Consider the following 115,343-nt stretch of genomic DNA (forward strand, 5'->3'; position numbering starts at 1 on the left):
GAAAGCTTGTGGCTTAAATTGACTCTGTCAAACACAGTGTTGACAGTCGGCTTGGTTTTATCCTCCACACCATTACTGGCTTTCATCGGCCTAGCCTTACTCACTACTACGGGTTCATCTGCCACCTCACACTCGTAATACTCTTGAGTCACCTCTTGAATAATACGTCCAACCATTTTTGATCAAATCATTTTGATTGGATACAATGCCAGGCTTCCCCAGTTACTGCACTAGTTCCCTGTTAGAAATTCCACCCTCAAACACAGCATTGGTCTGACTAAGTATTGGGCTTCGCGCTATTTTGGACGCTTACCCACCAATACCGCCGAAGCAGGTTACGGTTAGTTGTGTACCTCTAACTTCTTATGGCTTCCTTCAGACCCCACCGTTAGCCAGTGACGCCCTTGCCATTCAGATTATCTTCCCCTTAGTCGGGGTGATAAGGCTTCTTTCAGCCTATCGGGTTTGCCAGCTTCGCTGGGCAAACAAAAAAGCCTTCAAAAATTGAAGGCTTTATCATTCATAAAAGATTAACTACTTTTTTGGTGCTGCTTTCACTTCAGCTTTTGGTGCTGCTTTCACTTCAGCTTTTGGTGCTGCTTTCACTTCAACTTTTGGTGCTGCTTTCACTTCAACTTTTGGTGCTGCTTTCACTTCAGCCTTTGGCACGGCTTTCACTGCTGCTTTTGGCGCGGCTTTCACTGCTGCTTTTGGTGCGGCTTTCACTGCTGCTTTTGGTGCGGCTTTCACTGCTGCTTTTGGTGCGGCTTTCACTGCTGCTTTTGGCGCGGCTTTCACTGCTGCTTTTGGCGCGGTTTTCACTGCTGCTTTTGGCGCGGCTTTCACTGCTGCTTTTGGCGCGGCTTTCACTGCTGCTTTTGGTGCGGCTTTCACTTCAACTTTTGGTGCAATCGGTTGATTTTCAACTACAGGCTGAGTCGTTTGAGTTGAAAGTACTGAAAAAGAGTCGCTAAGAATAACTTCAGCATCTTTTTTCGCCTTGGTAAGGGTTTCAGATGTTTCTTTTATAGCTTCAGTCAATTGGCTCTGCACATCAGCACTAAATTTTGATTGTTCTGCAACCAAATTAGTAACGTCTGTAGTTGCAGAAATATTTCGGCTAAATGAAAGACTGTCATCAATCAAACTTGCAATGAGCAATCCTTGTTGATGTGCAACAGTACTTGCTGTTGATATATTTAATTCGACCAATTTATCAATTGGATTTTTTAATGAGGTCTGAAATAACTCTGAAAATTGATTAAACATGCACTTCTCCTAAAATTTTGCTGCTTAGCAGCATTGCTTGGTGAGAATTTAACCAATTTTTCAGTGTGGAGTCAACCTTTATTTTGTTGCACCGCAACAAAAGCTTACTTTTTATCCCCTGGAGTCTTAAATTTATTCCACATATTCATATTTTGTTCAACAATACTGCTAAACAAACCAAATGGAGAATTTTTATTAATACCACTACTTAGCTTTAAAATATCATCTTGATGTTCAATAAAAGCAGACATACTTTGCTCAAGAAACTCTTGTAGATAATCTTGATTATCATTGCCATAAAAACATATCAACCGTTTTAATAAGGTGTTGGTTAATAACGATTGACGCTCACTGGTTTCTTCTTCACTTATAATTTGAATTAAAATACTACGCGTTTTATCTTCATCTGTTTTTGAGTCAACTATTTGAAATTCTTGATTAGCTATAACTAATTCTCGAATATAATCCAAATTTACATAATGACTCTGTGAAGTGTCATAAAGACGGCGGTTTGGATATCTTTTAATTTTGATCAACGGCAACCTCGGTTGGTTATTAATTTTACTTAAACGTTCTACTCACAATTTAGATGAATTAGAGGAAGTAATCTTAACGTTTAGTATAACAGACATACTGACTATAAAAAAAGCGACCTTTCTGGTCGCCTTTCATCTGAACTATTTACTTAACAAGAAAACACCAAAAAATAGGACTATTACCTGTTAAATATGCTAAATACGTTTTCTAACGTAGCTGCCAGGGGCTGCTTCAATACTTGCATACTTTTTAGAGCCTTGTTTACGTGCTGTTACTTGCTTACCTGATTGAGGAACAACCCATTCTTCCCAATCGGTCCACCAAGAACCTTCTTTTTTGGTTGAACTTTCAAACCAATGTTCAGCAGAGTCAGAAAGCTCATCATTAACCCAATGTGGATACTTACCGTGATCCACTGAGTTAATTACACCAGCTAAATGACCAGAGCCCGCTAAAACGAACCTTGTAGGTCCAGAAAGCGCTTTAGCTCCTTTGTACGATGCTTGCCACAAAACAATATGATCGGCAATTGTAGCTAAGAAATAACTTGGCGTATCAATTTTACTTAGTTCAATAGGGACGCCTTCAACTTCAACAGCGCCATCTTTTATCAAGTTATTATGTTGATAGGTATTTGTCATATAAAAATCAAAGGTTTCCGCTGGTAAGTTTGATGAATCACTGTTCCAGTATAAAATATCAAACGGCGCAGGATCTTTACCCTTGAGGTAATTATTAACAAAGTACGACCAAAACAGGCTATTTTCACGTAGCATGCTAAACGCTAAACCAAGCACACGACCATCTAATATGCCTTTTTCTTTAATATCCTTTTTCAAGAAAGGTAACATTTTCTCAGAAAGATAAACGCCTATTTCACCCGGCTCTTCAAAATCTAATAATGTTGTTAAAAAGGTCAATGAGTTTATTCTAGTATCACCTTTTGCCAATAAGTATGATTGGGTTGTTGCTAACAGCGTTCCACCGATGCAATAACCAACAACATTTACTTTGCTCGATTTAGTTAATTCTTCAATAACATCAAGTGAGGCGATTGGCCCTTCTTTCATATAGTCATTAAAGCCTTTATGAGAAAGTGTCTTGTCAGGATTTATCCATGAAATGACAAATACAGTATGGCCCTGGCCTACAGCCCATTTTATCAGCGATTTTTGTTCATCCATGTCCAAGACATAATATTTATTAATAAAAGGTGGAATAATCAGTAACGGGACTTCATTGACTTTTTTAGTGGTTGCTTTGTACTGTATAAGTTGAATTAAGTCATTTTGGTAAATTACATCACCTGGGGTGTAAGCTAAGTCTTCCCCTAAAGTAAAAGCATCAACGTCAGTTTGGTTGATCTTAAGGGCATCAGCAGGGCTTTTTTGCAAGTCTTGCATAAAGTTTTGCAACCCCTTGATGAGGTTCTCGCCTTTAGAGTCTAAGATGTCCCGACAAACCTCTGGGTTCGTTAATGCATTATTACTTGGAGAAACAGAACTAATATATTGTCTAGTATAGAACTTAACTTGCTCTTCAGCTTTAGGATCATCGAAATGCAAACTATTAACGGTGTCTTGCATCATGGTAGAATTTAAAAGGTAAGACTGTTTTAAATAGTTAAAAACAGGGTTTTCAGACCATTCACTGTCTTTAAACCGTTTATCACTACGTTCCTCAGTCACCACTGGGTCAACTTTCGGGTCAACTTTTGAACCGAGTAATGCTTTAGTCGCATTTTGCCAAAGCTCAGCTTGCTGATTCATAAAAGCCATCTGTTTATTCAATAACATGGCTGTATCAACTTTTACCCCTTTAGATAAAAGTTCAGTTAGCTTTTCTGAATCCAACATTGAAGTTAAACTTTCTTTATCAGAATCACTTAAAACCTGTTTAACCATGGTGTTAAATATCTCTGAGTATTGCTCTAAAAAATCAGCGACTTCTTTCTGCTCACTCGATTCCATAATATATCCTTGTAAATAATGTGGTTATAATCTATTTGCCTTTAAAGCAACCCAAATTTAAAAATTGAAATGTTTTGATAAAAATCATTAGTCAACAATTTGCAAACAATAACAATAAAGTACAAACAATAACAATAAGATACAAACTTATTTGAAAAATATCTACTTTAGCAGCATTGCATCAGGCTTAAAGATTAACATATAGTGAATGCCTGTATGTAGTAATACTATAGATATAATCATTATTGACGCAGTGCAGCAAAGAATTATTGACCAATCTGAATTCACTAGGTATACTCGCTTAAAATCTACATGCTGCACCGCAATAAGATGTAATATAATAGGAACCTTAGCTAAGCCTAAAAATAAAACTTTAACCTTAGCTAACTCTAATGTAAACGAATCAGCCTGTAATGTTGGTGTATTGACCGCTTGTAAACATTTTAAGCTCAATACGCAGGGTAATACAAGTTGAAAATTTATCTGAAGGATAAAACGCATGATGTATCAAAGTTACGATCTATATAGTCGCTCCGCCGAAATGATGAATGGTTTTATCGCGTTGGGTCAAACATTAATTAATAATCCCTACAACCCTTATGCAAAGACCTTTCTGGGTAAAAGCATCAGTGCGGGGCTTGATAGCGCCTTCCATCACACTAAAGTTTACGACAAACAACCTTTCGACATTAAAACAACAACAATTGATGGTGAAACGGTTAACATTGACGAACAGGTTATTTTAAAAAAACCTTTTTGTAATTTAATTCACTTCAAACAAGATACTAAGGTTCAACAACCTAAACTATTTGTGGTTGCTCCACTTTCAGGTCATCATGCAACATTGTTGAAAGCAACAATAGAACGTTTAATTGCCGACCATGATGTTTACATTACTGATTGGCTGGACGCTAAAAATGTTCCTTTATCTGAAGGTGAGTTTAATTTTGATGATTATGTAACTTACGTGGTCGATTTTATGAAAGAAATCGGCGAAAACACCCATGTATTGGCCGTTTGCCAACCTGCGGTTCAGGCGCTAATAGCAACCGCTGTATTGGCTAAAGAAAAAGATCCTGCTACACCTAAATCTCTTACCATAGTAGCAGGCCCTATTGATACAAGTATCAATCCTAACGAACTTAACAAATATGCCAATAGTAAAGATTTAAGCTGGTTTGAAAATAACGTTGTTATGACAGTGCCTAATCGCTACCCTGGCGCAGGTAGAAAAGTATATCCTGGTTTTATTCAATTAAGCTCTTTTATTGCAATGAATATGGAAAGTCATATAAAGAAACATAAGGATTATTTTGGCGATGTTTTTCATGGAAAAGAAGAAGAGTCTACCAGTCACCGTAACTTTTATGATGAATATTTATCTGTATTAGACCTTAATGGTGAATTCTATTTAGAAACTCTTGATCGTGTTTTTATAAATCACGATTTAGCTAATGGTAAAATGACTTACCATGGTGAACTTGTTGATTTATCAGTAATAACTGATACAGCATTACATACTATTGAAGGGCAAAATGATGATATTTGTTCTATAGGCCAAACCCAAGCTGCACATGCTTTATGTTCTGGTATTCCAGATGAAAACAAATTAGATCAAGTTTTTGAAGGTGTAGGTCATTTTGGAACCTTTAGTGGTTCTGCTTTTAGAAACAGAATAGCCCCTAGTATTGCTGACTTTATTCAAAAACATAACTAGTTTTCTTGTGAGAAAAATAGTTTAAAAAGAAAATAAAAAAAGTAGATTTGTTTTATCAAATCTACTTTTTTTTATCATTTATACTCGACTATCTTGCTACCCAACCACCATCTAATACCATGGTTTGTCCTGTCATATTTTTAGCTACGTCACTCGCTAAATAACTTACTGAACCACATATTTCTTCTATATCAATAAACGCTTTTTTCGGCATTGGCGCCAACATAATATTATTAACAACTTCTTCTTCAGTAATACCGTGTTCTTTAGCCGTATCTGCAATTTGTTTCTCAACTAATGGAGTTTTTACATAGGCTGGGCAAATTGTATTAATAGTTATATCTTGATCACCTGTTTCTAACGCAATAACTTTAGAAAATCCGATAATGCCATGTTTGGCTGCTACATAAGCACTTTTGAATGGAGATGCAACTAAACCATGTAAAGAGCCAATATTAATAATACGACCAAAATTATTAGACCTCATTAAAGGTAGTACTGCTTTGGTCATCATTGCTGGGCCGACTAATAATACATTAGTAATCAATTGCCATTTATCTGCTGGAAACTCCTCTAATTTAGAAACATATTGAATACCGGCATTATTTACTAAAACATCGATGCGGTTATTAAATTCATCAGCATGGGCTATAACATTATCAATATCAGCTTGCACTGTGACATCAAGTTTAAACGCTAGCGCATCTCCCCCCGACTGATTAATACTTTGAGCTACCTCTTGAGCCACAGCTAAATTAATATCAGTAATAAGAACTTTGTAACCTTGCTTAGCTAAATCTTTAGCTATTCCTAAGCCTATACCACTGACAGAACCCGTTACTAAAGCTGTTTTTTTATGTGTCATTTTTCATTCCATTAGTTGATTGATTGATTGATTGATTGATTGATTGTATTTTAACAGAATATAACGATAGCTTGCTAATGTTAACTAAACACTTCAACTTTTATCTTAAGAGTATAATTTTTAACTCCAATAGCTCAATACACACCAAAACAAACATATATAATATAAAAAAGACATATACATTAACCAAGTACCAATCAAATAAAAAAACAAGATATAAATAAAAAAGAACAAAAAAACCACAAAAGTAATACTTTAGTTTAATAGGTGAATGATTCAGCTTGATATATGATGAATATCGAACAGGAAAGCTCAAAACATATGAAGCTTCTAAATACCTATACCCGCTCCACTTGAAGATGTATGATTCAGCTGGAAGTAGAGCAGGTATATATAATAAATATTAAATACATCAAGGAGTAAAAATATGGGACGCATTGCATTAGTAACAGGCGGAACACGTGGTATAGGCGAATCGATTAGCGTTATGTTGAAAGAGAACGGTTATACTGTTGTCGCAAACTATGCTGGTAATGATGAAGCAGCTAAAGAGTTTACAGAGCGAACAGGTATTCAAACTTCTAAATTTGATGTTGGCAATTTTGAAGCTGTGACTAAAGCGATAAGCGATATAGAATCTGATGTAGGTCCAATCGAAGTACTTGTAAACAATGCAGGTATAACAAGAGATGGTACTATGCACAGAATGAGCTTTGATAAGTGGAATGCAGTTATTCAAACTAACTTATCCTCTTGTTTCAATACCTCTCGTGCTGTTATTGAAGGTATGAGAGATCGTTCATTTGGTCGTATTGTAAATATAGGTTCAGTTAATGGTCAAGCTGGCCAATATGGACAAGTGAATTATGCAGCGGCTAAATCTGGTATCCATGGTTTTACCAAAGCATTAGCTCAAGAAGGCGCAGGCAAAGGTATTACGGTAAATGCGATTGCACCAGGTTATGTTGCAACGGATATGGTTCGCGCTGTACCTGCAGACGTTTTAGCAAAAATTGTTAAAACAATACCTGTAGGACGTTTAGGCGAACCAGAAGATATTGCTCGTTCAGTATTGTTTTTAGTGGCTGATGAAGCAGGTTTTTGTACTGGCTCTACATTATCTATTAATGGTGGTCAGCACATGTACTAAATATAAAAGTATCGCATGATAACTTTTATATTCTTAACGTAGATGAGTAATCATCTACGTTTTTTTTATTAACTAATCAAAACTTAGCTATGTAATCAGTAAACCCAATACCTAGCGCAATGAATGCTCTATTTTCAGCTTTATGACTAAATGACTAAAGGCGTGTTTAAATTTCAAGCGGATTTGCCAATATATTTAAATCTACAGCTTGTACTTGTATCAGATCCTATTAACTTTCAGTTGGTAAGCTGCTAAGCAACAGTCATATTGTCTACCATTAACTGCACCGTGCGTTTACCGCGAAACTCGTTAACATCTAATCGATAAGCTAAATGTACCCGTTTTGCTTGAGTATTAGGCCAGGCCTTTACATCTATATTAAAGGCGATACCATCAAAGACTTCACCCTGCTTTTCTACCATCAGTTTAAGGTGTTTTTCGCCAACAATACGTTGTTGCACCAATATAAAGGTGTCATCAAATAACGGCTCAGGGAAGTTTTGTCCCCAAGGGCCTGCCTCTCGTAATTGCTCGGCAAACGTTAGTGTTAAATTATCAAGTGCCAGTTCACCATCTGATAAGATAAAACTTTGTAAATCTTCTGCTTTGAGCCACTTGCCTGCCAAGTCATTAAACAAAGTTTGAAACTTTTCAAAATCTTGCTGCTTGATTGACAAGCCAGCCGCCATGGCATGACCACCGAATTTGAGGATAAGGTTAGGGTGTTGACTGTCAATACGCTCCAACAAGTCACGAATATGTAAACCAGGAATGGAACGAGCTGAGCCTTTAATTTCTTGCTGCTCAACATTAATTGAGTCATCGTCGCTACCTTTAGCAAAAACAATACAGGGACGATGGAATTTTTCTTTTAACCGTCCGGCAACAATACCAATAACACCTTGATGCCAGTCTTGTTGATATAAGGCGATAGCATTGGGTAAATTTTCTACTGAAAAATTAAGCTGTTTAAAAATGGTTTCAGCCTCAGCTTGCATACCCTGCTCTATTTCGCGGCGCGCTTTATTTAAATCATCAAGATCAGAGGCCATAACACGAGCACTCGCTAAATCAGGCGCTAATAAGCAATTAATACCGTACGACATATCATCTAAACGCCCTGCAGCATTGATTCTTGGTCCTAAAGCAAAGCCAAAATCTGAAGCAACTAAGCGCTGTTGATTTTTCTTGGCTACTTCTATTAGCGCTTGAATGCCAGGACGAGTTTGACCTGCTCGAATGCGTTTTAGACCTTGGTCAACTAATATACGATTATTAGCATCAAGTGACACCACATCAGCTACCGTACCTAAGGCGACTAAATCAAGTAATTGTGCAATATTGGGTTCGATAATATTGCGCTCAACAAAATAGCTTTTGTCTCTAAGGTAACTTCTTAGTGATAACATCAAATAAAATGCAACACCTACGCCCGCAAGGGATTTACTAGGAAATGGACAACCGACTTGATTGGGATTAACAATGGCATCAGCCTGAGGTAGCTCATGGCCGGGTAAATGATGATCAGTGACAAGCACTTGTAAACCCAGCTCTTTAGCGCGATTCACGCCAGCAACACAACTAATACCGTTATCAACAGTTACTAACATTTGTGCGCCTTGCTTAGCGGCTATATCAACTATTTCGGGCGTTAAACCATAACCATATTCAAACCGATTCGGCACTAAAAAAGAATGATTAACACAACCCATTGAAGTTAACGCTTCCATCATCAAAGCAGTGCTAGTTGCACCATCAGCATCAAAGTCACCTACGATAATAATATTTGTACTATTAATTAAGGCCGCATGTAATAACTGACAAGCATCATCTAACCCTTTTAAAGCATAATCATCTTTACGATTTTTTTGTAAATTAAGGCCTTGTAAATTACCAACCTTTAGCTCAAGTTGCTGTGCAGACTCTACGCCTCTACTAGCATAAATTTGTCGAATACTTTCAGGTATGGTATTTGGCAAGTGCTCAGTAAGCATCTTTTTACGGCGGATAATTTGTTTATTCATAGATAATTTATTTAAACGGCTTAATTTAATAACTTAAAGAGTTTGTAATAATTGCTCTAATTGAGCAGGAGGTTGATAACCCGGTACCATCATACCCGTTGATAAAATAATAGCAGGGGTGCCATTAACACCCACTTGACGGCCAAATTTATACTGACCTTCAATCGGATTATCACAGACACGATAACCAATGCCTTTACTATTTTTAGCATCGGTCATTGCTGCAATAGGATCATCACTACACCATACTGAGCGTAAGTCTTTAAAACCATCAGTATAATTACCTAGACGGTCTTTAATACCAGAGCGAGGATAAGCTAAGTAACGAAATGTGATACCACGCGCATTATAATCATCCATTTGTTTGTGCATTTTACGACAATAGCCACACGTGATATCAGTAAAAACCGTCACGACATATTTTTCATCTTTGGCTTTATAAACAATCATGTCGTCTTTAAACTTTTCCATGCCTTCCAAGCGCATTTTAACTAAACTTTGTTCCGCTATATCAGTTACATCAGTTATTAAGCTATAAACCTTACCTTGAATAAAGTAATCGCCATTATAACTTGAGTAATATAAGCCTTGATCTGTTATCAATAAAGCAATCCCAGGAACAGGCGTTTTTTCAACTTTGACCACAGTTAACCCTAACTTAGTTTTAATTTTTGCTTTTAGGGAATCGATATTTAATTGTGTGGGATCTAATTCAGGTGGCTTAGCTATACTACTTGGTACTTGTGAAATGTTCGCAACTGCTTGCTCATTGATAAATAAGAAAACACTCATTGCAGTAATAACCAAAATACAAACAATCAAAACATTTTTAAACATACTTTATTCCTAAATTTTCAGTTAACGACTATATACCCGCTCCACTTGAATATGCTCGTTTCAGGAAGTCTGAGCGATTCATAACCAAGGCACATTTTTTTATTAAGGGTTATTCAGGAGAATGTGCTCCTGCATTCTCTAATAAGCTACGTCCATGTAGCGTCCTTAAAAAGAAATGTAACGCAGAGTATGATTTGCTCAGCCTTCCCCAAGGGGCTGGTTTAGAAACGCTGTATACTGCTTTATTGATTTCGACAAGGGAACAACCATTCTCTTCAATCAATGCATTGCCTAAAAACGTTTCTAATTCCAGCTGAATCATGCATATTCAAGTGGAACGGGTATGTATTAATAGTATTGACCGTTTTAATAACGATGAAGTTACAGTCGTTTCGGCAATTTTTCAACATTAAATTGAATTGTACTAAATGATTTTGTTAAAATCTCTAGTAATTATGTACTTCCATTGTTTTTAGGCACACTTTCATGAAAATTGGTTTATTCTACGGCTCTACCACATGTTATACAGAAATCGCAGCTGAGAAAATTCAAGCCGTCATAGGCGATGATCTAGTTGAACTTCACAATATCAAAGAGGTTGCGCTTGCTAATTGTCTTGATTATGACTTTATTATTCTCGGTATTTCAACTTGGGATTATGGCCAAATCCAAGAAGACTGGGAATCTATTTGGCTCGATATTAATACCTTAGACCTGAGCGGAAAAACTGTTGCTTTATATGGGATGGGTGACCAAATAGGTTACACCGATTGGTTTCAAGACGCATTGGGTATGTTACATGAGCAGGTAATAGCACAAGGCGCACAACTGATTGGTTATTGGCCAAATAAAGGATATGAATTTGCAGCATCAAAAGCATTAACTGAAGACAATAAACATTTTGTTGGCTTATCGCTTGATGAAGATAATCAATATGATCTCAGTGAAGATCGTATTGATCAATGGTGTGAACAAGTTTTAATTGAGTACAGTGAAAGGTAAGATATCAAGTTGCGCGTTAATCATTTCGAGTAACGCGATAAAATGGTTACAGCAGTCTTTAAAACCACTATAATTGCCGCCAACTGTAGAAAACTCCCAACTTAGTGAAAATCCCTTATGTTTGAGCAATTTGATCTCGACTCAGAATTATTAGCCAGTATTAAAGAACTTGGCTATAAAAAACCAACCTCTATTCAAGAATTGGTTATTCCCCAAGCAATGCTAGGAAAAGACATTCTTGCCTCTGCGCCAACAGGCACAGGTAAAACAGCCGCATTTTTGTTACCTATTGCTCAACACTTACTTGATTATCCTCGTACGCAGCCTGGGTTTCCTCGCGTACTAATATTAACACCAACACGCGAACTGGCTATTCAAATTGGCCAAGACAGTGAGCAAATAAACAAGTTAACTAAAATTAAAACCGGCGTAATTACTGGCGGCGTAAATTACGGAAGTCATGATGATATTTTAAATAGTACTACCGATATATTAGTTGCCACACCGGGTCGTTTATTAGAATACATTGAAAATGAGCAATTTGACGCGCGTGAAATTGAAATTTTAGTACTTGATGAAGCCGATCGCATGTTAGACATGGGCTTTAGTGAAGCTATTAATCGTATTGTTGGTGAAGCTCGTTGGCGTAAACAAACCATGCTGTTTTCTGCCACATTAGAAGGCGCAGGGGTTATTCGTTTTGCTAAAGAGGTATTAACTGAACCAGAGTTTTTAGAGTCATCTCCCTCTAGAAAAGAAAAAGCCAAAATTCATCAGTGGTTACATCTAGCTGATAATGCCGAACATAAATTTAAGTTGTTAGTCAATATATTGAAACAAGAAGGTGTAGACCGCACTGTTGTTTTTGCTAATAAACGTGAAACCGTGCAATATTTGTCAGGTAAATTATACAGCGAAGAATTACCGTGTGTTTGGCTTGAAGGAAAAATGCCACAAGACAAACGTAATAAATCAATTTCACGTTTCAAAAGTGGTGGCATAAAAATACTGGTCGCTACTGATGTTGCCGCTCGCGGTTTAGATATTGATGACATAACCCATGTAATTAATTTTGATCTGCCGCGCAAGGTTGATATTTATATTCACCGTATTGGGCGTACTGGCCGTGCGGGTTTAAAAGGTACCGCAATATCATTAGCTGAAGCGCATGACATGATGGTTGTTGGTAAAATAGAGCGTTATCAGGATGAACGATTACAACGTCGCGTTATCGATGAATTACGACCAAAGCACAAAGAATCACGCGTTGCGAATAAAAAAGCGAAAGTAAAATTATCCACCGCACAAAAAAAAGCGAAAGCAAAAAAACAGTCAAAGAAGAAAGTAAAAAAATCGAAAGCTAAATAGTAATCAATGAAATTGTAGACTAATGCCAACACTTCATATTGTTGGCATTTTATAAATTGAAACTAACTTTACGACACTGACATTGCACATTGTTTTCTTAATAAAAAAATTAAAATAACCTTGCGTTATTAAGAATAATAAAGATTAAAAATCAACAAGTGCTGTTCAAGTGAATGCAACCATAGTGACTGGCTTTCCTGGCTAGGTATTAAGACTAGTCACTTGCCACATTATCATTCATTAATATTTATTTTACGGGTAAAGATCAATTCATTACCTTGGCTTAAATCGCTGCTAAATTGATAACCAGCTAAATCAAAGTCTTTCACTTGTTCAACATTACTTATTTTGTTTTGAATAATATAACGAGCCATTAAACCACGGGCCTTTTTAGCAAAGAAGCTGATCATCTTATATTGACCATTTTTCCAATCTTTAAATTGTGGTGTGATAATCCTCGCGTTTAAAGACTTTTTATTAACGGCTTTAAAATATTCATTTGAGGCTAAGTTAATCAGCACATCATCACCTTGCTCGGCTAATGCTTGGTTCAACTCATTAGTAATGATATCTCCCCAAAATTGATATAAATTAGCACCGCGAACATTATCAAGTTTTGTGCCCATTTCGAGACGATAAGCTTGCATTAAATCAAGGGGTTTTAGTAAACCATATAGACCCGATAAAATACGAAAATGTTGTTGAGCAAAATTAAAATCATCATCACTAAAAGAGTTAGCATCTAAGCCTGAATAGACATCGCCATTAAAAGCTAACACTGCTTGCCGAGCATTTTTAGGGGTGAAAGGTAATGACCATTCACCAAATCGTGCTGCATTTAATCCTGCTAATTTATCACTTAATTTCATCAATGAGGCAATTTGATCCGATGAAAGCTCAAGGCAACGCTCCATCAGTATTTCACTGTGAGCCAGTAAACTTGCTTGGCTATTTTTTGTAGTCGCTAAAGGGGATTCAAAATCTAATTTTTTCGCAGGAGAAACGACAAGTAGCATAATATTTATCTATTCTTTATGTGGATACATTTTTATAACATCACTATATCATAGGATAAAAGCAATCATAGCGCCTTATCTCGTTAAACTTATCCATACCCGCTCCAATTGAAGATGCTTGTTTCAGGAAGTCTGAGCGATTCATAATCAAGGCACATTTTTTTATTAAGGGTTATTCAGGAGAATGTGCTCCTGAACAACCATTATCTTCAATCAATGCCTTGCGTACATGGATGTAGGTACTTAGGTTCAGTCTGGAACTATGAACCTGTGCCTAAAAGTGTTTCTAATTCCAGCTGAATCATGCATCTTCAACTGGAACGGGTATATACAGCACTGAAGTAAATGGTTATTTAAAAAAAACATTAAAACTTGTATCAAATGCCGTTTAAATCCGTACTTTTAACTTTTTATGGTGTAATATTTTCCCAACTAAATTAAACCATTTCTATTTTGCAATATGCTTAGGTACTGCCATGACAAACTTACTTTCTCAACTTGAACAATTAAAACAAATGACCACTGTCGTTGCCGATACCGGCGACATTGAAGCAATTGCTAAATTTCAACCACAGGATGCGACAACTAATCCTTCTTTATTATTAAAAGCAGCCGCACTACCTTTATATCAACCGCTTTTAATTGATGCGGTAACATGGGCAAAAGCACAATCAACAGATGCTAATCAACAAGTGATTGATGCGGCAGATAAGTTATCCGTTTTAATTGGCTTAGAGATTTTAAAAACAGTTCCAGGCCGTATTTCTACTGAAGTTGATGCCCGCCTTTCATTCGACACCAAAGAATCAATTACTAAAGCACATAAATTAATCGCTATGTACAATGAAGCAGGTATTAGCAACGATCGTATTTTAATCAAACTAGCGTCTACATGGGAAGGTATTAAAGCCGCTGAAGTCTTAGAAAAAGAAGGCATTAACTGTAACCTAACATTATTGTTTAGTTTTGCTCAAGCAAGAGCCTGCGCTGAAGCGGGTGCTTACCTTATTTCTCCTTTTGTTGGTCGTATTCTTGACTGGTTCAAAAAAGATACCGGACGTACTGAATACCCAAGTGATGAAGATCCCGGTGTAGTATCGGTAACAAGTATTTATAACTATTACAAAAGCAATGGTTTTAATACCGTAGTAATGGGCGCGAGCTTTAGAAATATCGGTGAAATATTAGCATTAGCGGGTTGTGATCGACTAACTATTAGCCCACAGTTAATGAATGAACTAGCAAGTAGCACTGATACAGTTGTACAAAAACTTAATGTGGGTGAAGCTCAGCCAAATCAAGAAACACCATTAACAGAAGCTATTTTTCGCTGGCAGATGAATGAAGACTCAATGGCAACAGAAAAACTGGCTGAAGGTATTAAGAACTTTGCAATCGATCAAGTTAAGCTTGAGAAACAATTAGCCGAGATGCTTCCTTCGACAAGCTCAGGACAAACGGAATAAATATAGCCGAACGGAATAAAAACAACAATTGAATAAACACAGCCGTTCATGCTGAGCGCGAGGTACGAGCAGTCGAAGTACAATAAGCTTCCTTCAACAGGCTTCCTTCGACAGGCTTCCTTCGACAAGCTTCCTTCGACAAGCTCAGGACAAACGGAATAAATATAGCCGAACGGAATAAAGACAACAATTGAATAAACACAGCCGTTCATGCTGAGCGCGAGGTACGAGCAGTCGAAGTACAATAGGCTTCCTTCGACAGGCTTCCTTCGACAAGCTCAGGACAAACGGAATAAATATAGCCGAACGGACAAGCTTAGGATGAATAAAGGCGATCATTTACAATAAACCTTGTTCTGTTAAATAACGAATAACCTCTGTTAACTGTCCTTGATATTTATGCCAATTACCCACTGATTTATTATTAATGGGTTGCCTTACTTGCACTGCACTGGCTGTTGCTACCGGCGCTAAATTTTTATGAATATCAAGACATTCTTCTTGCCAATCTAAACCACAAAACTCTATAATTTTTATGGCTTCTTCTTCGGGGTTATTCACCAGTTTTTCATAATTAACCACATAAAAGTTATCAGGAAATAACCTTAACCATAATTGGGTTAGCTGTTTAAACTGCTGATAAAACTGTGCGGTAGTTTGTAGATCGTAGGCATAATTATAGTAAGAAAAGTTTACGGCAAACAATTGTCGATAATTACTGACAATGGTGTCTAAAGGGCCTCTGTCTAAGCAAATTATTTTTGCTTTGGGTAACGCCTTTATAATAAAACCCGCATATAAAACATTTAGCGGCATCTTATCAACAAATTTAGCGGTGCTTCCTGTGATTGCGCGCGTACTATCAATGTAAGCTTTTCCTAATTGGTTAAAATTAATTGACGCCGCCGCCATCACCGTTTCTTTATCTATGACTTTATTAGTGCTTGTTTTAGATAATTCTTTTAGCAACAAGCCAAAATGCTGTAATTCACCGGCACTGGTAACCGCTGAGTGTTTTGATAATATTCGCTCTACTAAGGTAGTGCCCGTTCTAGGCATGCCAACCACAAATAAAGGTTCGTCCGAGTCATATCCTGCATTGCATTCATCTGGATTTAAGTTATTTATTTCTGAGGTAGTAAAAAACTCAGTTAGCGCATTAAACATGTTTTTATCATCAGAAAATTGATAATTAAATTGTGCCAACTTGGTTTTCTTAGCCCGGCTAAGATATTGATAGGCTTTATCATAATCACCAAGTGCTTCATATTCTCTTGCCAATGCGTGACCAATATAGAGTAAATCATCTGATTGTGTTAACTGCTGATAAAGTTTGGTTAACCTTTCAATATGATTACTGGTAGGTGTTATATCGCCTAAACTGGTTAAGGCCGCATGAGCCTTACAATAAGTAGGTATTAAGGTAATTGTTTGCTCGTAAGCTTTACGAGCACCACTAAAGTCACCGGTAAACTTTAATGAGGCACCTAAGTTGAAAAAGAATATGCCATTAAGCTCATTGGCCGCTACCGCTTGTTTAAAAAAAGGTACTGCTTGTTGATGTAACCCAATTTGACTGTAAGCAACACCGAGTGTATCAAGGGTTAATGCTGATTTAGTCGGTAGGTTTGCAGCAATGTTAGCATGATGTAATGCTTGGACATGATCATTAACAAGCGCATAATGCTTTGCTAATTGGGCAATATATTCAACCTGCTCTGGCGCCAACACTATCGCTTGTTTTATTAACTCAATAGCTTTAGCATTATTGTGGTGCGCGCTAGCAATCATCGCCAGTAAAAAATAGCCGTCGGCGAAGTATTTATCTTGCGATAAAATACTAATGATAAGTTGATGTGCCTGTTGATATTTCCCTTGGTTAATCGCTTGTTGTGCCTGTTTATGTAACTGCTTAATATTATTTTTCATTTACAATTTACCTTAAACTAATGTACTTTTTACGCGTTTACTTTAAACAAATTTAACTACAAAATAGTAATTATTCACCTAGTTTTATTCCGTTCGCCCTAAGAATTTCCGAATATCCTGAGCTTCCCGTTCACCCTGAGCCGCTTGTCCTGAGCTTGTCGAAGGGTCGAAGGGTCGAAGGAAGCTTGTCGAAGGGAAAAACAAACAAAAAGGCATTGAACCAATAGTTCAATGCCTTTGTTATTTTAGCTGTTAATGGTTATATGTCGAAGACATGACTTATCAAACGTTACATATCAAACATATAGTCAAAGCGTAAACCAATCTTACGTGGTGTTAACAAGTAGTGACCATAATTACGTTGAATGTCTACGCCGTTTGTTACGCCATCAGTAATGATACCGACATTATGACGTACTGAAGTATAAGCATACTTATCGAACATGTTATCAACATACAAGGTAACTGACCATTCATCACCTGATACCCGCGCAGAAATATTACTTAGCGCATAACCGGGTATTTCTTCACCAAAATCACGCAAGCCTACTTTAGAGTACATATCACTTTGGTAAGTTAAACCGTAGTTAACATCAAGTAATTTATCATCAAAAACTTCAGTGCTGTAAGTTAAACCCAAAGAAACTTGCTGCTCAGGCGAGCCCGGTAAGCGATCTCCAGCATAAGCATCAAACTTATTATTATGATAATCTTTATGCAAAGCCTCCGGATTATCTTCAAGGAAGTATTCTTCACTGCTCGGCACACCGAATAAATGAGGAGCATCTTCAGTTAATTCAACTTGCGTATAGGCATAAGTTGCATAAGCGGTCAAACTATCTGATAACATCGCCCGAGATGATATTTCAATGCCTTTTGACTCTGCCGAGGCTGCATTTGAAATAATACCCAATTGACCATTAGCAGTTGCACCCGTTATTTGCGCATCATTCCATTCAACTAAGAATAACGCAGCATTAAAGTGAAATTTGTTAGAAAACCAGGTACTTTTAAAGCCTAACTCGTAGTTAGTGGTGGTGTCAGCAGTGAATACCACCTCATGCGGTAGCCCACAAAGAGGTTGGTTAGTTTCAATATCTTCAGCTGTACAAGCTGGTACACCATTTGAACCACCGATTCTAAAACCTTCACTTACTGTCGCGTAAGCTAAAATATCGTCATTGAATTGATAGCTAACATTAAATTTAAACAAATCGCCATCATCATCAGCTGAAGTTTCTTCTAAATCGAGATTGATTTCATCAGTAGTATAATCACCCAGAATCGTGCTAGATAGTGGTAAATCAAAAGCTGATTTCGATTTCACATCATACTGATAAAAACGCGCACCAAGAGTTAAAGATAATTGCTCTGTTGCTTGATAGCTTAGTTCACCAAACAAAGCCGTTTCGATGATCTCTGTACTATTCACCTGAATATACTCTAAGCTATCAGGCCTTGCTTCACCTAGAAGCGGTAATCGTTCACCAGTATCTTCATCTACATACCATGGGACACCATTTTTAAGGGCATATTCCGAATAATTTAAAGTAAATTCTTTTGAAAAGCTACTTTCTTCATATTTATTATAAAAACCACCGACAATCCAAGATAAGGCTGAGTCACCAGTAGACACTAAACGTATTTCTTGGGTAATAGTATCTGTTTCATCGGCATCACGGGTAAAAGCAGAAAAAGCAGGAAACTCTTCATAGCCATAATCTAAACGAATGAGTAAATCAGTTTGATCACGTTGGCCACTTGTTTCAGATTTTGAAAACCCTGTTGCCGAAGTTAACTCAGCAAAGCCTAAGTCAGCAGTGATTTCTAAACTCACTAAAGAGTCTTCATTTTCGGCTGGCTCAAGGTAGCGATAAGCCGAGTCGTAATCGCCAATAATAGTTGATAACTGATTAGTGTTACTTAAACTATTCGCGTGAACAATAGAACGACCGCCTATTTCTTGTTTCTGATAAAAATACGATAACGTAGAATCAATAATATCATTTGGTTGCCAACGTAACATTATGCGCGCTGTTGTTGCTTGCTCGCTATTCACATCATTAACACGTTTAATATTTTGCTCAACAGCAGCAGAATCAGACCAATCAGGATCAGGCAATGAAACACCCCCTTCTTTGACGGTATAAGCATAATCAATATAACCCGGCTCATCTAAATAATTAAAAGCAACTCGTAAACCTAAGGTGTCATCAATTAATGGCGTATTAAATACAAAACCTGCTTCACCACCAGTGTCATCACTATGAGCGATGTTAAATACGTCACCATAAATAGAGCCTGATGTTTCATCTAAAATAGGTTTATTTGGAAGATAGCGAATTGCACCACCTAACGTACCTGCACCGTATAGAGTACCTTGAGGACCAATAAGTACTTCAACCCGTTCAACATCAATAACTTTCATATCAACCAATAATGGAATTTCACCTACATAAGTGGCCACTGTTCCGCCATCAGAATCCGGGCCAGATGAGTTAGTATTTAAACCACGTACGATAATAGGAGAGTTATCACGACCACCTTGATCCTGAACAGTTAGACCTGGAACCCAACGAGCAACGTCAGATAATTGAGTGATGTTTTGATCTTTCATCACATCACCGTCAAGTGCTGTGATATTCATTGGCGCTTCTTGTACTGTTGAAGCGCGGCGCGAGCCAGTCACTTCAATACGCTCAATACCGTCTGCTTTGCTTTCGGCCTCTTCTGCTAAAACGTATCCGTTTGCAGTAAAAGCTGAACTTAATGCCAAACAAAGCACAGACTTTTTAAAAGTCTGATTAGTATGGATTCTCATTTATTTCCCCTGTGTATAGTTTTTATTTGTTTCTACTATTTTTTATTTGTTTATATTATATGCACTCTAATAAGAAAGAGCTTCACCAGTAAACATTGCCGCTTATTTATCACAAAAATATGGATATCTAATTACAAAAAACATATATTTAGGATCTCATATTTAAAAGCTATTGTCGCTAAATTTATCCATGAAGTACCCTTTTTATCTACCTTTCAGGTCAGTAATACAAAGTTCTGCATAATTAATAAAAACTAATATCCTCTTCTATAGTTTCATCACTTAATAAGTGTATTTTTCATATAAACTCTACGTTTTTTATTTTCATTGGTTAAAAAATATGATATTAAAAAGAAGTAGTTGATTTGTGTTTTTCAAAGAAAGTCTATTAAGGGGTACTTTATGGATAGTTTAAACAGAGTTGTAAGATCAATTAGTCAACCAGCAAAAGGAAAGTTAGCGTCCAGTAAAAAAAGAAAATGGCGTGAAATAGAAGAAATAAGAGATAAATTCCAACTTGAAAAAGAATTAAAAATATATGAAGACTCGTTAGAGTATATGTTGGAAGATTTCTAAACTGTAGACGCTTAAACAGTTTGTTCGTTATTAAAAGCCCAGTTAAGCTGGGTTTTTTAATGCCTAAAGAAAAGTAGAGTATTTTCCTCAAAATTCAGTATTGACAAAATTTAAACAAGCGTTTAACTTTCTAATCATAATATATCTACATTAGCGTTTAAATGCCAAAAACACTTATTAACTTTGTCCATGCTAATGGCTTTCCAGCAGGAAGCTATCAAACTCTATTTCATTATTTTCCCAAAGAGTATCAGGTTGTATCCCACGAAAAATACGGTCACGATGCTCATTACCCAGTAAAAGATAATTGGCAGCCTTTGGTTGATGAGCTAATTAATTTTGTCAAAAAACAACTAGTCATAAATAATCAACAGCAAGTTATTAATGTTGGCCACTCTTTTGGTGGCGTTATCGCCTTTATTGCTGCTTGCCAGCAACCACAATTATTTAAAGGTTTGATCATGTTAGATCCACCTGTTGTAACTGGTAGCACTGCAGTGGCAGTAAAACTACTTAAAAAAATGCGATTAATTGATAGATTTAGCCCCGCTGGTAAAGCAAAAGTTAGGCGCACACATTGGCCGTTAGGTACTGATATTGCCAAACTGTTTGCCCACAGAAAATTATTCAAAAATTTCGATAGGCGATGTTTAGATGATTATATTAGTCATGGCGTCATTGAACGAAATAACCAATTAGAGTTAGTTTTTTCTGCACAGGTAGAAGCCGATATCTTTAGAAATTTAGCGGCAAATCTTTCTCGTTATAAAAACCAACTTAACGTACCTGCAAGTTTAATCTATGCAGATAAAACTGATGTTCTTCCTCACATTTATTTTAAAAAATTTGTTAAGTTAAATAAAAGCATCCATATTAAAACAACTCAAGGTGGTCATATGTTTCCCCTTGAGCGCCCCGAAGACACCGCACAACTTATCGCTGATACAATAACACTGTGGTCGGAATGAAAAAGCCAGTCTCGACATTTGCTATTATTTAGTAACCCCTTAATGAAAAACTAGACTATGCCCCTCTTGATTCCTTTCAAAAGTGCTTAGAATAAATGTTACTAAAAGAGAAAACACCAAAAAATTGACGGTTATAAAACAAACAAAAACATTATTTTTGGATACTAAATAATAATATAAAGTAGTCATTAAAGCCTTATTTAAAATAATATTTTAAAGTATATTTACTATTTATTTACAATGTGTTGCAGTAATTCAATTGACTACAACTCGCGTCAAATATTCAGTTGGCATAACACTTGCCTTTCATGGTTATAGAAAATATTTATACTGTGAAGGTTAATTATGTATTCCCTAAATTTAACGACCGCAAAAAAAAGTGTTAGCTTACTACTTTGCTTAACTTTATTTGCCTGTAGTTCCACTGAACAGGTTAGTAATAATCAATTATCAGATAATGGTTATACACAAGGATATGTCGACACTAATTTTTCTCATAGCCAATGTACTCCTATAAGCAAAGGTAGTCTTAAAAAGCCATTAAATTCTGATCACCAATTAATGATGTCACTTTTAAATAGACCGATGACCGCAGATCAAGCAATGATGTTAGCGTTTGCACAAGAAAGAGAAAATTACGCTAATACCTTTGCTAATTATGCAAACAACGGCGTAATGATAAAAGGTGATAAAGCATCTGATAACTCAAGCAATAGAACCATACATGCATATACTCAGCAAATTGACCAAGACATTAATGCTGTATTAATTAGTGGTTCGCAGTAAAGTTTACTCGTCAAGCAACCAATTTAGTTCAGTGAAAACATGCTGCCATTGCTGATCAAACTCAGCAGTAATCATTATTTTTTGTTTGGTTATAGGGTGAATAAAACATAAAGATTTAGCAATAAGCATCAAACGTTTAAAACCAAAATGCTGAATAAAAAAAGGATTTTGCTTATTATCGCCATAATTAATATCGCCGATAATAGGATAACGCAAGTGCGCTAGATGCCGACGAATTTGATGGCGTCGCCCTGTGATGGGTAAGAGTTTAACTAGAGAATAACGAACACTATCAAACTTCCCTAAAGCGATTGGTAAACTTGCTTGTTTGATGACTTGATAATGGGTTTGTGCTGATTGTGGCGCTTTATCACGACTGACATTTTTATCGCCAAGCTTATCTAATTTTTCTTTAAGCGAATAATCTATCAATTCAGCTTGCTTAGTTATGGGTAAATGCCCTCGAACTAAAGCATAATAAGTTTTAGTTAAGTCTGTTTCAGTATTTTTTTCGCCCACTCCATAACTATTCGATTTATCAGCGAAAGCTTCATTTAATTTTTGGGCAACGTCTTTACTTAACGCAAACAATAATACCCCCGAAGTAGGTCGGTCTAATCGATGTACTGGGTATACATATTGGCCAATTTGATCGCGAACAAGCTGTAAAGCAAAATATATTTCATCTTTATCCATAAAACTGCGGTGAACAAATAAACCAGCAGGTTTATCTATGGCAACTATATGTTCATCTTGATAAAGAATAGTCAGTACGGGCTTTTCAGCTACCGCTTCTTCAATTTCTATCGTGTTTGTAAAATCAGCCATTAAATGTTTCTGCCCGAAAGTAAACTATCAAGTTGACCAATAATATTCAGAAGCGTATTCGCTTTATTACCTAGGTTTTTAAACGACTCTTCTGCCATAGGCAATAATGAAATTTCACTTGGTAATGGCTGATTTTTTTCGATCATTAAGCTGATACGTTCAATAAAAACAAACTGCAACCATTGTTCAAATGCTAAGGTGTCATAATGAAAAGGTAATGTACTGGCCATTTCACATAGATTAGGTCGACGCTTTTGCCATAAAGTTAACGTTTTTAATTCTTGGAATAATTGAACTAACAACATTGATGTTTGCTGCTCTTTAGATAGTCTCATATCAACTGAGTTATGTTTGTTTTGCTAGATGGCGCTATTATCCTTATAATAGCAACTCAACACAATCCCCTATTTATTTTCCTACAAGGCTTCAACAGTTTAGCGCACCTATGGATACTATCGATACCATCTCACAACTTTTACACTCTTCAAATTCTCAGTTTCGACTTTATGATATAGGTCGGAAAATAGAAAAAATATCAAAAGAACACTTTGAAAAAATTGAATTAAACCAAATGCCCTACCCTACACCGTCACAGGGGCATGCTTGTATTGCTATTGCTTTTTGGCAAAAACAATCGCCACAGCCTTTCTTATGGTTATTAAAATTACCACTTGATGAGCGTGGTTTACTCAATCAAGGAGCAAGAAATCACTTTATTGCTATCATTGTTGAAGCATTAGGTGCCGATTTAACCCAAAGCGTAAATAAAGATCAAGAAGAGTTATTAAAAAACAATCCCTATTTATTTACTCCTGCACAGTACAAATTGGCAGCATTAAATAGCAAAATAAAGTTTGAGTTAAAACAAGAACCAAGTGAATATTTATCTCCCTTCTTAAGCTATATTACAGGGAGTAATGGTTGGGATAATTGGCAAGCAGTTGGCGTGCAAGGAATTACTGACTTTGCTGTACGCATAAGAGAAGAAACATCGATAGAAAAAAACAGTGAGCTTTTAATAAATGCACTTCCTTACCTTCCTAGTGAAGTGCTATTACCGCTATGCGGCGCATTAGAGAATGAAGTTTTTTCTGTCGATTTAATAAATGCATTATTAAATTTATTCAAAGAAAAATGTAAACTTTCTCCTACAACTGAAACTAACATGCAGTTGCAACAACATTTACTACGTAGTTTAGCCAGTAATTGTCAGCACGTGCATGTAGAAAAACTAGTTGCTGAATTATTACAGCAGAAGCATGTCGCTAGTGAGCTATTGATAACTATTTCAGGTCGCTGTTGGCTAGCGCTTGCTAATGATGAGCACTTAATGGCATTTTTCGAACACTTAGTGTTATCTGATGATCAAGCGCTATTTAATAGTATTTTTAAAGACCTTGTATCAATACCAGCTATTCGCCCCATTGTTTTTCAGTGTATGCGTGCGCCTGAACGTAGTGCAGCATTATCAAAAGCAATAGGACAGTTATTTAATTAAGGTCAAAAGTGGATATGGAAAACATCTATTATTTATTACTGGTTTGTTTGATTTTTTGGTATTTTATTTACTTGAGAAAAGTATCTGAAGCCGCACTTGTACACGCTAAACATTATTGTGAACAAAGTCAGTTACAATTTATCGCTATCGCTAGACGGTCAAGCCGATTAACCTTTAACAAAAAGTACGGCTTAGTTTGGTTTAGCTTATTTGATTTTGAGTTTAGTGGTGACGGCGAATCTAGCAATAATGCTGTTTTAAGCTTGTATGGTTTAAAGTTAGGTAGTGTTGATATTCCACCCTATCGAGTAAATTAAATGTATATTTTAACAATCAATTATTAAATAATAAGTCCTACTGTTGATCTGGTAGCCAGAATTAATAAAGCATGAAAATAACAGCTAGTAAAGAACCATTTTCCATTGTAAATCTTATTTTTTATCCATTTTCCTAGGGAGACACCGTGCAGTTTTTAAAGTCACTTTTTTGTTTGCAAGGGTTTGATAATAGAACCCGATTTTTTGGCATTTGTAGTGCCGTTTATGTGATTTTTATCATGCTAATATCTGCTTTCACAGGTAAAGCTTTTATCTCTCTTACAATTTTAGCCTTCTTTACCCTAATACTTGCTTTGGCTAGCTTACGCCGACTAAAGGATGCAAAACTCAACAGAAATTGGTTATTTGTACCTAATCTACTATTCATTCTAACCGCCTTAACTATTATCTTTTCAGAGCAAAATAGTAGTTATTATTTACTTATTATCCCTGCATTCTGCTTCGCTGTATTATTAACTTATCCTAGTGTTGGTATGAAAAACTCATCACCTAAGAACTATATCCTTGGCTATTTTGGTCCTGTTGATATGACCGAATATCAGCAAATTGCACATCAAGGAAAAAAAGCAAAATTTCGCATTGAGCCAACTTTAGTAGGCGATAATTCGGTAAACCTTAATTCACAAAGCCTTAGTAGCGATGAGCAAGTCGTGTGGCAAAGTCACGAGACTACATCACCTTATAATAAAAGCGAGCAGCAAATAGATTTAGGTGAAGTAATTCGTTTAAAACTGATAAAAAACAGAAAAGCTCAGCTGGTCATTGCAATAATATTAACAACAACATTAGTCAGTGTTTGTACATCTTGGCTTATGGATTATTTATCGGACAATGAACCAGTACAAACAATACAAGAATCGGTTAAATCAATTGAAACTACCCAAGATGTTATTGAGCGAAAGCACCCATTGGCCATGCCTGATAATTTTTCACTCCTTTTATCTCAGCACCAAGGAATAATCATTAACTGGCAAGCAGATGAAGTGACCTCCCCTTTATTATGGTCGCAATCAAGCGCACAAGGCGATGAGAGTTGCCAACAAATTAGCTTTAATAAAGGTAATCCTATTCGAACTTTGATGGTACAAGTAGAAAACAGTACCACCGTGACTAGCGGAGTTTACAATAATTACTTTGCTAGCTTCTCACCGCTTGATAGTAAAGCTCTGATTCAAGCGCTAGCGTTTCGCGGAAGCTTTTCTTTATGTGGGTATAATTTTTCACTAAAAGGCAGCCAAGCGGCTTTAGGACAGAATAAACATTATGCTGATTGGGTAGAATATTAGCATCTCAGTGGTTTCGCTCTAATTATCACGAGTAACGATAACGCCAGAATCTATACTGACGTTACTACCGCAATGTTTTAGGCGAGTATCAAAATTTATAACTTGATATTCGAAGTGGCCACCTGATTACTTAGATTGTTGCTTAAAACCTATACCTACTTCAAATAACTGATCATAAATACTTTTCATTGCGATAGTATTTTCAGTTAATGAATCATTCCATTTATTTCGTTTTTCAAAACCTAAATCACTAATTAGATAATAATGATCTGCCTTTAAACCACTAGCTTCAAGGCATGACTTAGTACAAGACAAGCCACATCCATCAATAGCAATAATTGGACGCCCTGATTTAGCCAAATCCATTATTGGGCCAACCTTACCAATAACACCGGCAACACATGACATTTCAGCAATGCCATCACCATCAAGGTTTAACGAGATATTATGCGCCATTTGCGCTAAATTTGAACAACCAGAGCAAGAATAAACAATCGGTTTTTTTTGTTGGTCACTCTGTTCGATTTTTTTATTATCAGACACGGGGCTATTTCTCTCTTAACTTATTAGTGGCATAGCCTTAAAAACAGGCTACTTAAAATGCCTAATTTATGATTGTAACAAGGCAAAACAAGCATGAATTGATTTACATCAACATTTGTACCAATCACTTAATAATTGTTCTATTTTTTCCATATCAAGATATTGCTGACAAGCGTCACTGACTCTATTAATCGCTATATTTTCTAGTTCTTCAACGCTAACAGCTTGATTAATATCACTACCAAGCCAGTTAATAATAAGTCCTAACGCTTCTGTCGTATCAAAAAAACCATGTAAATAGCAACCGGCTATTTGATTATCATCACTCAATAACCCATGCTTTTTGCCTTCAATAGTAAGTAGGGCTTGATACTTTTCTTTAGATCCATTAACAAACTGGCTAATTCCTGCGTGAATTTCATAGCCTCGAATGGTGACATTTCTCTGCTGCAAGTAAAGCTGCCCTTCCACATTCGTTAACGTTTTACTCGTGTTAAGCTCTGTAGTAATAGGAAAATAATTCAACGCCTCACAATAAGTAATATTTCCTTCAACATGATGGGGATCTGATATTGTTTGCCCTAGCATTTGATAACCTCCACAAATACCCATAACTTTACCGCCATATCGTAGGTGCTTAGCAATATCTTGGTGCCAATTTTGATGTCTTAAGAAAGTCAAATCACTAATAACATTCTTGCTTCCAGGTAAAATAATCAAGTCACAGGCAGGAATAGACACCGCTATTTGTGGGTTTTTAGCAAATAAAAACTGGCAATCAATTTCCGGATGTAATCTTAAGGCATCGAAATCGGTGTGGTTACTCATGTGTGGAAAAACTAAAATGACAATACGAACTTTCTGCTTACTTTCCGTTTTATTGTTAAGTTGTTGTTGCGTTATAAGAGCATCTTCTGACGAAATATCTAAGCCGTGTAAATAGGGTAATACACCCAAAACAGGTTTATTGGTTCTTTCTTCCAACCAAGTGAGACCTGATTCAAGTAAGGATATATCTCCTCGAAAACGATTGATAACAAAACCAATAACACGGTCTTGCTCTGATTGCGAAAGCAACATTAATGTGCCAACAAGATGAGCAAATACACCACCTTTATCAATATCTGCAATGATAATTACCGGACAATCAACTGTCTCAGCAAATCCCATATTGGCAATATCACCCTCGCGAAGATTAATTTCTGCGGGGCTACCAGCACCCTCTACTACAATTAATTGATACTGCTCAGTTAATCTATGATGTGATTCAAGTACCGCATTCATCGCTATTTTTTTATAATCGTGATATTGCTCAGCCTCCATAACACCTTTATTTTGAGTGATGGCTTTACCATGAATAATAACTTGCGCACCCGTATCAGAATTAGGCTTGAGTAATATAGGATTAAAATCGACATCAAGCTCTACATATGCGGCTTTCGCTTGTAATGCCTGAGCACGACCAATTTCTCCGCCACAAGGGGTTACCGCACTATTGAGCGCCATATTTTGTGGTTTAAAGGGCGCAACCTTTAATGCTCGGTTGGCAAATAGCCGACACAAACCTGCCACCAGCGTAGTTTTGCCTGCGTCTGATGTGGTTCCTTGAATCATTAAGGTTTTAGCACTGACATTGGTAGCACTATATTCATCACTCATTAAAATCTCTTAGTTTACAAAATGTTAAATTGGGGAATATTTTATGTTATTTAAATCATTATAAAAATGACTATTTCAGCTATAATCATCCTCATAAATTAGTAGCCACTATATACAATGGATATCCTCATGGAAAAAACCTTTATTAAAGGCAAAGATTCTGACTTAGAAACCTCTATTGCGACCATGCAAGAAAAATTAAAATCATTGGGTTTTGATATCGAAGAAGCTTCTTGGTTAAACCCCGTTAAGAACTGCTTTTCTGTACACATTAAAGACAGCAGCTGTGGTTTAATGTTCACCAATGGTAAAGGCTCAACGGCAAAGTCCTGTTTAGCTAGCGCTTTAGGCGAATATTTTGAACGATTAAGTTGTAACTATTTTTTTGCTGACTTTTACTTAGGTGATAAAATAAGCCAAAGTGAGTTCGTTCATTACCCCAATGAAAAGTGGTTTTTCAGCGAAGATGATTCTATGCCTACTGGCATTATGGACGAAAGTTTATGGCAGTATTTTGATCCTAATAATGAGATCACCGTAGATAAACTTTATGACATGAATTCTGGCGTTGGTGAACGTGGTATCTGTGCATTACCTTACACCAGAGAACGTGATCAACAAGATATTTACATTCCGGTGAGTGTTATTGCTAATGTTTTTGTTAGTAATGGTATGTCAGCAGGTAATACTAAAAATGAAGCACGTGTACAGAGTTTATCTGAAGTATTTGAGCGTTATGTAAAAAATAAAATTATTGCAGAAGGAATTTGTTTACCTGAAATTCCAGTATCTGTATTAGAGCGTTTCCCTACTATTTTAGCTGACATTCGTGAACTAGAAAGCCACGGCTATCACCTTAGAGTATGTGATGCTTCATTAGGTGGTTTATACCCCGTAATAAGCGTTACGTTAATCAATCCTAAAGACGGTAGTGTTTTTGCTTCTTTTGGAGCTCATCCTAGTTTTGAAGTTGCTCTAGAACGTACCGTCACCGAGTTACTTCAAGGTAGAAGCCTTGATCAACTTGATGTTTTTCAACCGCCAAGTTTTGATGAAGAAGAAATTGCTGCACCTCATAACCTTGAATTACATTTTATCGATTCTAGTGGCTTCATTTCATATGACTTCTTTAAAGACGCCCCTGATTATGATTTTGTTGATTGGGACTTTGATGCCGATACTGGCACTGAATACGACAACTTAGTATCAGTAATTCACGATATGGATTTCGATATTTATATCTCAGATTATAACCACCTTAATGTGTATGCTTGTCGTATTTTAGTACCGGGTATGTCAGACATTTACCCAGTAGATGAAATTGTTTGGAATAACAATAACGATGGGGCTTTATTTCGTGAAGCATTTTTAACCTTAAAAGATTCATCTAAGGATGAGTGGTTGGATATTCTTGATGGACTTGATCAAGGAGGCTATAACGATGCTATGGCAGCTGCAGAGTTTATTGGTTTAGCACCAGATGCTGGCACCACTTGGTTTGACCTACGACTTGGCGAAGTAAAGGCTATGCTAGCGCTTGCAGCTCAAGACGAGCAAGCAATTGATTGGGTTAACTGGGCATTACACCTTGATCAAAATAATGAAGAAAACACCCGTAAGTATCGTTGTTTACAAGCGCTATTAGAAATAAAATGGAGTGAGGACAGAGAATATAATCCTTATTTGAACTCCCTTGGACTAATGTATGGCCAAGCGATGATGAAAAACTGCTTAGCAATCGTTGAAGGTGACGTTATTTTTGATGGCTTACATTGCCCAGGTTTAGGCTTAGAAGGCTTTAAAACCCATGGTAAGTTGCTAGAGGGTTATGAAAAGCTTCAAGCAGCTAAGAGAAACAACTGGTAAAGTAAGTAGACGTTTTCAAACTTCGTAGTGTCGGGCTAATGCCCGACCTACAACTAAACTTCTTTTTTACCTACGCGATAAGCTTCCACTACACTTACTAACCAAGCCACTAATAAAATTATCAAAGCAGGACTTAAAGATTCTGTAGCAATAGCCGACTGTTGATGAACTAACTCTGTAATAGTCGCTAGATCCGCAGACACTTCACCACGCTGAACTTTATCAATAATATCTTGCGCTCTTGCCATCAAATTAGAAAATAACAAATATAAACCCACACCAGCAAAAATAGCAAAATAAATAGCTGAAATATATTTCTTTAACAACAATTGCCCTGCTCCAGGAAATATTAGTGCTGAAAATAAAGCTGCTTTTAATGGTTTATTCATAAGTGAACTTAGCTTTTTTTACTTGGTTGCTTATAAATATCTTCAGGCCTTAGTTTTAGCACACCTCGTTTAGTTTTATCTTGAGCACTTTGCTTTTTGTTAGGATTAACATATATAGCACTTGCATTAGGCCTAGCCCCTTCAACAAAAGGTTCTTCTTTTTGACTTATACTCTTAGTGCTTTTTTTAGTGCTACTTTTACCTTTGTAATTTGTTTTATGATCGGTATTTCTGCCCGTATCAGCAGATTCTTTTACAAATTTAGATGTTCTCTCAACATGGTACTTTTTATCAATAGCTTGTAAAAGATTACGCAACACTTGATCTTTACACTCACGATAATGTTTATGATCTGTTTTTCTCGAGAATGCACTTAGTTCTGGTTTATTTAACCTAAAGTCGACACTTCCAAGTAAAGCTATTAATTCTTCGGCTTTTAGATTCAGTGCTATTTTTAGTTTGGTCAAAATAATATTATTACTAAGGCGCTTTTCTGCAACTGGATTTGGCCCTTCCTTCTTGCCACGCTTTTCATTAATAAAACCATTGAGAAAATACGCTAGTTGGCTATCCATACAATTTACAAAATTTATATCATCATCTTTTTTTAGCCACTGACTCACTTGCTCTCTACTTACCTGTAATCCGGCAGAGGCAAATAAAGCAATCATTTGCTTGTCATTATAATTAAAGGTATAGCGTAAGCGGCGTAGTACGTCATTATTATTCAAAAGGTTTTCCTATGATAAGAGTTTTTACAAAAAATATTGTATTTGCTCACAGATAATCATCTCTAAGTTTGGTTCTATGCATTGATGCATAAGATCCGTATAAAAGAAAGCAGTCGAGATAACATCATTGTGTAAACTGGGTAAGTTGTTGTGATTTACTTAAGTATTTTAACATTTTTTCATTACTATTAAAATCGAGGTTTTTATATGAAAATATTAAATAATTTTGTATTATTTAATTCATCACTACCTTTTTGATAGCAGGAAGCTATGTACATGAATAAATACATAAAATTATCTTTAGGTTTTTCACCCTTATTGCTCAGCGCTTGTGTTAATCAAAATACTATAGCACAGAATAAATTAGCACCTGTAACAAACCCATGTCAAAAAATATCGATGTTGATTAATGCTTATGACGATGGTTTTGAACAGGTAAAAATGACAAAAATCAAAGCGAGAGTAAGTAATACATGGAAGGCAAAATATAATGTTATCGGCGAGAATTGTCATATTTGGACTTGGGGTAATTCACAAACAACGTATGCTTGTAATATAACAGCCAACGACAAAGATACTGCTGAAAATTATTATACTAATGCACAACGAACTATTCAGCAGTGCTTAGGTAGTGATTGGCAGATGACTGAAGAGCAGAGAACGGCAGATAAAGGACGTAAAAGTATTTTTACAACACCTAACAAGCAAGTTTCCTTATCAACTCATATTATCCCACTTGATAGCCTTTTTGGTGAAAAATGGACTATTTATTATTATATTGGTAACCCTAATTAATTATATTAATCTCTCCCTAAAATAAAAAACGAGCTTTTAAGCTTAATGCCAGTCAGTTAAGAGCTGACTGGCATTTTTTTGCTTCTTTTTTCTGCATATCGTTTAGGCCTAGCCTTTACTATTCTAGGATAGCTCCTTTCTCGTCGTTCTGGCAATACAAATGCCTCTGCCATATCAAGCAAGCTATTAACTATCTTAGGGATTTTCCCTGGTGAGACAAATGGGAGCATTGTTAACTCTTGGATTATATAAGCCGATGCACGGTTAAAACTAAGTTGATAAGGCATTACACCCTTTAAGCTATGTGCCATTTTAGCCATTTGAAAGCGGATTAAATTATATGAAAGTAAAACACCCCATAATTCTTGTTCTATCATCTCTGGCTTTTTACTTCGTAGTGTCAGCAGGTTACGTAACATATACTGCTTCATCTCTCTAAACCCTAACTCAATCTCCCAACGATGTGCGTATAAATCTGCAATATTAGCAACAGGGTAACGAAGTGGATCTGTCATTGAGGTAAGTATCGAATAGGATTTACCGTTAATAATACGCTTTACCAAACGAGCATCTACCGTCGCCGGTAAGTCATCCCACTTCTTTCTTGCCTGCGGTGTTGTTTTTAAACGAATTACTTGGTCGCGCGCACTTAACTTTTGAACGACTTCAAACTGTGTCCCTTTTTTCAACGGAATAAGCCAGTGGCGCGCTACACCGGTATTTTGCCACTGATTCAATAACCCAAGTGAATAAAATCCCTTATCAAATAGGGTTAACGAATTATCAGGGGTAGAAGGAATTAAGTCAGCGGCTAAACGCATTTCATTGGTCGCTATTTTATCAAACGACGAGGCGGTTAATAAGTGGCTACTCAGTTCCATTTGGCATACCATGCGGATTTGTGGGTAAGCAGACTCACGTTTGTCGTTATGCAGCTTGCCGAACGCACGCTCATTTTCTTTTGTATCAGGTGTTCGCCACACCACGCCATCGACACCGAGTAATTTCAAGCCACAAAAATCAGGTGATGGTGTTTTTTCATGCCATAGTTGTTGAGTCTGTTCAAAAATACGTTTAACAACCTCTGCACCTAATCGCTGCCTAGCTTGAACAACTGCGCTTGGTGCGACAAATGGGCGTTTACCTGGAAGCATGATATCGAGTTGATTGACGATATCACTCATCGGAAGATGCCTAAACATAGACATTCCAACAATACTCCAGACCATCATTTCAAGTGGAAGCCTACGCTTTCTCAGGGTTACAACGCCAGATTCTTTAAGGCACTTATCGATTAAATCAGGTGATAGTACTTCAGATAAAGCATTAAAGTGCTCAGGAGTGAACGCTGCAAGTGAGTGAAGATCATAATCTAAAGGCATAAAAAAATCCGATGTTGAGTGAACATCGGATTTTGATCTCATTCAGCTAAAAATCAATCTATTTTTTCTTAACTGATCGGCATTAAGCTTTTAAGCTCGTTTTTTATTTTATATGAGTTGCGTTAGTTAATAATTAACTATCGCATGTTTACTTTATTTTTTACTTTTACCTTCGCCACATTTACCTTTAGCTTTGGCTTTGCTCTCGCCACATTTACCTTTAGCTTTGCCTTTGCTCTCGCCACACTTACCTTCACCACACTTACCTTTACCTTTGGCTTTGTTCTCGCCACACTTGCCTTCACCACACTTACCTTTACCTTTGGCTTTGTTCTCGCCACATTTACCTTCACCACACTTACCTTTACCTTTGGCTTTGTTCTCGCCACATTTACCTTCACCACACTTACCTTTACTTTTACCTTCACTCGCACCTTCAGGGGCAAAAGTAACTAAGTCTTGAGTTGCAAATGGGTTAGCTTCAGCTTTAGCTGTATTGCTTGCAAAAACGGAAAATGCTAATAAGCCAATTATAGCCGCCAGACCAGATTTTTTAAGTAGATTCATGATAAGTTTCCTTTATTATTAAATGATTAATACTTGTAGTGTATTAGTTTTATTACTTTTTATAGCTATCAAGTTACATAGACCCTCAAGCTTTAAAAAAAATTTCACCTTAAATTTATTTTGTCTTATAAATAAGGATCAAGCTTGTATTTGTTTAATAGTAACACCACGACATAACAACTTTACATCTTTCATTTTTATATAGCGCAATTATCACGACAAAAAAACCAGCGTTTAAGCTGGTTTTTTAATTTCAAAATTCAAGAGTTAATTGAATACTCAACTAAATTGAAACTTTCTTACGTCTAGCTGTGTCAACAATAAAACCTTTCCAACCTTTAGCAGCTTTACGCGACTTAGGATCTTTCATAGCATTATTTATAGCAATATGAGCTTTTTTGTATTTTTCAAGGTAAAAATAAGATTCTGCAATACTCATGTATATGCGTCCTTTATTCTTAACACCAAGCTCCAGCGCTTTTTCTAGTGCAGGAATTGCTTTTGAAAATTGCTCATCTTGTTTTAACAACATACCATGCTTACGGTAATGCTTAGCTTCATTGGTCATTTTAGCTAGCTCACCATAATACTTGGCGGCTGTACCAACATGTTGCGCTGCATGCCATGCGTTTGCTAACGTTGAGATGTTTTTGTCATCACGTTTAACTAAACCAGAAGCAATATGTTTTTCTAATAACCGAGCAGCCTTATAAGGTGCCTCTGCTGAAGAATACAAGTTTGCTAACGTTTTGATTTGTGACTCTTTATCAAGAAAACCCTGTTTATAAGCTAAATCAAGTGTTTGCACCGCTTTAGGATAATTTTCAACTAACAAATAAAACATAGGTAACTGTGTCCACCATGTCTTATTTTCAGGGAAAATTAAGATAACCGTTTCTAAGACCTTAATTGCTTCTTTATATTTTTTACGTTCATAATAAGAAGTTAACTTTAAAATATAAGGGTTTTGATTCGGTTTATCTCCAAAAGCAGCAATAGCTTTATCAGCAGGAACAATCATTTTATCTAATTGTTTCAACTCATAATTAGCTTGGGCAATTTTAACCCAAGTATTACCATCATCTTTGCCGGTAAACTCCATCCAAGCATAGTAATTACTTAAAGCATTTTTATAGCCTTTGGTTTGCATTTGCAAATCAGCCAATAACTTTAAGGCATCACCGTGATCAACTTCGTTTAAGATGTCTGGAGCAATAGCTTTCTTTAAGTAAGAAATTGCTTTCTTTTCATTATCACCTTTAGTGGCATACATAACCGCAATAAAACGGGCAACATAGGCTTTATCATAATCTTTTTTGGCGTTAATATCCTTCAAGATGACGATAGCACCGTCAATATCATCCGCAGTATAGGCTTCAAAAGCTTTACCTACTTTTTTACCCACTGATTGACCAACAAGTTGCGTAGGACGTTTCTTTTTCTCTTCTTTTTTAGCGGCAGCAGCCATTGCATTATCTGCAAAGGGTGCTTGAGCAACTAAAAGTGAAGCGATAACCAGTAAAGAAGTTGATAATTTCTTAAAAGAAAAGTGCTTAAACGTAACTGTTGTAAAAATAGTTTTGCTAAACATAATTATTAACCTCCGTCCATTTTAAAGTCTAATTGAACACTTAAACCTGGTTGTTTCATTGGTTTACCGTCAACAACTTTTGGCTTGTATTTCCACTTTCTAAGTGCGCGTTTAGCTTCTTTGTCAAACACACGTTTAGGCTTTGCTTCAATAACTTTAACATCTTCAACACCACCAATTTCATTGATAGTAAATGAAAGCTTAACCCAACCTTCTTTACCATCACGTGCTGCTTGAATAGGATATTTAGGCTCTATTCTAACAATTGGCGTTGCATCACCATCTCGGCCAAAGCCTGCACCAGGTGCAGATAACCCCGTTGATGCACCAGACATCTGAACACCCGGCATATTAAACTGCAATCCACTACTGTCGTTACTTGCTTCAGGCTCAGGAGCCTGTTGCTTTGGCGGTGCTTTAGGTGGCGGCGGCGGCGGCGGCGGTACACGACGACGAGTCTCAGCTGAAGACTTCGGCGGCGTTGTATTCACCTCTACGATTATATTATCTTGTGCCTCATCTTTACTTCTATCACCACTAGAAACAAGAAAGGCCATAAAAGCAAATAAACCAAAGGTAACCGCAGCGCCTAGTAGTATTGATACTAAAAAGCGTACCATAATCTACCCCTTCGCAGCAGCAATGGAGATTCTAAGACCACTTCCTGCCTCTTTAATTGCATCCATTACTTTAACAACAACACCATGTTTGGCATCTTTGTCGGCTTGGATAATAACAACATCAGTTGGTTGTTCTGCAAGTAATTTTTCAATCCTTGCGCCAACACGTTCGATGTCAACACGCCCCTTATCTAACCAGATTTCACCGTTATCTTTTATTGCAACAAAGATATTGGCATTTTTTTGCTTAGTTTGTTGTGCTGCTTTAGGTTTATTTACTTCAATACCTGCTTCTTTAACAAAAGAAGTGGTTACGATGAAGAAGATCAGCATGATAAATACGATGTCGAGCATCGGTGTCATATCAATTACCGCTTCTTCGTCCTCACGAATCTTTTTACGTGCCATGAAAATATCTCTCTAGTGATGAGGTAAACTGTCAACCAGTTTAGCCTTTGCTAGTTTAACTTGAGCGTCTAGTCTTGAACTAAAAAACACACCCGATAATGCTGCTACCATACCCGCCATTGTCGGAATAGTAGCTTGCGATATACCTGCGGCCATTAGACGTGGGTTACCTGTACCTTGTTGTGCCATTGTTTCAAACACACCAATCATACCGGTAACTGTTCCCAACAAACCGATTAATGGACACATTGCCACTAATGTTTTGATGGTAATCATACGCTGTTCAAGCAGTTCATTTGCTTCGGAAATCCAAGTCTCTCTAATACGATGTGCATACCAAGACGTTGTGTCTGTGCGTGCATCCCAACGAGAAACGATATCGTTTTTAATCGCTGGGTAGACTGAAGATAAGAACCAATAACGTTCTATCATCATTATCCACATCAATAAGAGTGCAAAGGCAACAACGTAAAGTACGTTACCGCCAGTTGCAACAAAACCCCTGACAGATTCCCAAACCTCTATCAGGAATAACATTATTTAGACTCCTTCTCTGCAATCGCAGCAATTAAGCCTGCACTTTGCTCATCTAGTTTCTGTAAAACGCTTTTCGCTTTACCAGCAACAACTGAGTGGATAAGGATAAGTGGCAATGCACAAATCAAACCTAATGCTGTTGTAACTAACGCTAGTGATATGTTACCAGCCATAATTTTCGGATCACCAGTACCAAATAAGGTTATGGTTTGGAAAGTCATAATCATACCGATTACTGTACCTAGTAGACCCATTAATGGGGCAATAGCAGCAAACATTTTGATTAAGTTAACACCACGGTCTACTTGAGGCGTTTCACGTAAAATACCTTCATCAAGTTTCAGCTCTAATGTTTCAGCATCAACCGATTTATTGTCATGGTAAATTTGCAATAAACGACCTAGCGGGTTATTTGCATTTGGTGTATCAATGTTTTTCTCTTGCGCTTTAATTTTAGCGCTCATGCTACCTAAAACAATTAAGCGTTCAAGCGCAATGATACAACCAATAATGAAAAGAACCGTAATAGCATAGCCAACTTCTTTACCTTCATGGAAGAACTCTTCAACTGTTTTCTTACGTGTTTCAAGTGATAAAATACCACCACGAGAAGGATCCACATAAAGAGCGCTATAACCAGAGCTAGCGTTAGAGAAGTTTGAAGCAGTTTCAGCTATGTAACCAGCTGGTTGCTTAGGTAAAGGTTGTACTTGACCTACTTCATCGTTGTAAGTTAAATAGCCGTTGTCTGATACTAAGTTAAATGTACCAACACGCGTAATAGTTTCAGTAGATTTAGAACCATCTAAGTTAGTCACTTCAACACTAAATTTAGAAATTTTACCTGATTGAGTCATTTCAGTTTGTAAGGCAAACCATAACTCTTCAAGATCTTCTAATGCAGGAATTGCTTTTGCGTTAGCTATGCGGTTTAACGCTTCGCCGCGACCTGGAAATTCAGCACTTACAATTGAAGTAGCAATTTGACCATAAGCACCTGCTGCTGCTGCACGAGAAACACCAAACATCTCACCTAACGTACCAGTAGCATTGTCTAGTTCAACTTCTTTTTGCGCTAAGGCAATTTCATTAGCCGCATATTCTTTCGTTAAACGTTTGTTGCGCGCTTCTTGGTTCGCTAATTCTTTTTTCGCTTTATTTAATAACGATTGCTTGTCGCTACGAGCACTTTTAAATTCAGCTTCGCGTTTTTTATCAAGTTTTGCTTCTGATACACGATCAGATTTAACTTGTTTAAGTAAATCATCTAACTGATTTGCTTGTGTAGTTGCTACTAAGCCAGTAGTCATTATTGCGGCTAGCGCTACAAAATTAATAATTTTCTTCATTATTTTGCTCCTGCTGCAAATACTGGTAATTTAGCTAGATCCATTGGAAGTTGCTTACGCGCCATAGCGACAGCATCTTTAATAGGTTTCAAGTACTCATCACCTAACTCTTCCCATGAACGACTTTCGTTATTCCATAACCAAGAGTGTTTTTGGTCTAATGATTGAGCGACAAAAGCGATACGTCCCATGTGAACAAAATCAGCCGTTAATGTTGTACCACCAAAATCAATCTCGGCTTGGTAAGCGTCAAAAATAGTGCCGTAACCCGCTTCAATTTCATATGCTTCAAGTACTAAGCGAAACTGCTCAGACGTAGTTACGTTTGAGTTAGTCATCACTTCACGCAAATTAGCTACGCGCTCTTTACGACGTTCTATATTCATGGGTACATCTAAATCAATAAACGTTTCTAAGGTGTCTATCATTTTGTACATTAACGGTACAACACCTTGTTTGATTTTATCGATACCATCAATCTGCTTTTGTAATGATACGATGTTCGCTTTTTGATCATCAACCATACGTTGTACATGGTCATTATAACCACGAAGAACATCACCTTCATCTACCGTATTACGATATTCAGCAAGAAGATCTTGCGTTTGCTCGTATATCGTATTGATTTTGGTTTGTGATTTAGCTGACTGTTTAAAAATATTAGCTTCAGCTTTTTGAAGATCTGTTAATGTATTTGCAGCAGCGATATTGCTACCTGCTAATGCTAGTGCGCCTACCATTGCCGTGGCGATGAGGCTTTTCTTACTTACTTTGGACATAGTTCCCAACCATTGCTATTTAAATTTTGATAACAAATTTTTTGTTACCGCAAATATAAAAATCTATCGTTTTTTTATGTGTAACTTTATTATGTGTAACTTTTTTATAAATACAACTAATTAATAATCCCAAATGACAAGTAGGCTGTCAAGTTGAGAGTAATAAAGTCGTTTTGTTCATTTTTCAGTAATAAATAAAAAATATCATGTTAAAAATTAAAACAGTTAAGTACTAAAATGCTTCATTAACTCACCATGCTATGGTCTTTTTTGATTATTACTTGTACAAAATAGCCAAATAATGGCTTAAACATTTTGTTACCTTATGTTTTACTAACTTCTTCGTAGTAAGTCAAATTTATTTACTATAAATTAGTGATTTTCCACTTTTTTCACTCAATTAATTAGCAAAGAACTTTTATCTAAATGATTGATTTACTGGTCTAAATTGACCTGGCAACCACAGACTGATAATAGTCAATTTAAGATAATCGTGGCTTTACGCAATACATATATAACGATACATATATACTATCCACGATTATGACAGCGCTGTTAATTTATAATTTAAATCACGGCTTTTTATGATTATCTATAGACAATTAATTAGTATGAAGCTGTGACATCATGGTAAATGATCGAGTCAACTGTAGGTGCATAACACTCACTTGAGGCATCTAAATCAGAAATGAATACATTTCACTGCCACCACTATTAAATTCAGTGTATATCAATAGAGCTATTTAATCGGCTTGTCATGAGTATTGTGTGAATTGGTTATTATTAGCAAGTCAAGATGCGTAATTTACTTTCATAAAAATATGGTTACAGACGGGTTCTTTTAAATATTAATATTTAGTACTTTTGTTCGAAATACATGTGATTTTTAGTATAACCGCACAAATACTACAGATATTTACCCATAATAACGTTAAGATGATAAGCATATTTAGTATTGATTCTTGCAGGATATTAAGTGAATTCAATCGAACGTTTAACTGAGGTATTAATGCGCTTAGCTATAGAGGCAAAACAAATCGATACTCTAAATACTCAAAACAAATCTCATCGATTAATTGAAAACAACAATTTATTTTCTCCTTCTTTATTTTTCAGTCAAAGTGATCGTTATTTACCTTACGTAGAGGAAATTGAACGTAGATTAGCTGAATTTACACGATTAGTTGCATCCAACAAAATAGAGTTATCAATAGTATTATTAGAACATTTAGAACAACAAATTGCCGCAATATCAAATGCGTTAAATGCTAATTCAACCATCCATCAAGCAGCAAAACTAAGCTTTGATGCTAATAAAAAAGTAAGAATTAAAAAAGCCAAAGCTAAACAGGTTAATAAATATCGAGATATGGCAAATAACTTGGTTTTAAACAGCCATCAACTCTATCAAAAATTAACAGAGCATCATGAATTTGAACGGCGCCTAATGGATATGCTCTTAGAAAAGGAGCGGCAAAGGGTAGAATGTAAGAAACATGAAAGTGAAAAGCTATCCATTGAAGTGTTAACTCTACACCAACGTCTTGGACGTTGTCGTAAAGCTATTACAACTATTGAACGTGATATTGAGCTAGCAGAAAAACGCTAATGCTATATAAATATTCGCATTTTTTCTATACTAACGTTAGTATTTGATCTGCGCAAAGAATATCTTATGTAATCCTAGTGGTTTTTACATCGAGAATATTACACTGAACTCCCAAGGTTCCGGCTTAAAAGTCTCCGGAATGACAAATACCGATTTTGAAGGATATATATGATAATTTCTGATGACATTCATAATTACTATGAAAAACTAGTCACACTTCACTTTTCTTTAAGTAAATTTGACGAAAAATATGATGACGACTTTTTAGCCGATTTAACCTGCGTAGTACTAAATCAACTACCAGCTCGCTATATTCGTCACGAAGTAGATATGGCTTTTTTCTTACCTGCATCAGAACGTTTTGAAATGGAAGAAAAAGTAAAAAAAGCAATTAGTAAAGCGATAGAGTTTATGAAAATCAATCACGAAGCGAACGAATAAGTATCGAAGATATAATGGTATTTCCAGCGCTTTTATAATTATTTAGCTGGCTTATTTGGTTGGGTCTCGGCCTAATGTTCTTACAACGAGTTCTTAAGGACTTCCAAACGGACTGATTTCGGTAATAAAAGAACCCTTACGTCTATGAAGATAGGGGATATTTGAAGCTTTCATGTAGCAAAAATTGTAGCAAAAATGCTATTTCTGGTGTAACCCATTGATTTATAAGATTGGGTGGCGGCCTAACCAGCCACACCTCGGCACATGAGTCGTCTGCTGCGGTTGCTTCCTTCCGGACCTGGCCGAGTTCACAGAGTATCATTGCGAGGGGACCGAAAAGGCCACCATAATAAGCCTAACCAAAAGAGTTAAACATCTCTTATATTGGTTAGCGGCGCGAATTATCGCTAATCAAACGTTCGGATGCAAGCACTAGTTAGCTATTTTCGAGTAACGCTACACTACATGAGGATTTTTTACACAATTAAGATAAAATTTCCCTTAAACTTGACTCATTCAATTTCAATAACAAAATCAGATTAGCCGTGTAAAGGACAACTTCGGCAGAAAATTGGCTTTTCGATGTGATTGACCTACCACTTGCCATCCTAAAGCGATGAGCATAGATAAACTAATAGAGGACGAAATCGCCCTTGTTTGAATGGAATATATTAGGTAAGTCTACCTGACTTACCTTTATAAATTAACGTCATTAATGAACGCCGTTTTCTTGCTGAGCTAACTTCTCATGTAGCTCTAATAAAACAGATTTCATCACTAATAGATTATCTTTACCTAAACGAAGTAATAACTTATCAGCATCCGGTAAAGCTTCAAGTTCAGAGTCAGCAAATTTATACATAACACTCGGTTGTATTAATGCCATAGATGATTTAGGTAACTCCATATCTAATACACGAGTTATCGCATCTTGCAAAGTGCGAGTAAAATCATCCTCATAACCTAGTTCAGTATAAGCTTCGTCAATTAAAGGCTTAATTTCACTATACCACTGAACCAAGTTTTCACTGTCCATTGATCTTAATAAATCAACATATAAGCTAAAGCGTCGACTTGAATTTTCATTCCATTGCCAAACATTTTGCTTCACTGGTAAAGGACTATCTGAATCGGTTTGTTCTGGTTTTTGAAACGATTGTTGAAAACTAACACTCTCTATTGCAGGTGTGAACTTAGCGTTAGGCAGAATAAAAGGGCTATGCTCATAAGCAATAATTCCTTGAGCAAAGTTATCAGTAAAAACGACAAAACGCCTAATCATGTCTTCATCAATGATAAGTTTAAGTAGCTCTTTACGCCAAGTGATTTCTGGTAATTTTAACTTTAACCAATCGTCACTGTTATCCAATGAAGGTAAGGGTTCTATTACTGATTCAATAACTTCTTCCTCAACAACGACTTCCGGTATTTCAATTATAGGTTCAGGTAGTTCTTCCACTGGTTCAGGTATTTTTTCCACTATTATCACGGGCTCATCAATAACAACGGGCTCAGACTTATCGCCAGTAAATTGCCATGCTACACCGATAGCTATAATCACTAAAATAATAAAAACGATCAATGGCCACGACGCTTTATTTTGACTCGCCTGATCACTTTTCTCTAATGATTGATTTAAGTTGTCCATGTTTACCTATACCCATGTTACTTCAATATGTCGGATTCAGCTGGAATTAGAAACGCCTTTAGGCAAGGCTTTGATTGAAGAGAATGGTTGTTCCATTGTCGAAATCAATAACGTAGCATAAAGCGTTTCTAAACCAACCCTACGGGGCGTATGAGCAAATCACGCTCATCGTTGCTCCTTTTTTTAAGGGAACAACCATTAATAAAAACAAGCGCCTTGATCATGAGTCGCTCAAACGTCCTGAAACTCGCATCTTGGAGTATCATGGGTATATACATTATTAATTTTAATATTTTTCATGCTATCGTTACTCAGGCATGAGTAAATGCGTTTTTTGTTGTGCTAATTGTTTCAAGTACTCCCAAACCGTATTCACTTGCGATAAGCGTTTACTTTCTGGGTGAGTAACAAGATAAAAGCTACGCACTAATTTAATATCATTAATGCATAATTTAACTAAGCTAGCATCTTGCTCCGCTAAAAAGCAAGGCAAAATACCGATTCCTAAGCCACTTTTTATGGCGCTATATTGACTAGTTATACTGGTACTTTGAAAACTAGGCGCAATATCTACACGCAACTTAGCGCTAAGTTCTTTCAAATATGATAGTTGTTCGGTGAATAATAAATTATCGACATAGCTAACCCATTGATAATTAGCTAGCTGACTGAACTCTACTTTGTTGTGAATACTTTCAAGATAACTTGCATGACCATATAACTGCAACTGATAATCACAAAGCTTAGTAATAATAGTAGAAGTACTTTTCGGTTTTTCAACCGCAATAGCAATGTCAGCTTCATTACGACTAATTTTTACATCACGGGCAAAATGTACCAGCTCTATTTGTATATTAGGAAATTTTTGTTTGAGTGCCATTAAATGAGGGGCGATAAAAAAACTGCCGAACGCTTCTGTTACGCCTATACGAACTCGGCCACTGTTTACACTGTTTTGCTCTTTTATGTCATCAAAAGCTTGTCCAGCGTCCAACTCCATCCGTCTCGCATATTGTAACAATTTAGTGCCGTCAGACGTTAACACATGACCATCAACAGTACGCTCGAATAGCTTAGTAGCTAAGCTTTCTTCCAGTTTATGTAGACGGCGCGACAAAGTTGAGGCATCAACGGTTAACCGCTTGGCAGCGATTGATAGGCGTTCACTGCGTGCAACTTCTAAAAATAATTTAATATCATCCCAGTTCATTCTTGTAGAGTAACAATATCGATAGTCAAATGCAAAAATGCAATGCAGGCTGCATTTTTACCTATTGCTGAATTATTGATAAAAGACTATTTTATCATCAACTCTATTCTCTTCTATTTAAGGCTTGTCATGACAATTAAAGAAATTCCACTGATCATTAATGGTGAAAAAATTCGTTCAACCACCGATACTTGGTTAGATGTTTTAAACCCTGCTACTCAAGAAGTTGTTGCTCGTGTGCCTATGGCAACCAAAGAAGAAGTTGCTGCAGCAGTAGCTAACTCAGCAGAAGCATTCAAGTCTTGGTCAAAGGTTTCCTTAACCAATCGTATGCGTATTATGTTAAATTTCCAACAATTGGTTAGAGAGAATACCCAAGAGCTTGCCGAATTAGTTACTTTAGAACATGGTAAAACACTGCCTGATGCTGAAGGCGAAGTAGGACGTTCATTAGAAGCGATTGAAAATGCTTGTTCAATTACTCGCTTACAACTAGGAGAAATGGCCAATAATGCAGCAAGCGGTGTAGACACTTATACATTGAATAAGCCAATTGGTGTTGGTTTAGGTATCACGGCATTCAACTTTCCACTAATGCTGCCATCGTTTATGTTCCCACCAGCAATTGCCTGTGGTAATACGTTTATTTTAAAACCATCAGAGCAAGCGCCTTCTTCAACAATTCTTCTTGTTGAATTAGCACTTAAAGCAGGTATTCCTGCAGGTGTATTGAATGTTGTTCATGGTGGCCCAGATGTAGTTAATCAATTAATTGAAGCTGAGCCAGTAAAAGCGGTTTCATTCATTGGTTCAACTGGCGTTGGTACACACGTTTATAACCATGCCACAAAGCATGGTAAACGTGCCCAATCAATGATGGGCGCAAAAAACCATATGGTAATCATGCCTGATGCAAATAAAGACAGAGCTATCAATGATTTACTTGGCTCAGCTTTTGGTGCAGCAGGACAGCGCTGTATGGCTAACCCCGTAACAATTCTAGTGGGTGAATCTCGAAACTGGCTACCTGAAATTGTTGAACGAGCAAAACAAATGAAAATTGGACCTGGCACGCAACGTGATGCAGATTTAGGCCCAGTAGTATCACCACAAGCTAAAGCGCGTATTATTAGTTTACTAGATTCAGGCGTTGAACAAGGCGCTACCTTGCTTGTTGATGGCAGAAATTGCCAAGTTGAAGGTTATCCAAACGGCAACTTTGTCGGACCAACGTTATTTACTGATGTAACGACTGATATGGATATTTACACGCAAGAAATTTTTGGACCTGCTTTGTGCGTATTAGAAGCAGAAACATTAGATGAAGCAATTGCAATAATTAATGCTAATCAAAATGGTAATGGTACTTCTTTATTTACCTCTTCTGGTTGGGCTGCACGTAAGTTTGAAAATGATATAGATGTTGGTCAAGTTGGTATTAATGTGCCAATTCCTGTACCCGTAGCCTATTTCAGCTTTACTGGTTCACGCGGCTCTAAATTAGGTGATTTAGGACCTAACGGCAAACAAGTAATCAGCTTTTGGACCTATACAAAATCTGTGACCGCTCGTTGGTTCGAACCAGATCATCAAGATGGCTCTGAAATTCACTCAACGATTAGTATGAAGTAAGTAGCGAGCCCTTCGACTACTCGTTCCTCGCGCTCAGGATGCACGGCTATATTTATTCCGTATGGCTATATTTATTCCGCTTGTCCTGAGCTTGTCGAAGGAAGCCTGTCGAAGGAAGCTTGTCGAAGGAAGCCTGTCGTACTCCGACTGCTCATTCCTCGCGCTCAGGGCAAGCTGTTATACTATCCCCGCTTGCCCTGAACCGCTTGCCCTGAGCCGCTTGCCCTGAACCGCTTGCCCTGAGCCGCTTGCCCTGAACCGCTTGCCATGAACCGCTTGCCCTGAGCCGCTTGCCCTGACCGCTTGCCCTGAGCCGCTTGCCCTGAGCCGCTTGCCCTGAGCCGCTTGCCCTGAGCCGCTTGCCCTGAGCCGCTTGCCCTGAGCCGCTTGCCCTGAGCTTGTCGAAGGGTCGAAGGGTCGAAGGAAACTAAAATTATTTTTCATTTAATAATTTTTGATAGTTTTCTATCGCTTCAGGGTTTCCTTTATTACGCTGACAAACACCTTTTTGATATTGATAGTTAAATACATCAAACCATAAATCAAGTAGATGCCCGTTAGCTTTTTCACCAAACATTTCAAGTACTCTAGCGCCAACTTCCGCCGTTGAAAATTGATGCTCTAATTCAGTTTTTCTAACCGTATAACGCGACTCAGCGCCTACGGGAGATGACATATTATCAAGTAACTTTTTGGGATCAAAAGATACCAGAGGGAACTTATCTAAATAAGGGCTTTTTCGGAACATTTTTTTTGCTTCACGCCAACTACCATCAAGCATAATAAACAGTGGCCTTTTACCTTGTTCACAGATCACTGTATTCGAGTGAACTTGGCGATCATCACCAGCATATTCTTGTGGAAACACGACAAAAGGCTGCCATTGCTCATCCTCTAGCACTGCCTGTAATTCAGGATTTTTTGTTGTACGTGACCATAAGAAAGCAAAGGTATCAGGAATTAAATCAGCAATTAACTTGCCTGTATTACTTGGTTTTAACACTTCAGTGTCATACATCAGTAGTAAAAATCCTGCATTAGTATCTACAGTGCCCTTTTTAGGAGCAATAGCACAAATACAAAAGGTTGCGGCCAAGCGGCACAAATCACAGCGAATAACCCGCTGTCCTCGTGCTTTATAAGTGGTGGTACTCAGGCTTTTTCTAAATTGATGTAATCGATGAACTGCATGCATGAAGAATTAAATATAAAATAAACAGTAGACTTGTAATGATAACACTACCGAGTCTAGTGTTAAATTTTTTAGTTAGCCTATTTTATCTCATACTTTGATCATTTACTTTTTATTCAATCTAGCTGAAATAACATTGATATTGGCGAGCGGCGAAACACTGGATTTTAATTGTTCTTCTAATTGATCAATATTAACAATCGGTACGCATAACGCATCCGCTTTTCGTTCAATTGTTTCTGTTCTTATCTTTGTTTCAGTCGCAATGTTTTCACCAAAAGCTTTCATGCGTGTTTCAAGTGAACTGCCCTGTTTTCCTGACAGCAGCATTTCTTGACCCATAACAACTAATAAACTTCCCATCGAGTTTATTACTGCCTTTTCTACTGCTGATTCAATACGTTGTTCAAATTGTTTACCAAGAATTTGTTCACCGGTAATGTCTTTATTATCTACACCATTTCCACCAATGGTAATACCATGCTCTGGAGTAAAACGCGTAGCAACTTCATCCCGTAATACAGAAAGCTCTTTTGTTAATTCTGCGCCAACTGTATTACCTTCACCTAATAGATCATTGAATGCTAAATTAACCCCCTCCAGTGCCAGATCCACACCTTCAATAGCGACACTTCTAATTTGCGGTACTATTTCGCGAATACTAGTCGCGTATTGAGTCACTAACTTTTGTTGCTGGTCAGTTAAATTAACTTCCTTTCCGTGAATAATTAAGCTCTGATCATTTCTAATTTTATAAAGGGTTTTCTTTTTATTTGCAGCGCCTTTTGTAACGTTAAAAAATTCAAGTGTTGTTACTGTTAAGGTTAAGCCCGCATCAAGTTTAATATTGCAAGTATCTTTGGCGTAGAGGTTTTCAGAAGAAAAAATTGAAAGTACTGCTACTGCTGGTAATAGTTTTACTGTTTTATTATTTAATATAAATGGATTATGCATGGCGATAGCCTTGTTGTGTTGTTTTATTAATGAACATTTTTATCTGGCAATATTATTACAAAAAAATGCTATGTTTATTTGTTTTAACTATCAATGAATAGAAATAAAAGCATACAATAGTGAATTTAAAAATAACTTTTGTTGGGTTAAAATCACTAAAAATTAGTATGTTTCTATTTTATATAAAACCATTAATCATTTTGCATTTCAAATAGTCTAGATTGACATCGTTGAAACTCAAAGCTAAGTTGCTGCCCTTGATAAAGCTCTGTTATATCAACGTCTGCACAGACAATTAATTGAATTTTTCGATCATAAAACTCATCAACTAAAGCGATAAATCGTCGAGCTTCATCATCTAATTGGCGTAAGTCGCCCAACAATACACCGCTTCGCTGATAACTATCTTCGACACCAGAAAATACTGCCGGTATCAGTTTCCCACCAAACTGTGGCACATTACTTATTAATACCGTATCAAATAGATCCGCTAATTGCATATAATCACGTTGGCTACGAGGACCAGAGCAAAGGGCAAAAAAATCAAACCAAATATGCTTACTACTTTTACCTAGATAGCTAATTTCACGGTGATTAATCGTTATATTTTTTGAAGTTATACTTTTTGAATAATTACCTTTCAGCGCAACATTGTCAGCACTAGTCGTATTAATAGCACTGAGTTGTACAAAACGATCAGCTAATAACTCCTCACCATTTTGATGACTAAAATAATAGTTTTTATAATGGTGTTTATAGTTTGTCAGTCGATGATCAGTTTCACCATCGATAGATACTACCTGACAAAACTGATTAATAAGGTGAATTGTTGGTAAAAATCGCTCTCGTTGTAAGCCATTACGGTAAAGTTGCTCTGGTTGACAGTTAGAAGTGGTAACCAGCGTTACTCCTGAAGCAAAAAGTGCTTCAAACAAGCCTGAAAGTAACATCGCATCACCAATATCACTAACAAAAAACTCATCAAAACACAGTAAACTAATATCATCTGCCCAACGTTTCGCAATATGCACAAGTGGATTATCAATCGCTGATTTTGATAAAGATAGCTGATTTAATTCTTGATGAATACTTTCCATAAAGCGATGAAAATGAATGCGTTTTTTCTTCTTTAATGAAATGTTTTCATAAAACAAATCCATTAACATGGTTTTCCCACGCCCTACTCGGCCATAAAAATATAGGCCTTGAGTAACTGGTTTTCTTTTATTACTGGTGATTCTTGACAAAAATTCAAAGGATGACTTTTTATTTTTTAGTCTATCGTGCTCAGCTAAAACAAGCTGCTCAGATAACTGTGCTAAAGCCCGTAAGGCATTATGTTGTGCTTTGTCTTCACAAAGCACATTCTGGGTGAGTAACGTTTGATATTGTTCTAGCAAAATATGAATATGAGCTAAGAATTAATTTATACGGTTAAATGGCGTACTTTAAAACTACGACCTTTCATTTTACCGTTAGTTAATTTCCGTAATGCTAATTTCAATATTTTTTTATCAACCGCTACATAAGCCTTAATATCAAGCACATTGATTTTCCCGATATCTTTACCACTTATTTCCGCGCCAGAATTTTTAGCCGTTAGCGCACCCAAAATATCGCCTGGACGAACTTTTTGTTTTTTACCGCCATCAATTTGAATTGTGGCCATTTTGGCCTGATGCCTATCATTTTTTAGTACATCGGTAGCGGGTAATAACTCAGGCTTAATTGTTTGCTCAAGCGCATCTTCTATCAAACCAACCTTGTAAGACTCTTTATCACTATATAAAGAGATAGCTAAACCTTGAGCACCCGCTCTGCCAGTACGACCAATACGATGAATATGAATTTCGCTGTCATGGGCAATATGATAATTAACCACCAAATCAAGCGCATCTATATCTAAGCCACGGGCAGCAACATCAGTGGCGACTAGAATTGCGACACTTTTATTAGCAAAGCGTAATAAAGTTTGATCTCTATCTTTTTGTTCTAAATCACCATGTAATGCTAAAACACTGAAACCATCATCATGTAAAGCATTACACACTGCTTGTGTTTCTTTTTTGGTATTACAAAAGATAGCAGTCGATTCAACAGGGTTATCCAGTAATAATAAACGTAACGCGGCAAATCGCTGAGTATCATCTTCAACCTGAAAAAAGCGCTGACTAATATTAGATTGATCTTCACTCTCGCTAACTTTCACCATTACTGGCTCAGTCATAATGCTTTCGCTGATCGCTTGAATTTGTTTTGGAAAGGTGGCACTAAATAACAAGGTTTGACGATCAAGAGGCGTTCGCTCAATAATATTATCAAGCGCAGCTTCGAAACCCATTTCTAACATACGATCGGCTTCATCGAGTATCAACAAGTTTAAATCATCTAATTTAAGCGTGCCTTTAATAACGTGTTCTTCAATACGACCCGGCGTACCGACAATAATATGAGCACCATGTTCTAGTGAGCCTATTTGCGGACCAAAAGGTGTTCCGCCACACAAAGTTAACACCTTAATATTATGAACAGCACGCGCAAGTTTTCGTATTTCTTTAGCCACTTGGTCAGCAAGCTCACGTGTTGGACATAACACCATAGACTGAATACGAAAACGCTTTACTTCTAACTTTTCAAGTAAGGCTAAGCCAAAAGCAGCCGTTTTGCCTGAGCCCGTTTTTCCTTGAGCAATAACATCTTTGCCCACTAACATTTCAGGTAAACTCATGGCTTGAATAGGCGTCATTTCCTGATAGCCAAGCGTAGATAAATTTTTCAATAAATCTTGATGTAAGTTTAATGAAGAAAAAGCTAATGTTGCTTTGTCATTATTGATTGATGCGCTCAAGGGTGTGCCTCTATATTTTCAGAATTAGGAGATAAAACTTTCAAGGGAAAGTGAATCAGCGCATAATAACAGCAAATACCTTCTCCCCCTAGTTATTAACTTCCTATGATCATAGAATCTAATGCGCTTTTAGTAAAAGAGTGGCAATCATTACACAACAGCCATGAGCGTTATGAACAATATGCCTTAATTATTAAATTATTTTCTGTGGCAGTAACCTTGTTTTCGTTAGCTTTCTATCACGAAAATAGGGTTATTATTTTAATATTGACCATTTTATGGTTACAAGAAGGCATTTGGAAAACTTATCAGGCCAGAACTTGCTATAGAATTGAGTTAATTGAACAGGCACTCCTTGAAAATAATCTGGAAGCATTTCAATTTTATCGACAATGGTCTGAGAATCGCCCAAGTTCAGCTGGCTTGGTTATGGAATATCTAAAAACCTCGCTAAAGCCAACAATTTTATACCCCTATATTCCGCTAATATTCATTACATTAATTGCTCAGTAGTACAACTGAAAACGAATAATGTTAACTATTAAAAATAAAGAGAAATATAATATGAATCGTAAAAAGAAGATGAATGACACGTTAAAAAAGAAACTAAAAAAAGCGAATGCTAAATTACATACCAGTAACAAGCCCCGCTATATATCTAAAGCAGAGCGTGCCAAACTCGAAGAAGAACAAAAAGCAACAGAAACGCAAGAAGCGAGTTAAATTCATTAATTCGCTTGTTACGCCTAACGATTTATAATTTACTAGCGACTTATCACTCGTAGTTCGAAATTATTATTCACCTGTTTCACCTTTGACTTTCTCACGCATACGTTGCACTACCATATAAAAATACGGTACTAATAAAGTGCCAAAAACAGTTGCCGCAACCATACCTGCAAGTACGGTTACACCCAAGGAAACACGGCTTCCAGCACCTGCTCCTGTGGCAAAAACTAATGGAAGCACACCAAGTACGAAAGATAATGCTGTCATTAATACCGCACGAAAACGCATTCTAGCGGCATTCAGTGCTGCATCAAAAATACTCTTACCTGCAGTGCGTTCTTCCATAGCAAACTCGACAATAAGTATTGCCGTTTTGGTAGACAAACCAATGAGTAGCACTAAGCCCACTTGAGCATAAATATTATTGGCCATACCAACCGTATATAAAGTCAGCATAGAGCCAAATAAAGCTAAAGGCACAGCAGCAATAACGGAAAAAGGTATAGTCCAACTTTCATACTGAGCAACGAGGAATAAATAAACAAACAAAATAGCTAAAGCAAATAATACTGGTGCTAAATCTCCTGCTTCAATTTCTTGTTTAGATTGCCCTGACCACTCATAAATATATCCCTGCGGTAAGTCTTCAGCCATTTCTTGCATTGCCGAAATAGCTTGACCCGAAGAATACCCTGCTGCCGCTTGTCCTGTAATACTTGCACTGCGATAAAGATTGAAATGCTTAATTGTTGTTGGCCCTAAAATAGGCTTTAACTTTGCTAAAGTCGTTAACGGCACCATGTCATTGTATTTATTACGTACATAGTAATGACGTAAATCTGAAGGGTCTTTACGGTACTCAGTTTGCGCTTGAATAGTGACGTTGTAAGTACGGCCAAACTGACTAAAATCATTAATGTACAATGAGCCAAGCTGTGCTTGTAAAGTAACAAAAATATCGGAAAGCGCCACACCTTGTGCTTTAGCCTTATTACGATCGACTTCTAAAAAGTATTGCGGAACATTAGCACGGTAAGTACTAAAAACTCGGTTTAATTCAGGGCGTTGATTTGCCTCATAAATAAGGCCATTCATCACTTGAGCAAGTAATGCAGGATCTCGACCTTCATTGTCTTGTAATTGAAACTCAAAGCCTGAACTAGTCCCTAGACCGGGAATTGGTGGCGGGTTAAAAACCATTATTTGCGCTTCAGGCATTGACCATAACTGCCCCATTAGCCTAGGAATAATTTGCTTCAATCCTAATTCAGGGGTAGTTCTATCATCCCAGTCTTTAAGAAGGATAATAGCTAATCCGTTATTTGAACCTGGGCCACCGAGCAAAGAATAACCACCTACAGTGATAATATCATCTACTGCTGGATCACCTGTGATTATAGGAACTATTTTATCCATTACCGCTTGGGTTCTATTACCTGATGACGCGTCAGGCAATTGAATATCAACAAATAAATAGCCTTGATCTTCAGCAGGCAAAAATGCGGTTGGTACTGCGGTAGTTAACCAACCTGCACTAACAAAAATAATGCCTACAAACAGACCTACACGCGCAACCCGTTTCAATAAAAAGCTAACCGTTTTAGTATAACCACCGGTCATCCGCTCAATTAAACGCTCCATTGGTTGTAGCCATTGAATTGGCTTCATGTTTTTTTCTGATAATAAAACAGTACATAAAGCAGGACTCAATGTTAGTGCATTAATAGAAGAAATAATGACGGCAAATGAAATTGTCATAGAGAACTGTTTATATAATTCGCCAGTAATACCAGGCATAAATCCAACGGGAACAAATACCGCTAATAATACTAATGTAGTCGCAATAATGGGTCCTGAAACTTGCTCCATCGCTTTAGTTACTGCTTCTTTTATCGGTAACTTATCTTCTTTTAAAATACGTTCAACATTTTCAATTACAATAATAGCATCATCAACAACAATACCTATCGCTAACACCAAACCGAACAACGTTATCGTGTTGATGGAATATCCCATAAGTAACATAAAAGCAAAAGTACCAACAAGGGAAACAGGTATCGCTAGTGTCGGAATAATAGTAGCGCGCCAGTTTTGCAAAAAGAGAAATACCACTAAAATAACTAAGCCAACCGCTTGAAACAGGGTAACTTTAACTTCTTCCATGGAGCGATTAATAAACGCTGTGGTGTCATAAGGAATGACGTACTCTAAACCATCAGGAAAGCGCTCTGCCAATGTCACCATTTTAGCTTTAACTAACTCGGCAACCTCAGTAGCGTTAGCATCAGGTAATTGATATATAACTAAAAAGGCGGTGTCATTACCATTTAAACGCGCTTTAGTTGAATAGTCTTCTGCGCCAAGTTCAATACGGGCAATATCGGTAAGACGAACAAAATTACCACTTTTCTGGGCACGAATAATGGTTTGGCCAAACTCTTCAGGGCTTTTAAGGCGCCCTTGTGCTTGTATAGAGTATTCAAATTGCTGATTAGGTAATGCTGGACTAGCGCCCAATTTACCTGCAGCAACAATCATATTTTGCTCGGTAAGCGCTTGTTGTATTTCATTAACTGTCACGTTAAGAGATGACATACGATCAGGGTTCAACCAGATACGCATGCTATAAGTCATTTCTCCCATTACCTCTGCAGAAGCGACACCTTTAATTCGCCCTAAAGGCTCAGTTAAATAGTTAGTAGCATAGTTACTCAAAAATAATTGATCAATACTTGCTTGCTCTGAAAACAGATTAATCCCCATTAACATTGAGCTGGATTTTTTCTCAACATTTACCCCTTGTCGGGTAACCTCTGCAGGTAAGGAACTTGTCGCTAAAGCAACACGGTTTTGTACGTTTACTTGGGCTATATCACCATCAGTTCCTACCTTAAAGTACACGGTAATAACGGCACTACCATTATTAGAAGCTGATGAATCAATATACATCATATCTTCCACGCCATTGATTTGTTCTTCAATGGGTCGTATCACCGACTCTTCAACCACTTGAGCGCTTGCTCCTGGGTATACTGCACTAATTTGTACTTGCGGAGGTGTTATTTCCGGATACATATTTACTGGTAATAACCCCATAGCAATAAGGCCAGCCAAAGAAATAACAATTGAAATAACAAAAGCAAATTTAGGACGATGAATAAAAGTTTTACTGATCATAGAGTGATTCCTTCACTACTTATTAATGGCTGAAGCGGAATGTTCGTCTTTTTGTTCAGTAATAGTACCCGTTAAAGCATCCACCACTTTTAATACCGGATTAACGGTTACTCCCGGTCTCACCTTTTGCAATCCTTCTATAATAACCTGCTCACCTGCTTCAAGTCCTTTTTCCACAATCCACATAGCATTAACTCGGCGACCTAAAACAACATGACGCTGTTTGACTGTCTGTGACTCATCAACTACAAGCACAAATTTCCCTTGCTGATTTGCTTGTACAGCCGCCTGTGGCACCATAGACATCGATTCTTTTTTCTGACTTTCAGTGATAAGCGTGACAAATAAACCGGGTAAAATAATACCATTGGTATTAGCAAATGATGCTCTTAACTCAACCGTTCCCATACCTTGTTCAATTTTAATACCAGTAAAATCTAATTGTCCTTGCTCATCATAAGTAGTGTTATTAGGTAAGCGTAGACTCAGATCAATTTTTACATCACTTGGCTTTTCAGAATCCTTATGCTCTTGTAAATAATTTAAATATAACTCTTCTTCTACCTGAAAACTAACATAGATAGGATCGGTAATTGTCAGGGTTGCTAACGCATCACTTGTTGGACCAACAATGTTGCCAACATTATAATTTACTTTACCAATACGACCCGTAAATGGCGCTAAAATAGTTGTGTAACCTAAATCTAATTCTGCACGTCTTAAAGCCGCTTGTGCTGCTTTTACTGATGCTTTTGCTTGAGATTCTTCTGTCGTTAAACGGTCAAAGTCTGATTGAGAAATGTAACCATCACCAATTAAATCTTTTGCACGCCTTAAATTGCGAGTAGCATTATCCTCACCTGACACTCTACTTGCTAAGTCAGCTTTAGCTTGACTCAGTAAAGCGTCATAGTTTGCGGGGTCAATTTTCAATAACAATTGACCTTTTTCAACCATAGCTCCCTCTCTAAAATGACGTTCTATCAGCTCGCCCTCAACACGAGCACGTAAATTAGCCTCTTTAAACGCTTGCGTGCGAGCAACAAATTCCCGGTTTCTGCCTACTTCTTCTACCGTCACGTTATAAACCGAAACAGCAGGTGGTGGTGCTTTTATTTGTTGCTCTGGCTCAGAACATGAAAAAATAGTTATGGAAAGTAAAGTAATTAACGTTATTTTTATAGATTGATGACGGTGAAGTAACGGGTTAAGCATCTAGAAATCCTTATTAGTACACTTGGTAAGTTCATATGCCGAATTCGGCATATGAAATATTCTTTTCATTTTACAATTATTACACAGGGTCGTTCAAAAAGAGTAATTATTTATAATACCAATGGGGTTCGATTAATTAGACAGATTACTGAGGGCAAAAAAAAGCCGTGAATAAAATTCACAGCTTTTAAATAAAATTAATGAATATTAGCGTTTATCCCAAATTCATTTCTTGTACTCTTTCATGAGCAATTTCTGGGGCTGTACTTATTGGCTTCTCATGTAAGTTTGCTTTTAATTGGCCTTTACGGTGCTTCAGTGCTGCATCAAGTTTTTTGGCTGCACTAGCAATAGCTGGAAACATAACATCATCAGAGCCAGTAACTGATATTCGTCCACCTTCATAATTTGTTATCAGTTCAACTTGATGTTTGTGATGTTCTTTTGAAATAATTACGTCTAAGGCAATTAACGTTGGAAAATGATTAGCTATTTTAGAAAATTTTTCCTCGATATGTTCTCTAATTGAGTCCGAAACTTCTACATGGTGACCAGAAAGATTTATTTTCATAGGTATTCCTTTTAGCGATTACTTTAATCAAGTACGATGAGCTAGAAATTAGAGCATTTCGATTAAATACTCATTGCCCTAATAAATAGCTGAGGGTAGAAAAATAAAAAACAAGCTTTTAGGAAGTTTTTTTTACCTCAGGTATAAAAGTAGCTTAAAACAAGAGAAAAGACTATTGATAAAAATCAATAAATAGCTAAGAAACAATAAAACGACTAAAAAATTAGCTGCATAATGACTAAAGCAAAGATTCCAGCCAGTACATCATCAAACATAATACCAAAGCCGCCTGTCATATTTTTATCAATAAAAGAGATTGGCCAAGGCTTAAAAATATCAAAAATTCTAAAAAGTATAAAACCCACGAGAATCGATTGCCAAGTTACGGGTACCATAAACATGGTAATAAAAAAACCAATAAATTCATCCCACACAATAGCAGGATGATCGTGGACACCCACATCATCGGCAGCTTTACCGCAAATATAAATACCCGCTAAGCCCATAACGATCACAGCAATAGCATAAGGCAATGGCGTTGGCAGTAACAATGTTAATAATAAAAAGACAGGTATCGCAGCTAACGTACCAAAGGTTCCTGGTGCTTTAGGCGCTAATCCGCTGCCAAACCCTAATGCTAAAAACTGTATAGGTTGTGTTAGATCAAAATCAGGTTTAGTTTCGATATGTTTCATAGGTTATTGCGCAAAAGGCTTAGGTTATGATTTTGTAGAAAAATGTTCAAAACCTATATTCTTAATAGGTACAGGTTTATTATTTAACGTTGTTGAAATAGTTTTTGATGAATTTATTTGACCTATACAGGTAACTGGTATTCCCACATGAGATACGGCAGTCTCCATACCGACTTTTTTATCTTCAGAGACTGTGAATAATAACTCATAATCATCACCACCACTAAGAGCAAGATTTATGGCATCATCAAATAATAATGTATCAAGCATAATGTCTGATAATGGAATAGCATTAAGGACAATATTAGCACCAACATTAGAGGCTTTGCAGATATGTCCCAAATCAGCAAGTACTCCATCTGAAAGATCAATCGCGGAAGAAGCATATTCGCGTAAAGTTTGCCCCACTAAGACACGAGGTCTAGGGTAATCTAATTTAGCTTGTATTTTATCAACAGAGTCACTACTAACAGAAACTTGTCCGTTATAATGCTGTAAAGCTAAAGCCGCATCACCCAGTTCACCCGTAACATAAAGCCAATCACCAGTTTTAGCACCTGAGCGTGATAGATACTTACCTTCAGGCGTTAAGCCTTGCGCTGTGATGGTAATACTTAATGGGCCTTGCGTGGTGTCACCACCAATAAGCTGTACATTATAAAATTCACATAATTCAAACACACCTAGGCAGAACTCAGCAAGCCAATCATGATTAACTTCAGGCAACGTTATGGCAAGAGACAACCAACTTGGTTTAGCTCCCATGGCAGCTATATCAGACAAGTTAACTGCTACTGATTTATGTCCAATAGCCCTAGGAGAAGTTTCTAAAGGAAAGTGAACCCCGGCAACTAAAGTATCTGTAGTAACCACAATGTCTTGGTTTTGTGTACTAGCAACAACAGCACAGTCATCACCAATACCGAGTAAAACATCTTTTCTTTTGACAGCTTGCTCGGTAAAAAAATGCTTTATCAGCTCAAATTCTTTCATATACTCATGATACTTTAAAATGTCTGTTTCAGGACGCCTGAGCAATTCATGATCAAGGCGCTTATTTTTATTAATGGTTGTTCCCTTAAAAAAAGGAGCAACGACGAGCATGATTTGCTCAGGCGTCCCCGAAGGGCGAGTTTTAAAGGCTTATATGCAGCGTTATTGATTTTGACAAGGGAATAACCATTCTCTTCAATCAATGCCTTGCCTCTAAGCCTTTAAATTCTCGCTGAAACGAGTATTTCGAGGTAACATGAGTATATACTACAAATATGTTGCGATTAATCTTGAGGGCGAATTAATTTGACGGCTTTATCTAACACACCATTAACAAACTTATGGCTATCATCAGCTGCGAATGATTTGGCTAATTCAATAGCTTCATTAATAACCACTCGATAAGGCACATCTTGACAGTCGCTCAATTCATAAACAGCTACGCGTAAAATGGCTTTTTCAACATGATCAATATCATCAAGGGGACGATCAACATGTGGAGAAATAGCAAGATCTAACTCTTTAACATTACTTGTAACACCACGAAGCAATTGCTGGAAGTACTCTATATCAAATCGACGTTTACTATTATCCGTTATAAAGTTAACTTCAATATCGGTAACTGAATTTTGACTCATTTGCCATGAAAATACAGCTTGAAACGCAAGTTCGCGTGCTTTTCTTCTAGGTGATGGTTTCACAATAAATATCCTACAGTTGAGCTAAAACGTTAACCATTTCTAATGCGCCAAGAGCTGCTTCAGCGCCTTTGTTACCCGCTTTAGTTCCCGCACGTTCAATAGCTTGTTCTATCGAGTCAGTGGTAATAACACCAAAAGAAACCGGAATTTCTGATTCCAAACAAACCTGTGCTAAACCTTTATTACACTCACCTGCAACGAAATCAAAATGAGGAGTACCGCCTCTAATTACAGCGCCAATAGCAATAATCGCGTCATACTCACCTTTAGCCGCAACTTTTTTTGCTGCTAATGGCAGCTCATAAGCGCCTGGAACACGAACAATAGTTATATCATCATCAGCAACACTACCATGGCGCTTAAGTGCATCAACGGCACCATCTAATAAACTATCAACAATAAAGTGATTAAAACGTGACACAACAATGGCAAATTTTTTGCCTTTTGCCTCAAATGAACCTTCAATGATATTCATCTAAATATTTCCAAAAATAGTGATGTCAAAAATTAACTTTGACAGGAGTAAAAAATTTTCGCAATTCTATCAAATTGCGCTTAACTTCGGTACATGTTTATCAACTTTGCTTAAATATATTAATCAATGTCATCAAATTCTTCTAATAAGGCATCAATTTCAGCCTCTTCATCTTCATCAATAATGATAGGAGGATTACCATCATATAATCGATAGTTCATATTCTGAAAATAAGCATTTTTAATAAATTCATAAGGATCTGTAGATTCAACGACTAACTGTTCTTGATCACGAATTGCCGCTCGCTTCTCTAACCCAAGTATCCCTAAACGTACCAAATTGGGCCAAAAATCAATAACAACTAAGGGCCAATATAAACCATCAACATAATCTCCTACCTCTTCTCTGACAGAGCTAGGCCCAAGTGCAGGTATAACAAGGTAAGGTCCATCACCAACACCATAACTACCTAATACTTCGCCAAACTCCTCTTGATCACCGGACCAGTCAAAGTCACTAGCAGGATCATAAAAACCCAATAAGCCTATGGTTGAATTTAAGACAAACCGACCGGTACTTTTTGCTGCATCAGTAAACTTTAACTGCAAAAGGTTATTAATAGCACTCGACGGTTCATTTAAATTAAGCGCCATATTATATAAGCCAGTGCGTAAAAATGGTGGGGTATAAGTGGTGTAGAGTTCAGATGCGGGTTTAGCAATATATTTGTCCACATAATCCCAAGTGAAAGTCCAAAAAGGTCTATTAATAATTTCTAGCGGATCTCTAGGATCATTAATACCTTCATCCGCAGGAGTTGTAGAACAAGCAGATAATAACATAACAGACAATAATATAAGTGTGCGGAAACATTGAAATAAAGATAAGTTCACTGAGCCTAATTCCTTCATATGGCTATATTTAAAAAATAATAAAGTGCAGAAAAGCTAATTAGCTTAACATAAAGTAAACTTGATAAGTCGTCAATGGAAAAACTAAGAGGAGGTTTTCTTTTGATAAACAGATATTAGCATTTCAACCTCAGCATAAGGTAACTCGCATTCAGTAACAATTTCATCAATATTGGCACCTTTTTTGGCCAATTTTATTGCACGAGTATAAAATTTGTTATCTCCTTGATCTGTTTGTAACTGAGAAATAACGTCATGTTGGTTATCAATTTGCGTTTGCAATATTTTGATACGGTGCTCAAGTTGTTTAGATACTTGTGTATTCTCTATCATTATTTGTTCATATTGTTGCTGTAACTTATCTATATCAAAATGTAATTTCTCATTTGTTCGTTGTATATTATTAAGGATTAACTCCTGCGCTTGGTATTGAGATGTAAGCAGAGTTAATTGAGCTTTATGTCTTACAGATAAAATAAAAATCACAACAAGAGATAAAACACTTGCAACAAGTGCCACAACGGCAATAATAGGTACAGCTAACAAGGACATAAGCTTAATAATTCAATAAATAACGAAAATTAAAATGAGATAGTACTGCTCAAAACACAAGTCTTCTTAAGGTTATATACCCAAGCCACCTCAAAATGTGAGTTTCAGGACGTCTGAGTAAATCATGATCAAGCCACATTTTTTTATTAATGGTTGTTCAGGAGAATATATCTCCTGCATTCTCTAATAAGCTACATCCATGTAGCGCCCTTAAAAATAAATGTAACGACGAGCATGTTTTGCTCAGGCGTCCCTAAAAGGCTGGTTTAGAAGCGTTTTATACTGCGTTATTGATTTCGATAAGGGAAGAACCATTATCGTCAATCAATGCCTTGCCTAAAGACGTTTCTAAATCCAGCTGAATCCTGCATCTTGAGGTGGCTTGGGTATAGGTGTTTTAAAATTGTTTTAATTCATCCCACTCATCATCTGAGAGTAATTTATCTAAATCAACCAAGATGAGTAATTCACCATCACGGTTAGAGACACCTTGTATAAATTGCCCACTATCTTCATTACCAACGTTAGGTGCATCATCTATTTCAGATGTTTTTAGATATACTACCTCTGCGACACTATCAACTAATATACCAATGACTTGTTTTTCTGATTCGATAACGACTACACGGGTATTATCAGTTACATCACAAGGCTCTAAACCAAAACGAGAGCGAGTATCAATAACGGTAACAACATTACCACGTAAGTTTATAATACCAAGCACATAAAGGGGGGCTCCAGGTACAGGTGCAATTTCACTATAGCGTAAAACTTCCTGTACTTGCATAACATTGATGCCGTAAGTTTCATTTTCAAGCTTAAATGTTACCCATTGAAGTACTTCGTCATTTTCACCCGTTTGTTTATTAGAACTGCGTCTTTCATCAGACATACTACTTGCCTCTCAAAATTATTTTTAAAACCCATACTCGCTCCACTTGAAGGTGCTCGTTTCAGGAACTCTGAGCGATTCATAATCAAGGCACTTTTTTTTATTAAGGGTTATTCCCTTAAAAAGAAATGTAACGCAGAGTATGATTTGCTCAGCCTTCCCCAAAGGGCTGGTTTAGAAACGCTTTATGCTGCGTTATTGATTTCGAGAATGGCGCTACATGGATGTAGCTTATTAGATAATGCAGGAGCACATTATCCTGAACAACCATTCTCTTCAATCAATGCCTTGCCTAAAGGCGTTTCTAATTCCAGCTGAATCATACATCTTCAAGTGGAACGGGTATATACTTAATCATTGATAGCATTATGAATTAACTTAATTGATTCCGCTACCTTCATTAAGCAATTGAATTAATGAATCAACATCAAGTAAGGCACACATTTTATCTTTTACCAAACCGGCTAGCCAAGGCCTCTTGCTAGGTGAGTCTATCCACTTAACCTCTTCCTGGTTTAAAATTACCGTATCAATCAAATTTTCAGCTGATAAGCCCCAACCACTTTTATTTAACATGATAATATATTGATAGTTTAGCGATTTTTTCAATTTTTCATCACATTTTTCTGGCATTACCCATAATGCAGTGTCAACAACATTAATTTTAACATCTCTATAGAGCATTACGCCTTTAAACCATTCAGGCTTCCCAATTAACGGAGTTGTTTTATCAACCTGATGAATTCCACCTAATTCAATCAAAGGAACCGCTAATATTAAGCCTCCAACATCAAAATAAAGTGCCTGAAAGTCACCTTGGCGATATAACTTTTGAGATTTAACACTAACATCACCCTGACTTTTTTGAGTCACTAAACTTGTTTCAGCTGGATGTATTATTGTGTCTATTTCAGCAACGTTTTTATTACCTAATTGCTCATTAACACTTTTGTGTGTAGTGAATTCAGTTTCTTTAACATCAAGATTTGCATTAACATTTTTTAGTAAAGCTTCTAAACGTTTATTTTCAACCGCACTATCAGCCACAGTCACACTAGTTTCTGTACTTTTTTGTACCTTGTTTTGTACAAGTGGTTCATCCGTCATTAATTCAGACAGATAATTTTTCATTACTTTTTTACTTGCTGCTAATGGTTTTGCCATATATTTTCTACTTCTCAAGCTGATTTCACTAAATAATCTAATAAGCTTTTATAAGCAAAAACCCCACGAGATTTTGCAGAAAAATGTGAAGGAACTTTTTGTGCAACACTGGCATTTCTAAAGTTAGTATCAATAGGAATAACTCCAGGCCAAACTTTTTCTTTATAAGTATCCTGTAATTGTTGATAAGCTAAAATAGAGGCTTTAGTTCGTTTATCAAACATTGTGGGAACTATAGTATACAGGAAGGGTTTTTCTTGCTCGCCTTGCATTAAATTCATGGTTTTAATCATTCGATCTAACCCTTTCAATGCTAAAAACTCAGTTTGCACTGGCACAATAATTCTACCTGCTGCGGCTAAGGCATTCACCATAAGTACACCTAACACAGGCGGGCAATCCATCAAAACATAATCATAATGATGTGAAATTTTCCTCATGGCTTTTTTTAACACTAAGCCCATACCACCTTTAGCCCCTAATGAGCGATCTAAGGTTGCTAGCCCCATCGTTGCTGGCAATATATCTATATGACTATATTGTGTAGGACATAAACTTTGTAAAATTTGTTCCGTTGAAGAGACTTGTGTAAATAAATCATACACACTTAATTCTAAATCTTCAGATTCGATACCAAAATAATAACTCAACGATGCGTGGGGATCTGTATCAACTAATAACACTCTTTTACCACATTCAGCTAACAACCCAGCTAAAGCAATAGTTGTTGTGGTTTTGCCAACACCACCTTTCTGATTTGCTACCGTCCAAACTTCCAATAGTTATTCCTAATACTTATTGAATACCAATCTCACTAAATATGTGATCATTTCTACTGGTTAAAACAACCAACTACTTCGTTGTTTATTTAATAATGAGTCAACTAGTTATTAAAATAAACGCCTTGTATTTGGCCATTTTTCCTGCGTATAAAATAGAACACCTAATTAATGAAACTGGTATAGGTTCATCATTACTTTCGCTTTATTAATTACTGGTAGAACTATTACTTTGTTTTTTTTGAAGTTTTATCACTTTCGCTTCTCGTCGTGATACGAATACCACCATTAGCTAAACGAATTATTTTAATTTCATCATCCTGCTTGTCTGGCTCAATTATTTTTGTTATTGCTTCGACATCTTTCTCACTGATTGTTGGAGTATTTAACAAATTCGATTTCTCTATACCATACTTCGAAATTGCTACAACCACTTTTCGATTTTTTGCACGACCTTGAGCGGTAGCATTATCAGCACTAGGGTAGTATTGCCCGTATCCTTCAATAGCCATTCGAGCAGGGTTCATACCCAAGTCTTCTAAAACCTGTAAAATAGCAGTGGCTCGATAAACAGATAATTCCCAATTAGATGAAAAAATTTCAGTATTAATGACTTGATTATCAGTATACCCTCTCACCCGTACAAAGTTAGTTACTTCATCAATTACATCATAAATAACAGCTAAAATATTAGTTGCTGAATTCGTTGTAGAAGATGAACCGCTTGGAAATAACAAGCCACTATTTAATTCTATTTCTAGCCAATCACCATCAACTTGTAACTGCGCATAACCAGACTCTATTATTTCATAAAGTGCTGTATGTAACTCTTCTTCTAATGAAGTTAAGTTAGAGCCTACCTGAGAATGAGATATATTTGATAAGCTTTGCTCACCCTCTAACAGTTGTGGCCCAGCAACATCAAGTAAGCCATTGCCATACAACCTTTTATTTGTTTTACTGCTATTTACATTAAGAATATCATCACCGTGACCACGATTTTTAGGCTGTTCATTGTTTGCCTGGAACACACGCCCCACTGATTCAGTAATTGTTTCAAATGGCTTTTCATTAATCATAGCCATGGCATAAAGCACAACAAATAACGCAAAGAGTAAAGTCATATAATCGGCATAAGAAACAAGCCAACGATGAACATTCTCATGTTCTACATAATGCCTTCTTTTGCGTAAACGATTCACTGCTCTAACCTGAACGCTGATAATTTATTGGCGATTGCATGTGGATTCTCGCCATGAGCGATAGAAATCAAACCTTCAGAAATCATTTCACGATACATTGTTTGCTGATGAATAATGGCTCTGATTTTGTTTGCAATAGGTAAATAAATTAAGTTAGCAAAACCAACTCCATATATAGTCGCAATAAACGCAGTGGCAATACCTTGCCCTAGTAAGGAAGGCTCAGTTAAGTTACTCATGGCATGTATAAGCCCTAAAACAGCACCTAATATACCGATGGTTGGGCTGTAACCACCCATAGATTCAAACACATTAGCCGAGCGCAAATTGTGTTCTCGATAGATATCTAAATCTAGCTCTAAAGAGACTCTTAAATTATCAAGCTCAACACCATCTACCAACAGGTTTAAACCTTTTTGGGTGTAACTATCCTCTTCATCAAGTGCGATATCCTCTAGCGCCAAATAACCTGACTCACGAGATTTCTCAGCCCAATGAACAACATTTTCTATTCCTTGTTCAATATCATAACGTGGCGGTAAAAACACCCACTTTAATAGTGAAAAAGCATGAAGAAATTGGCCACTTGATGACTGCAACATAACAGCACCTAATGTACCACCAACCACAATAATAAAAGCAGGTAATTCAAACAGCGTAGAGATAGAACCGCCATCTAAAGCGAAGCCTACATATATAGCTAATATTGCAACCAATAGGCCAACAATACTTAGTCTATCCATGTTTTATTTCCTTAAGTATCGCATTTGAGATGGTTTCTAACGGTAAAGATAGCTGAGAAATACCGGCTGAAGTAACGGCTTGTGGCATACCATATACCACACAAGTTTGCTCATCTTGCGCCCAAATTGTCGCACCTCTAGATTTTAACATTCGAGACCCCTCTCGGCCATCAGCTCCCATTCCCGTTAAAATAACACCTAAGACATTACCGGCAAATATTTTTGCCGCTGAGCCAAAGCTAATATCAACACTAGGTTTAAAGGTTATTTTTGCTGAATTATCATCAATTATTTTTATTCTAGCTGCATTTTCTGTACCAGTTATAAGCATTTGATGCCCACCTGGAGCTAAATAAGCACAACCAGCTTTAAGGACATCACCATCACTTGCTTCTTTAACATTTATTTTGCACAAAGAGTCCAACCGACTTGCAAAAGCATTAGTAAATGTTGCTGGCATATGCTGAACCATAATAATTGGTAAAGGGAAGTCTTGTGGTAATTGGGTTAATATTTTTTGTAATGCTACAGGTCCTCCCGTAGAAGTACCTATCGCTAATAGTTTATACGTTTTCCCTGATGCTCTTATTGGTGGAGAAGTGATATGTTTTACACTATTAGCTTCTGTTGTTTTTGACTCTATAGAAGCTAAAGATTTTCTCGTATTTATGATAGGATTTCGATTAACTCTAATAGGTTGACTTGATGATAAGTTACGTCTAGTTAATCCGCGCTTTTTAGCAAGTTGGGCAACCCGTTGTCGTAACAAGCTCCCTGCGTCGTCACTATTTTGAGCAATATCACTAAATTTTTTCGGAAGAAAATCTAAAGCGCCAGCTTCTAAAGCTTCTATAGTCGATTTGGCGCCTTGATGCGTTAAAGAAGAGAACATTAAAATAGGCGTTGGAGATTTTACCATTATTTGTTTTACCGCATCAATCCCATTTAAAACTGGCATTTCAATATCCATGGTAATAACATCGGGTTTAAGCAAAATGGCTTTATCTACCGCTTCTTGACCATTTACTGCTACGTCAACAACTTCTAACTGCGGATCTTTATTTAGTATATCTGTGACTCGTCGTCTAAAAAAACTTGAATCATCAACAACAAGTACTTTGTAGGCCATCTGTTCTCTCAACTTTAAATAATCATACTCACTCTATTAAACAGTCAAGTATGTTCCACCAACAAACTATGAACGCAATTTTTTATTCATTGGTAATTTTTTAGCGTAAAATCTTAACATACTAGGTATATCTATAATTAATGCGATACCACCATCACTCGTTATAGTTGCTCCCGCCATGCCAGGCGTTCCGTGTAATAATCTATCAAGTGGTTTAATAACTACCTCTTCTTGCCCTATTAATCTATCAACAACAAATGCTATTTGCTGATTTCCTAATTGCACAATAACAACATGGCCTTTATCACGCGGTTTTTCTTCATAATTTCTCACTAACCATTGATCTAAATAAAACAAAGGGATAGCTTTTTCACGAACGATAATGGTTAATTGACCGTCAACTCTATTAGTTTTCGTTAAATCTAAATGAAAAATTTCATTCACTGCAGCCAGAGATAAAGCAAAGGTTTGCTCGCCAACAACGACCATTAACGTGGGCAATATAGCTAAGGTTAATGGCACTTTAATTTCTAAAACAGTACCAACCCCCATTTCTGAATCGATATTTACAGTACCGTTTAGTTGGGTGATTTTGGTTTTCACCACATCCATACCAACCCCACGACCTGACACTTCAGAAATTTCGGTTTTAGTAGAGAACCCAGGGGCAAAAATTAAACTAAAAGCTTCTTTATCAGGCATTCTTGCTGCGGCTTCTATATCAAGTACACCACGGTCAACCGCAATATTTTTTAATTTTTCAGCATCCATACCTGCACCATCATCTTTAATGGTTAGCAGAATATGATCTCCTTCTTGAGAAGCAGATAAAACTACACTACCTTGGCGAGGTTTCCCCATCGCTTCACGAACATCAGGTTTTTCAATGCCATGATCAACGGAGTTTCTCACTAAATGCACTAAAGGATCTGCTAGTGCTTCGACAAGATTTTTATCTAAATCGGTTTCTTCACCTTCTAAAATAAGTTGTATGTCTTTATCTAAACTACGAGCTAAATCTCGTACTACGCGAGGAAAACGACCAAATACTTTTTTAATCGGTTGCATGCGGGTTTTCATTACTGCACCCTGCAAATCAGTAGTCACGGCATCTAAGTTAGATACTGCTTTATTTAAATTCTCATCATCAGAAATTAACCCTAAGCTCATTAAACGGTTTCTGACTAACACTAACTCACCAACCATATTCATGATTATATCAAGTCGTTTGGTATCAACTCGTACCGTTGTTTCACCTTGAGGAGCCGATGCTTGAGAAGATTTTTTATTCGCTGGCACTGTTTTTGATGCCGGTTTAGCTTCCGGCTTTGGTAAAGGTTTAGAGGCAGGTTTTGCCGCCACTGGTGCTTCTTTAATAGGTGTTGGTTCTACTGGTATTGATGGAGTAATTCCTGATTTAGGCGCATTACCTTTACCATGTAACTCATCAAGTAAGCTCTCAAAATCATCATCGTTAATTTCATCTGAAGAAGTATTCGATGGTGTACTTGATGGTGTAGTTGAATGACTAATGTCTGTTGAAAAAGCACCTTCACCATGCAATTCATCTAATAACGATTCAAATTCATCATCAGAAATATCATTACTATTATTGATGGTGGAGCTAACATTTGTGACTGGTTCAGCAGGTGCTGAAGAAGGGCTACCACCGCCATGTAATTCATCAAGTAGCCGCTCAAACTCATCTTCACTCATTTCATCAGATGAACTCGACTCGACCGGCGCAGGAGTTTTCTCTTCTGCAACCGCTACTTCTGGAGCTGTAGCTACGGGAGTTGTCGCTTGAACAGGTGCGGTAACTTCTTCTACTTCAGGCACACTTAAACGTTTTAGTTCTGCCAATAAATCTGCTTCAGCAGCAACTAATGGCTCTTTATTTTGCACCAAGGCAAACATATTGTTAACCGTATCAAGCGCTGATAAAATAGTATCCATCAGTTCAGCGTTAACAGAGCGTTGACCGTTACGAAGTAAATCAAAAATATTTTCAGCGCCATGACAAACGTCAACGAGCTCATGTAAAGCAAGAAAACCAGCGCCACCTTTTACCGTGTGAAATCCACGAAATATAGCATTGAGTAAATCAGTATTATTAACATCATTCTCAAGCTCAACTAATTGCTCAGAAAGTAGTTCTAGTATTTCACCTGCTTCTACTAAAAAATCCTGGAGAATTTCTTCATCGGCTTCAAAAGACATTCATAACTCCTATTAAAACCCTAAACTTGATAAAAGATCATCAACATCATCTTGATCTTCAACAACATCACTTCTATTTTCTGTATTAACTATTGGCCCTTCAACCAAATTATCACCTACTTTAGGTAATACACGTTCTTGTGGTTGTTCTGCGGTAAGACCAAAGGCGGTTAACATAGTAATCAAACTTTCTTCAACTTCATGGACTAAGTCGATAACTTTACGTATAACTTGGCCTGTTAAATCTTGAAAGTCCTGCGCCATTAACACATCAGTCATTAGACTGTGAATATGTTGAGTTTCCTTACCTGTTGTTTTTAACAAAGTATCAATATCAGCACATAAACCCTTGAATTCAGGTAAATCTATTTCATTATTCATTAACTTAGTCCACGACGGATTAACGCCACGAACTTGTTCCGCAAGATCATCAACAACAGGAAAAATAGACTCGACAACATCCATCGTTTTATTCGCAGCTTCTTCTGTACGAGTAATAACATAATTCAAACGCTCTTTGGCATCAGGAATATCTGCCGTAGCCAAGTCATTTAAGCGAGAATCAAGTTGAAAGTTATTCAAAGAATCATGTAATTGACGTGTTAACTTACCTATTTCAGCAAATAATTCAGAATTGATTGGGTTTTGAATCTCGGCAATCAACGCATCGGCTTTATCTTGCTGATCTGCTTCCAAAAATTCAACCAAAGATTTAGCCTGCTCTAAAGAGACATGACCTACCATTGCTATATTCATGCAAAGTCCTTAATACGAAAACCAAAGCATTACTAACTTTAATTAAGTATTTAAATTATTACTTAATTAAATTCAAAATTAACCGAGACGTTCAAAAATTTTATCTATTTTAGTTTTAAGCGTTCCAGCTGTGAATGGTTTAACAATATAGCCATTAACACCTGCTTGAGCAGCCATAATAATTTGCTCTTTTTTCGCCTCTGCTGTAATCAATAACACTGGGATGTGAGCTAAGTTAGAATCAGCGCGTATAGCTTTTAACAAATCTATACCTTGCATTCCTGGCATATTCCAATCAGTTACTACAAAATCGAAATCACCATTTTGAAGCATAGGTAGAGCGGTACTACCATCATCAGCTTCTTGAATATTTGTAAAGCCTAAATCGCGTAACAAATTTTTCACTATACGTCTCATGGTTGAAAAATCATCAACTACAAGCACTTTCATATTTTTATCCAAGGCACCCTCCGGTGAAATACTCAATATTTTTATTCATGATTAACTTAATTTATAGTTAATTGTTATTTTACTTAATTTTGCCAGGATTGCATACGCCCTTTTAGTCGATGCATTGCTTGGCTGTGTATTTGGCTAACACGCGATTCACTCACATCAAGTACTTGACCAATTTCACGTAAATTTAGTTCTTCATCGTAATAGAGAGACAGTACTAAAGCTTCTCGCTCGGGTAAAGTGCTAATGCACGCAACAAGCCCTTTTTTAAAAGCACTATTCTCTATGCTTTGATATGGATCATCTCCATGACAGGTTTCATCAAATTTAAGCGCATCTTCACTAACCCCAAGGTCATTAATATCAAGTATTTTACCTGTACTAACGTCGCTTAATATTTGATGGTACTCATTTAATGACAGTTCAAGCTTTTCAGCAACTTGTATATCAGTAACATCACGACCAAATTGTGCTTCTAATTGCTTAATTGCTTCACTGACCATACGGCTATTTTTATGTACCGAGCGGGGAGTCCAGTCACCACGACGCATTTCATCTAACATTGCACCGCGAATACGAATACCTGCAAAGGTCTCAAAGCTGGCACCTTTAGTGTTATCAAAATTATTAGCTGCTTCAAATAAACCAATCATGCCTGATTGGATTAAATCATCAACAAGAACACTTGCGGGTAAACGAGCCAACAAATGGTAGGCTATTCGTTTGACTAATACAGTATGCTGCTCAAGCAGAGCCGATTTATCAATTTTATTGTTATAGGTACAAACTTTTACCACGTGTTACTACTCTCACTCAGATGAGGAAAATTCACTAATTTTTTTGTCATACTTTTAAGTCAACAATTAAACTAATAATCTAATAACTGTTCAATAAAAAACTCTAGATGCCCAGAAGCCTGCTTTGGTATTGGCCAGTTAACAATTTTTCTCGCTAAGCCTTTAAATTCTTTTGCCGCGGGTGATTCAGGAAAGGCTTCTACGATAGCTTGTTGCTTACGTACTGATTTTCGAATATTTTCATCAAAAGGGACTACCGCAACTAACTCAAGTGCCACATCCAAAAACCTGTCTGTCACTTTAGTGAGCTTGGCAAATAATTGCTGTCCTTCTTTAGGGCTACGAACCATATTCGCGACTACTTTAAATTTAAAGACACCGTGATCACGGTTCAATAATTTCATTAAGGCATAACAATCGGTAATAGAAGTAGGTTCATCACAAACGACGAGCATCACATCTTGTGCTGCTCGAGTAAAGCTAAGCACCATATCTGAAATACCTGCGGCTGTATCAACAATTAGCACATCAAATTGTGTTTGCATTTCACTAAATGCACGAATTAAACCGGCATGTTCCGCTGGTGTTAAATCAACCATGGATTGAGACCCGGAAGTAGCGGGAATGATTTTGATATTACTAGGGCCGGTGATAATTATATCGTCCAGCTCACATTCACCTGATAACACATGAGAAAGGTTTCGTTTAACCCGAAGACCTAACATAACATCAACATTGGCCAAACCTAAATCAGCATCTAGCACTAAAACTTTTTTGCCTTGTTGTCCCAATGCAATAGCCGTATTCAACGACACATTGGTTTTACCAACTCCGCCTTTACCACCTGAAACTGCTATTACCTTAACTTTATTTAATTCCTGCATTTTTCTTAAGCCGCTCGCTTGATCTGCCATTTATTACTTCTTATATTACTTCTTATATGATTTCAATTAAGAAAACTAGGATATAACTGCAGCCGGAGCTATTGGCATTGACCGCACCGTTGGCTGCATAAAGCTAGTATTATTTTTTGCTGACTTCATTGCCATTTTATCTGCAAGCGTAACCAATTTCTCAGCATTTGCAACCTTAATATCTTCTGGAACTCTTTGTCCGTCAGTAAGATACCCTATTGGTAAGCCATTTTGAATTGAAGTTGTAATAATTTCGCCAATACTAACACTTTCATCAAGTTTAGTAAAAATACAACCTGATAAGGGTACTTTTTTAAAGCGATCGACATTTTCCTGCATTACTTGTTGCTGACTATTCGCGGCTAGTACTAAATAATTACGAATTCTAAATCGTGTATTTGAGACTAAATTAGCTAGATTTTCAGCTAGACGAATATCTCGCTGCCCCATACCTGCAGTATCAATCAGAATTAATTTCTTTTTAGAGTACTGCTGTAATAATGTATTTAATGCTTCGCTATCTTTAGCTAGATTCACTTGACAACCAATTATTTTTCCATAAGTCGCTAATTGTTCAAAACCTGCAATGCGATAGGTGTCAGTAGAAATTAACGCTACCTGCTCATGACCATGTATTTGTGCAAATCGAGCCGCAAGCTTTGCAATAGTAGTCGTTTTTCCTACCCCTGTAGGGCCAACTAAAGCAACAACACCGCCACGATAAATAATATCATTTTGAGTGGTATTAATTTGTTCACTGATCAATTTAGTGGCATGTTGCCAAGCTTGTGCTTCATGAGTTTGTACAGGCACATAACCAGCAATTTGATCGGCTATTTGTTCATTTAGACCCAACGCCAATAATCGCGTTACTAATACTGCTCGTTGTGGATCTTTTTGCGCCATATCTTGCCACATTAAACCTGACACTTGATGTTCTAGTAATTGTCTGATGGATGCCATTTCTTGCTGTATTTTATCAAAATCTTGTTGGCTGACATTTGCATCTGGACTAACTTTCTGATCAGAAACTTGGCTAGCCAACAATTTTTTTGCCATATGCTCTGCTTCTAATGAAGTATGTTCTTGTGATATATCTGCACTTGCTGACTTTATTTCTTCAGCTGAATCATAGGGCGCAGGAATAGTACCATCAGGTTTTGAATAGCGTAATCTTTGTGTAAAACTACGTAATTGTTCTTCAATGTCATCGTCATTTTTGACTGATTTTTGTGTGTTTTTTTCAGTAGTTTCCTGTTGATTTTGTATCACAGCACTTTGTTGAACTTGACGATTAAGTAATGCTGACAAACTATCAGCCGGAACATTTGCATTTGAAGAGATATAAGGTTCTTGCAGCGCACTTGTACTTGCTTCATTTAATTGCGTATCAGAAGATTCACCAATATTAACAACATCATTTGATACTTCACGCTTAGCAGCATTAGCATCCTCAATTTCAGGTGTGGTTTTAGGTAATGGCTGGCTATAATCAATAGCGGCCATTAACTCAACACCTTCAGGAATTTTTTTATTCGACATAATTACTGCCTCAGCACCTAATTCGTCTTTAATTTGTGCTAATGCGCTACGCATATCTTTGGCAACAAAACGTCTAATTTTCACAATTAACCTCTCTTTTTTCAGTTACGAGTCACTAGTTTTGAGTTGCGAAGAAATTCTTCTGTTACTCGTAACTTATCTTGCTCGTTACTGACAATTACTGCCCTATGGCACTAACTATTTTAATTTGTTTGTCATCAGGGATTTCTTGATAAGAAATCACACGTAAACTCGGTATGGTGTATTTTATAAATTTAGCTAACACTGTTCGTAAAATCCCTGACGTTAATAATATTGGGGTATCGCCAGACATTTCTTGCTGCTGCGCCCCATCAGTTAAGGATTTTTGTAAGCGTTCAGCTAAACCAGGTTCAATACCTGCGCCATCATCACCTGCCATCTGCATTGACTGGTGCAACATTTGTTCCAACTCGGGCGCCAAGGTTATGACAGGTACTTCAACAGCCGGACCGACTAAATCTTGAATGATAAATTTTCGTAAACTAATACGCACCGCGGCGGTTAACACTTCAGCATCTTGACTCTTAGGACCATACTCAACAAGTGTTTGTACAATAGAACGCATATCTCGAACAGCAACCCCTTCATTCATCAAGCTTTGTAGTACTTTCACTACTGTGCCTAGTGTTAACGTTTCGGGAATAAAACCTTCCACAAGTTTAGGATAAGTTTTAGCGAGCATATCAAGTAAGTTTTGAACTTCTTCATGCCCTAATAATTGTGCCGCATTATTGGTTAGGATTTGACTTAAGTGGGTAGCTAACACTGTCGCTGAATCTACTACAGTATAACCAAGCGTTTGTGCTTGCTCTCGTTGATTCTGATTAATCCAAATAGCATCTAGACCAAAAGCAGGATCTTTTGTCGCGACACCATCTAAGGTACCAAAAACTTGTCCTGGGTTAATCGCTAACTCTTGATCATGGCGAATTTCGGCACTACCAATAGTAACGCCCATTAATGAAATTTGATAACTGTTAGGATCTAAATCTAAATTATCACGAATATGAACCGCGGGTACTAAAAAGCCAAATTCTTGTGATAACTTTTTACGTACACCTTTTATACGGCTAAGTAATTCACCACCTTGGGCTTTATCAACCAAAGGAATTAACCGATAGCCTATTTCCAAACCTATCACATCAACATGATTTACATCATCCCAATTAAGCTCTTTTACTTCTTCTTCTTTTTGCTGAATTTGTACTTGCTCTTCTTTTGCTATTTTGTCTAACGCTATCACTTTATTAACTTTACGCTGACTACCTAAATAGGCTGAACCAGCAATAATAGCTGAAAACAACAAGAAAACGAAATGTGGCATACCCGGTATAACGCCCATAACAAACATGACGCCAGAAGCAATATATAATGATTTTTCTTGACCAAGCTGAGAGCTTACTTGCTCCCCCATATCTTGAGCAGTATTTTGACGTGTCACCACAATGGCCGTAGCAACCGATAATAATAAACCGGGAATTTGTGCGACTAAACCGTCACCAATAGTCAGTAAGGTATAAATTTCAACAGCACTATCAAAGCTTAAGTCATGCTGCACCATACCAATAATCAAACCACCGACTACATTGATAAATAATATCAATATTCCAGCAATAGCATCACCTTTAACAAACTTACTCGCACCATCCATAGAACCATAAAAGTCAGCTTCGCTGGTTACTTCAATACGACGTTCCCTGGCTTGGTCTGCATTAATAAAGCCGGCATTTAAATCAGCATCGATGGCCATTTGCTTTCCTGGCATAGCATCAAGCGTAAAACGAGCAGTTACTTCAGCAATTCGCCCTGCCCCTTTTGTTACCACAACAAAGTTAATGATAATTAAAATCAAGAAGACAACTAAACCAACGGCATAATTACCACCAATAACCACTGATCCAAATGCTTCAATAACCTTCCCTGCTGCATCAGTTCCTTCATGGCCTTCTAATAACACCACCCGTGTACTGGCAACGTTAAGGGCTAGCCGTAAAATGGTAGCAATAAGAATAACAGACGGAAACGAGCCAAATTCAAGTGGCTTCAATGTATATACAGTAATGAGCAGAACGACTAACGATAAGGCGATATTAAAAGAAAATAGTAAATCAAGCAGCCATGCTGGCATAGGTAAAATAACCATACCTAAAGCTGCCATGACTAGAAAAGGAGTTCCGAGCCCTGTAATGTGGGTTAGTTTCTTTTTGTCGAATTGATTAAAATAGGCGGTTAATTGCATTAATGACTACTAGCTCTTGACGATGATTTTTTGACGCTAGTACTAGTTTTGCAAAAGGTATACCAGAAATAGCAAAAGAGAGTTATTAGTTGCGAGTAGCGGACATTAGTCGCGAGTTATTAGTTTCGAGTCGCGAAGGCACCAGACTCTGCTTAAGCGCTTAGTAACTCGCAACCTTGCTTACTTGCTACTTATGTTTAGTATTTAAATTCTTCAGGGATAGGCAATTCTTTAGCAATAGGAATAGGTTTTTTAGCTCGACCTTTTTTATGCTCATTCAGTTGAAAAATAAAGGCCAACACTTGTGCTACCGCTGCATATAACTCTTCAGGAATATCTTGATCAACTTCCGCGGTATAATAAAGTGAACGAGCTAATGCTGCTGACTGAATAATTTCCACATTATTTTCTTTGGCAATGGTGCGAATGTGCATAGCCATTTCATCAATACCTTTTGCAACTAACCTTGGCGCACCACCAACAACAGCATCATATTTTAATGCGATGCTGTAATGCGTAGGGTTGGTAATAACCACATCGGAATTAGGTACTTCGCCCATCATTCTACGCTGAGACATTTCATACTGTGTTCGTTTAATATGACCTTTTACCTCAGGATTCCCTTCAGTATTTTTATGCTCATCTTTAATTTCTTGTTTAGTCATTTTAAGTTGGCGCGTATGATTCCAAACCTGATATGGCGCATCAATAACTGCAATAATACCAATAGATAATGCTAAGGTTAAAAACATCCATAGCAACATATTTACAGCATGTTCAAAGTTAGTCGGTATTGCCTCTAAACTTAACCCTAATATTTGCTCAAACAACCCTGTAAGCAATAAAAAAGCGACAATAAAAACAACAAAAAACTTTAATATTGACTTAATCAATTCAACCGCAGCTTGTACACCAAACATCCGTTTAAAACCAGCTGCAGGAGATAACCTACTTGCTTTAGGTGCCATTGCTTCCCAAGAAAAGCTCATTCCACCTAGCATGGTATTACCGATAAAAGCAGCAATAATGATAATAAAAAAAATCCATAACATCGGTACGATAACTAAACTAACACTATTGCTAATAACATTAAAAAGGGCATTAACATCCATGATTTCACGACGATCGGGACTAAACAACCGCTTCATCATAAGGGCCAAGCCTTTCACCAATGAATTGCCCATCAAAAGCATAGCAAAAGCACTACCAACTAAAACGAACATAGTACCTAAATCTTTTGAGCGCGCTATTTGACCTTTTTTTCTGGCATCGGTTAGCTTTTTTGCCGTTGGTTCTTCGGTTTTTTCACCGCTATCTGACTCAGCCATAAATTATTACCTTTAATAAAGCACCTTGAATCAAGGTCCCTTGCAGTCAATCAAATAACAACTAAAATCAAGAGCACGTTGCCACTGAAGTTCAAAATGCGTTAGAAAATTACCAAAAGTTAACCACATAATAAGTAAGCCTGCCATCATGGTTATAGGGAAACCAATAGCAAAAATATTAAGTTGAGGAGCAGCACGGGTCATGATGCCAAAAGAAAAGTTAATTAATAACATAGCAGTTAAAGGTGCCAGCGCTAAAGATAATGCAGTAGTAAACATCCACCCACCCCACAGTACAATTTCTTTATATTTAAGATTAATAAAGTGTTCACCGCCGATAGGAAAAGTATCAAAACTGGTGGTAATAAACTGTAAATAAGCTAAATGTCCATCCATCACCCAAAACAGTAGAGTGGATAAGATCAAAAAGAATTGGCCTACAGCGGGAACATTCATACCACTGGCGGGATCGACTAATGAAGCAAAACCTAACCCTGATTGCATCGCAATAATTTGCCCTGCTAAGGTAAAAGTATTAACTACCATAATAGTCATAAAACCGAGCATCACACCAATGATAGTCTGCTGAGCTATTAATATTGATGTATTGAATGACAATAAGTTTTCTAGATTGGTCGGCGGTATTGCCGGCATAATTGCAATGGTAACGGTTAAACATAAAAACAATTTAACCCGCGTAGGTATCGTGCGAGCGCCAAAACCTATCATCGTCATAATTAAAGCAGAAACACGGGTAAAGGGCAGCATAAAATCAGCCAGATATTGATTAATAACTGGCGCAGTAAACTCCACTAGCTCACCACACTTGGAATACTTGCAATTAACCGAAAAGTATAATCCATGAGTTTTTGTACGCCCCAATGCCCACCATAAATGACGGCTAGCAAAGTGACAATGAGCCGAGGCAAAAAGCTTAAGGTTTGTTCATTAATTGATGTTGCGGCTTGGAAAACAGCAACAAGTAGACCGACAAATAAGCTAGGTAAGATCACAGCACTAACTAGCATAATCACTAGTAGTAAAGCATCTCTTAATATGTCAACAAAGACTTCTGGTCCCATCTTACTTTCTCTTATTCAGTTATTCAGTTAAGGTTAACGTTTTTTACCCACCCATACCGTAGCTGGTGGCAATAGTACCAATGACTAAATTCCAACCATCGACTAACACAAACAACATTAACTTAAACGGCAAAGAAACAATCATTGGAGATAACATCATCATACCCATAGCCATTAAAATACTTGCCACAACTAAATCAATAATCAAAAATGGAATAAATAATATAAAACCTATTTGAAAAGCCGTTTTTAATTCACTGATAATAAAAGCAGGAATAATCACGGTCATCGGTAAATCAGTAGGTTTATCCACGGCTTCAAGACCTGCCATAGACGCTAAGGTATCAAGGTCTTTTAAACGAGTTTGTTCTAGCATAAAAGCACGCAATGGCACTTTGCCTTTATCTATCGCTTCTACTGATGTTAATTGTTCAGCTAAATAAGGTTGAATCGCACTCTCATCTATTTGATTATAGACTGGTGTCATAATAAAAAGTGTCATAAACAAAGTTAAGCCAATAATCACCTGATTTGACGGCGTTTGTTGTAAACCAAAGGCTTGTCGTAATATCGCCATAACAACAACGATACGGGTAAACGAAGTCATCATTATCACAGCAGCAGGTATAAAGCTTAATGCCGTCATAAAGATTAAAATTTGCAAGGTAACCGAGTACTCTTGAGAGCCGTCGGCATTGGTACTCAACGTTAATGCAGTCATCGACAAATCTTCTGCCGCAAAAGCGCCAAAACTTGTGATAGATATTATTAATGTGAGTAAAGCTAACAAAACTATTTTTTTCATCGTTATTTACTATTTATTTTTGTTATTAAAATGATTTTTTTGTAAAAAAGCTAATACATTGCCAGTTAACGCTGATGTTTTCTCAGGCTGGCTAGAAACAATAGGCTCTTCAAGACTTTTAATTAAGGTTATTTGCTGTGGGGTAACACCCAACACTAACTGTTGTTCGCCCACTTGTGCAACAACAAGGCGTTCTTTAACCCCCAATGATAAACTTGCAATCACTTTTAATTGACTGGTATTTTGCTGTGTAAAATTAAATCGCTTTAACACCAAAGCACTGATGAAAATTAATGCTAACACCATCAATAAGGACAAAATCATACTACCAGCATCGGTATTTGCCATCACATGTTTACCCACTTCAGGTGCTTGCTTAACGGGTAGCGGATCAGCTTCTGGTATTTGTGTTGCCTGTTTAGCAGTTTCATGTGTTTCAAGTACCTGCTGGGCATACGAAATTGTTGTTAGAGAAACTAACAATAAAACAGCTAAATAGCGTAAAAACTTAGACATTATTTTAATTTTTTAATACGTTCAGTTTGGCTAATAACGTCTGTTAAACGGATACCAAACTTGTCGTTAACTACCACGACTTCACCATGGGCGATTAGCGTGCCATTAACAAGAACATCTAACGCTTCACCTGCAACTCTATCAAGCTCTACTACCGATCCCTGATTAAGCTGCAATAGGTTTCTGATGCTAATATTACTACGCCCCACTTCCATAGAGATGGTAACAGGAATATCTAAAATAGTATCAAGCCGGCGTTTTTCTTCCCCCGTAATTGCTACATCATCTTCAGTTAATTCTTCTAAATTAATTGGCTCAGCTTCTTCAGATCCTTTTGCTGCGGCTTCAGCTTGTTCATCCAAAGCTTCATCCCACATACTTAAATCTTCATCATTATCATTACTCATACCGATTTGCCTCAATTCTCAATTTTTACTATTAAATATACCCATGATACTTCAAGATGTGCGTTTCAGGGCAGCTGAACGATTCATGGTCAAGGCGCATCTTTTTATTAAGGGTCGTTCCCTTAAAAAGAGATGCAACGAAGAACATGATTTGATCAGGGTCCCCTGTAAGGCTGGTTTAGAAACGCTTTATGCTACGTTATTAATTTCGACAATGGAACAACCATTATCTTCAATCAAAGCCTTACCTAAAGGCGTTTCTAACTCCAGCTGAATCCGACATATTGAAGTAACATGGGTATATATTCATTCTTAATCGGTTTTTTTAATAAAAAACTGATTATTTATAATTTATAAATCATCTTCTAACAGTTGCAGCTCCGCATCACTGTCAAGGCGCTTACCACCCTTAGTTAGTATGTTCAATTTCGATTTAACCGATTCAGGACGAGCTATTCTTGACTCTATTTTCAGGGCAACATTATCTCGACTACGCCCTAACTTAGCCCTAAAGCTAGGTAGATCTTCAATTAATACCGTAATGTGTTCAGGCATTTCTATTGGAATAATATCACCGGCTTGTAGCTCCATCACCTGACTTAACGGTATATCTACCTCTAAAAACTTGGTGTTAATATTAACGGCTACATCCATTATTTCATCACGAAGTGCTTTAGACCAACGCATGTCAGTATCTTCTTTATCACTTTGTACACCGGCATCAAGTAATTCTCTAATGGGTTCAAGCATTGAATAAGGGAGTGCAACATGAAAATCACCACCTCCACCATCAAGTTCAATATGAAAAGAACTGATAACGACTACCTCTGTAGGACTAACAATATTTGCCATAGAGGGGTTTACTTCTGAATCAAGGTATTCAAAAGAAACATCCATTACTGGAGACCATGCTTCTTTATAATCTTCAAAGATTAACTTCAGTAACATTTGAATAATGCGACGTTCTGTCGGGGTAAATTCTCGACCTTCTATTTTTGCGTGATAACGACCATCGCCACCAAAAAAGTTATCCACTAAAATAAAGACTAAACGCGCTTCCATGGTGATTAGTGCTGTACCTTTTAAAGGACGAAAGCGCACCATATTCAAACTCGTTGGTACAAACAATGTATGAATATACTCACCAAACTTGATCATTTGAATGCCATTTATCGATACTTCTGCTGTGCGACGCATCATATTAAACAAACTAATACGCATGTGACGAGCAAAGCGTTCGTTGACCATTTCCAATGTTGGCATACGACCACGAACAATACGGTCTTGTGAAGAAAAGTCATAGTCAGAACTGCCGTTTTTTCGTTCAGCATCATCTTCTATAATTTCTTCTTCATCAACATCATCAACACCATGTAATAGCGCATCAATTTCGTCTTGCGATAGTAAATCACTCACTGGTCATTCTCTTTTTTTGCTTAATTTTATTCGTAACTTATTTTTCAGTCGTTACTCGAAACTTATAACTTTGTTATTGCATTACAAAACCAGTAAATAAAACTTTTTCAATCGTTTTATCACCTTCGACATCTGCCATAATTTTTTGAACTTCTGTTAATGATTGTTGCTTTAATGCCTCTTTGCCCGCACTAGTAGCTAAATCATCAGCATTGGCTTGTGAAAAAACCCCTAATAAAGTGCTTTCAATCAATGGCACATGCATTTTAGCATTTTCTTCATTTTCACCACCGCGCACTAGTAATTGCACGCGAATTTCAACAAAACGATCACGAGCGTTGCCAGGCACATTAAAACGGAATGGCCTAGGCATTGGCACATAAAGCGCAGTGCCGACTTGAGCGCCACCCTGCTGTTCCTTATTATCTGAGCCAGAAGAGTCACTATCTAATGCTGAATCAAGTTGTTCTGGGGTAGCACTATCCTCGCCCATAAAAAAGAAATAACCGCCACCGCCTGCGCTAAGTAAAACAACAACAGCGACAATGATAATAATCATTTTTTTCTTTTTGCCAGATCCATCTAACTCTAAGTCAGCTTCTTTACCTTTTTCATCGGCCATAAGTTACCCTTTATAATTCGCTTTAATCTAGATTGCCAAATGTTATGATAGATAATATCCTTGAATAGCATTCTAGCCAATGTGTTTCATCAACTTATATAGCATTTAACTTAATTTCTCTGACTTTATGTCCACTTAGGCATAATAATCAACGCGAGTTGTTGAAGAATCAATCATTTTTGCTGATAAGGTATGCGCTACAACATCATTTACCTCAGCCATATTATCTAGTTTACCTTCCATTTGACTATTGTGTTTGGCTGTTGAGTTCTCTTCATTGGCTGACTGTTGTGATTGTTGTTCCACATTCGCATCACCCACATCAACCCCTAGCTCTGCTAGCAATTCTCTTAATTTATGCATATTTTGTTCTAATGCATCTTTTGTTTGTTGACTTTGCACAAGAAAATTAACCACTGCCTGTTCACCTTGCAAATTAACCCTAACTTGCATATTACCTAATTCAGGTGGATCAAGAGTAATGTCAAACTGCTGCAGTTTTTGTGAAATCATTAACATCACTTTATCTTTAACTGCTTCAGTAAAATCTTTACGAAACAATGAAATAGTTTCTTGATGAAGTTGTGTGTTAGTTTTTTGACTTTGCGTAACTTCTGTAGCCACACTCGCATTTAACATTTCCGCCGACTGTTGCTCTATTGTATGTTGTGGAATTTGAGTTACTTTACCGCTAACATCAATAAAATGGCCATTGGCAGAGGGCTCTCTTTTAGTATTCGTAATAACTTTGTCTTCAACAAGTACTTCATCATCATCTTTTTGAACGACTGGCTTTTGTTCTGCAAACGATGCTGATAATTGCGATTTGTCGTCTTGCTTAGCTTGCATTTTGTTCGCATCATCATGATTTGAGGCAAGTGGATTAGCAGACGTAACTGTTTTTTTAATATCTGCTACTTCATTAGTCTTCGTTGTTTCTCTGTTTTGTGTTAATTCACTTTTTATCAATTGAGGGTCAGGTAAGCTTGATATTTTCTCATGTTGACTTTCTTTTGACAGATTGACTTGATTTTCTATCGCATTAACTGTCTTTTTAAGTGATTTAACTGAATCTGCTTGCACTTGATTTTTATTATTAACCTGGGTTGCTGTATTAGTATTTATATCTTCAATTTCAGATGTTTGCACATCATTTAGTCCTTCTATCTTAGCGCTTTTATTTGCTTCTTTTTGTAACGCTTCTTGACTTATTTTGTCATTACTCACTTGAGCGTGATCTACCTTTAATTGCTTCGCTATTCTTTGCTCTGCTGTATTAGGTTTATCAGTGCCAATATTGGTTAGCTTAACTTCAGTCATTGATTCTATGTTTTGTTCAGACAATAAAGTTTTATTTTCTGCTGATTTCACTATAGCTGCTGATACTTCAGCTTGTGTATTGCCCTTATTTTTACCCTCAATAGACTCAATCGGCAATTTAACGATAGTGCTCTTGTTACCTGTGGCTTTAGCTGCGTTACTCAGAAGTAATTCTTCTTCAAATATCCCTTGTTCAGTCAGTGTGGGGCTCAACGCTACAGCTGTTTGATCATTGCCTAATGCTTTAACAACCGTCGATAAATCTGCGGCCGAATGGCTAGTATTTAATAAAAGCTGTGCTTCATAGTGAGCTTTTTGCTCTACTGATTTTTGTTCTTCTGGTAGCTGAACCGGTGAAGTAGTCGAGGAAGAGGTCTCAACTGACTGATTAATTAAAGTATTATCAGCTTTGGTTAAAAATGACATTAACTGTTCTGATTCAAGTAAACCCTTTTGGTCTATTTCAGTTGATTTTATTTGACCTTCATTGCCGGAAGCGGCAACCTTTTGCACAACAGTTTCTGAATCTGTTTCATCATTTGTGTCACTACTTTCAACCACATTTTCTGATTTTTTCGTAGCAAGCTCAGTCACTGTTGATGATGCAATACTTTTAGCGGTGTTAGCCGGTGATTTACCACTGTCAACTTTACTACTGCTATCAGCTTCCTTATTTTTAATCAGGTGTAGGTCAATATACTGTGAAAAATCATCCTTTGATCCCGCCGAGTTAAAAGATGCCGATTCATCTTTTAACTCGATATTTTGCGAAACATTAACAGGTAAAACATTGAGCTGTGGCATAATAATCCCAATCATTATAATCAGTAAAAACTTATACATTCATTGAGCTAGAATGGCTTTTACTCTCTTCTACTTATTAAGTAAGCAATAATCATTCCGTTACGGATAGTTAATAACTCGATTTACGTCGTAAAAATTGTTGTGTTGCTATTTCATCAAACATGGCTTGCTCTTTTTTATTTTCAACCTTAGCTAAAGCAAGGCTACGTTTCTGAACAAGCATTTCTACGGCTTGTACTTTTTGTCTTTGTTTTAACCATAAGTTTTTACTTTGCTCAGTTAAAGCTTTAGCTTGTTGCATAGCAACTTTTACTTGCTCAGAAGCGTAATCAAGTTTACTAATAAATGCGTGATAATGATTATAAGTAGCACTATCTAAACCAATACTTGAACGTTGACTTAATCGTTTCATATATTCTAAGCGATAATCAGCAACGCTTTGAAGCCGAATTAAGTTTTGCTGATAATCATTTTCAGCAGAACGTAACGTATTCGCAGCGATTTCTTCTTTAGAGTGCTCAAATTTTAATAACGTTTCGAGTTGCTTATTTTTATTCGCAGCCATAATGAAGCTTCCTAAGTGCTATGTGCTTATTTATCTGAAAACTCTATCTCAAAGTATCTATTTTATATCAGTGCGTAAACTCTACTTACGCGGGTAAGCTTTAGTTTGCGTTCGTTTGACTATTAGCCGTGGCTGCCGCAATAATTTCTTGTAATTGCTGTAAGCTCAATTCATACGGTATTACTTCTTGCATTTGCTGTTGTAAAAAAAAGTTAATAACGGGTAAAACATTAATGGCTTGATCTATTCTTGGATCATTCCCTTTGGTATAAGCACCAATCGCGATAAGATCTTTATTTTGTTGATAAACGGCATAAATTTGTTTTAGTTGCCGTGCAAGATCTTGGTGTTCTTTACTTGTTACCATGGGCATTACCCGAGAGATTGAGCCTTCAATATCTACCGCAGGATAATGACCTGCATCGGCTAATTCTCGAGATAATACGATATGACCATCTAAAATGGCACGAGCAGCATCGGCAATAGGATCTTGTAGATCATCACCTTCTGTTAATACCGTATAAAACGCGGTAATTGAACCTTGTCCTTCACTACCATTACCCGCACGCTCAACTAATTGCGGTAATTTAGAAAATACTGAAGGTGGATAACCTTTAGTTGCGGGTGGCTCACCAACAGCAAGTGCTATTTCCCGTTGAGCTTGTGCATAACGTGTTAATGAGTCTAGTAATAGCAGTACATTAAAACCTTTATCACGAAAGTATTCACTAATTTGTACGGCAGATTCACAACCTTTTAGGCGCATTAACGGTGAGTTATCCGCGGGTGCAGCAACGACGACTGATCGAGCGCGCCCCTCTTCACCTAAAATTTCTTCAATAAATTCTTTTACTTCTCGACCACGCTCTCCCACAAGACCAACCACAATCACATCAGCCGTTGTACCGCGGGTCATCATCCCCATCAATACACTTTTACCCACACCTGAGCCGGCAAACAAGCCCATTCGTTGACCTTTGCCAACCGTAATAAAACTGTTAATAGCACGTACGCCAACATCAAGTGGTTCTGTAATTGCGCGTCGAGATAAAGGATTTATAGGGCTACTATCTGCTTGATATTCTTCATCAGGCTTAATTGGGCCTTTTCCGTCGAGGGGTTTTCCAATGCCGTTAATCACTCGCCCCAATAAATTCATCGACAAAGGTAAATGTAACTTGGTTGACACAGGTAATACGCGAGCGCCTGGTAGTACGCCACGTAAGCTTTCTTCAGGCATTAGATAGGTTATCTCTTGAGCAAAGCCTACAACTTCGGCTAATAAATCACCCTGCGCGGTTTCAACCAAACATTGACTACCAATGTGTGCTTTTACCCCTACTGCCTCTAATGTTAAGCCAACAACACGCACTAAACGTCCGGCAACGGGCTCTTTAAAAGGGTGGATGAAATTTTGACAGTCTTTCAATCGTTCGCTGATGCGCAGGCTATCTACCATGTTGACCTTATTTTATCTAATTCTAAGCAATTTATTTGAAACTCAAAATAGATTCTATTGATGTAAAGCATCTTGCAAGAAAGATTCCAATACTTGCTTAAGACGTGATTTCATCTGTAAGTCAATATTTGAGGTACTATTCTCTATTTGACAGCTACCTGGTGTTAATTGTGGTGAAGGTAATAATCGCCAACCACTTTCTCTGATATGTTGTTCACCAAATTGCTGTTCAACGTGTTTAATATCGTCAGGATGCAAATGAATTTGTGTATTTGCTTCATTACTTGGCAGGGCTTTAATGCCTGTGGCAATGGCCGCTATCAAAATATCTGGATTAGTTTTTGCTTCTTGTAGAACAACTGCTTCTGTTAGTTGAACTACTAAGTTTAACAGTTGATCTTCAATGTTTTTTTCAACGTTCGCGAGAGGTTTATCAAGCTGTTCTATTAAGTTTTGCCATCTTTCACTTAAGCTATCAATCTCGTCTTTTCCTTGTGCTAAACCTTTTTCTTTACCTTCTTCTAGGCCTTGAGTTGTCCCTTCAGTTAGTCCTTGAGCCTTGCCCTCTTCATAACCTTTAGTAAAACCTTCTTCTTTACCTTGGTTAAAACCTTCTTCATGAGCGGCTTGCCTGATGGATTCAATTTCTTCTGCAGTTAAAGGCTCTGGCTCTACAATATCTTCTTCTGGTGGTTCATACTGCCAGTTTGCTTTTTTACCGAAAGCATTAGTATGGCTAACTTGTTCTTCGGTTGCATCTGATTGCACATTAGGCAACGACCATACATCTAAGTCATCTTGTTGAGCTGCTTTAATAATACGTGCTCGCGTTTTACTCATTTGTTAAAACCTTATTTTGCCAGATGATAATCCGACCTACAAAAACTATTATAAGAACTCATCACCGCCACCGCCGCCGCCAAGCATAACTTCTCCAGCGTCAGACAATCGCTGGGCAACCGCAAGAATTTCTTTTTGTGCGGCTTCAACTTCACTAATACGTACAGGTCCCATGGCTTCAAGATCATCTGCCAACATTTCAGCAGCACGTTTAGACATATTACCGAGAATTTTCTCTTTCAGTGCTTCATCTGTACCTTTAATCGCTTTCATTAAGGCATCTTGTTGTACTTCACGCAATATAGCTTGTATGCCCCTGTCATCAACATCGACTAAGTTATCAAATACAAACATTAAGTCTTGAATTTGTTGGCTCATTTCTTCATCACTTTCACGAATAGCATCCATTAATATGCCTTCAACGTTAGTGTCTAAGTAATTCATTATGTCAGCTGCAGCTTTTAAACCACCCATTTTCGCAGCTTGTGCGCCTGCTTGTCCGGCAAACTGTTTCTCCATAATCTCATTTAATTCTTGTAATGCCGCAGGTTGCACTTCTTCTAAGTTAGCAATACGCATCATTAAATCTAAACGAACTTTTTCAGTAAATTGTCCCATAATTTCAGCTGATTGCTCAGCATCTAGATACGATAATACAATGGTTTGAATTTGTGGATGTTCGTTACGAATGATATTTGCTACTTGTTTAGAATCCATCCACTTCAATGAATCTAAACCTTTAGCACCACCACCCATTACAATTTGATCAATCAAGTTACCTGCTTTATCTTCACCTAAAGCAGCGGTTAAGGCTTTACGTACAAACTCTTCACTTTGAAATCCAATCGTAGAGTAGTTTTGAATTTCATGAATAAACTGTTTGTGCACTGCAGTGATTTTTTCTTGAGTGAAGTCTTCCATTCCAGCCATTATCATGCCGACTTGTTGTACTTGCTTTGGCTCAAGGTGTTTTAAAATTTGCGCGGCATCTTCTTCTGATAAGCTCAGTAATAAAATGGACGCTTTTTCTGCACCATCTAATTTTTCAACATCAAAGCCTGCTGGAGCTGCGGCTAATTCACCTGCTTCTGTTTCATCACTCATCTTCGTTCAACCAACTTTTAACTACTTGCGACGATAATTCTGGTTCATTAGCCACAAGTGCTCGAACCGCTTTTAGTACATCTTCATCACGGTGAAGATCGGGTAATTGTAAACTGCCATCAGGTGCAAAACCGACATTACCTGCATCAAAATCAGAGGTAAGCATGTCCATCGTTTCATCACCTAAGTCAATATGACTATCAAGAGATTTGTCTCCATAATCTTCTGGTGTTTGATCTGGGTAAATTAAACGTTTCAGCATAGGACGAACAACAGCGACAATTAAGACGATGATAACAACCGCGCCCATTACTAACTTAAGTATTTTTATAAACCAAGGTTGTTCCCATATTGGAATTTCTTTTACAGCACCAAAGTCTGAACGAGTAAAAGGTATGGTAACCACTTCTAAAATATCACCACGTTGTAGATCAAAACCTATACTACCTTGCAATAACCTGCGTATCGCAGCAATTTCGGTGACACTTCTAGGCTCTTTAGTAACGACAGTAGCTGTGCCTTCTTCAGCTTCACCATCAATTGTAGGTGTTGGTGAAGGGCTATTTACATAATCAAGCGCTACCGAAACACTGACTCGGCGAACAACAGCGCCTTGCTGTTTAGTATGGCTAATCGCTTCGTCAAGCTCATAGTTTTTAGTTGATTCACTATGCTTTCTACTGGGCATTGCCCGTTTTTTCCCTGCTGTTGCATCTTCAGGAATATTTGATTTTATCGGCGGTTGGTTAGACAATGCGCCAGGAATGCCACCTAACACACCACCAATAGTATTGTCTTCAACTTTCATTTCACTGCGCAGCGCTGGCAAGTCAGAGTTATAACGGCGGGCGGTTTCTTCTGTATGGGTAAAGTCCATCATGACATCAACTTGCGCAGTGTAATTACCTAAACCAACCACCGGAATAAGAATAGTATCGATTTTATCCATATATTCTTGTTCACGTTTTTGTTCAAGATCGAATTCATTACGAGAGCGAGACGAAATAGAGTTTTGACTACCCGAGTTAAGTAGTCGTCCATTTTGATCGGTTACGGTGACACGGTTAGGACTTAAGCCCTGAACTGCTGAAGCGATAATATCAACCACTGCATCCACTTCTTCAGCAGATAATAAACGACCACGTTGCAACGTTAATACTACGGTAGCAGAAGGATTTTTTTCACGGCGGGCAAAAATATTTTCTTTAGGGATAGCAAGTAAAACCTTAGCACGAGAAACACTTTGTAATTGCTCAACAGTTTTAGCAAGTTGTAATTCTCGACCATATTTTAGTCGTTCTCTTTCCATACGCTGGCTTACACCAAAACCCATGTCTTTCATTAGAATGTCATTGCCTTGAGTGGGTTCGTTCGATAAACCTTCACGGGCTAAAAGTAATTTGATGTTTTGATATTCGCTGGTTGGAACCGAAATAGTGTTATTTTCTTGACGATAGTCAACTTGATTGGCATCAAGTATATCAAGCGTTTTGATTAACTGTTCAGTGGGTAACTTTGATAAAAAGCGATAATCAGGTTCATTCGAGAGTATTATAACGAAAACAGCGATGGCTAAACAAATTGATAAAGCAACCACTAAGGTGAGTTGGCGTAATATATCAACATTACCTAACTTTGCTGCAAAACCTGATTTCTGCTCTTCTATAGCGCCATTATCGCCAGAATCACTGGCAATCATTTCACCGCTATCAGTTGCTACCATTGAATTTGTGTCAGCCACTTAACCTCTCCGCTTACTACTTTTTTATTTTTATGCCTATGTAGATCAATCAGGAACAATTCAAAATTGTTCGAAAACGTCATTCCAGTGGTGTTTTAGGCTGACGTGGCATGGATGCCACTTATTAGACTATGCATGGAGCACATAGTCCTGAATCCAAACTAAAATACAATGGATCTTCGACAAAAGACTTCGAAGATGACGTTATCAATGAGCTCCTGAGTAAAGTGCATAGGCACGTTTATTTTTTATTTTATTGACTCGCTACTTGTCACTCGTAGCTGTTATACGGGCATGCTCATGATTTCTTTATACGCTTCTACAAACTTATTACGAACTTGTATTGTGGCATCTAATGCAATGCCAGACTTGCTTGAAGCAATCATGACTTCCGCCAAAGTAACGTCACGGTCACCCATTTCAAACGCCGTTTTTTTAGCACCCGTATCTTGTGCTAACTCATTAACTGTTTTTAACGCATCTGTCAGTAAATTACCAAAGTCATTACTTGAATTATTCACTTGTCCTATAGGATTTGCACCTGACATACCCGGTATATCACCACCAACAGCCGGTAACTTATTTCCCGCAGCTTGTAGTGACATGCTTTGCATTTGTGCAAATAAAGAATTAGTTTTGATATCCATGATGAGCTCACTTGTGTCAATTTTTTGCTGAAAAAGCAATAATAGCTATCTATAACAAGTGATAGTGCAAGCATGGTGCCAACAGCAAAACAAGTAACGAGGAAGAAAGGTAGTGAGTAACGAAAAACCAGAAAAGCCAAAGGAGACTTAAATCAACTTTGGCATAAAATCATCAATTAACACTGGTTTAGCTCGCAACTATTAACTCGAAACTGGTTTTACGCGGGTATTTGAATACCACAGTCACGCATTCGGGCAATTTTATAGCGTAAAGTACGCGGACTAATACCTAAGCGTTCAGCGACATCTTTTCTGCTGCCATGGCATGCCTGCAAGGTATCTAATATTATTTGATGCTCTTGTAGTTTTAATTCACTGCCTAGCTTATCGTCTGTAACCACTGGTTGTTCAATTTCATTGACGCTGGCGGTATCAAAGTTTTCAATCATCAAATCACTGGCATCAATAATTTGATTGCTGTGTAAAATAAGCGCTCGCTGAATAACATTATCAAGTTCACGTACATTACCTGGCCAACTATAAGCATTTAATTTACTACGAGCTGCAGGGCTAAAATCTGCTATTGGGTCGCCACTTTTTTGACAATAACAGGCAACTAAATGTTTAGCTAAAGGTAATATATCATCAACCCTTTGTGCTAAAGGTAACCAAGTCAGTGGAAAAACATTTAAGCGATAGTATAAATCTTCTCTAAAGTCACCTTTACTGACTGCTTCTTTAAGATTACGGTTACTGGTCGCAATAACACGCACATCTAGATGAATTGTTTTTCTGCCGCCTAATCGCTCAACTTCTCGCTCTTGTAAAACCCGTAAAATTTTAGCTTGTAGGCTTAAATCCATTTCGGTTATTTCATCAAGTAATATTGTGCCACCTTGGGCTTGTTCAAATTTTCCGGGGCACGCTTGAATTGCGCCGGTAAACGCACCTTTTTCATAACCAAATAAAGTTGCTTCTAACATATTTTCTGGAATAGCAGCACAGTTAATAGCGACAAATGGTTGTTTAGCGCGTGGAGAATTATTATGAACATATTGCGCCAATACTTCTTTACCTGAGCCGCTTGGTCCAAGCACCATCACTGACGCTTCTGTGGTGGCAACTTTTCGTGCTAAGTTCAGTAATTCAATACTGTGCTTATCAGCAACAACAGGAGTGTTTTTATTCACTAGTAAAGGGGGAATATATTGACTAATCATATTCAACAATACTTCTGGAGCAAAAGGCTTTGCGATATAGTTACAAGCACCATCTTTCATCGCCTGAACGGCATCATCAATGGTTCCATAAGCGGTCATTAATAATACAGGTAAATTTGACTGCTGGTTTTTAATGCTTTTTAACAAAGATAAACCTGACATACCACCCATTTGAACATCACTTACCACCAAATCAACCGAATGGTTTTTTAATAATAATAAAGCAGTCTCTGCAGAGTCGGCTTCAATACATTGATAATTTGCTAACGTAATAGTATCAATTAATGCCTCGCGCAAACCGTCATCATCTTCAACAACTAGTATTTTATGAATGTTCATGTTGATTATCCCCAATGTTTGTTTTATTAATTGATGAGGACTCTAATTGCCCTAACAAGGGAAACTTAATACAAAAATGCGCACCTTCTCCTGTTTGGCTTAAATAATTAACTTCGCCTTGATGCGCTTCAACAACCGATTTCACAACAGCTAAACCTAGTCCCGTACCTTTACTTCTTGAGGTGTAAAAAGGTTCGAATATCTTTTCAATGTCAACACTATTGATACCTGGACCATTATCTTTAACACTGATATAAACTGAATTATTGTTGCTATATACTTGAATATTAATAACGGATTGCTCGATATTTGCAGTCCCTGCCGCTTGCAAAGCATTATTCACTAAATTTTGTATCGCCCCAGTTAACGCATTTTTATTACCTAACATATGATGTTCAACAGTAGTCAAATGTAGGTTTACTTGTGTCTTTGCTTTGATTATCAACGCATCCATTGCTTGAATAGAATCATTAATTAATTCATTCACTGACAATGATGAAACCACTTGTTCATTACCACTTTTAGAAAACAACAACATATCATTTATTTGTTGCTCTAAATCTCGTAATCGTGAACTCAATTTTTCTTGAAATGCACCACGGGCAGACTCTGATAATTTTCTATTAGATAAGTTAGCGCTATATAACATAGCAGCCGAAAGTGGTGTGCGAATTTGATGCGCTAACGTTGAGACCATACGACCTAAAGAGGAAAGTCGTTGCATTTGCCCTACTTTGTCTTGTAATAAACGTGTTTGAGTTAAATCGGTGATCATAATTAATTGCCCAGGTTGATCCCCTAAACTGGCAATTTCTAATTTAACCCTACGGCCATCTTTTAATGACACTTCATGCCAATCATCAGCCCTTGGCTTAAATGAACGCGCAATAACGGTAAACCAAAGCTGACCTAATATTGGCTCTTCAAGTAAACTTCTCGCCACTTTATTAATTTTAACGACAACCCCGTTGCCATCAAGCATAACCAAACCTGTTGGCATCATTTCAATAAGCTGATCGGCCATTTGCTCTTGCTTTAGGTTAGACCCTAATAAGCTGTCAGGTGTGGTTTGATTAAATTTATCTTGATCTAATTTATATTTGACCGCTTTATCTTTTGGAGGTTTTATTTGGGATGATTGGGCACGTAGAGAAGCTAATTCACCAGGAAAAGCTTCTGTTTGAAGTAACGCTTCCTCTTCAACTAGCGGACTAGTATTCAAAGGAATGTTAACTGCGTTAAAACCATTATTAGCAATAAAATGCTGTGCTAGTGCCATAAAACCAAAATCCAAATGAAATTTATTTCACCTTGATTAAAGCATTTTACATGCCATAGTTTTTTTATTATTTTTCAATGGCTTACAATAATAATTATAATAAAATCATTGTCAATTTATTGGCTGTACTTCTTTTTTATTTATAAACTCTCTGTCAATACTGGTTTTTGTAAATTATATTTACGCATTTTTTCAACTAAGGTCGTTCTTCTCATTCCTAACGTTTCTGCCGCTCTGGCAACTACATAATCATGTTTAGCTAAAGATTGAGAAATAAGGGAGATTTCTAGTTCAGACAAATGCTCTTTTAAATTTAAGCCGTCACTGGGCAAAATCCCCGCAGTAGAGCTGTTTTGAGATTCTTCAATAATTTCGTCTTCAATCACATCATCTTCATCGCCGTCATAATCGAAAGTTGAAAACAACTCATTAATTGCATCCTGCTCTTGTAATTCTTCAGGGTATTCCGGCGTGTACTCTTCTACATCAATATGTTGGTATTTAGGTGGCAATTCTGCAACATCAACAATTTGATCCCCATACATAATCAGCATACGTTCAATAAGGTTTGATAATTCACGAACATTACCTCCCCACAAATGCTCCATTAATGATTCAATTGCTTTTTCAGTAAAACGGACCGTTTTTGCTTGTTCATGCTCAAAACGAGTCAGTAATTCTGCTAGTAATAACGGAATGTCTTCTTTGCGATCCCGCAAAGCTGGCGTTTCAATAGGAAAAACATTTAAGCGATAATAAAGATCTTCACGAAAGCTACCTTCTTTAATCATCTCTTCAAGGTTTTGGTGAGTAGCCGCAATAATTCGCACATCCGCTTTGATACTTCTAGAACCACCAACACGCTCAAAAGTACGCTCTTGCAACACCCGTAATAATTTCACTTGCATCGGCTGTGGCATATCGCCTATTTCATCCAAAAATAATGTGCCACCTTCGGCTAGTTCAAAGCGACCTTTACGCGTAGATATCGCACCAGTAAAAGCACCTTTTTCATGACCAAACAGTTCACTTTCTAATAATTCAGCGGGTATTGCGCCACAGTTAATAGGTACAAATGTTCCGTTAGAACGTGATGATAAATTATGAATGTTACGGGCAACAACTTCTTTACCAGTACCTGACTCACCTAAGACAAGTACTGTAGCAGGTGTTTTAGCCACTTGCTCAATTAAAAAACGAACATCACTCATGGCCTTGCTAGTGCCAACTAACGAACGAAATAAAATATTGGAGCGAAGATGAAAACTACTTCTCGGTAATTTATTATAGTATTGATGGCAATGGTGTATTAGCTCAGTTAACTGCGCATAGTTAAGCACAGTAGTAATTGCGCCAATAACATTTACATAACTGTTTAGTACACTCTCATCAATAACATCATATAATAAAAAAGGAACTTTAGGATTATCTTTAACTACTTTTACTATCGATGAAGATAGTTCACCGGTTAAGATAACCGTTAGTAAGTGTTCATTTGTTTTTAAAAAATACGCTATTTTTTCTTGTGAACATTGTAAGAATTGCTCGCCAACAAAAGATAATACCGTTGCCAGTTGATGTGCTCTAGCCACATCATTATCAACCACAAGAATTTGTTTGTGGCCATGTTCCTTAGAATCGCTTGATCTTTGCAGCATAAATAATAAGTATTTGATAAATTCTAATATGCTGATGATTTTAGCTATTCGTTAAAATTTAGCAACAGAAACTTGACGGTTTATGTTAGATAAATGCCAGTATTTTGACTTACGTAATATTTAGCCCTAATAAAACGAACTAATGCAATAAAACAATATAACTCTATAGCTTGCTAAGGTAATAATAAAAGTTGGCATATAATTAGCTTATCTAAGAAGTAATAAATTAAATAACTATATTTTGACTAAAGTAGGAAATCAGATGTTAATAATTAATGGTACTGCTGAATTAATTCGTGATAACAATGAGTTAACTTCAGGCACTCGTCACGAATTCAATATGTTTTCAAAAGAAATGCCTTTTGAACAACAATTAACACAAATAGAAGAGTATTTAATGAATAGAGGCTGGGATAATATTGAAATATTAAATAACGGCATAATTAGCGACGTTAACGATATTACCCATAGCATTTTGCAACAAGCCTACGATAAAGCAAAAATAGAAGGCTTTGCCGTCACTATTAACAATAAAGCGCTAAGCTAAATTATTAATGAATATATATAATTTATATTTTCTAGTTCCTTTATACTAAATTTATAAAGTAACGCATTTGGAGGTGTCTATGACACATGCATCACTTAAAAAGTATCAACAAACTAATAAAAGCACAGCACAGCAGGCTTCACCTTATCAATTAGTCGCTATGCTATTTCAAAAATTATTAGGTAATATAGCGACTGCCAAAGGCGCTATTTCACAAAATAACTTTGAAAAAAAAGGTACTGAGCTATCTAATGCTATCGCTATTATTAGCGTTTTAGAGAGCTCTTTAGATTTTGAAGAAGGGGGTGAAATATCTGAAAATTTAGCGTCACTTTATAAGTTTTGCTCTGAACAACTACTTATTGCTAGTTCAGACAACAACACCGAAAAATTAGATGAAGTAATTAAAATTCTTCTACCAATCAAATCAGGCTGGGATTCAATTCCACTTGAAACGCAAAGCCAGGTTAGTTTTGACAGTTAATGATATACAACAACAACTCAAACTTATAAACATCAAGTCGCAACAGTTATTAAAGCGACTTGAGTATAATATTGATACAGACGAAAATTTAGAGGTAGATGAAATAACGCAACTTCAAACGGCTCGAGAGCAGTTGATTTCACATTTATTTAGTCAATACTCAAGAGATGACATAGAAAAAGAGCTGCTGCTTATCAATCAAATGGTTAATTTAGATGCTGACTTGCAAATGAAAACAGAAGAATTAAAACAAGCCTTTGCTAGTAAGCTAATTAAGATACAAAAAGGAAAAAAATCAGCCATTACCTATAATAAATATTAGGAGTACACCTACCTTCGATTTAACTCTCACCTTACTCCGCCTGATCAAAATTTGAGCTTATCTTTTATTGCCTCTATAATGAAAGATAAGACAATATTGCAAGGAGTATACAGTGCTTTCTTCCAATCCATTAACTGCATCCATTGACATTCAAAGAACAACCTCTACTTTCAAGCAATTAGCTAAAGTAACAAACGAAACGGAGAATAAAACAAAGCTTGGTGAATTCGCTGATGATATTTTAAATATATCAACAATAGGACATCAAAAACAACGTACAGAAGCACAATTACAAGCAAATCAAAAAATTAATGACATAGCCAATGATGTTATCAGGGTAAGTTCTAGTATTGGTAAAGCACGCACTTTAGGTAATTTAACTAATAGTCAAGCAACTAATTTATACAACAAAATTTCGGCACTTTTATAAAGGGTATTTACATGGGGTTGAAAGTCAGAAGTTACTTATCTTTTCTCACCACGCCTGGCATATTGTCTAGCTGCGCCATCAAGTAAGTACTAGTAGAATTTAAGCCCGCTACAATTAAATCCATGGCGTTGTACTGAGCAAATAAACGTGCTTCTAAAGAATCCATCCTACGACCAAAAGCGAGTCGATCATCATCTAATCGCTCTAATTGATTGCTTCTACTATCAATACGGTTTTGAATAATACCATCTGAATCAGTATAAAAGCTGGTTAACTCTTTAAGTGAACCCGCAAAACCTTTAGTACCATCAGTACCGACAAAAAACTGCTGCACACCATCAATATTACTATCGATAAACTCATCTAAATCGTCACTATCTAAACTCAGCACGCCATATCTATCACTACGTACACCAAGCTCTGATAAGGATAAGGTATTACCATTGCCTATATCAAAACCCGCACTAAACTCTTGACGTAACTTACCCATAACGCCACGCAATAATGAGTCGCCCGCTAGCGGACCACTCCCATCTTCACCCGATTGGCCTAATTGCTTGCTTAACTTTTGAAATTCATTATAGCTTGTAACAAATTTATTTAATCCGGCCTTAATATTAGTGTTGTTGGCACTAAAACTAATTTGACTAATATCATCATCAACGTCATGCATTTTTTTAGCAGTAATATCAACACCATCAATAACATCTTTAAATTCATTAGTACTATTGGTAACTACAAGAGTACCGTCGATAGTAATTTTGGCGTCAAGTGCTTCGGTAACCTCGAATAAGTTTGTGATTGAAGAAGGGAGAGCAGCAGTATCATAAGCAAGACGTGACAAACCTAAGTTGTCAATATTGTTACCATCACTAACATCAGTTACCGTGGTTGTTATAGCGTTAGCAATACCTGTCTCTTTACTCGTCATAATAAGGTGTTGACCAGCATTATCGGTTACTATAGTGGCAATCACTGAGTCGTTTTCAGCACTATCATTTATTGCATCACGAAGATCACTTAAGGTATCTGTCGCAGATACCGCAACATCAAAACTATTATTATTAACAGCAATATTTAATGTGCCCTCACCAATAGCCTCACTACCATCAATCGCTCCAGACATTAGCTTATGAGATTGCGCTATCGCATCAACTTGTACTGAATAGTTACCTACTTGTGCATCTTTAGTGGCAGTAATGCCAACAAAACTGTCAGCACCGCTAGCTTTTCGTTGTTGATAATCATCTGCATTAGCTAAGTCTTCAATAGAATCTGTAACACTTTCTAACGCAGATTTTAGTGCGCCTATTGCTGAAATATCTGTTGTTAATTCAGCTTCTTTCCTATTAGTACGAGATATAAAAGGAGCAGTTTCAGCACCAACAATAGCATTAACAATGTCGCTAACTTGTAAACCTGAGCCTATCCCTGTAAACGTTAAATCAGGCATAAGTCCTCCTTTTGTATTTTATAAATGACACTAAATAGTAAACTGGCTATACTTTAGCGTCAACAAAACCACCAACCATCTCAGACAACTTAGCCACAAGGGTTAATACTTCTTCAGACGGATACTGCTTAACCAAATCACCAGTATTCTTATCAATAATTTTGATAACATCACGACCAGAATCTTTATCAACAGAAAACTCTAAACCACGGTTCATTTCACCAACAAAATCTTGCAATTGTTGCGCCACTTTCTCGAGTTGCTGTGGGGTTAATGGCGCTTGGCTCTCTTCTTTAACTAAGTCACTAACAGCAGCGGAACCACCTTTTTCACTCACGATGAGTTTGTTTACCGTAGAATCGACTTTCGCCTCCATCGACTCACTGTTTCTTTTAAACTCAGGAGTTAAGTTCGCTAAACTTACATCAGCACTACTATTTATTACACTCATTATAGACTCCTAATGTTATTTCAACAGCTGCTGTAGACTAATGAGGTAACGTAGCCTAAACATAAAATAACCAATATTAATTACACTATTAATTAAATACAAAAAGGAAGTGGTAAAATTGCCCCTTCCTTTATTACATTTTAACCTAGGCTCACACTACACCTTAGCATTATATTCACACTACACCTTAGCATTATATTCACACTAGGTATTATGCCTTATCAATTAACCAATTAAGCTTAATGCCGCTTGTGGCAATTGGTTAGCTTGCGATAAAATTGAAGTGCCGGCTTGTTGCAAGATTTGGTTTTTCGTCATTTGAGCGGTTTCAACGGCAAAGTCAGTATCTTGAATTCGGCTACGAGACGCAGATACATTTTCTTGGATATTAGCCAAGTTATTAATCGTATGACTAAAACGGTTTTGCAATGCACCTAAATCTGCTCGGCTATTATTAATTTCAGCCAAAGCATTATCGATAATCGCTAAGGCGTTACTTGAGCCAACCGAGGTACTAATATCAATATTACTCGCATGAGATATTACATCATCGTTACTCCCTGATGCTTCTATAGTTGTTCCCTCAGAAACACCCGTTGTACCATCTCCCTCTAAGAAATCTGAAGTTAATGTTTCATCATTCAATAGATTACCTGTAAACGTTACAGTACCACCAGCACCAGAACTTGTTGCAATTACACCTAGACCTCCCAATGAGGCATTCAAAGCAGAAGCAAGCCCCTCAGAATCAGTGACATTACTTAAATCTATATCGATACTTCTAGTAGCGCCATCTGCATCGACATGATCAAACGCCATAGTACCGATATTACCTGTGCCAGCATCTTCAGTAAGAATAGTCGTAATATTAGCAGCCGTGATCACACCCGCCATCGTTTCTCTGCCAGTAGTACCAATTTGATCAGCACTTACGTCACCTAATGTCATGGTAATTGTTTCACCAGCATTAGAGCCTACTTGAAAACCTTTACTACCAAATGAACCATCTAATAATTTTTGACCACCAAATGAGGTTGTTTCAGCAATACGGGTTAATTCTGTTTGTAGTGCACTGACTTCTTTTTGTAGTGCTGCTCTGTCGCTTGAAGCATTTGAACCGTTAGCTGATTGTAGTGCTAACTCACGCATACGTTGTAAAATATCGGTAGAGGCTTGCATCGCACCCTCTGCCGTTTGTGCCATAGAAATGCCGTCATTAGCATTACGCTGAGCAACACCTAAACCACTTATTTGAGAGGTCATTCGGTTTGATATTTGTAGGCCTGCGGCATCATCTTTCGCGCTGTTAATACGCATACCCGATGACAAACGTTGCATTGAAGTAGCAAGACCTTCACCTGATTTATTTAAATTACGTTGAGCATTCAACGATGATATATTGGTATTTACTGATAAAGCCATTATAAAACTCCTGCCTACAAAAAATGTAATGCGTTAATATATTTTTAATTTAGAACTATCAACAAAACTTAGTTTTTACCGTCAAGTTCCCGCTCTAAACACCTTAACGGCAGCAAGGAAATTAACTTTAATTTTATTTACAATTTAAAAACATTAACATAAAAAAACACACCCTCCACATCTGTATTAACAGTGAGTTATGCCTGTATTTACACAACCCAAAGTCTGCTGATTCAAATACAATAATATCAATTAATATATTGTAAAAAGACTCAGTGGTAGATAACAGTCAGTGAATCATTACAACAGAAAAGGCTGAATAATAGATTATTCAGCCTTTGTTTTATTACTTATTTTTCTATTCGCAATTCAACTAAAACTAACCACCTAACAAGCTAATAGCGGCTTGTGGTATTTGGTTCGCTTGAGATAAGATTGATGTGCCCGCTTGTTGCAAGATCTGGTTTTTCGTCATTACAGCTGTTTCAACCGCAAAATCTGTATCTTGTATACGACTGCGAGATGCAGAAACATTCTCTGAAATATTGGCCAAGTTATTAATTGTATGACTAAAACGGTTTTGAACCGCACCTAAACTTGCTCGAGTATCATTAATTTTTGTCAAGGCATTATCAATAATAGCTAAGGCGTCACTTGAACCAACCGCTGTACTGATATCAATATCGGCAGCATCTGCAGTATAAGTTCCATCAGCAGCAAAAGTCATTGGAACAGTAAGGTCATCACCAGCACCAGCACCATCTTTCATAGCAGATGTTAGAGCTGCACCATCTGCAATATGCCCAGCAAAGGTAACATCAGTACCATTTGAAGTAGCAGTAATACCCAAACCATTTAATGAGGCATTTAATGCTGAAGCCATCGATTCATCATCTGTCACATTAGATAAATCAACATTAATTATTTGAGCTGAACCACCACTAGGGGTATAAGTAAACGCAAGCTCAAGTGCAGCAGAGCCAGCTCCAATCATAGCTGTAATATCGGCACCGGTAATTCCACCAGTAGCAACATTTTTACCTGTAGTATTACCTATCGCATCAGCACTTACATCACCTAATGTCATGGTAATTGTTTCACCGGCATTCGCCCCCACTTGGAAACCTTTACTACCAAATGAACCATCTAATAGTTTTTGTCCACCAAATGAGGTTGTTTCAGCAATACGGGTTAATTCTGTTTGTAGTGCACTGACTTCTTTTTGTAGTGCTGCTCTGTCGCTTGAAGCATTTGAACCGTTAGCTGATTGTAGTGCTAACTCACGCATACGTTGTAAAATATCGGTAGAGGCTTGCATCGCACCCTCTGCCGTTTGTGCCATAGAAATGCCGTCATTAGCATTACGCTGAGCAACACCTAAACCATTAATTTGCGAGGTTAAGCGATTTGATATTTGTAAACCTGCAGCATCATCTTTCGCGCTGTTAATGCGCATACCGGATGATAAACGTTGCATTGATGTAGCAAGTCCTTCACCAGACTTGGTTAAGTTACGCTGTGCATTCAGCGATGATATATTGGTATTTACTGATAAGGCCATAATAGCGCTCCTAATTTTTTAAATTTACTTTATGTTATTAGAAGCCCACTGATTAAGACCTCTTTTACTTTTCAATTGATCGCCAAACAAATACGATCTTACATGTTGTTTAGCAAAATTCTTGCCAATACGTTTTACTGTTTATATATAATTAAATAGTGTTAGGTTTTGTATTTTACTAAATGCTTGTTGTGATGCTTGCAACGCTACTTTTGATTGTTCAAATTCAGAAATCGCTTTAGCAAAATCCAAGTCTTCAATATTTGACTTACTACTAGAGATATTCAACGCTGAGTCTAGATGCCTACTCTTCTGGCTTTCAAGTACCTGCAAGCGAATACCTGAATCTACTCGTCTTGATGTTATATGAGTCATAGCCGAGTTAAGTTGATTGAGTATGCTGTTGTAATCAACCTGGTGTTGCTTTTGATTTGTTGAAACAGATCCGCTCTCCATCCAAGCAATAGCATCATTGATGGTTTCAAAAATACTGATATCCTCTTGTTCACTGAGAGTAAATGTGTCGTCCGGCAAAGGGTTGCCGCTTAAGGTAACGTCAACTCCGTTTGAGAGAGGAATATTTTGCCCTGCCACATAACTTGTCGTGTTATAAACACTTACCCCACCATCCACCACGTCTAATTCAGCAGCACCAGGGCCAAAGGTGAAAGTATAGTTATGAGGTATTGTACTCGCATTGTACGTATTTCGATTGGTAATATTGGCACTTTCAACCGCCACATCTGAGGTGTTATTTACGTTGTAGCTGGCCTTAAAGTCGCCTATTGAATTAGCGACTTTTAAAAAGGCTGCATCGCCTGTTTGATTAGTGGTAACGTTGATATTTTTTGCTACTGGTAATTCGTTAACACCCGTATCGCCACTATAGAAAACAGAGCCGTCAACTTGTTGACTGAAAGGTTTTTGCTCAGTTTGATAACCAGAAAAGATGTAATCTCCGTTGGCATCTTGACTGTTGGCAATATCAAGTAATTGGCTAAAATTATTTCTTGTTTGTGTTGCTAAAGACTGTAGGTCTTCAGTAGACATTCTACCGTTATTCGCTAGTAACATGTCTTGCTTAACTTGATCTAAAATTGTCTCTGCATCAGCGAAGACAATTTCTTGTAAGCTATTATGGCTTTCAGCCAGAGTGATATTCCGTTGGTATTTCTCAATATTAGCTAAGCTTTCTTTATAAGCAACTAAAGTACCATATTGAACTGCGTCATCCTTTGCAGTAAGTACTCGTTTACCGCTGGTTAAATAAGCCATTTGTTCATTCACATCAGAGGTTTTACTACTCATTTGTAATGAACTTTGCTGATAAAACTGAGCTGTTGATACTCTCATTATTTACTCCTTACCTAACAGCCGCTAATATAGTGTCAAAAATGGTATTCGCAGTGGAAATAATTTGCGATGCCGCTTGATAAGCTTGTTGAAATTTCAATAAATTTGCCGCTTCTTCATCAAGGTTTACCCCAGATGTGGATTGATTGCGATTAAATGCTTGGGTGAATAATGCCTGAGCAGTATCAGCAACTAGCTCAGCATTACTGGCTTTTGAACCGACTTTTGAAGTGCTTATACCTATGCTTTGACTAAAGGTTTCTTTATTGCCGTTAGTTACGCCTTGCTCTTGGGTTTTAGTCATGGCAACTGCATTATTGCCATTACCCACACCGAAGGCATCACCAATAGTAAATGTTTCTCTGGCATTAGTGCCTGAACCAACTAAGTCGCCACTAATTTCTATTTGAAACGCTGGTGTTCCTGGTGGTAAATCAACGACTGCACTTCCTCCTGCGGGATAGCTACCAGTAGCAATGGTTGCCGCTGGAGGTGGTGTTGCTGAATTATATACTCGATAGGAAAAAGTATTAGCAGCACTTTCATACACATCTACGGTTAAGCCACTGTTAATACCCTGAGTATAGTTTCTAGCTGCTACCGGATCACTTACCCCGCTAATTGTTACCTTGCCATCACTGACATTATGCGTTGATGGAGTAACGTTAACGGCTGAACTGGCAGCAATGGCATTGCCATCTGTTAAGGTGGTTTGCATCAATGCCGCACTATTTTTAGTCGGTATTATAGTAAAAGTATCGCCCGCGACAGGTACACCAGTTTCAATAAATGAAAAACCATAATCTGGCGATGATGGTGTATGTGTGCCTGCAGGTACACCGGAACCTGGTGCGCCTATGTTTTCACTGCCACCAGTTGTTAGGTTAAATAACATAAAGTCGGTGCCATCAAACCGTACTTCAAAATCATCTGTCGGTAGTAACGATACATCGTTAATAGCTACTTGACCTTGCGTATTACCAGTATTTGATGAATGAGCTAAAATACGACCTTGTTGTAATTGAGTGGTGTTGATATCTGTGAAGATATTAGCACCTTGCAATCCATTTAAATCTAATCCACTGGCTTGACTATCATTTAACGTTGACGATATCGCCATCGCTAAGCGATCTATTTCACTGCGGGTTTGTGCTAGATGTTCATCTCGGAACTCAATGGCTCCGCCTAATGAACCACCAAGTGTTGTACCATCAATTCCTACAGAGCCATTAGGACCCACTAAACGCAACTCAGTTTGTAAAGCGTCAGGGTCACCTGCTTTTACGGCAATGGTTAGTGGCGTAATACCGGCAACCAGTGTTGTACCTTGACCCACCATTACCGTCATAACACCATTTTGATCAACTAAAGTATTAACCCGCGTATATTCACCTAACTCACTCACTAATTTATCGCGTTTATCAAGCAAGTCATTAGGTTGTCCCGTTTGATTTAAGCCTTGATTTTGTAAAATGCTTTCATTAATTTTTGCTAGCTCAAAAGATATTTCAGAAATTTTATTGGCTACTTGCTCTATCTCACCATTAACGGATTTACCCATGAGATCAAAGTTATTAGTCAGCTCGTTAAAACCATCACTTAAAGACTTAGCTTGATTTAATACTATGCTACGTAAACCTGAGTCATTGGGATTATCGGCGACACCATTTAAAGCTTGATAAAATTGCTCTATTGAACCTGCTACCGCGTTACCTGAAGCACTCATAACTTGATCAAGTTGAGTTAAACGAGTATGTAACGAATCAGCATTACCTAAATTACTTTGGTTGATTAACTGTTCTTTATACGAAAACTTATCATAGATTCGAGTAATATCTTGAACATAGGTGCCTGTGCCAATGTAGTTTGAACCGCTCACCTGGCCAAGCGTAGCGTTTTGCTCTGCCCGCTGGCGGGTATAGCCATCAGTATTGACATTGGAAATATTATGACCCGTAGTTGCCAACTGCTGCTGTGCAGCTAATAAGCCACTCACGCCGGTTTGGTATAAACTAACTGTCATAATATTTGCCTCTAGTATGGAGCTTTACTAACCTAAGTACTTACCTACCTGTAAGCAAAGTCACCACAAGGATGACAGGTTGTAATAACCACATTATTTTATAATTAACTTAGAGACTGTACGCAGAGTTGCCATTATTTTGTTGGCATATTGAGGATCTGTCGCATAGCCTGCTTTCTGTAAACTATGCACAAAGTGTTCCACATCACTTGAGTTTTGCAATGCATCTTGATATCTGTCATTGTCAGAAAGGAAACTGACATAATCATTCACGCTTTCTGTCAATGATTGATACGCTCTAAAGGCTGATGATTTTTTCACCATAGCGCCTTGTTCAAATTCTAAAGATTCTTTTTGGATACTTGCTCCATCCCAACGGTTATCAGCTTTGATATTAAATAAGTTATTTGAGCTACTACCATTTTGATCTTTAATTATTTTTTGTCCCCAACCAGTTTCTAGCGCTGCTTGGGCAATAATGACTTGAAATGGTACACCTAATTTTTCTTGGACTGATTTTGCCGGCTCTATAAGGGCACTAACAAAATCTTTGGGTTCGCTAAAGCTTGGTGATGAAAAATTGACGTTTGTTTTTGATTGATTATCATCAACAGTTGCAAAGGGGATTTTTGTGAAGTCTGTATTATTGGTTTGACTTTGTAATTTGTCTTGCTTAGCCGCTTTCTTAATTTGTTCAAGATTAGCATCATTACGCAATACGCTTCTTGGGGTAAAATTATTATCATCACCCCCTAATTGCCTAACAATCAGATCAGATAAACCTAACGTACCGTTTGACGATAACTCAACAGCCATTTGTTGATCGTGCATATCGCGATAAAACTTAGTTGACTGGGAATTAAACGGACTATCTGACTCTAAAACATCTTGCGCTTTACGCATGCTTTTTAGCAGCATTTTCATAAAAATAGCTTCAAACTGCTGAGCAGCTTCTTGTAAAGCTTCTTTTTTACCTTCGCTATCTGACCCTCTAGATTGTTCACGGATGGCATTCAAACCATTTAACTCTAAAAAGTTACGTGATTGGTCAAAATTAGTGGTGGTAATTGAGTTATCAGCCATTATGTCACTCTATATATACTAAATAATAATAAGTTCGCCAAGAATGGCGCCAGCTTGATCTAACGCTTCTAAGATAGCCATAACATCGCCAGGCCCCGCACCAACTTCATTAATTGCTCTCACTAATGTTTCTAACGTAACGCCTGGTTGAAACACAAACATACGCGCATCACTTTGGCTAACATTCACCGATGATTGGTTGGTAACGACCGTTTCCCCTTCTGCAAATGCATTGGGCTGTGACACTTCTTGTACTTCATTTATCGTTACTGTAATGCCACCATGTGTAATTGCAGCAGCTAACAAGCGAACCTCATTGCCAATAACTATAGTGCCTGTACGTGAGTTGACTATTATTTTTGCTGAGCCTGAAGCAGGTTCAAACTCTAAATTTTCTAAAACAGAAAGAAAGCTAACGCGATCATTAATATCACGAGGAGCATTAACCTGAACTGAAGCAGCATCTATTGCTCTAGCAGATCCTGGTATCAACTCGTTAATAGTATCCGCTAGGTTTTTCGCTGTGGTAAAATCAATTCTGTGTAAATTAAACGTTATATAATCACCTAATCCAAACGGCGACTTAACTTCACGCTCAACCGTTGCACCGTTAGAGATACGACCAACAGTTGGTGTGTTAACAATAACTTTTGAACCATCAAGACCTTCTGCGCCCAAACCACTGACCACTAAACTCCCCTGACCCACCGCATAGGTTTTGCCATCAAGACCAACCAGCATGGTTTGCAATAAAGTACCGCCACGTAAGCTTTGCGCACTTCCCATACTAGAAACGGTAATATCAATTGTTTGTCCTACCTTTTTAAAAGCATTCAGCTCTGCATGAACGGCAACAGCAGCCACATTTTTAATTTTAGGTTTAAGGTTTGCTGGCATGGTAATACCAAAATTACTTAGCATGGTTTTAAAGCTTTGTTCGGTAAATGGGCTTTGCTCACCCGTGCCTGGCAAACCAACCACTAAGCCATAACCGATTAATTGGTTAGTACGAACACCAGCAACATCAACGGCATCTTTAATGCGTTGTGCATGACTAGTAAAAGCTAAAGATAAGCCTGTAAGGATAAGTACTATGTTTATTACTGCTTTCATATTATTACCTAAGAGCCCCCTAAAGAGGCCACCAACTACTGTTGAAAAACTTCGTTAACCAACCTTGCTCATTGGTGTCGGCAAAACTACCTGTACCCGCATATTGAATACGCGCATTAGCTATTTTTGTTGATAAGATGGTATTGTTCGAATTAATATCTTTAGCACGAATAACGCCCGTTAAACGGATATATTCATCACCATTATTTAACGTTATCCATTTTTCGCCACGAATCATTAAATTGCCATTAGGTAAAACCCTCAGCACATGCACCGAAATATCGCCACTTAAGCTATTACCCTGATCAGCTTTTGAATCCCCTTTAAATTCAGAGTTTTGATTTACACCAAATTGTAGTGATTTACCACCAATAGTTACCGGCGCGCCACCTAACCCAATGACAGGATCGAGCACAGCATTATTTTCTTTTTTCAATTCTGTTTTGGCATTTTTCTTCGCTTGAGTACTTTCACTTAAAATGACCGAAATAATATCGCCTATCCGGTGAGCCTTAGAATCAGAGTAAATATTATTGACATAATTTTCTTTAAATAATGAACCGGTTGGAATAATAGCGTCCTCTTCAGTCTCCGGTAATATTGGTGCAAAATCAGGGTCGTTAGGCAAAGCTTTACTTAGTTCTACAGTATTACTGCAAGCACTTATTTGACTAATAAGCATTACCACCAAGACACAAAATAATTTACTTTTCATCGTTAACTCCAAACTAAAAAAGTTACAGCTGCTGATTGATATAACTAAGCATTTCATCTACAGCCGAAATCACTTTAGAGTTCATTTCATAAACACGTTGTGATTCAATTAAATTCACCAATTCTTCTGTAGTGTTTACATTTGAGGTTTCTAACGCCCCTTGTACTATCATGCCAAACCCTTCTAGACCGGGAATACCCTCTTGTGGCGTTCCACTAACAGCGGTTTCTGTGTATAAATTCTGCCCGATGGGCTGAAGACCCGTAGGGTTAACAAAATTAATCGTATTGATCTGACCAACAACCGCTGGCTCAGCCTGCCCTTGTAAAGTTACTGATACTTCACCGTCTTGCGAGACAACGATACTTAAAGCATCTTCAGGAATAGTCACTTGCGGCTGTATTAAATAACCCGCTCCAGGGGTAACCATATCGCCTTCATCATTCATGGTAAATTGACCATTTCGACTATAAGCAGAAGTACCATCTGGCATCAGTATTTCAAAAAATCCTTCACCTTGAATCATCAAGTCTAAGGAGTTATCTGTTGTTAACATATCCCCTTGTGTATGAATTTTTTGTGTTGCCACTACTTTAGTGCCAGCCCCTAGCATCAAGCCTGATGGCGCTTCACTATCATCGGCAGTACGCCCGCCCGGTTGATTGACATTTTGATAAAGTAAGTCTTCAAAAACAGCACGACTTTTCTTAAAGCCTATAGTGCTAGCATTGGCTAAGTTGTTAGAAATTACCGCAATATCTTTGGTTTGCGCATCTAAGCCTGTTTTACTGATCCATAATGCTGGATTCATACATCACCTCAATTAATTTCTTTAGAAAGCACGCAATAATGCGGCACTGCTAGCATCTATTTCTTCTGCTGTTTTCATCATTTTTAGCTGCATTTCAAATTGCCTTTGTAAAGCAATCATGTCTGTCATATCACTTAATGGGCTGCTGTTACTCGACTCTAATGTGCCGCCTAGTACTTTAACCGTGATATCGGCTTGTTCAGGTGCGCCATCTTTTCGGCGAAATAAACCATCTTGCCCTTTAACGAGCATACGAACATCAGGATTAACTAACTTAAGACGCCCTGCTTCTTCTTGCGCAGTAACGGGTGCCCCTTCAGGTTGAACCATGATGACCCCATCACGATTTATTTGAATGTTATTCACGGGTAGAGGTAAATAAATAGGTCCGCCCTCTCCAACAACTAACTTACCACTGCTTGTTTCTAAAGCGCCGTCAGCCGTCAACCGTAAGTGGCCATTTCGCGTAAAAGCGACCTCACCAGAGGCATCTTGCACGGAGATCCATCCTTCACCTTCAATGGCAATATCAAGATCGCGGCCTGTGGTTAGTAATGCGCCTGAGTCAAAATTTTGGCTAGCACGTTCGGTCATGGAAAACACACGGGTTGCTTGCCCTTCACCAAATGCCTGCATACTTCTCGCTTGCGCTAAATCAGCTTTAAAGCCAGTGGTTTTAGCATTCGCTAAATTATTGGCATTAATTGATAGTGCTTGCATGTTTTGTTTAGCACCGCTCATGGCGATATAAAGCAACTTATCCATAATGAATTCCACATTAATTAATTCTATTGTGTAGATAAATGCAAAGAGAGTGCCAAAAAGCTACTTGAGGGAATTTACATAAAGTAAAAGTGACTAAAAAGATAAAGCCGCTAACTGAACAGTAAGTACCATTCAGCTAGCGGCTTTATTGATAATAAATTTTATTTATCTAATTTGTAAGATAGTCTGATTCAGTTGATTATCTACTTCTAGCGCACGTGAATTCGCTTGGAAATTTCGTTGTGCTGAAATCAAATCAATTAACTCTGTGGTCAAATTAACGTTTGATTGTTCTAATGCTGATGAGTTAATTGTACCAAAAGTACCTGAGCCACCTTCACCTGCTAAGGCTTCACCTGAAACTAGACTTTCTTTCCAGTTACTATTGCCTACTTGTGTTAACCCTTGCTCGTTGGCAAAGTTAACTAAAGCAATTCGCGCTAAAGGCTGTGAAGTACCATTTGAATAAGTGGCTCGCACTAGGCCATCACCACCAATATCAATACCGGTTAATCGCCCTACGGCTAAACCATCTTGCTTTAAAGCTGTTACTTCAAAATTGGAAGCAAACTGGGTTGGTTCATTTGGGTTTGGTGATGCTGTATCTAGGTTAAAGTCAATTATAACCGTTTGAGTAGGATCAGCTCCATTACTTAAAATACCAATTCCTAAAGGAGCTGTTTGTATCAGAGCTGGGTTTTGGCCAACAAAATCACCACTGGAATTAAAGCTTAAAACAGCCCCTTGTACACCTGCTTGGGTAGTCTGTACGGGAGCTGGAGCTGGGTAATCTGCTGTTATTGTAGACGAAGTGCCGGTAGGAACATTGACCATTACATCATCAACTGCCGTAAACATATTCCATTGATTGGCTGATGCTTTAACAAAATAATATGTCATTACATGACTATCACCTAAAGAGTCAAAAATTGTTACTGAAGTTGAGTTATTAAATGTTAGCGGGTCGGTTGGGTCAAATACAGGATTTGCTGGCGCTACATCACCTGCGGGTAAATTCATACGAATATCAACTTCACTGGTTTTGGTTGGTGCGCCTGAAGCTGTTGGGATAAGAACAGGCGTGGCAGTACTTAAACTAACCGACGATGAACTGCCATCTGGATTAATTGGGAAGCCCAATAAATGACCTCCTTGCGAGTTAACAACAAAATTGTCAGCATTTAATTTAAATTGACCCGCTCGTGTATATGAACGCTCAAGTGAGCCAAGTTCTGGTACTGTAGCAAAAAAGCCATTACCCGTGATGGCTAAGTCAAGCGCATTATTGGTAAATTGAATACTACCTTGAGAAAACTGCTGGGCAACATCTGCGGTTAAAACACCATCACCTACTTTCGTTTTACCTGCAGCAAGCAAAGATGATGCATAAACATCAACAAATTCAGCACGGGACTCTTTAAAACCAACAGTATTTACGTTAGCAATGTTGTTTGAAGTTACATCTAAATCTTTCTGTGCGGCATTTAATCCACTTAGTGCTATATTAAATGACATAATTTAACCCTCTTAAAAATTTTTGTAGGTCGTACTTAAGTGCGACATTTTTAAATTTTGTTTGTAAAAAATATTGTCAGGCTAAAGCCTAACCTACATTACCCTTCTGATACTTCAACTACATCGGCTAAGGCCATTGAGCTGCCACCATTAAGGTTTAATAAAATACTACCGTTAGCACCTGCTAAAGTAACACTGTCAACTTTTCTAAAAGTCATGCTTTGTATTTCTGATGCTTGACCATCAACTAAGCCCGCTACTCTAAAACGATATGCACCTGCAGCCGCTGGATCACCATTTGCTTTTTGGCCATCCCAGGTAAACGTGGAGCCACCTGCACTAACATTACCAACAGGAACCGTTTGAATAATTTCTCCAGCAATATTTTCAACATAAATGTTAACGTTACTCGCTGGCGTATCCGTGACTATTTTACCTTTAACTTGCTCACCTTCATTCATACCAAAAACATTGTCTTCAACTAAAACACTACGACCAACCAAAGAAGAGGCTTGCAATGCTTGACTTGAGGTCATAGAGCTTGAAAATGAAGTGAATTGATCATTTAATTTCTGCACCCCATCAGTAGTAGAGAAAGCAGTCATTTGTGAAATCATTTCATTATTATCTACTGGCTTAGTAGGATCTTGATTTGACAATTCTTTTGTTAACAGAGCAAAAAAGTCGGCCTGAGTTAACATGCCTTTATTTTGTTCTGCAACCTTATAATCTTCTTGCTGCCAACGTATTGAATCTAAAGGGTTTCCGCCTTTAATTGTTTCCATTATCTGCTCCTACTAACTATCACTGACCAAATGTAAGGTTTTATTCGACATTACCTTTGACCTAGCGTTAAAGTTTTGTTCAACATATTCTTAGCCGATTCTGCTAACTGCACATTAGTTTGATATGAACGAGAGGCAGAGATCACTGCTTTGCTGGTATTGTTCATTTCTTCAATTATCTGGAACATCATTTTCAACATTACCTTTGACCAAGCGTTAAGGTTTTATTCAACATATTCTTAGCCGATTCTGCTAACTGCACATTAGTTTGATATGAACGAGAGGCGGAGATCATATTTGTCATTTCTTCTATAACATTGACATTAGGCTTATAAATAAAGCCTTCTTTGTCTGCCATTGGGTGCTCAGGCGCATATTCAACATTAAGCGGCTTGTTACTTTCAACAACACCTAGTACTTGTACACCAACACTACTTTCTTGACCCGCGGCAGCTTTTTGCATAGCAGCGGCAAAAACAGGATGGCGAGCGCGGTATGTTTCATCAACGCTGCTACTCACACTATCAGCATTAGCAATATTACTTGCCGTAGTGTTCAAACGCGTTGATTGGGCGCTCATGCCGCTGCCCGTTATATTAAATACATTAAATAGACTCATAATTACCTGCCTCCACTAATCACTTTTTGCAGCGCTTTTATCTTACCGTTAAGAAATTGCAAACCAGCTTGATACTCTAATGAGTTTTCTAAATACAAGTTTCGTTCCACTTGTACATCAACGGTATTGCCATCCCCTGTATCTGGTTGATCTGGCACACGAAAATCAACGTTATTGTTTAATTCGGTGCGAACATCAAAATGTTTTGAATTAGTACGGCTCATACCCATTTGCTGTTGAAGATTCGCTTGCTGCATAGCTTTGTTAAAATCCATGCCTTTTGCTTTATAATTAGGGGTATCAGCGTTGGCAATATTACCTGCAATCACTTCCGCTCGCTGGGAACGTAACTGCATGCCTTGTGCGTGAAGTTCAAACCCTTTATCAAATCCGATGGCCATAACAACTTACCGTTAATTATACTTAAGGTTTAGTTATTCAATATTTATGCCAAGAACGAACAGATACAAGCAAGAAAATGTCAAGTTGATAAGTGATGGTGGAGAATAAGAAAAAATTTGAATTATGAAGTGCCGTGCGTGTAGCTAACTACACACACCTAATATATTTGTGGTAACTATTTTTTTTGATAGACAATGCCAGGATTGCATCTAAGCATATTAAAATTATCACTCAAACCAGAAAGCGATTCTGATGCGCCTAAAAACAAATAGCCTCCCTTGTTTAAAGTGCCATGAATTTGACTGATTATTTGTGCTTTAATTTCAGGAGAGAAATAGATAAGAACATTACGACAAAAAACAATATCAAACCGTCCCATTAAGCTATAACTATTAAGCAAATTAAGCGGCCTGAAACTGACCATTTTTTTCACTTGATCTTTCACTTTTAACATACCATTATCGCCATTTTCGAAAAACTGACGTTTACGCTCTGCTGATAGCCCACGCGCTAAGGCAAGTGAGTCATAATGGCCATACTTACAATGCTCTAACATAGTGCTAGAAATATCAGTACCAATCACTTGTACTCCACGCATAAAAGCACCCGGGTTACGTTGTTGATATTCTAATACAGACATGGCAATTGAATAAGGCTCTTGCCCTGAAGAGCTTGCCGCTGACCATATTTTTACCGGTGTTTGGCGATTGGCAAAATCAGGCAATAGTTTATTTTGCAGCAATTTAAATGGGTAGTCATCACGAAACCACAGCGTTTCGTTAGTGGTCATCGCATCAATCACAGCAGCACGTAATTGTCGTTCAACTGGGGACAAAGTGCGAGTAACTAACTCTCCAAGGGAGCTTACATCAAATTTACCCATTAATGGTGCTAAGCGACTTTTAACTAAATACTGTTTCTTTTCGCCTAGCACAATGCCACATTGCTGTTCTAAAAACGTTCTAAATTGATGATAACTTTTTTCGTCAAGTTCTCTTGCTGACACTATTACTGCACCCTAATCTGTTATATTAAAATCATTACCTTTACTGGGCTAGCCATTTTTTAACTGCTATGGCTAGCTCATCAGGATGGAATTTTGGAATAAAATCATCGGCACCCACTTTTGCTACCATAGCATTGTTAAAAACACCGCTTAATGAGGTATGCAAAATAATTGGCATTTTTGCCATACGATCGTTAGCTTTAACTTCTGACGTTAATGTATATCCATCCATTTCTGGCATTTCAATATCTGAAACCATTAATGCGACTTTTTCCGTAATACTGTGTTCACATGTCGCTTCAATGGCAAGTAATTGATCTAAAGCATCTTGACCATTTTTTGCCAAGACCATTTTGATTCCTAAAGGCTCTAATGCTCGTCTAACTTGATTTCGTGCAACTGTTGAATCATCAGCTATCATGACAATGCGCTCACCTAACTTTTCACCAACACTTTCATCTACGACATCATCACTTAATTCAGTAGACACAGGGCTTATTTCATTTAGTATTTTTTCGACATCTAAAATAGAAACCATACTACCATCAATTTCAGTAACTGCCGTTAGATAGCTAGATTTACCTGCTCCTTCTGGTGGAGGCATCATATCTTTCCAACTCAGTGTAATGATACGTTCAACACCTGCAACAAGAAATCCTTGCACACTACGATTATATTCGGCAATGATAATAAAAGAATTTTCAGTTTGAGTAATTGCAGGGCCGCCAATCGCTTTACTCAGATCGATGACAGAAATAGTTTGTCCACGTATATGAGCTATACCCTTTATAAATGCATCCTGATTGGGTAATGATGTTAGTCTAGGGCATTGTAATACTTCTCTAACCTTAAAAACATTTATACCAAAACGTTGTCTACCAACCAACTTAAAAAGTAATAATTCTAATCTGTTTTGACCAACAAGTTGCGTTCGTTGGTTAACTGAATCCAATATACCTGTCATGAAAACCCCATTTAAAATCAATATAGCGTTATTTATGCTAGCCTTGTTAAAAAGAAAACAAGAAGGCACAATTCTTGATTGTGTTTATTATAAAGACCAATGTAAGTGACAAATAGTCCAGTTACCACTTGAGTAAGTGCTTAACAAAACTAAAAATAAGTATATCATGTCACAAAATTGACATAGCTACGACTATGCTAACTTAGTTTAAGCATAGTAGAGTATTTGAATTTACCTAAAGATAAACTATAAAACTATAAAACTATGTTTCGAATCAAACTTTTGTCTATCACCCTGTACTTAATTGTACTGATTTCGCCAATAAGCCAAAGTACAACTTGGGATAAAGCTTACATTGAGACTTTTGCTAAAAAGTATCTCGAAGAAAAACTATTGCCACCCGTGGGAGGAAAAATATCAATTCGGATTGCTAATATTGATCCAAGAATAACAATAAAGCCTTGCCAGCAAA

General features: G+C 37.3%; 112 protein-coding genes and 1 other RNA gene (1 of these 113 running past the window's edge). 25 read left to right on the forward strand and 88 right to left on the reverse strand.

Going from position 1 to position 115,343, the window contains the following annotated elements; all coding sequences use genetic code 11:
- Window positions 1-534: 534 nt before the first annotated feature.
- The 3 genes from phaP to DWA31_RS02865 form a co-directional block, all read right to left on the reverse strand.
- Window positions 535-1,269 (reverse strand): TIGR01841 family phasin, encoded by a 735-nt coding sequence (gene phaP, locus DWA31_RS02855; protein WP_114325161.1) that lies wholly within the window; start codon window positions 1,267-1,269, stop codon window positions 535-537.
- Between the two features lie 104 nt (window positions 1,270-1,373).
- A complete protein-coding gene (gene phaR, locus DWA31_RS02860) occupies window positions 1,374-1,811 on the reverse strand; it encodes a polyhydroxyalkanoate synthesis repressor PhaR (protein ID WP_342766944.1) in 438 nt (145 codons plus the stop codon).
- 189 nt (window positions 1,812-2,000) lie between these two features.
- Entirely contained in the window at window positions 2,001-3,776 is a 1,776-nt protein-coding gene (locus DWA31_RS02865; RefSeq protein WP_114325163.1) for a PHA/PHB synthase family protein, read from the reverse strand.
- 499 nt (window positions 3,777-4,275) lie between these two features.
- Between DWA31_RS02865 and DWA31_RS02875 the strand changes: the two genes are divergently transcribed.
- Window positions 4,276-5,493 (forward strand): polyhydroxyalkanoate depolymerase, encoded by a 1,218-nt coding sequence (locus tag DWA31_RS02875; protein ID WP_114325165.1) that lies wholly within the window; start codon window positions 4,276-4,278, stop codon window positions 5,491-5,493.
- An 88-nt stretch (window positions 5,494-5,581) separates the two neighbouring features.
- On the opposite strand, the gene DWA31_RS02880 is transcribed toward DWA31_RS02875, so the two are convergent.
- On the reverse strand, window positions 5,582-6,358 hold the full coding sequence (locus DWA31_RS02880; protein WP_114325166.1) for a 3-hydroxybutyrate dehydrogenase: 777 nt from the start codon (window positions 6,356-6,358) through the stop codon (window positions 5,582-5,584).
- Between the two features lie 427 nt (window positions 6,359-6,785).
- Between DWA31_RS02880 and phbB the strand changes: the two genes are divergently transcribed.
- Entirely contained in the window at window positions 6,786-7,508 is a 723-nt protein-coding gene (gene phbB / locus DWA31_RS02885) for an acetoacetyl-CoA reductase (RefSeq protein ID WP_114325167.1), read from the forward strand.
- Window positions 7,509-7,759: 251 nt separating this feature from the next.
- On the opposite strand, the gene recJ is transcribed toward phbB, so the two are convergent.
- Together recJ and dsbC are read right to left on the reverse strand one after the other, a co-directional pair.
- Window positions 7,760-9,532, reverse strand: coding sequence for a single-stranded-DNA-specific exonuclease RecJ (gene recJ / locus DWA31_RS02890; protein ID WP_114325168.1), 1,773 nt, complete (start codon window positions 9,530-9,532; stop codon window positions 7,760-7,762).
- 33 nt (window positions 9,533-9,565) lie between these two features.
- Window positions 9,566-10,369, reverse strand: a complete 804-nt coding sequence (dsbC, locus tag DWA31_RS02895; protein WP_114325169.1) for a bifunctional protein-disulfide isomerase/oxidoreductase DsbC — start codon at window positions 10,367-10,369, stop codon at window positions 9,566-9,568.
- Window positions 10,370-10,855: 486 nt separating this feature from the next.
- On the opposite strand from dsbC, the gene fldB reads away from it, so the two are divergent.
- Window positions 10,856-11,371, forward strand: a complete 516-nt coding sequence (gene fldB, locus DWA31_RS02905) for a flavodoxin FldB (RefSeq protein WP_114325171.1) — start codon at window positions 10,856-10,858, stop codon at window positions 11,369-11,371.
- Between the two features lie 117 nt (window positions 11,372-11,488).
- Window positions 11,489-12,739, forward strand: a complete 1,251-nt coding sequence (gene srmB, locus DWA31_RS02910; RefSeq protein ID WP_114325172.1) for an ATP-dependent RNA helicase SrmB — start codon at window positions 11,489-11,491, stop codon at window positions 12,737-12,739.
- A gap of 233 nt (window positions 12,740-12,972) precedes the next feature.
- Here the strand turns inward: srmB and yaaA are convergent, their stop codons facing one another.
- Entirely contained in the window at window positions 12,973-13,755 is a 783-nt protein-coding gene (gene yaaA / locus DWA31_RS02915; RefSeq protein WP_114325173.1) for a peroxide stress protein YaaA, read from the reverse strand.
- Between the two features lie 476 nt (window positions 13,756-14,231).
- Here yaaA and tal point away from each other — a divergent pair, with 476 nt between their 5' ends.
- Window positions 14,232-15,221, forward strand: coding sequence for a transaldolase (gene tal / locus DWA31_RS02920; protein WP_114325174.1), 990 nt, complete (start codon window positions 14,232-14,234; stop codon window positions 15,219-15,221).
- 339 nt (window positions 15,222-15,560) lie between these two features.
- Here tal and DWA31_RS02925 read toward each other — a convergent pair whose 3' ends face one another.
- Together DWA31_RS02925 and DWA31_RS02930 are read right to left on the reverse strand one after the other, a co-directional pair.
- On the reverse strand, window positions 15,561-17,150 hold the full coding sequence (locus tag DWA31_RS02925; RefSeq protein WP_114325175.1) for a tetratricopeptide repeat-containing sulfotransferase family protein: 1,590 nt from the start codon (window positions 17,148-17,150) through the stop codon (window positions 15,561-15,563).
- Window positions 17,151-17,439: 289 nt separating this feature from the next.
- A complete protein-coding gene (locus tag DWA31_RS02930) occupies window positions 17,440-19,971 on the reverse strand; it encodes a TonB-dependent receptor (RefSeq protein ID WP_114325176.1) in 2,532 nt (843 codons plus the stop codon).
- 402 nt (window positions 19,972-20,373) lie between these two features.
- Between DWA31_RS02930 and DWA31_RS02935 the strand changes: the two genes are divergently transcribed.
- The 3 genes from DWA31_RS02935 (at window position 20,374) to DWA31_RS02945 (ending at window position 22,301) form a co-directional block, all read left to right on the forward strand.
- Complete coding sequence (locus tag DWA31_RS02935; RefSeq protein WP_114325177.1) at window positions 20,374-20,547, forward strand: DUF3545 family protein; 174 nt, start codon at window positions 20,374-20,376, stop codon at window positions 20,545-20,547.
- A 161-nt stretch (window positions 20,548-20,708) separates the two neighbouring features.
- Window positions 20,709-21,515, forward strand: coding sequence for an alpha/beta fold hydrolase (locus DWA31_RS02940; protein WP_114325178.1), 807 nt, complete (start codon window positions 20,709-20,711; stop codon window positions 21,513-21,515).
- Between the two features lie 345 nt (window positions 21,516-21,860).
- Complete coding sequence (locus DWA31_RS02945) at window positions 21,861-22,301, forward strand: hypothetical protein (protein ID WP_114325179.1); 441 nt, start codon at window positions 21,861-21,863, stop codon at window positions 22,299-22,301.
- A 3-nt stretch (window positions 22,302-22,304) separates the two neighbouring features.
- Here the strand turns inward: DWA31_RS02945 and DWA31_RS02950 are convergent, their stop codons facing one another.
- Window positions 22,305-23,129 (reverse strand): tRNA pseudouridine(65) synthase TruC, encoded by an 825-nt coding sequence (locus DWA31_RS02950; RefSeq protein ID WP_114325180.1) that lies wholly within the window; start codon window positions 23,127-23,129, stop codon window positions 22,305-22,307.
- Window positions 23,129-23,464: a YqcC family protein gene (locus DWA31_RS02955; protein ID WP_210725531.1), complete on the reverse strand. Its 336-nt coding sequence runs from the start codon at window positions 23,462-23,464 to the stop codon at window positions 23,129-23,131. The genes DWA31_RS02950 and DWA31_RS02955 overlap by 1 nt, the downstream gene beginning before the upstream one ends.
- Window positions 23,465-23,574: 110 nt before the next feature.
- Between DWA31_RS02955 and DWA31_RS02960 the strand changes: the two genes are divergently transcribed.
- The 3 genes from DWA31_RS02960 to DWA31_RS02970 all read left to right on the forward strand — a co-directional run bounded on the left by DWA31_RS02960 (window position 23,575) and on the right by DWA31_RS02970 (window position 26,251).
- Window positions 23,575-24,627 (forward strand): DUF3549 family protein, encoded by a 1,053-nt coding sequence (locus DWA31_RS02960; protein WP_114325182.1) that lies wholly within the window; start codon window positions 23,575-23,577, stop codon window positions 24,625-24,627.
- A 14-nt stretch (window positions 24,628-24,641) separates the two neighbouring features.
- Window positions 24,642-24,944, forward strand: a complete 303-nt coding sequence (locus DWA31_RS02965; RefSeq protein WP_114325183.1) for a DUF3301 domain-containing protein — start codon at window positions 24,642-24,644, stop codon at window positions 24,942-24,944.
- A 146-nt stretch (window positions 24,945-25,090) separates the two neighbouring features.
- Complete coding sequence (locus DWA31_RS02970; protein WP_114325184.1) at window positions 25,091-26,251, forward strand: hypothetical protein; 1,161 nt, start codon at window positions 25,091-25,093, stop codon at window positions 26,249-26,251.
- Window positions 26,252-26,377: 126 nt separating this feature from the next.
- Here DWA31_RS02970 and DWA31_RS02975 read toward each other — a convergent pair whose 3' ends face one another.
- The gene (locus tag DWA31_RS02975; protein WP_210725532.1) at window positions 26,378-26,794 is read right to left on the reverse strand and encodes a putative zinc-binding protein; all 417 of its coding nucleotides are present in this window, start codon (window positions 26,792-26,794) and stop codon (window positions 26,378-26,380) included.
- 108 nt (window positions 26,795-26,902) lie between these two features.
- Window positions 26,903-28,453: a cobyric acid synthase gene (locus tag DWA31_RS02980; RefSeq protein ID WP_114325185.1), complete on the reverse strand. Its 1,551-nt coding sequence runs from the start codon at window positions 28,451-28,453 to the stop codon at window positions 26,903-26,905.
- Window positions 28,454-28,582: 129 nt separating this feature from the next.
- Between DWA31_RS02980 and ycaO the strand changes: the two genes are divergently transcribed.
- Window positions 28,583-30,319: a 30S ribosomal protein S12 methylthiotransferase accessory factor YcaO gene (gene ycaO / locus DWA31_RS02985; RefSeq protein WP_114325186.1), complete on the forward strand. Its 1,737-nt coding sequence runs from the start codon at window positions 28,583-28,585 to the stop codon at window positions 30,317-30,319.
- A 53-nt stretch (window positions 30,320-30,372) separates the two neighbouring features.
- Here ycaO and DWA31_RS02990 read toward each other — a convergent pair whose 3' ends face one another.
- Both DWA31_RS02990 and DWA31_RS17760 read right to left on the reverse strand, forming a co-directional pair.
- Window positions 30,373-30,708: a DUF5683 domain-containing protein gene (locus DWA31_RS02990; RefSeq protein ID WP_114325187.1), complete on the reverse strand. Its 336-nt coding sequence runs from the start codon at window positions 30,706-30,708 to the stop codon at window positions 30,373-30,375.
- Window positions 30,709-30,716: 8 nt separating this feature from the next.
- Window positions 30,717-31,379: a YehS family protein gene (locus DWA31_RS17760; RefSeq protein ID WP_425451851.1), complete on the reverse strand. Its 663-nt coding sequence runs from the start codon at window positions 31,377-31,379 to the stop codon at window positions 30,717-30,719.
- Between the two features lie 336 nt (window positions 31,380-31,715).
- On the opposite strand from DWA31_RS17760, the gene DWA31_RS03000 reads away from it, so the two are divergent.
- On the forward strand, window positions 31,716-32,234 hold the full coding sequence (locus tag DWA31_RS03000) for a hypothetical protein (protein WP_114325189.1): 519 nt from the start codon (window positions 31,716-31,718) through the stop codon (window positions 32,232-32,234).
- Window positions 32,235-32,290: 56 nt separating this feature from the next.
- On the opposite strand, the gene DWA31_RS03005 is transcribed toward DWA31_RS03000, so the two are convergent.
- The 8 genes from DWA31_RS03005 to DWA31_RS03040 form a co-directional block, all read right to left on the reverse strand.
- Window positions 32,291-33,616 carry an IS4 family transposase gene (locus DWA31_RS03005; RefSeq protein ID WP_114325190.1) on the reverse strand — a complete coding sequence of 442 codons (1,326 nt, stop codon included), beginning with the start codon at window positions 33,614-33,616 and terminating at the stop codon, window positions 32,291-32,293.
- Between the two features lie 153 nt (window positions 33,617-33,769).
- The gene (locus DWA31_RS03010) at window positions 33,770-34,183 is read right to left on the reverse strand and encodes an HvfA family oxazolone/thioamide-modified RiPP metallophore (protein WP_114325191.1); all 414 of its coding nucleotides are present in this window, start codon (window positions 34,181-34,183) and stop codon (window positions 33,770-33,772) included.
- Between the two features lie 283 nt (window positions 34,184-34,466).
- Window positions 34,467-35,774 carry a tetratricopeptide repeat protein gene (locus DWA31_RS03015; protein WP_245942458.1) on the reverse strand — a complete coding sequence of 436 codons (1,308 nt, stop codon included), beginning with the start codon at window positions 35,772-35,774 and terminating at the stop codon, window positions 34,467-34,469.
- A 5-nt stretch (window positions 35,775-35,779) separates the two neighbouring features.
- The gene (locus DWA31_RS03020; protein ID WP_114325192.1) at window positions 35,780-36,394 is read right to left on the reverse strand and encodes an energy transducer TonB; all 615 of its coding nucleotides are present in this window, start codon (window positions 36,392-36,394) and stop codon (window positions 35,780-35,782) included.
- Between the two features lie 3 nt (window positions 36,395-36,397).
- Window positions 36,398-36,802, reverse strand: a complete 405-nt coding sequence (locus DWA31_RS03025) for an ExbD/TolR family protein (RefSeq protein WP_114325193.1) — start codon at window positions 36,800-36,802, stop codon at window positions 36,398-36,400.
- 12 nt (window positions 36,803-36,814) lie between these two features.
- On the reverse strand, window positions 36,815-37,339 hold the full coding sequence (locus DWA31_RS03030; protein ID WP_114325194.1) for a MotA/TolQ/ExbB proton channel family protein: 525 nt from the start codon (window positions 37,337-37,339) through the stop codon (window positions 36,815-36,817).
- Window positions 37,339-38,688 (reverse strand): MotA/TolQ/ExbB proton channel family protein, encoded by a 1,350-nt coding sequence (locus DWA31_RS03035; protein ID WP_114325195.1) that lies wholly within the window; start codon window positions 38,686-38,688, stop codon window positions 37,339-37,341. Before DWA31_RS03035 ends, DWA31_RS03030 begins: the two co-directional genes overlap by 1 nt.
- Window positions 38,688-39,467 carry a DUF3450 domain-containing protein gene (locus DWA31_RS03040; RefSeq protein WP_114325196.1) on the reverse strand — a complete coding sequence of 260 codons (780 nt, stop codon included), beginning with the start codon at window positions 39,465-39,467 and terminating at the stop codon, window positions 38,688-38,690. The genes DWA31_RS03035 and DWA31_RS03040 overlap by 1 nt, the downstream gene beginning before the upstream one ends.
- Before the next feature lie 976 nt (window positions 39,468-40,443).
- Between DWA31_RS03040 and priC the strand changes: the two genes are divergently transcribed.
- The gene (priC, locus tag DWA31_RS03045; RefSeq protein ID WP_245942459.1) at window positions 40,444-41,076 is read left to right on the forward strand and encodes a primosomal replication protein PriC; all 633 of its coding nucleotides are present in this window, start codon (window positions 40,444-40,446) and stop codon (window positions 41,074-41,076) included.
- Between the two features lie 168 nt (window positions 41,077-41,244).
- Window positions 41,245-41,517 (forward strand): late competence development ComFB family protein, encoded by a 273-nt coding sequence (locus tag DWA31_RS03050; RefSeq protein WP_114325197.1) that lies wholly within the window; start codon window positions 41,245-41,247, stop codon window positions 41,515-41,517.
- 241 nt (window positions 41,518-41,758) lie between these two features.
- Here the strand turns inward: DWA31_RS03050 and ffs are convergent.
- From ffs to DWA31_RS03070, 3 genes are all read right to left on the reverse strand, one after another.
- An RNA gene (ffs, locus tag DWA31_RS03055) (signal recognition particle sRNA small type) lies at window positions 41,759-41,855 on the reverse strand.
- A gap of 374 nt (window positions 41,856-42,229) precedes the next feature.
- Window positions 42,230-43,165, reverse strand: a complete 936-nt coding sequence (locus tag DWA31_RS03060) for a DUF3014 domain-containing protein (RefSeq protein WP_114325198.1) — start codon at window positions 43,163-43,165, stop codon at window positions 42,230-42,232.
- Between the two features lie 307 nt (window positions 43,166-43,472).
- The gene (locus DWA31_RS03070) at window positions 43,473-44,375 is read right to left on the reverse strand and encodes a LysR family transcriptional regulator (RefSeq protein ID WP_114325199.1); all 903 of its coding nucleotides are present in this window, start codon (window positions 44,373-44,375) and stop codon (window positions 43,473-43,475) included.
- A gap of 129 nt (window positions 44,376-44,504) precedes the next feature.
- On the opposite strand from DWA31_RS03070, the gene DWA31_RS03075 reads away from it, so the two are divergent.
- The gene (locus tag DWA31_RS03075; protein WP_114325200.1) at window positions 44,505-46,007 is read left to right on the forward strand and encodes a CoA-acylating methylmalonate-semialdehyde dehydrogenase; all 1,503 of its coding nucleotides are present in this window, start codon (window positions 44,505-44,507) and stop codon (window positions 46,005-46,007) included.
- Between the two features lie 433 nt (window positions 46,008-46,440).
- Here DWA31_RS03075 and DWA31_RS03085 read toward each other — a convergent pair whose 3' ends face one another.
- The 4 genes from DWA31_RS03085 to dbpA form a co-directional block, all read right to left on the reverse strand.
- The gene (locus tag DWA31_RS03085; protein WP_114325202.1) at window positions 46,441-47,202 is read right to left on the reverse strand and encodes a tRNA-uridine aminocarboxypropyltransferase; all 762 of its coding nucleotides are present in this window, start codon (window positions 47,200-47,202) and stop codon (window positions 46,441-46,443) included.
- A gap of 102 nt (window positions 47,203-47,304) precedes the next feature.
- The gene (locus DWA31_RS03090) at window positions 47,305-48,153 is read right to left on the reverse strand and encodes a DUF2884 family protein (protein WP_114325203.1); all 849 of its coding nucleotides are present in this window, start codon (window positions 48,151-48,153) and stop codon (window positions 47,305-47,307) included.
- Between the two features lie 191 nt (window positions 48,154-48,344).
- Complete coding sequence (zapE, locus tag DWA31_RS03095) at window positions 48,345-49,553, reverse strand: cell division protein ZapE (protein ID WP_114325204.1); 1,209 nt, start codon at window positions 49,551-49,553, stop codon at window positions 48,345-48,347.
- A gap of 26 nt (window positions 49,554-49,579) precedes the next feature.
- Window positions 49,580-51,001, reverse strand: coding sequence for an ATP-dependent RNA helicase DbpA (gene dbpA / locus DWA31_RS03100; RefSeq protein WP_245942460.1), 1,422 nt, complete (start codon window positions 50,999-51,001; stop codon window positions 49,580-49,582).
- A gap of 105 nt (window positions 51,002-51,106) precedes the next feature.
- Here dbpA and DWA31_RS03105 point away from each other — a divergent pair, with 105 nt between their 5' ends.
- Complete coding sequence (locus tag DWA31_RS03105) at window positions 51,107-51,514, forward strand: hypothetical protein (RefSeq protein WP_114325205.1); 408 nt, start codon at window positions 51,107-51,109, stop codon at window positions 51,512-51,514.
- A 51-nt stretch (window positions 51,515-51,565) separates the two neighbouring features.
- Window positions 51,566-51,724, forward strand: coding sequence for a DUF2986 domain-containing protein (locus tag DWA31_RS03110; RefSeq protein WP_114325206.1), 159 nt, complete (start codon window positions 51,566-51,568; stop codon window positions 51,722-51,724).
- A gap of 72 nt (window positions 51,725-51,796) precedes the next feature.
- On the opposite strand, the gene DWA31_RS03115 is transcribed toward DWA31_RS03110, so the two are convergent.
- From DWA31_RS03115 to DWA31_RS03165, 10 genes are all read right to left on the reverse strand, one after another.
- A complete protein-coding gene (locus DWA31_RS03115) occupies window positions 51,797-54,907 on the reverse strand; it encodes an efflux RND transporter permease subunit (protein ID WP_114325207.1) in 3,111 nt (1,036 codons plus the stop codon).
- A 15-nt stretch (window positions 54,908-54,922) separates the two neighbouring features.
- Window positions 54,923-56,122: an efflux RND transporter periplasmic adaptor subunit gene (locus tag DWA31_RS03120; RefSeq protein ID WP_114325208.1), complete on the reverse strand. Its 1,200-nt coding sequence runs from the start codon at window positions 56,120-56,122 to the stop codon at window positions 54,923-54,925.
- Between the two features lie 214 nt (window positions 56,123-56,336).
- Window positions 56,337-56,693: a ribosome hibernation-promoting factor, HPF/YfiA family gene (gene hpf, locus DWA31_RS03125; protein WP_114325209.1), complete on the reverse strand. Its 357-nt coding sequence runs from the start codon at window positions 56,691-56,693 to the stop codon at window positions 56,337-56,339.
- 215 nt (window positions 56,694-56,908) lie between these two features.
- Entirely contained in the window at window positions 56,909-57,388 is a 480-nt protein-coding gene (locus DWA31_RS03130) for a phosphatidylglycerophosphatase A family protein (RefSeq protein ID WP_114325210.1), read from the reverse strand.
- A 24-nt stretch (window positions 57,389-57,412) separates the two neighbouring features.
- Window positions 57,413-58,381: a thiamine-phosphate kinase gene (gene thiL, locus DWA31_RS03135; protein WP_114325211.1), complete on the reverse strand. Its 969-nt coding sequence runs from the start codon at window positions 58,379-58,381 to the stop codon at window positions 57,413-57,415.
- 284 nt (window positions 58,382-58,665) lie between these two features.
- Window positions 58,666-59,082, reverse strand: a complete 417-nt coding sequence (gene nusB, locus DWA31_RS03145; protein ID WP_114325213.1) for a transcription antitermination factor NusB — start codon at window positions 59,080-59,082, stop codon at window positions 58,666-58,668.
- A gap of 10 nt (window positions 59,083-59,092) precedes the next feature.
- Complete coding sequence (ribH, locus tag DWA31_RS03150; protein WP_114325214.1) at window positions 59,093-59,557, reverse strand: 6,7-dimethyl-8-ribityllumazine synthase; 465 nt, start codon at window positions 59,555-59,557, stop codon at window positions 59,093-59,095.
- Window positions 59,558-59,676: 119 nt separating this feature from the next.
- A complete protein-coding gene (locus DWA31_RS03155; RefSeq protein WP_245942461.1) occupies window positions 59,677-60,450 on the reverse strand; it encodes an MlaA family lipoprotein in 774 nt (257 codons plus the stop codon).
- 102 nt (window positions 60,451-60,552) lie between these two features.
- Window positions 60,553-61,020, reverse strand: a complete 468-nt coding sequence (locus DWA31_RS03160) for a DUF2802 domain-containing protein (protein WP_114325216.1) — start codon at window positions 61,018-61,020, stop codon at window positions 60,553-60,555.
- 397 nt (window positions 61,021-61,417) lie between these two features.
- Window positions 61,418-61,912: a chemotaxis protein CheW gene (locus DWA31_RS03165; protein ID WP_114325217.1), complete on the reverse strand. Its 495-nt coding sequence runs from the start codon at window positions 61,910-61,912 to the stop codon at window positions 61,418-61,420.
- 147 nt (window positions 61,913-62,059) lie between these two features.
- On the opposite strand from DWA31_RS03165, the gene DWA31_RS03170 reads away from it, so the two are divergent.
- Window positions 62,060-62,230 carry a hypothetical protein gene (locus DWA31_RS03170; protein ID WP_245942462.1) on the forward strand — a complete coding sequence of 57 codons (171 nt, stop codon included), beginning with the start codon at window positions 62,060-62,062 and terminating at the stop codon, window positions 62,228-62,230.
- A gap of 60 nt (window positions 62,231-62,290) precedes the next feature.
- Here DWA31_RS03170 and DWA31_RS03175 read toward each other — a convergent pair whose 3' ends face one another.
- The 18 genes from DWA31_RS03175 to fliN all read right to left on the reverse strand — a co-directional run bounded on the left by DWA31_RS03175 (window position 62,291) and on the right by fliN (window position 80,033).
- Window positions 62,291-63,076, reverse strand: a complete 786-nt coding sequence (locus DWA31_RS03175; protein ID WP_245942463.1) for a chemotaxis protein CheW — start codon at window positions 63,074-63,076, stop codon at window positions 62,291-62,293.
- 14 nt (window positions 63,077-63,090) lie between these two features.
- Window positions 63,091-63,855, reverse strand: coding sequence for a ParA family protein (locus DWA31_RS03180; protein WP_114325218.1), 765 nt, complete (start codon window positions 63,853-63,855; stop codon window positions 63,091-63,093).
- A gap of 227 nt (window positions 63,856-64,082) precedes the next feature.
- On the reverse strand, window positions 64,083-65,057 hold the full coding sequence (locus DWA31_RS03185; protein ID WP_114325219.1) for a flagellar motor protein MotB: 975 nt from the start codon (window positions 65,055-65,057) through the stop codon (window positions 64,083-64,085).
- On the reverse strand, window positions 65,054-65,800 hold the full coding sequence (locus DWA31_RS03190; protein ID WP_114325220.1) for a flagellar motor protein: 747 nt from the start codon (window positions 65,798-65,800) through the stop codon (window positions 65,054-65,056). Before DWA31_RS03190 ends, DWA31_RS03185 begins: the two co-directional genes overlap by 4 nt.
- Window positions 65,793-66,929 (reverse strand): protein-glutamate methylesterase/protein-glutamine glutaminase, encoded by a 1,137-nt coding sequence (locus tag DWA31_RS03195; protein WP_114325221.1) that lies wholly within the window; start codon window positions 66,927-66,929, stop codon window positions 65,793-65,795. Before DWA31_RS03195 ends, DWA31_RS03190 begins: the two co-directional genes overlap by 8 nt.
- 66 nt (window positions 66,930-66,995) lie before the next feature.
- Window positions 66,996-69,149: a chemotaxis protein CheA gene (locus DWA31_RS03200; protein WP_114325222.1), complete on the reverse strand. Its 2,154-nt coding sequence runs from the start codon at window positions 69,147-69,149 to the stop codon at window positions 66,996-66,998.
- A 12-nt stretch (window positions 69,150-69,161) separates the two neighbouring features.
- Window positions 69,162-69,905: a protein phosphatase CheZ gene (locus DWA31_RS03205; RefSeq protein WP_114325223.1), complete on the reverse strand. Its 744-nt coding sequence runs from the start codon at window positions 69,903-69,905 to the stop codon at window positions 69,162-69,164.
- Window positions 69,906-69,983: 78 nt separating this feature from the next.
- The gene (cheY, locus tag DWA31_RS03210; RefSeq protein ID WP_114325224.1) at window positions 69,984-70,367 is read right to left on the reverse strand and encodes a chemotaxis response regulator CheY; all 384 of its coding nucleotides are present in this window, start codon (window positions 70,365-70,367) and stop codon (window positions 69,984-69,986) included.
- 71 nt (window positions 70,368-70,438) lie between these two features.
- Window positions 70,439-71,158: an RNA polymerase sigma factor FliA gene (locus DWA31_RS03215; RefSeq protein WP_114325225.1), complete on the reverse strand. Its 720-nt coding sequence runs from the start codon at window positions 71,156-71,158 to the stop codon at window positions 70,439-70,441.
- Window positions 71,159-71,229: 71 nt separating this feature from the next.
- Entirely contained in the window at window positions 71,230-72,072 is an 843-nt protein-coding gene (locus tag DWA31_RS03220) for a MinD/ParA family protein (protein ID WP_114325226.1), read from the reverse strand.
- Between the two features lie 45 nt (window positions 72,073-72,117).
- On the reverse strand, window positions 72,118-73,698 hold the full coding sequence (flhF, locus tag DWA31_RS03225) for a flagellar biosynthesis GTPase FlhF (protein ID WP_114325227.1): 1,581 nt from the start codon (window positions 73,696-73,698) through the stop codon (window positions 72,118-72,120).
- Between the two features lie 94 nt (window positions 73,699-73,792).
- Window positions 73,793-75,895 carry a flagellar biosynthesis protein FlhA gene (gene flhA / locus DWA31_RS03230; protein ID WP_114325228.1) on the reverse strand — a complete coding sequence of 701 codons (2,103 nt, stop codon included), beginning with the start codon at window positions 75,893-75,895 and terminating at the stop codon, window positions 73,793-73,795.
- Window positions 75,896-76,092: 197 nt separating this feature from the next.
- Window positions 76,093-77,223 (reverse strand): flagellar biosynthesis protein FlhB, encoded by a 1,131-nt coding sequence (flhB, locus tag DWA31_RS03235; RefSeq protein WP_114325229.1) that lies wholly within the window; start codon window positions 77,221-77,223, stop codon window positions 76,093-76,095.
- A gap of 30 nt (window positions 77,224-77,253) precedes the next feature.
- Window positions 77,254-78,036, reverse strand: coding sequence for a flagellar biosynthetic protein FliR (gene fliR, locus DWA31_RS03240; protein WP_114325230.1), 783 nt, complete (start codon window positions 78,034-78,036; stop codon window positions 77,254-77,256).
- Window positions 78,036-78,305, reverse strand: a complete 270-nt coding sequence (gene fliQ, locus DWA31_RS03245; protein WP_114325231.1) for a flagellar biosynthesis protein FliQ — start codon at window positions 78,303-78,305, stop codon at window positions 78,036-78,038. Before fliQ ends, fliR begins: the two co-directional genes overlap by 1 nt.
- A gap of 43 nt (window positions 78,306-78,348) precedes the next feature.
- Entirely contained in the window at window positions 78,349-79,110 is a 762-nt protein-coding gene (gene fliP, locus DWA31_RS03250) for a flagellar type III secretion system pore protein FliP (protein ID WP_114325232.1), read from the reverse strand.
- A 9-nt stretch (window positions 79,111-79,119) separates the two neighbouring features.
- Window positions 79,120-79,626, reverse strand: coding sequence for a flagellar biosynthetic protein FliO (gene fliO / locus DWA31_RS03255; protein WP_210725534.1), 507 nt, complete (start codon window positions 79,624-79,626; stop codon window positions 79,120-79,122).
- The gene (gene fliN, locus DWA31_RS03260) at window positions 79,626-80,033 is read right to left on the reverse strand and encodes a flagellar motor switch protein FliN (protein ID WP_114325233.1); all 408 of its coding nucleotides are present in this window, start codon (window positions 80,031-80,033) and stop codon (window positions 79,626-79,628) included. The genes fliO and fliN overlap by 1 nt, the downstream gene beginning before the upstream one ends.
- Window positions 80,034-80,184: 151 nt before the next feature.
- On the opposite strand from fliN, the gene DWA31_RS17655 reads away from it, so the two are divergent.
- The gene (locus DWA31_RS17655; RefSeq protein WP_281268612.1) at window positions 80,185-80,307 is read left to right on the forward strand and encodes a hypothetical protein; all 123 of its coding nucleotides are present in this window, start codon (window positions 80,185-80,187) and stop codon (window positions 80,305-80,307) included.
- A 77-nt stretch (window positions 80,308-80,384) separates the two neighbouring features.
- On the opposite strand, the gene fliM is transcribed toward DWA31_RS17655, so the two are convergent.
- The 12 genes from fliM to DWA31_RS03325 all read right to left on the reverse strand — a co-directional run bounded on the left by fliM (window position 80,385) and on the right by DWA31_RS03325 (window position 95,047).
- On the reverse strand, window positions 80,385-81,449 hold the full coding sequence (gene fliM, locus DWA31_RS03270) for a flagellar motor switch protein FliM (RefSeq protein ID WP_114325235.1): 1,065 nt from the start codon (window positions 81,447-81,449) through the stop codon (window positions 80,385-80,387).
- 73 nt (window positions 81,450-81,522) lie between these two features.
- Window positions 81,523-82,071, reverse strand: a complete 549-nt coding sequence (fliL, locus tag DWA31_RS03275; protein WP_114325236.1) for a flagellar basal body-associated protein FliL — start codon at window positions 82,069-82,071, stop codon at window positions 81,523-81,525.
- Between the two features lie 135 nt (window positions 82,072-82,206).
- Complete coding sequence (locus tag DWA31_RS03280; protein WP_168427273.1) at window positions 82,207-84,195, reverse strand: flagellar hook-length control protein FliK; 1,989 nt, start codon at window positions 84,193-84,195, stop codon at window positions 82,207-82,209.
- Between the two features lie 109 nt (window positions 84,196-84,304).
- The gene (gene fliJ, locus DWA31_RS03285) at window positions 84,305-84,760 is read right to left on the reverse strand and encodes a flagellar export protein FliJ (RefSeq protein ID WP_114325238.1); all 456 of its coding nucleotides are present in this window, start codon (window positions 84,758-84,760) and stop codon (window positions 84,305-84,307) included.
- A 100-nt stretch (window positions 84,761-84,860) separates the two neighbouring features.
- Window positions 84,861-86,219, reverse strand: coding sequence for a flagellar protein export ATPase FliI (gene fliI, locus DWA31_RS03290; RefSeq protein WP_114325239.1), 1,359 nt, complete (start codon window positions 86,217-86,219; stop codon window positions 84,861-84,863).
- Between the two features lie 54 nt (window positions 86,220-86,273).
- Entirely contained in the window at window positions 86,274-87,059 is a 786-nt protein-coding gene (gene fliH, locus DWA31_RS03295) for a flagellar assembly protein FliH (protein WP_114325240.1), read from the reverse strand.
- Between the two features lie 48 nt (window positions 87,060-87,107).
- The gene (fliG, locus tag DWA31_RS03300; RefSeq protein ID WP_114325241.1) at window positions 87,108-88,163 is read right to left on the reverse strand and encodes a flagellar motor switch protein FliG; all 1,056 of its coding nucleotides are present in this window, start codon (window positions 88,161-88,163) and stop codon (window positions 87,108-87,110) included.
- Window positions 88,156-89,904 (reverse strand): flagellar basal-body MS-ring/collar protein FliF, encoded by a 1,749-nt coding sequence (gene fliF, locus DWA31_RS03305; protein WP_425451853.1) that lies wholly within the window; start codon window positions 89,902-89,904, stop codon window positions 88,156-88,158. Before fliF ends, fliG begins: the two co-directional genes overlap by 8 nt.
- 284 nt (window positions 89,905-90,188) lie before the next feature.
- Window positions 90,189-90,551 carry a flagellar hook-basal body complex protein FliE gene (gene fliE / locus DWA31_RS03310; RefSeq protein WP_114325242.1) on the reverse strand — a complete coding sequence of 121 codons (363 nt, stop codon included), beginning with the start codon at window positions 90,549-90,551 and terminating at the stop codon, window positions 90,189-90,191.
- Window positions 90,552-90,769: 218 nt separating this feature from the next.
- Window positions 90,770-92,110 carry a sigma-54-dependent transcriptional regulator gene (locus DWA31_RS03315; RefSeq protein ID WP_114325243.1) on the reverse strand — a complete coding sequence of 447 codons (1,341 nt, stop codon included), beginning with the start codon at window positions 92,108-92,110 and terminating at the stop codon, window positions 90,770-90,772.
- Entirely contained in the window at window positions 92,097-93,389 is a 1,293-nt protein-coding gene (locus DWA31_RS03320) for a sensor histidine kinase (RefSeq protein ID WP_114325287.1), read from the reverse strand. The genes DWA31_RS03315 and DWA31_RS03320 overlap by 14 nt, the downstream gene beginning before the upstream one ends.
- Before the next feature lie 140 nt (window positions 93,390-93,529).
- Window positions 93,530-95,047, reverse strand: a complete 1,518-nt coding sequence (locus tag DWA31_RS03325) for a sigma-54 dependent transcriptional regulator (protein ID WP_114325244.1) — start codon at window positions 95,045-95,047, stop codon at window positions 93,530-93,532.
- A gap of 262 nt (window positions 95,048-95,309) precedes the next feature.
- Between DWA31_RS03325 and DWA31_RS03330 the strand changes: the two genes are divergently transcribed.
- The 4 genes from DWA31_RS03330 (at window position 95,310) to DWA31_RS03345 (ending at window position 96,830) form a co-directional block, all read left to right on the forward strand.
- Complete coding sequence (locus DWA31_RS03330) at window positions 95,310-95,594, forward strand: hypothetical protein (protein WP_114325245.1); 285 nt, start codon at window positions 95,310-95,312, stop codon at window positions 95,592-95,594.
- 79 nt (window positions 95,595-95,673) lie between these two features.
- Window positions 95,674-96,078, forward strand: coding sequence for a flagellar export chaperone FliS (gene fliS, locus DWA31_RS03335; protein WP_114325246.1), 405 nt, complete (start codon window positions 95,674-95,676; stop codon window positions 96,076-96,078).
- Window positions 96,068-96,400, forward strand: coding sequence for a flagellar protein FliT (gene fliT, locus DWA31_RS03340; protein WP_114325247.1), 333 nt, complete (start codon window positions 96,068-96,070; stop codon window positions 96,398-96,400). The genes fliS and fliT overlap by 11 nt, the downstream gene beginning before the upstream one ends.
- A 112-nt stretch (window positions 96,401-96,512) precedes the next feature.
- Window positions 96,513-96,830 carry a hypothetical protein gene (locus tag DWA31_RS03345; RefSeq protein WP_114325248.1) on the forward strand — a complete coding sequence of 106 codons (318 nt, stop codon included), beginning with the start codon at window positions 96,513-96,515 and terminating at the stop codon, window positions 96,828-96,830.
- Between the two features lie 31 nt (window positions 96,831-96,861).
- Here the strand turns inward: DWA31_RS03345 and fliD are convergent, their stop codons facing one another.
- From fliD to DWA31_RS03435, 18 genes are all read right to left on the reverse strand, one after another.
- Window positions 96,862-98,283: a flagellar filament capping protein FliD gene (fliD, locus tag DWA31_RS03350; protein ID WP_114325249.1), complete on the reverse strand. Its 1,422-nt coding sequence runs from the start codon at window positions 98,281-98,283 to the stop codon at window positions 96,862-96,864.
- A gap of 46 nt (window positions 98,284-98,329) precedes the next feature.
- Entirely contained in the window at window positions 98,330-98,734 is a 405-nt protein-coding gene (locus tag DWA31_RS03355; protein WP_114325250.1) for a flagellar protein FlaG, read from the reverse strand.
- Window positions 98,735-98,959: 225 nt separating this feature from the next.
- Complete coding sequence (locus DWA31_RS17660; protein WP_114325251.1) at window positions 98,960-100,156, reverse strand: flagellin; 1,197 nt, start codon at window positions 100,154-100,156, stop codon at window positions 98,960-98,962.
- A gap of 379 nt (window positions 100,157-100,535) precedes the next feature.
- Complete coding sequence (locus tag DWA31_RS03365) at window positions 100,536-101,717, reverse strand: flagellin (RefSeq protein ID WP_114325252.1); 1,182 nt, start codon at window positions 101,715-101,717, stop codon at window positions 100,536-100,538.
- Between the two features lie 141 nt (window positions 101,718-101,858).
- Window positions 101,859-103,070 (reverse strand): flagellar hook-associated protein FlgL, encoded by a 1,212-nt coding sequence (gene flgL / locus DWA31_RS03370; RefSeq protein ID WP_114325253.1) that lies wholly within the window; start codon window positions 103,068-103,070, stop codon window positions 101,859-101,861.
- Between the two features lie 10 nt (window positions 103,071-103,080).
- A complete protein-coding gene (gene flgK / locus DWA31_RS03375) occupies window positions 103,081-105,093 on the reverse strand; it encodes a flagellar hook-associated protein FlgK (RefSeq protein WP_114325254.1) in 2,013 nt (670 codons plus the stop codon).
- A gap of 93 nt (window positions 105,094-105,186) precedes the next feature.
- Entirely contained in the window at window positions 105,187-106,176 is a 990-nt protein-coding gene (gene flgJ / locus DWA31_RS03380; RefSeq protein ID WP_114325255.1) for a flagellar assembly peptidoglycan hydrolase FlgJ, read from the reverse strand.
- An 18-nt stretch (window positions 106,177-106,194) separates the two neighbouring features.
- On the reverse strand, window positions 106,195-107,289 hold the full coding sequence (locus DWA31_RS03385) for a flagellar basal body P-ring protein FlgI (protein WP_114325256.1): 1,095 nt from the start codon (window positions 107,287-107,289) through the stop codon (window positions 106,195-106,197).
- A 19-nt stretch (window positions 107,290-107,308) separates the two neighbouring features.
- Entirely contained in the window at window positions 107,309-108,004 is a 696-nt protein-coding gene (gene flgH / locus DWA31_RS03390; protein ID WP_114325257.1) for a flagellar basal body L-ring protein FlgH, read from the reverse strand.
- A 22-nt stretch (window positions 108,005-108,026) separates the two neighbouring features.
- Window positions 108,027-108,815: a flagellar basal-body rod protein FlgG gene (flgG, locus tag DWA31_RS03395; RefSeq protein WP_114325258.1), complete on the reverse strand. Its 789-nt coding sequence runs from the start codon at window positions 108,813-108,815 to the stop codon at window positions 108,027-108,029.
- Window positions 108,816-108,836: 21 nt separating this feature from the next.
- Window positions 108,837-109,580 (reverse strand): flagellar basal-body rod protein FlgF, encoded by a 744-nt coding sequence (gene flgF, locus DWA31_RS03400; protein ID WP_114325259.1) that lies wholly within the window; start codon window positions 109,578-109,580, stop codon window positions 108,837-108,839.
- A gap of 165 nt (window positions 109,581-109,745) precedes the next feature.
- On the reverse strand, window positions 109,746-111,095 hold the full coding sequence (flgE, locus tag DWA31_RS03405; protein ID WP_114325260.1) for a flagellar hook protein FlgE: 1,350 nt from the start codon (window positions 111,093-111,095) through the stop codon (window positions 109,746-109,748).
- A 98-nt stretch (window positions 111,096-111,193) separates the two neighbouring features.
- Window positions 111,194-111,880, reverse strand: a complete 687-nt coding sequence (locus DWA31_RS03410; RefSeq protein ID WP_114325261.1) for a flagellar hook assembly protein FlgD — start codon at window positions 111,878-111,880, stop codon at window positions 111,194-111,196.
- A 50-nt stretch (window positions 111,881-111,930) separates the two neighbouring features.
- Window positions 111,931-112,071, reverse strand: a complete 141-nt coding sequence (locus DWA31_RS03415; RefSeq protein ID WP_425451854.1) for a flagellar basal body rod protein FlgC — start codon at window positions 112,069-112,071, stop codon at window positions 111,931-111,933.
- Between the two features lie 8 nt (window positions 112,072-112,079).
- Window positions 112,080-112,499 carry a flagellar basal body rod protein FlgC gene (flgC, locus tag DWA31_RS03420; protein WP_114325262.1) on the reverse strand — a complete coding sequence of 140 codons (420 nt, stop codon included), beginning with the start codon at window positions 112,497-112,499 and terminating at the stop codon, window positions 112,080-112,082.
- A gap of 2 nt (window positions 112,500-112,501) precedes the next feature.
- Window positions 112,502-112,900 carry a flagellar basal body rod protein FlgB gene (gene flgB / locus DWA31_RS03425; protein ID WP_114325263.1) on the reverse strand — a complete coding sequence of 133 codons (399 nt, stop codon included), beginning with the start codon at window positions 112,898-112,900 and terminating at the stop codon, window positions 112,502-112,504.
- Window positions 112,901-113,076: 176 nt separating this feature from the next.
- Complete coding sequence (locus DWA31_RS03430) at window positions 113,077-113,907, reverse strand: CheR family methyltransferase (protein ID WP_114325264.1); 831 nt, start codon at window positions 113,905-113,907, stop codon at window positions 113,077-113,079.
- Window positions 113,908-113,947: 40 nt separating this feature from the next.
- A complete protein-coding gene (locus DWA31_RS03435) occupies window positions 113,948-114,871 on the reverse strand; it encodes a chemotaxis protein (protein WP_114325265.1) in 924 nt (307 codons plus the stop codon).
- A gap of 264 nt (window positions 114,872-115,135) precedes the next feature.
- Between DWA31_RS03435 and flgA the strand changes: the two genes are divergently transcribed.
- On the forward strand, window positions 115,136-115,343 hold the 5' portion of the coding sequence (gene flgA, locus DWA31_RS03440) for a flagellar basal body P-ring formation chaperone FlgA (RefSeq protein WP_114325266.1). The gene runs 485 nt beyond the window's last position; the window shows 208 of its 693 coding nt (coding positions 1-208); its start codon is at window positions 115,136-115,138; the stop codon falls past the right edge of the window.

Source organism: Candidatus Colwellia aromaticivorans (assembly GCF_003333305.1).
Lineage (GTDB): Bacteria > Pseudomonadota > Gammaproteobacteria > Enterobacterales > Alteromonadaceae > Colwellia > Colwellia aromaticivorans.

Bases quoted from the DNA above. Each gene is read 5' to 3' on its own strand.
- phaP (WP_114325161.1), bottom strand. From the start codon at position 1,269: ATGTTTAATCAATTTTCAGAGTTATTTCAGACCTCATTAAAAAATCCA.
- DWA31_RS02865 (WP_114325163.1), bottom strand. From the start codon at position 3,776: ATGGAATCGAGTGAGCAGAAAGAAGTCGCTGATTTTTTAGAGCAATAC.
- DWA31_RS02875 (WP_114325165.1), top strand. From the start codon at position 4,276: ATGATGTATCAAAGTTACGATCTATATAGTCGCTCCGCCGAAATGATG.
- DWA31_RS02880 (WP_114325166.1), bottom strand. From the start codon at position 6,358: ATGACACATAAAAAAACAGCTTTAGTAACGGGTTCTGTCAGTGGTATA.
- phbB (WP_114325167.1), top strand. From the start codon at position 6,786: ATGGGACGCATTGCATTAGTAACAGGCGGAACACGTGGTATAGGCGAA.
- recJ (WP_114325168.1), bottom strand. From the start codon at position 9,532: ATGAATAAACAAATTATCCGCCGTAAAAAGATGCTTACTGAGCACTTG.
- dsbC (WP_114325169.1), bottom strand. From the start codon at position 10,369: ATGTTTAAAAATGTTTTGATTGTTTGTATTTTGGTTATTACTGCAATG.
- fldB (WP_114325171.1), top strand. From the start codon at position 10,856: ATGAAAATTGGTTTATTCTACGGCTCTACCACATGTTATACAGAAATC.
- srmB (WP_114325172.1), top strand. From the start codon at position 11,489: ATGTTTGAGCAATTTGATCTCGACTCAGAATTATTAGCCAGTATTAAA.
- yaaA (WP_114325173.1), bottom strand. From the start codon at position 13,755: ATGCTACTTGTCGTTTCTCCTGCGAAAAAATTAGATTTTGAATCCCCT.
- tal (WP_114325174.1), top strand. From the start codon at position 14,232: ATGACAAACTTACTTTCTCAACTTGAACAATTAAAACAAATGACCACT.
- DWA31_RS02925 (WP_114325175.1), bottom strand. From the start codon at position 17,150: ATGAAAAATAATATTAAGCAGTTACATAAACAGGCACAACAAGCGATT.
- DWA31_RS02930 (WP_114325176.1), bottom strand. From the start codon at position 19,971: ATGAGAATCCATACTAATCAGACTTTTAAAAAGTCTGTGCTTTGTTTG.
- DWA31_RS02935 (WP_114325177.1), top strand. From the start codon at position 20,374: ATGGATAGTTTAAACAGAGTTGTAAGATCAATTAGTCAACCAGCAAAA.
- DWA31_RS02940 (WP_114325178.1), top strand. From the start codon at position 20,709: ATGCCAAAAACACTTATTAACTTTGTCCATGCTAATGGCTTTCCAGCA.
- DWA31_RS02945 (WP_114325179.1), top strand. From the start codon at position 21,861: ATGTATTCCCTAAATTTAACGACCGCAAAAAAAAGTGTTAGCTTACTA.
- DWA31_RS02950 (WP_114325180.1), bottom strand. From the start codon at position 23,129: ATGGCTGATTTTACAAACACGATAGAAATTGAAGAAGCGGTAGCTGAA.
- DWA31_RS02955 (WP_210725531.1), bottom strand. From the start codon at position 23,464: ATGAGACTATCTAAAGAGCAGCAAACATCAATGTTGTTAGTTCAATTA.
- DWA31_RS02960 (WP_114325182.1), top strand. From the start codon at position 23,575: ATGGATACTATCGATACCATCTCACAACTTTTACACTCTTCAAATTCT.
- DWA31_RS02965 (WP_114325183.1), top strand. From the start codon at position 24,642: ATGGAAAACATCTATTATTTATTACTGGTTTGTTTGATTTTTTGGTAT.
- DWA31_RS02980 (WP_114325185.1), bottom strand. From the start codon at position 28,453: ATGAGTGATGAATATAGTGCTACCAATGTCAGTGCTAAAACCTTAATG.
- ycaO (WP_114325186.1), top strand. From the start codon at position 28,583: ATGGAAAAAACCTTTATTAAAGGCAAAGATTCTGACTTAGAAACCTCT.
- DWA31_RS02990 (WP_114325187.1), bottom strand. From the start codon at position 30,708: ATGAATAAACCATTAAAAGCAGCTTTATTTTCAGCACTAATATTTCCT.
- DWA31_RS17760 (WP_425451851.1), bottom strand. From the start codon at position 31,379: ATGATTGCTTTATTTGCCTCTGCCGGATTACAGGTAAGTAGAGAGCAA.
- DWA31_RS03000 (WP_114325189.1), top strand. From the start codon at position 31,716: ATGAATAAATACATAAAATTATCTTTAGGTTTTTCACCCTTATTGCTC.
- DWA31_RS03005 (WP_114325190.1), bottom strand. From the start codon at position 33,616: ATGCCTTTAGATTATGATCTTCACTCACTTGCAGCGTTCACTCCTGAG.
- DWA31_RS03010 (WP_114325191.1), bottom strand. From the start codon at position 34,183: ATGAATCTACTTAAAAAATCTGGTCTGGCGGCTATAATTGGCTTATTA.
- DWA31_RS03015 (WP_245942458.1), bottom strand. From the start codon at position 35,774: ATGTTTAGCAAAACTATTTTTACAACAGTTACGTTTAAGCACTTTTCT.
- DWA31_RS03020 (WP_114325192.1), bottom strand. From the start codon at position 36,394: ATGGTACGCTTTTTAGTATCAATACTACTAGGCGCTGCGGTTACCTTT.
- DWA31_RS03025 (WP_114325193.1), bottom strand. From the start codon at position 36,802: ATGGCACGTAAAAAGATTCGTGAGGACGAAGAAGCGGTAATTGATATG.
- DWA31_RS03030 (WP_114325194.1), bottom strand. From the start codon at position 37,339: ATGTTATTCCTGATAGAGGTTTGGGAATCTGTCAGGGGTTTTGTTGCA.
- DWA31_RS03035 (WP_114325195.1), bottom strand. From the start codon at position 38,688: ATGAAGAAAATTATTAATTTTGTAGCGCTAGCCGCAATAATGACTACT.
- DWA31_RS03040 (WP_114325196.1), bottom strand. From the start codon at position 39,467: ATGTCCAAAGTAAGTAAGAAAAGCCTCATCGCCACGGCAATGGTAGGC.
- DWA31_RS03050 (WP_114325197.1), top strand. From the start codon at position 41,245: ATGATAATTTCTGATGACATTCATAATTACTATGAAAAACTAGTCACA.
- DWA31_RS03060 (WP_114325198.1), bottom strand. From the start codon at position 43,165: ATGGACAACTTAAATCAATCATTAGAGAAAAGTGATCAGGCGAGTCAA.
- DWA31_RS03070 (WP_114325199.1), bottom strand. From the start codon at position 44,375: ATGAACTGGGATGATATTAAATTATTTTTAGAAGTTGCACGCAGTGAA.
- DWA31_RS03075 (WP_114325200.1), top strand. From the start codon at position 44,505: ATGACAATTAAAGAAATTCCACTGATCATTAATGGTGAAAAAATTCGT.
- DWA31_RS03085 (WP_114325202.1), bottom strand. From the start codon at position 47,202: ATGCATGCAGTTCATCGATTACATCAATTTAGAAAAAGCCTGAGTACC.
- DWA31_RS03090 (WP_114325203.1), bottom strand. From the start codon at position 48,153: ATGCATAATCCATTTATATTAAATAATAAAACAGTAAAACTATTACCA.
- DWA31_RS03105 (WP_114325205.1), top strand. From the start codon at position 51,107: ATGATCATAGAATCTAATGCGCTTTTAGTAAAAGAGTGGCAATCATTA.
- DWA31_RS03110 (WP_114325206.1), top strand. From the start codon at position 51,566: ATGAATCGTAAAAAGAAGATGAATGACACGTTAAAAAAGAAACTAAAA.
- DWA31_RS03115 (WP_114325207.1), bottom strand. From the start codon at position 54,907: ATGATCAGTAAAACTTTTATTCATCGTCCTAAATTTGCTTTTGTTATT.
- DWA31_RS03120 (WP_114325208.1), bottom strand. From the start codon at position 56,122: ATGCTTAACCCGTTACTTCACCGTCATCAATCTATAAAAATAACGTTA.
- hpf (WP_114325209.1), bottom strand. From the start codon at position 56,693: ATGAAAATAAATCTTTCTGGTCACCATGTAGAAGTTTCGGACTCAATT.
- DWA31_RS03130 (WP_114325210.1), bottom strand. From the start codon at position 57,388: ATGAAACATATCGAAACTAAACCTGATTTTGATCTAACACAACCTATA.
- thiL (WP_114325211.1), bottom strand. From the start codon at position 58,381: ATGAAAGAATTTGAGCTGATAAAGCATTTTTTTACCGAGCAAGCTGTC.
- ribH (WP_114325214.1), bottom strand. From the start codon at position 59,557: ATGAATATCATTGAAGGTTCATTTGAGGCAAAAGGCAAAAAATTTGCC.
- DWA31_RS03160 (WP_114325216.1), bottom strand. From the start codon at position 61,020: ATGTCCTTGTTAGCTGTACCTATTATTGCCGTTGTGGCACTTGTTGCA.
- DWA31_RS03165 (WP_114325217.1), bottom strand. From the start codon at position 61,912: ATGTCTGATGAAAGACGCAGTTCTAATAAACAAACGGGTGAAAATGAC.
- DWA31_RS03175 (WP_245942463.1), bottom strand. From the start codon at position 63,076: ATGGCAAAACCATTAGCAGCAAGTAAAAAAGTAATGAAAAATTATCTG.
- DWA31_RS03190 (WP_114325220.1), bottom strand. From the start codon at position 65,800: ATGGATAGACTAAGTATTGTTGGCCTATTGGTTGCAATATTAGCTATA.
- DWA31_RS03195 (WP_114325221.1), bottom strand. From the start codon at position 66,929: ATGGCCTACAAAGTACTTGTTGTTGATGATTCAAGTTTTTTTAGACGA.
- DWA31_RS03200 (WP_114325222.1), bottom strand. From the start codon at position 69,149: ATGTCTTTTGAAGCCGATGAAGAAATTCTCCAGGATTTTTTAGTAGAA.
- DWA31_RS03205 (WP_114325223.1), bottom strand. From the start codon at position 69,905: ATGAATATAGCAATGGTAGGTCATGTCTCTTTAGAGCAGGCTAAATCT.
- DWA31_RS03220 (WP_114325226.1), bottom strand. From the start codon at position 72,072: ATGGCAGATCAAGCGAGCGGCTTAAGAAAAATGCAGGAATTAAATAAA.
- flhA (WP_114325228.1), bottom strand. From the start codon at position 75,895: ATGCAATTAACCGCCTATTTTAATCAATTCGACAAAAAGAAACTAACC.
- flhB (WP_114325229.1), bottom strand. From the start codon at position 77,223: ATGGCTGAGTCAGATAGCGGTGAAAAAACCGAAGAACCAACGGCAAAA.
- fliQ (WP_114325231.1), bottom strand. From the start codon at position 78,305: ATGGGACCAGAAGTCTTTGTTGACATATTAAGAGATGCTTTACTACTA.
- fliP (WP_114325232.1), bottom strand. From the start codon at position 79,110: ATGAAAAAAATAGTTTTGTTAGCTTTACTCACATTAATAATATCTATC.
- fliO (WP_210725534.1), bottom strand. From the start codon at position 79,626: ATGTCTAAGTTTTTACGCTATTTAGCTGTTTTATTGTTAGTTTCTCTA.
- fliN (WP_114325233.1), bottom strand. From the start codon at position 80,033: ATGAGTAATGATAATGATGAAGATTTAAGTATGTGGGATGAAGCTTTG.
- fliL (WP_114325236.1), bottom strand. From the start codon at position 82,071: ATGGCCGATGAAAAAGGTAAAGAAGCTGACTTAGAGTTAGATGGATCT.
- DWA31_RS03280 (WP_168427273.1), bottom strand. From the start codon at position 84,195: ATGCCACAGCTCAATGTTTTACCTGTTAATGTTTCGCAAAATATCGAG.
- fliJ (WP_114325238.1), bottom strand. From the start codon at position 84,760: ATGGCTGCGAATAAAAATAAGCAACTCGAAACGTTATTAAAATTTGAG.
- fliI (WP_114325239.1), bottom strand. From the start codon at position 86,219: ATGGTAGATAGCCTGCGCATCAGCGAACGATTGAAAGACTGTCAAAAT.
- fliH (WP_114325240.1), bottom strand. From the start codon at position 87,059: ATGAGTAAAACGCGAGCACGTATTATTAAAGCAGCTCAACAAGATGAC.
- fliG (WP_114325241.1), bottom strand. From the start codon at position 88,163: ATGAGTGATGAAACAGAAGCAGGTGAATTAGCCGCAGCTCCAGCAGGC.
- fliE (WP_114325242.1), bottom strand. From the start codon at position 90,551: ATGGATATCAAAACTAATTCTTTATTTGCACAAATGCAAAGCATGTCA.
- DWA31_RS03315 (WP_114325243.1), bottom strand. From the start codon at position 92,110: ATGAACATTCATAAAATACTAGTTGTTGAAGATGATGACGGTTTGCGC.
- DWA31_RS03320 (WP_114325287.1), bottom strand. From the start codon at position 93,389: ATGGCACTAGCACAGCATTTTATTGCTAATAATGGTTTTAACGCAGTT.
- DWA31_RS03325 (WP_114325244.1), bottom strand. From the start codon at position 95,047: ATGCTGCAAAGATCAAGCGATTCTAAGGAACATGGCCACAAACAAATT.
- DWA31_RS03330 (WP_114325245.1), top strand. From the start codon at position 95,310: ATGTTAATAATTAATGGTACTGCTGAATTAATTCGTGATAACAATGAG.
- fliS (WP_114325246.1), top strand. From the start codon at position 95,674: ATGACACATGCATCACTTAAAAAGTATCAACAAACTAATAAAAGCACA.
- fliD (WP_114325249.1), bottom strand. From the start codon at position 98,283: ATGCCTGATTTAACGTTTACAGGGATAGGCTCAGGTTTACAAGTTAGC.
- DWA31_RS03355 (WP_114325250.1), bottom strand. From the start codon at position 98,734: ATGAGTGTAATAAATAGTAGTGCTGATGTAAGTTTAGCGAACTTAACT.
- DWA31_RS17660 (WP_114325251.1), bottom strand. From the start codon at position 100,156: ATGGCTTTATCAGTAAATACCAATATATCATCGTTGAATGCTCAACGT.
- DWA31_RS03365 (WP_114325252.1), bottom strand. From the start codon at position 101,717: ATGGCCTTATCAGTAAATACCAATATATCATCGCTGAATGCACAGCGT.
- flgL (WP_114325253.1), bottom strand. From the start codon at position 103,070: ATGAGAGTATCAACAGCTCAGTTTTATCAGCAAAGTTCATTACAAATG.
- flgK (WP_114325254.1), bottom strand. From the start codon at position 105,093: ATGACAGTTAGTTTATACCAAACCGGCGTGAGTGGCTTATTAGCTGCA.
- flgJ (WP_114325255.1), bottom strand. From the start codon at position 106,176: ATGGCTGATAACTCAATTACCACCACTAATTTTGACCAATCACGTAAC.
- DWA31_RS03385 (WP_114325256.1), bottom strand. From the start codon at position 107,289: ATGAAAGCAGTAATAAACATAGTACTTATCCTTACAGGCTTATCTTTA.
- flgH (WP_114325257.1), bottom strand. From the start codon at position 108,004: ATGAAAAGTAAATTATTTTGTGTCTTGGTGGTAATGCTTATTAGTCAA.
- flgG (WP_114325258.1), bottom strand. From the start codon at position 108,815: ATGAATCCAGCATTATGGATCAGTAAAACAGGCTTAGATGCGCAAACC.
- flgF (WP_114325259.1), bottom strand. From the start codon at position 109,580: ATGGATAAGTTGCTTTATATCGCCATGAGCGGTGCTAAACAAAACATG.
- flgE (WP_114325260.1), bottom strand. From the start codon at position 111,095: ATGTCATTTAATATAGCACTAAGTGGATTAAATGCCGCACAGAAAGAT.
- DWA31_RS03410 (WP_114325261.1), bottom strand. From the start codon at position 111,880: ATGGAAACAATTAAAGGCGGAAACCCTTTAGATTCAATACGTTGGCAG.
- DWA31_RS03415 (WP_425451854.1), bottom strand. From the start codon at position 112,071: ATGATGTTCCAGATAATTGAAGAAATGAACAATACCAGCAAAGCAGTG.
- flgC (WP_114325262.1), bottom strand. From the start codon at position 112,499: ATGAGTCTATTTAATGTATTTAATATAACGGGCAGCGGCATGAGCGCC.
- flgB (WP_114325263.1), bottom strand. From the start codon at position 112,900: ATGGCCATCGGATTTGATAAAGGGTTTGAACTTCACGCACAAGGCATG.
- DWA31_RS03435 (WP_114325265.1), bottom strand. From the start codon at position 114,871: ATGACAGGTATATTGGATTCAGTTAACCAACGAACGCAACTTGTTGGT.